At 34.7% G+C, this 93,445-nt stretch carries 64 protein-coding genes, 1 tRNA gene and 2 pseudogenes; 39 read left to right on the top strand and 28 right to left on the bottom strand.

Features of this window, described 5'->3' with window-relative positions:
* Positions 1-373: 373 nt before the first annotated feature.
* On the bottom strand, positions 374-1,834 hold the full coding sequence (locus CXF67_RS17730; RefSeq protein ID WP_102089969.1) for a sodium:solute symporter family protein: 1,461 nt from the start codon (positions 1,832-1,834) through the stop codon (positions 374-376).
* A 296-nt stretch (positions 1,835-2,130) separates the two neighbouring features.
* Between CXF67_RS17730 and CXF67_RS19030 the strand changes: the two are divergent.
* Together CXF67_RS19030 and CXF67_RS17720 are read left to right on the top strand one after the other, a co-directional pair.
* A pseudogene (locus CXF67_RS19030) lies at positions 2,131-3,055 on the top strand (IS1595 family transposase).
* Positions 3,056-3,799: 744 nt separating this feature from the next.
* Complete coding sequence (locus tag CXF67_RS17720) at positions 3,800-4,162, top strand: DUF2237 family protein (RefSeq protein ID WP_102089968.1); 363 nt, start codon at positions 3,800-3,802, stop codon at positions 4,160-4,162.
* 64 nt (positions 4,163-4,226) lie between these two features.
* Here CXF67_RS17720 and CXF67_RS17715 read toward each other — a convergent pair whose 3' ends face one another.
* Positions 4,227-5,276, bottom strand: a complete 1,050-nt coding sequence (locus CXF67_RS17715; protein ID WP_102089967.1) for an NAD(P)-dependent alcohol dehydrogenase — start codon at positions 5,274-5,276, stop codon at positions 4,227-4,229.
* A 417-nt stretch (positions 5,277-5,693) separates the two neighbouring features.
* On the opposite strand from CXF67_RS17715, the gene CXF67_RS17710 reads away from it, so the two are divergent.
* From CXF67_RS17710 to CXF67_RS17660, 11 genes are all read left to right on the top strand, one after another.
* Positions 5,694-7,070, top strand: a complete 1,377-nt coding sequence (locus CXF67_RS17710; RefSeq protein WP_102089966.1) for a sugar porter family MFS transporter — start codon at positions 5,694-5,696, stop codon at positions 7,068-7,070.
* The gene (locus CXF67_RS17705) at positions 7,042-9,903 is read left to right on the top strand and encodes a helix-turn-helix and ligand-binding sensor domain-containing protein (RefSeq protein ID WP_102089965.1); all 2,862 of its coding nucleotides are present in this window, start codon (positions 7,042-7,044) and stop codon (positions 9,901-9,903) included. Before CXF67_RS17710 ends, CXF67_RS17705 begins: the two co-directional genes overlap by 29 nt.
* A gap of 238 nt (positions 9,904-10,141) precedes the next feature.
* Positions 10,142-13,180, top strand: coding sequence for a SusC/RagA family TonB-linked outer membrane protein (locus CXF67_RS17700; protein WP_102089964.1), 3,039 nt, complete (start codon positions 10,142-10,144; stop codon positions 13,178-13,180).
* Between the two features lie 12 nt (positions 13,181-13,192).
* Positions 13,193-14,677, top strand: coding sequence for a RagB/SusD family nutrient uptake outer membrane protein (locus CXF67_RS17695; protein WP_102089963.1), 1,485 nt, complete (start codon positions 13,193-13,195; stop codon positions 14,675-14,677).
* A gap of 10 nt (positions 14,678-14,687) precedes the next feature.
* Positions 14,688-16,241, top strand: a complete 1,554-nt coding sequence (locus CXF67_RS17690) for a hypothetical protein (protein ID WP_102089962.1) — start codon at positions 14,688-14,690, stop codon at positions 16,239-16,241.
* Positions 16,242-16,253: 12 nt separating this feature from the next.
* Positions 16,254-17,972 (top strand): family 16 glycosylhydrolase, encoded by a 1,719-nt coding sequence (locus CXF67_RS17685; RefSeq protein ID WP_257984754.1) that lies wholly within the window; start codon positions 16,254-16,256, stop codon positions 17,970-17,972.
* On the top strand, positions 17,973-20,249 hold the full coding sequence (gene bglX / locus CXF67_RS17680) for a beta-glucosidase BglX (RefSeq protein WP_102089961.1): 2,277 nt from the start codon (positions 17,973-17,975) through the stop codon (positions 20,247-20,249). It abuts the gene before it with no gap.
* 189 nt (positions 20,250-20,438) lie between these two features.
* Entirely contained in the window at positions 20,439-21,464 is a 1,026-nt protein-coding gene (locus tag CXF67_RS17675) for a LacI family DNA-binding transcriptional regulator (protein ID WP_257984753.1), read from the top strand.
* 592 nt (positions 21,465-22,056) lie between these two features.
* Positions 22,057-23,859, top strand: a complete 1,803-nt coding sequence (locus CXF67_RS17670) for a GNAT family N-acyltransferase (protein WP_102089959.1) — start codon at positions 22,057-22,059, stop codon at positions 23,857-23,859.
* A gap of 10 nt (positions 23,860-23,869) precedes the next feature.
* Positions 23,870-24,265, top strand: a complete 396-nt coding sequence (locus CXF67_RS17665) for an HIT family protein (RefSeq protein WP_102089958.1) — start codon at positions 23,870-23,872, stop codon at positions 24,263-24,265.
* Entirely contained in the window at positions 24,265-24,735 is a 471-nt protein-coding gene (locus CXF67_RS17660; protein WP_102089957.1) for a CYTH domain-containing protein, read from the top strand. The genes CXF67_RS17665 and CXF67_RS17660 overlap by 1 nt, the downstream gene beginning before the upstream one ends.
* Before the next feature lie 68 nt (positions 24,736-24,803).
* On the opposite strand, the gene CXF67_RS17655 is transcribed toward CXF67_RS17660, so the two are convergent.
* The 7 genes from CXF67_RS17655 to panC form a co-directional block, all read right to left on the bottom strand.
* Positions 24,804-25,190, bottom strand: a complete 387-nt coding sequence (locus CXF67_RS17655; protein WP_102089956.1) for a TraR/DksA family transcriptional regulator — start codon at positions 25,188-25,190, stop codon at positions 24,804-24,806.
* 1 nt (position 25,191) lies between these two features.
* Positions 25,192-28,599 carry an isoleucine--tRNA ligase gene (ileS, locus tag CXF67_RS17650; RefSeq protein WP_102089955.1) on the bottom strand — a complete coding sequence of 1,136 codons (3,408 nt, stop codon included), beginning with the start codon at positions 28,597-28,599 and terminating at the stop codon, positions 25,192-25,194.
* Between the two features lie 266 nt (positions 28,600-28,865).
* Positions 28,866-30,227, bottom strand: a complete 1,362-nt coding sequence (gene radA / locus CXF67_RS17645) for a DNA repair protein RadA (protein ID WP_102089954.1) — start codon at positions 30,225-30,227, stop codon at positions 28,866-28,868.
* Positions 30,228-30,231: 4 nt separating this feature from the next.
* Positions 30,232-31,377: an alpha/beta hydrolase gene (locus CXF67_RS17640; RefSeq protein WP_102089953.1), complete on the bottom strand. Its 1,146-nt coding sequence runs from the start codon at positions 31,375-31,377 to the stop codon at positions 30,232-30,234.
* Positions 31,378-31,409: 32 nt separating this feature from the next.
* A complete protein-coding gene (locus CXF67_RS17635; protein WP_102089952.1) occupies positions 31,410-32,372 on the bottom strand; it encodes a lysylphosphatidylglycerol synthase transmembrane domain-containing protein in 963 nt (320 codons plus the stop codon).
* A gap of 5 nt (positions 32,373-32,377) precedes the next feature.
* Positions 32,378-32,725 carry an aspartate 1-decarboxylase gene (panD, locus tag CXF67_RS17630; RefSeq protein ID WP_102089951.1) on the bottom strand — a complete coding sequence of 116 codons (348 nt, stop codon included), beginning with the start codon at positions 32,723-32,725 and terminating at the stop codon, positions 32,378-32,380.
* 7 nt (positions 32,726-32,732) lie between these two features.
* Positions 32,733-33,575: a pantoate--beta-alanine ligase gene (gene panC / locus CXF67_RS17625; protein WP_102089950.1), complete on the bottom strand. Its 843-nt coding sequence runs from the start codon at positions 33,573-33,575 to the stop codon at positions 32,733-32,735.
* Positions 33,576-33,684: 109 nt separating this feature from the next.
* Between panC and CXF67_RS17620 the strand changes: the two genes are divergently transcribed.
* The 5 genes from CXF67_RS17620 (at position 33,685) to CXF67_RS17600 (ending at position 39,852) form a co-directional block, all read left to right on the top strand.
* Entirely contained in the window at positions 33,685-34,506 is an 822-nt protein-coding gene (locus tag CXF67_RS17620) for a glycogen/starch synthase (RefSeq protein ID WP_015024027.1), read from the top strand.
* Positions 34,490-36,073, top strand: a complete 1,584-nt coding sequence (locus CXF67_RS17615; protein WP_257984752.1) for a BamH family beta-barrel-assembly machinery protein — start codon at positions 34,490-34,492, stop codon at positions 36,071-36,073. The genes CXF67_RS17620 and CXF67_RS17615 overlap by 17 nt, the downstream gene beginning before the upstream one ends.
* Positions 36,074-36,083: 10 nt before the next feature.
* A complete protein-coding gene (glmS, locus tag CXF67_RS17610; RefSeq protein WP_102089949.1) occupies positions 36,084-37,931 on the top strand; it encodes a glutamine--fructose-6-phosphate transaminase (isomerizing) in 1,848 nt (615 codons plus the stop codon).
* Positions 37,932-38,051: 120 nt separating this feature from the next.
* Positions 38,052-39,560, top strand: coding sequence for a F0F1 ATP synthase subunit beta (atpD, locus tag CXF67_RS17605; RefSeq protein WP_102089948.1), 1,509 nt, complete (start codon positions 38,052-38,054; stop codon positions 39,558-39,560).
* 16 nt (positions 39,561-39,576) lie between these two features.
* On the top strand, positions 39,577-39,852 hold the full coding sequence (locus CXF67_RS17600; RefSeq protein WP_102089947.1) for a F0F1 ATP synthase subunit delta/epsilon: 276 nt from the start codon (positions 39,577-39,579) through the stop codon (positions 39,850-39,852).
* Positions 39,853-39,925: 73 nt separating this feature from the next.
* Here the strand turns inward: CXF67_RS17600 and CXF67_RS17595 are convergent, their stop codons facing one another.
* The gene (locus CXF67_RS17595) at positions 39,926-40,579 is read right to left on the bottom strand and encodes a 3-oxoacid CoA-transferase subunit B (protein ID WP_102089946.1); all 654 of its coding nucleotides are present in this window, start codon (positions 40,577-40,579) and stop codon (positions 39,926-39,928) included.
* Between the two features lie 26 nt (positions 40,580-40,605).
* Positions 40,606-41,301 (bottom strand): CoA transferase subunit A, encoded by a 696-nt coding sequence (locus CXF67_RS17590; RefSeq protein WP_102089945.1) that lies wholly within the window; start codon positions 41,299-41,301, stop codon positions 40,606-40,608.
* A 171-nt stretch (positions 41,302-41,472) separates the two neighbouring features.
* On the opposite strand from CXF67_RS17590, the gene CXF67_RS17585 reads away from it, so the two are divergent.
* Entirely contained in the window at positions 41,473-43,506 is a 2,034-nt protein-coding gene (locus CXF67_RS17585; RefSeq protein ID WP_102089944.1) for a thioredoxin domain-containing protein, read from the top strand.
* Between the two features lie 2 nt (positions 43,507-43,508).
* Here the strand turns inward: CXF67_RS17585 and CXF67_RS17580 are convergent.
* Positions 43,509-44,537 (bottom strand): annotated as a pseudogene (locus CXF67_RS17580) (isoaspartyl peptidase/L-asparaginase family protein).
* 547 nt (positions 44,538-45,084) lie between these two features.
* Between CXF67_RS17580 and CXF67_RS17575 the strand changes: the two are divergent.
* The 4 genes from CXF67_RS17575 (at position 45,085) to CXF67_RS17565 (ending at position 50,377) form a co-directional block, all read left to right on the top strand.
* Positions 45,085-47,487, top strand: a complete 2,403-nt coding sequence (locus CXF67_RS17575; protein ID WP_257984751.1) for a PAS domain-containing protein — start codon at positions 45,085-45,087, stop codon at positions 47,485-47,487.
* On the top strand, positions 47,481-48,545 hold the full coding sequence (locus CXF67_RS19025) for a PAS domain-containing protein (protein WP_257984750.1): 1,065 nt from the start codon (positions 47,481-47,483) through the stop codon (positions 48,543-48,545). Before CXF67_RS17575 ends, CXF67_RS19025 begins: the two co-directional genes overlap by 7 nt.
* Positions 48,546-48,707: 162 nt before the next feature.
* Positions 48,708-49,916, top strand: coding sequence for a GAF domain-containing sensor histidine kinase (locus tag CXF67_RS17570; RefSeq protein WP_102089943.1), 1,209 nt, complete (start codon positions 48,708-48,710; stop codon positions 49,914-49,916).
* 56 nt (positions 49,917-49,972) lie between these two features.
* On the top strand, positions 49,973-50,377 hold the full coding sequence (locus CXF67_RS17565; RefSeq protein ID WP_102089942.1) for a response regulator: 405 nt from the start codon (positions 49,973-49,975) through the stop codon (positions 50,375-50,377).
* Positions 50,378-50,386: 9 nt separating this feature from the next.
* Here the strand turns inward: CXF67_RS17565 and hflX are convergent, their stop codons facing one another.
* Positions 50,387-51,622: a GTPase HflX gene (gene hflX / locus CXF67_RS17560; RefSeq protein WP_102089941.1), complete on the bottom strand. Its 1,236-nt coding sequence runs from the start codon at positions 51,620-51,622 to the stop codon at positions 50,387-50,389.
* Positions 51,623-51,783: 161 nt separating this feature from the next.
* Between hflX and CXF67_RS17555 the strand changes: the two genes are divergently transcribed.
* The 6 genes from CXF67_RS17555 (at position 51,784) to CXF67_RS17530 (ending at position 58,798) form a co-directional block, all read left to right on the top strand.
* Positions 51,784-52,185, top strand: coding sequence for a T9SS type B sorting domain-containing protein (locus CXF67_RS17555; protein WP_102089940.1), 402 nt, complete (start codon positions 51,784-51,786; stop codon positions 52,183-52,185).
* Positions 52,186-52,218: 33 nt separating this feature from the next.
* The gene (locus tag CXF67_RS17550; RefSeq protein ID WP_102089939.1) at positions 52,219-53,127 is read left to right on the top strand and encodes a PorP/SprF family type IX secretion system membrane protein; all 909 of its coding nucleotides are present in this window, start codon (positions 52,219-52,221) and stop codon (positions 53,125-53,127) included.
* An 18-nt stretch (positions 53,128-53,145) separates the two neighbouring features.
* Positions 53,146-55,044 (top strand): OmpA family protein, encoded by a 1,899-nt coding sequence (locus CXF67_RS17545; RefSeq protein ID WP_257984749.1) that lies wholly within the window; start codon positions 53,146-53,148, stop codon positions 55,042-55,044.
* Positions 55,045-55,314: 270 nt separating this feature from the next.
* Positions 55,315-55,665, top strand: coding sequence for a hypothetical protein (locus tag CXF67_RS17540; RefSeq protein ID WP_102089937.1), 351 nt, complete (start codon positions 55,315-55,317; stop codon positions 55,663-55,665).
* Positions 55,665-57,989 (top strand): M20/M25/M40 family metallo-hydrolase, encoded by a 2,325-nt coding sequence (locus tag CXF67_RS17535; RefSeq protein ID WP_102089936.1) that lies wholly within the window; start codon positions 55,665-55,667, stop codon positions 57,987-57,989. Before CXF67_RS17540 ends, CXF67_RS17535 begins: the two co-directional genes overlap by 1 nt.
* Positions 57,989-58,798, top strand: a complete 810-nt coding sequence (locus tag CXF67_RS17530; protein WP_102089935.1) for a Rossmann-fold NAD(P)-binding domain-containing protein — start codon at positions 57,989-57,991, stop codon at positions 58,796-58,798. Before CXF67_RS17535 ends, CXF67_RS17530 begins: the two co-directional genes overlap by 1 nt.
* Positions 58,799-58,804: 6 nt before the next feature.
* Here the strand turns inward: CXF67_RS17530 and CXF67_RS17525 are convergent, their stop codons facing one another.
* The 5 genes from CXF67_RS17525 to CXF67_RS17505 all read right to left on the bottom strand — a co-directional run bounded on the left by CXF67_RS17525 (position 58,805) and on the right by CXF67_RS17505 (position 63,336).
* Positions 58,805-60,121 carry an HTTM domain-containing protein gene (locus CXF67_RS17525; RefSeq protein ID WP_102089934.1) on the bottom strand — a complete coding sequence of 439 codons (1,317 nt, stop codon included), beginning with the start codon at positions 60,119-60,121 and terminating at the stop codon, positions 58,805-58,807.
* The gene (locus tag CXF67_RS17520; RefSeq protein WP_102089933.1) at positions 60,114-61,052 is read right to left on the bottom strand and encodes a bifunctional riboflavin kinase/FAD synthetase; all 939 of its coding nucleotides are present in this window, start codon (positions 61,050-61,052) and stop codon (positions 60,114-60,116) included. The genes CXF67_RS17525 and CXF67_RS17520 overlap by 8 nt, the downstream gene beginning before the upstream one ends.
* Positions 61,053-61,058: 6 nt before the next feature.
* On the bottom strand, positions 61,059-61,682 hold the full coding sequence (pth, locus tag CXF67_RS17515) for an aminoacyl-tRNA hydrolase (protein ID WP_102089932.1): 624 nt from the start codon (positions 61,680-61,682) through the stop codon (positions 61,059-61,061).
* 71 nt (positions 61,683-61,753) lie between these two features.
* On the bottom strand, positions 61,754-62,374 hold the full coding sequence (locus CXF67_RS17510; RefSeq protein WP_102089931.1) for a 50S ribosomal protein L25/general stress protein Ctc: 621 nt from the start codon (positions 62,372-62,374) through the stop codon (positions 61,754-61,756).
* Positions 62,375-62,394: 20 nt separating this feature from the next.
* On the bottom strand, positions 62,395-63,336 hold the full coding sequence (locus CXF67_RS17505; RefSeq protein ID WP_102089973.1) for a ribose-phosphate pyrophosphokinase: 942 nt from the start codon (positions 63,334-63,336) through the stop codon (positions 62,395-62,397).
* A 132-nt stretch (positions 63,337-63,468) separates the two neighbouring features.
* Here CXF67_RS17505 and CXF67_RS17500 point away from each other — a divergent pair.
* Positions 63,469-63,550: transfer RNA gene (locus CXF67_RS17500), tRNA-Leu, on the top strand.
* Positions 63,551-64,177: 627 nt separating this feature from the next.
* Here CXF67_RS17500 and CXF67_RS17495 read toward each other — a convergent pair.
* Positions 64,178-65,347 carry a response regulator gene (locus CXF67_RS17495; protein ID WP_102089930.1) on the bottom strand — a complete coding sequence of 390 codons (1,170 nt, stop codon included), beginning with the start codon at positions 65,345-65,347 and terminating at the stop codon, positions 64,178-64,180.
* A 179-nt stretch (positions 65,348-65,526) separates the two neighbouring features.
* On the opposite strand from CXF67_RS17495, the gene CXF67_RS17490 reads away from it, so the two are divergent.
* The 3 genes from CXF67_RS17490 (at position 65,527) to CXF67_RS17480 (ending at position 71,341) form a co-directional block, all read left to right on the top strand.
* On the top strand, positions 65,527-68,616 hold the full coding sequence (locus tag CXF67_RS17490; protein ID WP_102089929.1) for a glycosyltransferase family protein: 3,090 nt from the start codon (positions 65,527-65,529) through the stop codon (positions 68,614-68,616).
* 95 nt (positions 68,617-68,711) lie between these two features.
* Complete coding sequence (locus CXF67_RS17485; protein WP_180958008.1) at positions 68,712-69,830, top strand: hypothetical protein; 1,119 nt, start codon at positions 68,712-68,714, stop codon at positions 69,828-69,830.
* Positions 69,827-71,341, top strand: a complete 1,515-nt coding sequence (locus CXF67_RS17480) for a cellulase family glycosylhydrolase (RefSeq protein WP_102089927.1) — start codon at positions 69,827-69,829, stop codon at positions 71,339-71,341. Before CXF67_RS17485 ends, CXF67_RS17480 begins: the two co-directional genes overlap by 4 nt.
* Here CXF67_RS17480 and CXF67_RS17475 read toward each other — a convergent pair.
* From CXF67_RS17475 to CXF67_RS17465, 3 genes are all read right to left on the bottom strand, one after another.
* Positions 71,331-72,554, bottom strand: a complete 1,224-nt coding sequence (locus tag CXF67_RS17475) for a glycosyltransferase (RefSeq protein WP_102089926.1) — start codon at positions 72,552-72,554, stop codon at positions 71,331-71,333. The two genes, CXF67_RS17480 and CXF67_RS17475, sit on opposite strands and share 11 nt — an antisense overlap.
* Positions 72,555-72,655: 101 nt before the next feature.
* Positions 72,656-73,906, bottom strand: coding sequence for an oligosaccharide flippase family protein (locus CXF67_RS17470; RefSeq protein WP_102089925.1), 1,251 nt, complete (start codon positions 73,904-73,906; stop codon positions 72,656-72,658).
* 17 nt (positions 73,907-73,923) lie between these two features.
* On the bottom strand, positions 73,924-74,208 hold the full coding sequence (locus CXF67_RS17465; protein WP_102089924.1) for a hypothetical protein: 285 nt from the start codon (positions 74,206-74,208) through the stop codon (positions 73,924-73,926).
* A gap of 152 nt (positions 74,209-74,360) precedes the next feature.
* On the opposite strand from CXF67_RS17465, the gene CXF67_RS17460 reads away from it, so the two are divergent.
* Together CXF67_RS17460 and CXF67_RS18395 are read left to right on the top strand one after the other, a co-directional pair.
* Positions 74,361-76,421 (top strand): tetratricopeptide repeat protein, encoded by a 2,061-nt coding sequence (locus CXF67_RS17460; protein WP_102089923.1) that lies wholly within the window; start codon positions 74,361-74,363, stop codon positions 76,419-76,421.
* 590 nt (positions 76,422-77,011) lie between these two features.
* Positions 77,012-77,176 carry a hypothetical protein gene (locus CXF67_RS18395; RefSeq protein WP_180958007.1) on the top strand — a complete coding sequence of 55 codons (165 nt, stop codon included), beginning with the start codon at positions 77,012-77,014 and terminating at the stop codon, positions 77,174-77,176.
* A gap of 456 nt (positions 77,177-77,632) precedes the next feature.
* On the opposite strand, the gene CXF67_RS18510 is transcribed toward CXF67_RS18395, so the two are convergent.
* Positions 77,633-80,851 (bottom strand): ice-binding family protein, encoded by a 3,219-nt coding sequence (locus tag CXF67_RS18510; RefSeq protein ID WP_257984748.1) that lies wholly within the window; start codon positions 80,849-80,851, stop codon positions 77,633-77,635.
* Between the two features lie 739 nt (positions 80,852-81,590).
* The gene (locus CXF67_RS17450; RefSeq protein WP_102089922.1) at positions 81,591-82,790 is read right to left on the bottom strand and encodes a GAF domain-containing sensor histidine kinase; all 1,200 of its coding nucleotides are present in this window, start codon (positions 82,788-82,790) and stop codon (positions 81,591-81,593) included.
* Between the two features lie 462 nt (positions 82,791-83,252).
* Between CXF67_RS17450 and CXF67_RS17445 the strand changes: the two genes are divergently transcribed.
* Complete coding sequence (locus CXF67_RS17445; protein ID WP_102089921.1) at positions 83,253-85,430, top strand: sensor histidine kinase; 2,178 nt, start codon at positions 83,253-83,255, stop codon at positions 85,428-85,430.
* Positions 85,423-86,535, top strand: coding sequence for a sensor histidine kinase (locus tag CXF67_RS17440; RefSeq protein WP_102089920.1), 1,113 nt, complete (start codon positions 85,423-85,425; stop codon positions 86,533-86,535). Before CXF67_RS17445 ends, CXF67_RS17440 begins: the two co-directional genes overlap by 8 nt.
* A 314-nt stretch (positions 86,536-86,849) precedes the next feature.
* Here the strand turns inward: CXF67_RS17440 and CXF67_RS17435 are convergent, their stop codons facing one another.
* The 4 genes from CXF67_RS17435 to CXF67_RS17420 all read right to left on the bottom strand — a co-directional run bounded on the left by CXF67_RS17435 (position 86,850) and on the right by CXF67_RS17420 (position 91,452).
* Positions 86,850-87,548 (bottom strand): LytR/AlgR family response regulator transcription factor, encoded by a 699-nt coding sequence (locus CXF67_RS17435; RefSeq protein WP_102089919.1) that lies wholly within the window; start codon positions 87,546-87,548, stop codon positions 86,850-86,852.
* Positions 87,549-87,553: 5 nt separating this feature from the next.
* Positions 87,554-87,871: a histidine kinase gene (locus tag CXF67_RS17430; RefSeq protein ID WP_102089918.1), complete on the bottom strand. Its 318-nt coding sequence runs from the start codon at positions 87,869-87,871 to the stop codon at positions 87,554-87,556.
* A gap of 2 nt (positions 87,872-87,873) precedes the next feature.
* The gene (locus tag CXF67_RS17425) at positions 87,874-90,732 is read right to left on the bottom strand and encodes a sensor histidine kinase (RefSeq protein WP_102089971.1); all 2,859 of its coding nucleotides are present in this window, start codon (positions 90,730-90,732) and stop codon (positions 87,874-87,876) included.
* Between the two features lie 303 nt (positions 90,733-91,035).
* Entirely contained in the window at positions 91,036-91,452 is a 417-nt protein-coding gene (locus tag CXF67_RS17420; RefSeq protein ID WP_180958006.1) for a response regulator, read from the bottom strand.
* A gap of 738 nt (positions 91,453-92,190) precedes the next feature.
* Between CXF67_RS17420 and CXF67_RS19020 the strand changes: the two genes are divergently transcribed.
* Positions 92,191-92,475, top strand: a complete 285-nt coding sequence (locus CXF67_RS19020; protein ID WP_257984747.1) for an alpha/beta hydrolase family protein — start codon at positions 92,191-92,193, stop codon at positions 92,473-92,475.
* 26 nt (positions 92,476-92,501) lie between these two features.
* A complete protein-coding gene (locus tag CXF67_RS19015; protein ID WP_257984746.1) occupies positions 92,502-93,089 on the top strand; it encodes an alpha/beta hydrolase family protein in 588 nt (195 codons plus the stop codon).
* The last annotated feature ends 356 nt before the right edge of the window (positions 93,090-93,445 follow it).

Here is a 93,445-nt window from a genome sequence, read left to right as displayed (position 1 = left end):
CTATGCATACAAAAAGCAATCACAAAAGCCAGATTACTTTAATTAAACAGAAGAAATGGATTTTATCCCGAAAATGAGCACAATAAAGTTTAGTTAAAGACATGACCTAGTTAAGTACGGATGAGCACGCTTAAGTTATTATTAGATTCTTGGCAAATGAAATCTATGAGGCTTTTGGAATTGGTTTTGTTTCCTGCTTTTGTACGTATCACCTTTTTAACGCAATCCTTACAAAACTCTAATTTATTCCAACCTTTTCATGAAAAAGACATTGTTTTTCGCGCAACAATTATAATTCCCTCAAGCTCCTCATGTGAACCTTATTTACACACATTAACATTGTCAATTCTGTATATTTTCTTCTGAAAGAGTTTTAATCGTATGTCCTGTTTAAGACATTCGCTTTTCTTATAAAGCGTCTGCTTTTTTCCATATCGTTTTTAGTTATAAAACTAAAGCTCACGTATAAAATCAGTGAAATGGAAATGCCGATTACGGCTTGTGAAATCGAGGCTATTTCCCAGGCAACAGGAAAAGGAGCACCAAGAGCTACCAGGAGATTATAACTAGAAAACACCAACCCGAACAACATAGAAATAGTAGCTGCTGTAGCGGTACCCCTTGCCCATAAAAATCCGAGGATAAGAGGTATGAATGCTCCGCTAGTTAAAAAATCAGATCCTATCCATGCGATGGTTAAAACAGATTTTATTTCTAAAGCTATCAATAAAGCGATGGCACCAACAATAAAGGTAGAGATTCTTCCTACAGTAACGTTATGAGCAGCACTCGCCCCAGGATTTATATACACCTTATAAATATCCAAGGTTAAAGAAAGCGCGCCGGTATTGATAAGAGAATCCATGGTAGACATAATTGCCGCACTTAGGCCTACAAAAAGAAGAGCGCTAATTACTGGATTTGAAATATTACTAATCATATTGGGAACAATTCCACTTTTTGGAACGCTTTCATAAAATACAGAAGCAAACATGCCTGTATAAGTCACCATAAGATAGAGTGGAATAAAAGCGAAAAAACTAATGATCATCATCTTTCTGGCGTCTGTAGATTTCTTTGCAGCAGAAATGCGTTGCCAAATATTCGCCTGAATCATCCACGAGGTACCAAAAGTTATAACATAGGCCAAATTATCAGAAACGTCACTAAAAAATGAAGTGTACCCACTTTTATTATTGAGAAGTGCTGTTGCTTTTACAGCTTCCATACCGCCAGACTGGGTATAGGCCGTATAAAACAAAAATATACCGGTAAATAAAAAGAATACAAACTGAAGTAAATCGGTGAGCACCACGCCTTTAAAGCCGCCGAATAAGGAATAGGTCAATACGATTAGAGTCCCTATAATAGCACCGGTTTGATAACTGAGATCAAAAAACGCCTGGAAGAATTTACCCACAACAATGACTTGAACTGTTGTTGCAATTACCATAAAAATGATAATAAAAATAGTAAGTAGTAGTGAAACTGTGCTGTTGTAGCGCTGCTTCATAAGTTGTGGTTGCGAAATAGAACCTATATTTCTAATACCTCTCGCAAATAGAAACAAAAGGGCAGTTGCTATCAATACAGGTACTCCATAAATCCAAAAAGAGCTAATGCCATTTCTGTGAGCATGATCTACAAGATCTATAGCAGAACCACCGCCCCACCAAGAGGCTATAAAAGTAATGGCCAATAACCAAGCAGGGAGTTTTCTGGAAGCCAAAAAGAAATCTTCACTGCTTTCACTTTTTCTATTCCAAATACCTACGGCGATGATTCCCACAACGTAAATTATTAAAAACAGGATACTAATATTTGTACTTTGCATATTTATTCACTAAATGAGATTTAATATCTTATTATGTCTACTGCCTGAATTGAATTCATCCAAGCTATCTTGTTTTAAAAACAAGGAAGTCGGATTTTTCTTTAAGACTTAGCCTTGTGTCACATAATTTTTTGAAAACATCTAAGGAGTGTGTTATTTAAGTGCATATTCATTTACTGTGATATAATTCGGGTTTATCCGTCATTTTAGGAATAAGGTGCATATTCATAAAAGCTTCAATACTACGGACTAATTCCTAATATTTGTTAGAGTTTAATAGTTTAATAGTTTAATATGTGGATATTTTTTCATTCGCAGTCCATTTTTTAAACGAGCAGAGTTGTAAATTCGATCATAGATAACAGAGCCACAAAGAGGGCGTTATTTGTAATAAATATTGGGGTTCTCAGCACTATGGGTTAAGAAATAAATGCGCTCATCAGTGCAAATCTTGTGAAGTTAGACAGACTTTGAAAAGCGGAGCATGACTGGAAAATCCGAACACTTACTTTATGATTTGGTATACGACCATTTCCCTCTAACAAAAAAGGGGTTTTCAAGCAAAGAGGTTCAACGACAATTAGGACTAAAGTCTTACTAACCTGTATAGGAAGAGGTACATGAAATTAGAGAAGTGATGAGGTAAAGAGATGACCTATACACACTTGAGGGAATGATTGAGGCTAATGAAGGGTATTTCTCTGTTGAAGCTTCGCAAGTGACAAAGAATGCTGGACAGGGAATTAAAACAAAATCTAATGTGATGGTACTACTGTAGAGCACTATCCTTGAAGGTTTAGAGACTGAAAAAATAGAAGGGCAGTGCCGCTGTTTTAAAGTTAAAGTACTTGAAGACCAAAAAACAAGGGTACTGATCAAATGCTAAAAAAAATAGTGATGAAGAAAAATCTATAGTGTTTTCAGACAAAAGCACATTCTATATGAATATAGCGTAAGTATGCATATGACTGAAAAGTCAAGCGAAAGACGGCAAAGGAAACACTGAAGGGTACACATTGCCATTGGAAACGCAAAATAGACTTACAGAAGTTTCATAAAATAAAGCAGAAGTATTTTTAATTATTTCTCAATGAGTTCATTTACAAACTCGATAGGAGGTATTTTGGACAGAGACTATTTGACAGGTTAACTTTAATAATACGTCATGTTTATTCACCCATAAAAAGGCTTCTTTTAAGGTCTCGATCTGACCAGTTTTAGCTTGTTTTTAATACTAATACCAAATTAAACCTATAATGTCGCAATAAATCGTTTCTTTTTCGCCTGCTTTTTATCAAAAATAATTACCGTAGCTAAGGCTATGCTAATTATTTTAAACTTCAATCAATCAAAAAATAATTCAATTTATTTATACGACATTATAAATTTAATTTGGTATTATTGTGGTGTCTACAATTCCATTAACTAAATTTTGAGTTACCTTTTACCAGCTTTTACAGACTAATAACTATGACTATTTTTGAGTCTACTTTTGGCAAATTCTAACCAATAAATTTTTAAATCCACTTATGAATTATTGTTTTTAAATCTGCAGTTTTTGTCATTTAGCCATTTTTAGAATCTACCACTGCTTGATCAATTTTTGCATTGTAGTGATTTATACTTATAGGATTTAATTCTTCTTTAATGAGTTCAGTTTTTGTTCTTGCCATAATTTTGAAGACCCCTTATATTTTATTCATTCTTAAGTTTTAAAATTTATTGAACAAATGATATTTTTCTAGATTCTAAATCCATTTATTTAATTTTAATTGATGTACACGTAATTATTAATTCTAAAGACTTTTCGTGACGTTGACTTCAGTTTACCTAAAAGCATCACTTGAATTTTACTATCTTATTTTTCCTGAATTTTAGCATCCTGTTCAAATGATTTCTTAGCCTTAAAACTAATTAACTTTCCCTATTATTGCTTAACTTACAGCAAATTCAGAAGAAAAAACAATGACGAAAAATATATTAGGCAGTGAGTTATTAGCATGCTCCTACGATCCTATGACTGGGGCTTTCCGAGATGGGTTTTGTAAATATTCCGATCTTGATCCCGGTCTCCATATTGTTGCGGCAAAAGTGACTGAGGGATTTTTAGAATGGAACAAAGCTAGAGGGAACGATCTGTTAAGCCCTAAACCGCAGTGGAGTTTTCCAGGGTTGAAACCAGGAGATTGGTGGTGTATTTGTATGGGAGTATGGTTGAAAAGCAAAGAAGCAGGACATCCTCTTCACCTTCGATTAGAATCTTGTAATGAAAAAATGCTCGAGTATATCTCCTTGGAGACCTTGAAAGCTTGGGAATATAAGGAGTAAAAAAAATCCCCTTTTGAAATGATTTCAAAAGGGGATTAAACTTGTATTTAACAACTACTCGTTTTTAGTTTTTTAAAGATTGCATGTCAATGACAAATCTGTATTTGACGTCTGAACTCACTATTCTTTCAAAGGCAGTATTGATGTTTTGCATATCGATCATCTCCACATCGGAAACAATATTATGTTCACCACAGAAATCTAACATGTCTTGAGTTTCTTGAATTCCTCCAATAAGAGAACCTGCTAGTCGTTTTCTTTTTACGATTAAAGCTCCGCCATTCACTCCTTTGAGTGGCTCAATGGCGCCAACTAAACACATGGTTTTATCTCGTTTTAGTAAGTTTAAATATGGATTCACATCATGACCTACTGGGACAGTGTTTAATATAAAGTCGAATGAATTGGCATGTTTCTTCATGTCTTCATCATTTTTAGAAACCAAGACTTCATCTGCTCCAAGGCGTTCCGCATCTTCACTCTTGTTTGGTGAAGTAGTAATCATAACCACATGTGCACCAAGCGCATGAGCGAATTTAATCCCCATATGTCCAAGACCTCCAAGTCCAACAACACCTACTTTATCTCCTTTCTGAACGTTCCATTGTTTTAGTGGTGACCACGTTGTAATACCAGCACATAATAAAGGAGCTACTGCTTTTATATCTAATTTTTCTGAGACATTCAATACAAATTTCTCGTCTACTACGACTTCTTCTGAATAGCCTCCAAAAGTGTGTCCTCCTAAATGTTTGTCAGGACTATTGTAAGTCGCTGTCATTCCATTTTCACAGTACTGTTCTAAGCCTTCATCACAAGCTTCGCAGTTTTGGCATGAATCTACCATACATCCAACTCCTACTTTTTGCCCTTCTTTAAATTTTGTAACCTCTTTTCCAACCGCGACAACATGCCCTATTATTTCATGACCTGGGATAACGGGATATTTAGAATTTTTCCAATCGTTTCTAACTTGGTGTATATCACTATGGCAAACACCACAATAATCTATTTCTATATGTATATCATTAGGAAGAATTTCTCTTCTTTTGATGTCTAATTGTTTTAAATCTGCATCATTGGCTTCAGCGCCATAAGCTTTTACTTGACTCATAAATTTTTATTTTCTTCAATATAAGATGTATTCGGCAGTTTTTATAATTTTTGACTTCGATTTAACCTAAACACTAAATCTTTATTAATTTCTTTTTTCTGGTATATTATCTAGAAGTTCGAAGGCTAATATGGAGACGTAAGTTGTTTTTGAAATTTATTAATTTGCCTTCAAATATAATTTATCATTTTGCTAAAGAGATTTAAACTCAAAGGATCTAGGCGTTATTTTTTGCTTTCTAGATTGGATAGCTCTAAAAATTATTATTATTTACTCGTTTTATTTTTATATTAGTAACTTTTACCATAGTAGTGTATAATTTTGAACCTGTACAAAACCATAACCACAAAAATCTCTATCGATATAGTGATGTATATTTGAAATATGTTTTCTATTTTGCTCAACAAAAATTAACAGATGAAGTCTAAAACGTTTTTATTGCTCATTACCTCTGTATCTGCACTTGGTGGATTTTTGTTTGGTTATGATACTGGTGTTATTAATGGTGCTCAATACTTTCTGAGTCAACACTTTGACTTAGATCCAGCTTTAAAGGGTTGGGTCGTTGGGTCGGCCTTAATAGGTTGTCTTGTAGGGGCTCTGAGTGCGGGTTACTTAAGTATGAAAATTGGTAGAAAGTATTCATTAATAATTTCTGCAGTTTTATTTACAATTTCAGCATGGGGCTCAGGCCTACCTTCTTTTTTACCTGATTCAGTTAGCTTATTGGTGGTTTTTAGAATTATAGGTGGACTTGGTATAGGTATAGCCTCTATGTCTGCTCCTATGTATATTGCTGAAATCGCCCCTTCACACAGGCGTGGAACTTTAGTTACTTTTTATCAGTTGGCTATTGTCATTGGGTTTTTCGTAGTCTTTTTGGTGACATACTTTATTGGTGATAAGTTAAGTGTCGCTGAGAATATTTCTTTTGGCTGGCGACGAATGTTTTGGTCGGAGTTAATTCCTAGTAGCTTGTTCTTGGTTCTGTTATTTTTTGTCCCTAAAAGTCCTAGATGGTTATACCTGATGCAAAAACCTGAAGAAGGGTATAGTACTCTTTTAAAAATCCATGGTAGTGAATTGGCTAAAAAAGAAGCTCACCAAATTCAGGATTCAATAGATCAAAATCTAGAAAAGCCTAAAGTCAACTTTTTTTCGAAAGCAATTTTAGGTATTATATGCATAGGGACTATATTTTCTATGTTACAACAATTTACTGGGATCAACGCCGTGTTATATTATGGCTCAGATATTTTTGAAAAAGCTTTAGGTTTTGGGAAAGATGATGTTATTGAACAACAAATTCTTTTAGCTTTTATCAATTTGATCTTCACTTTTATTGCTATGTTCTCTGTAGATAAATTTGGAAGAAAACCTTTGGTTTATATTGGATGTGTAGGAATGATAATTGGATTTTCTTTACTCGGTATTAGTCTTCAGCAACAAAGTGTTGGGTTGGTTTCTCTGATAGGCGTATTGCTTTTTATCGCTTCTTTTGCGATGTCGATGGGACCTGTAGTTTGGGTTTTGCTTTCCGAGATGTTTCCTAATCGAATTAGAAGTGCAGCCATGTCTATTGCTGTTGCAGCTCAATGGGCTTCGAATTACGTTGTATCACAATTTTTCCCTGTTGTTTCTGAAAGTGAGACCAATATGAATAGCTTTTGGAATGGATCATTACCCTATTTTATTTTTATAGGATTTATAATACTTATCATAGTGTTCACTTACAAATATTTACCAGAAACCAAAAACAAATCACTTGAAGAGCTTGAAGATATTTGGGATTAAGACTTACACTCTTTACAATGTTAAGTTTCGTGTATCCCTACATGTTTGCTTATTCTTTTGCTTTCTAGGATCTAGTTATTCTCAGGAATTGCCTCCTGTTCTAAGTTTTTCCCCTAAAGACTATCAAGCTGATAACCAGAACTGGTCCATTACACAAGGAGAAAATAAGCACATATATATAGCCAACAATAAAGGATTATTGGAGTTTGATGGGGAAGCATGGGCCCTATACCTCTCTCCTAACAAAACCATTCTTCGTTCCGTTTTTTTTCATGACGATAAAATATATTCAGGGAGTTATCGGGAATTTGGATTTTGGGAAAAACAGTCTACAGGTGCTTTAGTCTATAATTCACTATCTCTAGATATCATTGATTCTATTGGTACAGATGAACAATTCTGGACTATTGAAAGGCTTGAAGACTGGATTATTTTTCAATCTCTAGATCATATATATACTTATCATACTGATAATAAGACCGTAGATAAAATCCCTATTGAAGGTTCAATTTCAAAAATGTTTAAGCTGGAGTCAGATCTTTATTTTCAAATTGTAAATAAGGGGCTTTTCAAAATTGAAGATGGCAACCCTCTATTGGTTTCAGATCATGTTTACTTTACAACTAATCGGATAACGAATCTTTATACCTATAAAAATCAAATCTTGGTGCAAACCGAAACAGAAGGTATCTATACATTAGAGAAAGCTCCTCAATTGTGGCCTTCAAATTCTACTAGTCTTAATACCTTTAATGTATATGCTAGTTTACAAAAGATTGATGGAGGTATTGTTTTAGGAACGATTTCCCAAGGCGTTATTTTTCTCACTCCCGAAGGTCGTATTACGAATCAAATTTCACAGCAGGAGGGTCTTACCAATAATACAGTTTTATCTGTTTTTGAGGACAAAGACAGAAATATTTGGCTTGGACTCGATAATGGTATTGATTGTGTTAATATAAACTCTCCAATCAGTGTTTTTAATGATGATAAAGGAATTTTAGGCACCATTTATACTTCCATCGTTTACCATAATCGTCTTTATTTAGGAACAAATCAAGGTCTTTTTTATAGAACAGTTGAAAGTCCTGGCGACGACTTTCAACTTGTGAAAGGGTCCAAGGGTCAAGTATGGGCTCTTAAAACCATCGATGGTACTCTTTTTTGTGGCCATAACAACGGGTCGTTTGTCGTTGGAGATAACTACTTTGAGCAACTTTCGGAGTTACTAGGTACATGGTGTTTCAAGTCGGTCCCAAACCAGCCACGTCTCATTATACAGGGTAATTATTCAGGGTTGAGTGTTTTAGAGAAGGTGACTGGTCAATGGCAGTTTCGTAACAAAATCAAAAATTTTGACGTTTCATCAAAATTTGTTGAATTTATATCACCCAATGAAGTTTTAATTGATCACGAATACAAAGGCGTTTATCGCATAAGCTTAGATAAAGACTTTACTCAAGTTTCTAAAATACACCAATACGTAGATCTAGAAAAAGGTCTATATTCTAGTTTGGCTAAATTTAAAGGTCAAGTGTATTACGCCCAACAAAAAGGCATTTGGAAATTTCAGATGGATACTAATACTTTTCAAAAAGACAGTTTACTAAGTCAGATGTATTCTGAAGAAACGTATTCTTCTGGAAAATTGGCAGTTACTGATGGAGAAATTGGGCTGTGGAGTTTCAATAAAAATAGTGTAGATTTTACTTTACAAGGTAAATTGAATGAGAATTACAGGCTAGGCTCCATTCCAATTACATCGGATTCTAGAGGAACGATGGCCGGTTATGAAAATATTCTTCAGTTAAGTGACGATGAATACTTATTAGGCTTTACACAAGGCTATATGGTCATTAATTATGATAAATTTTCTAAATCAAAAATTGACCAACCTCTAAATTTAACTACTATAAAGTACTGGGAAAATGGAAAAGAACCAGTGTCCTTGGCTAAAGATAAACCAGCAGTATTAAAGAATAAGTTTAATAACATTCATTTTAATTTTAGTGTACCACATTTTGAAAAATATTTTTCTTCTGAATATCAATTTCGGCTTAAGGGGTTTATAGAAGACTGGACTGCTTGGGGGGCAAAAAACGAAATGACATATAGTAATCTGGCTTCTGGGGATTACGAATTTCAGGTGAGAGCAAGAATCGGAGAGAGTTACCAAAAGAGTTCTAAATCGTTTATTTTTACTGTAGAGCGTCCTTTTTCTTTTTCAAACCTTATGCTTATTGTTTATCTTTCAACTTCAATTGTTTTCTTTTTAGTGATTCACACTATTTATAAACGCTATTATAAAAAACAAAAAATTGAACTAAAGCGGAAAGCTAACCAAGAATTAGAACTCAAAGAACTTGAAAGTGAGCAAGAACTTATGCAAGTCAAAAATGAACAGCTCAAACAGGACATAGAAACCAAGAATAGAGAGTTGGCTGTTTCTACGATGAGCTTAATTAAGAAAAATGAATTTCTAAATTCAATAAAAGAGGAACTCCAAAAATCAAAACCATTACAAGCTTCTTCTAGGAATGTGATTAAGATTATCGATAAAAATATCAACAATTCAGACGATTGGAAGATCTTCGAAGAAGCTTTTAATAATGCAGATAAAGACTTTTTGAAAAAGATGAAATCTAAACATAATTCTTTAACGCCAAATGATTTAAGACTAAGTGCCTACTTGCGTTTGAATTTATCGTCCAAAGAGATCGCACCGCTTTTCAACATATCTACAAAAAGTGTTGAAGTGAAACGATATCGTTTGCGTAAAAAAATGGACTTACCACGTGAAATTGGCCTAGCAGATTATATTTTGGAAATTTAGAACCAATACAATAGCCAATTTCAACTCTACATCACCACTACACATGGCTTAAAATTCGCAAAATATAACGTTGTAGTTAAAAATTTAACAGCTCTATTTAGCTTACTACAATCAGGCGGTGAGGGGCTGTTAAAATTCAGAAAACCTTAATTTTAACAGCTTGTAGTTTTTTTGTAATTCCTAAAAAACTAATTGTGACGTACTTAATGTTAGATTTACTATTAAACAAACAACAGATATGATTAAAAATTTTTTGTTAACGACGTTTTGCTTTTTCTCTCTTTGCGTGTTTTCGCAGGTGAGAGATATTGAAGGCAGTGTGGCAGATAAAGAATCTGGGATGCCTTTATTAGGGGTGAACGTTATTGTAGAAGGTACTTCACAAGGGACAACCACAGATTTTGACGGTAATTTTATACTGCCCTCGGTCCAAGAGGATGCAACTCTAGTATTTTCCTATTTAGGGTTCAAAACTTTAAAAATAAAAGGTGCAGGCCAAACCCAATTTGATGTTAAATTAGAATCAGATACCGAAGCTCTAGACGATGTGGTCGTTATTGGATATGGTTCTAGTAGCAAACGAAAAATCACTGGCTCTGTTTCTACCGTTAATTCTCAATCTATTCAGGACCTTGAACCCATCAATGCTGCTACTGCACTTCAGGGGACTTCTGCAGGAGTAAGTGTAACTCCTCAATCTGGTGCACCTGGAGCAGAATCTAATATTAGAATTAGAGGAGTATCAACCAACGGAAACAGTTCTCCGCTCATCATTTTAAATGGCGCTCAGTACGATGGAGGTTTAAATTCTATAAATCCTCAGGATATTGAGTCAATAACTATCTTAAAAGATGCACAGGCTGCTATTTATGGTTCCATAGGGGCCAATGGGGTTGTCCTTATTGAAACCAAAAGAGGAGAAAGAAATCAGTCCGCAGTGGTGTCTTATAATACTTACGTTGGTTTACAAGAAACAACAAGGGAATTGTCTTTATTGAATGCCAACGAATATGTGTTACTGACCAATGAAAAATATGCTAACGCAGGTCTGGATTTACCATACACTAACCTTTCTCAAATTAACAATAATACAGATTGGCAAGGTCAAGTTTTTGAAACGCCTACAGTCATTAGCAATAATGTATCTATAAGAGGTGGGTCTGAGAATACCGATTACTCCTTTAGCGCATCTCATCTAGACCAAGGTGGTATTGTTGCTCCCGACAAATCTAACTTCAAGAGAACCACAGCCAGCATCTCCCTAAACACAGATGTGAGAGATTTTTTAAATGTAAGTGCTAACGTGTTTTTTACAAACAATAGATCTCAAGGCATAAATTCATTTGGACTTGGGTCTGTTCTTTTTAATGCTATTAATATTGCTCCAGTAATTAGTCGGAACCAGAATAATTTGGATGGCACTATAGATTTGGGAAACGAAGTGGTTAACCCATTGGCACAAATCAATAATACCTTCAACGATTTTGAGAGCAATCGATTAAGTGGTTCTTTTAAAGCTGAATTGGAATATGTCAAGGATTTTAAATTAACTGCTAGATATGGATTCAATTCCTCTAAATTAAACAATAGGGAGTTCTTCCCAGAGTTTAATTTTGGTAATGGAAAGGTATTTAATCGTCCTTTTAATCAAGTTAATCTCAACCAACAAGATTTCTACGATTATACCTTTGATTTATTTAACACCATCGAAAAAACGTTCTTCGACGATTTAGACGTAAACTTTACACTAGGAACAACAGTTTTTAGAGCCCATGGCGAAGGACTTTTTGCCTCTAGAACAGGAGTCCCTAGAAATAGCTTTCAGTTTGCAGATTTAGATACTGCTATTGGAGTCGGCGATAACCAGACCAATGGTTCATTTGTTAGCGAATTCAGAAGATTATCTTATTTCAGTAGAGTTGAGTTTTCGTATTTAGATCGCTATCTTTTATCAGGGATTATACGACGTGATACATCTTCCAATTTTGGGCCAAATAATGCCTCTGCATGGTTCCCTTCAGTTACTGCGGGTTGGATTATGACTGAGGAGGATTTTATAGGGACTAGTGATTTTATCAATTTTGCAAAATTAAGAGGGAGCTATGGTCAATTAGGAAATGATCAAATTGGTAATTTTCTTTTTCTTTCAAGACTCAACGGTGAAGCGACCTATGTTTTTGGAGAAGACCAAAGTTTAACAGAAGGTCAAGCTTTAGGTCCTCTTGCTAATCCAAACGTTAAGTGGGAAATTTCAACAAAATTAGACCTTGGACTTGATCTTGAATTTCTAAACAGGGACTTACGAGTAACATTTGATTACTATAGAAATGAAAGAGAGGATTTGTTAATACCTAGTATACCAACCTCTGGTATTTTTGGAACTTCCGCACCAGGGAGTTTAGCTCCTACAATTAATGCAGGTACTGTTGTAAATAAGGGTATTGAATTGTCTTTAAACTATAGTAAAGAAGTTAATGATGATTTCTCCTTTAGTGTGAATTACAATTTGAGTACTGTAGATAATGAAGTTACCCAAATAAACGGAGCACCATTTCTTGAAGGTGGACAGTTTAGTGTAGGACAACTTCCGCCCTCAAGAATGGAGGTTGGTCTACCAATAGGTTATTTTTATGGTTTAAAAACCGATGGGATCTTTCAGTCTCAAGCTGAAGTAGAGGCACATCCTTCTCAGGCTTTACTTGGAGCAACGGCAAGACCTGGTGATATAAGGTTTGTGGATGTAAATGGTGACGGGGCAATAACTCAAGATGATAGAACCTATATTGGAGATCCTATCCCTGACGTTACTATGGGTTTTAATTTATCTTTCAATTACAAAAACTTTGACTTTAGTGCATACTCATTTGCTAATCTTGGTAGCGAAATTGTAAGAAATTTTGAGCGTGATCAAGTTAATGTGAACATGCTAAGTCGGAGATTAGATCGTTGGACGGGGCCAGGTACTTCCACTACAGAGCCTAGAGTTTCCGCAGGGGCCACAGCCAACAAATTATTCTCAGACTATTTTGTTGAAGATGGTTCTTTCCTTAGGATCCAGACCATCTCCTTTGGATACTCTTTACCTACAGAGGCTTTAAAAACTGTAGGGCTCACTTCTGTGAAAATCTATGCAAAAGTAGATAATGCTTTTACGTTTACAGAATACTCAGGTTACGACCCAACAGCATCTACGGGTGCACCAATAGGGGGAGGAATTGACTTAGGTTTTTACCCCCTCCCTAGAACATATACATTAGGACTAAATGTTAAACTTTAATACAGAACAATGATGAACACTTTTTATAATAAATGCACATTGATTTTAATAGCATTTGCTTTGGTATCCTGTAGTGATGATTTTGTAGATGTAGATCCTCCTTTTCAATTAACTTCTGAAACATTTTTTGAAACTGAAGATGATTTCCGAAATGCTCTAGTAGGTGCTTACGATCTTTTGCAAGCGACATACATCAATGTGATACTTGGAGAAATAGCATCTGATAATGCAAATGCTGGAGGAGAAAGTGCTACAGACGTAGTGGGATGGCAGCAAGTGGACAGAATGATTCATACTCCGGTAAATGATGATATCGATAATGTCTGGGATTTTAATTTCGCTGGAGTGTATAGAGCGTCTTACATTATTGAAAATAAAGATAAGATAGACTTTGACGGAAAAGAACAGATTATAGCTGAAGTCCGCTTCTTAAGAGCTTATTTCAATTTTGAATTAGTGAAATGGTTTGGACCTATTCCCATTAAACCAGAAGGGCGCTTTGAATTAGGAGAAGAGACTTCTATACCAAGAGCTTCTGTTGAAGATGTTTACGCCTACATTGAAAATGACTTGAATTTAGCAATTCCAAATTTATCTCCACAAGCAGTTGAAGTTGGACGGGCTACCAAAGCTTCTGCTCAGGCTTTACTTGGCAAAGTACATTTATTCCAGGATGAGTTCGGCTTAGCAGCAGCTCAACTTAACGAAGTAGTAAATTCAGGCTTCCGCCTTTATGGGACTGTACCAGAAGAAGATGTTTTAAATCTATTCGAATATGAAGCAGAAAATAGTGCTGAAGCTGTATTTGAAATTCAATATACAGGTACGGAAGGTGCTGGTTTTGATTGCCTCCAGTGTAGTGAAGGAAATGTGATGGTTGGATTTAGTGGCGTAAGAGGGTATGATGGCCCGCTTTATGAATCTGGCTTTGGATTTAATTTGCCTACACAAGAAATGTTTGATGCTTTTGAAACTAGCGATTTACGTAAAGAGTTAAGTATTTTAGATATTGAAGCCTGGGCTGCAGATACTGGAGCCATTTTTGTCATAGGAAATCAAGATCCTCAAACTGGACATACAGGGTATTACAATAGAAAATACATTCCTCGACAAAATGAAAATTTAGGAGATGCTAATTTGACACAGCCTAATAATTATAGAGCTATACGTTTTGCAGATGTTTTATTGATGGCTGCTGAAGCTTTAAATAGGGGAAGCATCAATGATGTTTTAGCTTTAGATTATGTAAATCAAGTAAGAAATAGAGCAGGCTTACCAGATATAAATGTTTCTGGAAGTCAGCTTACAGATGAAATATACAGACAAAGACGCTTAGAGCTAGTTGGTGAGGGACATCGTTTTTTCGATTTGGTAAGAACGGGTAGAGCTGCTCAACAGATAGAAGGCTTTACAGCAGGGAAAAATGAAGTTTTTCCAATACCCCTAGAAGAAATTCAATTTTCTCAAGGCAATTGGGAACAAAATCCTAACTACTAAAAAAATAAACATGAAAAAGCATATTTATATACTTTGGCTTAGCATCATCACAGTGTTCACCGTGGGATGCTCGGAGGATGAAGGCCTCCAAGAGGTGACTATAGCACCACCCTCCAATGTCGAAGCTAAAGTCACGCTATCTCAGGACAATTCGGGTAATGTAGAAGTCCTTCCTACTGCGGAAAATGCCAATACTTTTTTTATTGATTATGGTGATGGAAGTCCAGTTTCAGATACATTGAGCTCTGGAGAAACGTTCTCCCATATTTATTCAGAAGGAAATTTCGATTTGACCATTGTGGCCTTAAATGTATCAGGCCAAATTACCGAACTTATAAAACCAGTAGAAATTTCGTTTTTACCTCCAGAAAATTTAGAGGTAACGGTTGAAAAAGATGCAAATAATCCATTTTTAGTAAGGGTAACAGCTTCAGCCGACTTGGCTAATGGATTCGAAGTGACCTTTGGTGAGGAAGAATCAGAGGAGCCAATGCCTTTTGAGATTGGTGAAACAGTAGAATATACCTATACTACTGTTGGAGAGTTTACTGTAGAAGTGACAGCCCTAAGTGGAGGAACAGCTACCGTTTCGGTATCAGAAATTGTGGTTGTTACCGATCCTTTAGTATTACCTATCGATTTCGAATCGGAAACTGTCGATTATACTTTTTCTAACTTTGGAGGTGGAGAAGGAGCAGGAGCTCCAATCATAGATAATTCAGATCCTAATGAAATCAATACTTCGGCTAAAGTAGCTAGTTATACTAAAGTAGAAGGATCTCAAACCTTTGCAGGAACGACAGTAACACTTAATGAACCTATAGATTTTTCGGGAACGTCATCTATAGCTATTGACGTCTTTTCTCCTCAAGCAGGATTACCTGTTCTTTTAAAAGTTGAAAATGGAAGCGACGCAACTATATTTTCAGAGGTCCAAGAAAGCACAAGTGTCTCCGGAGAATGGGAAACTCTAACTTTCACTTTTCCCAATTTAGATCCTGATGAAACCTATTCAACATTAGTTCTGTTTTTTGATTTCAATACCTCAGGTAACGGAGAAACCTATTTGTTCGATAATATCGAACTTGCAGATCCATTTATACTGGAACTTCCGATTGACTTTGAAGCTGGTGCAGATTTTTATAATTTCACAGAATTTGGAGGAGCTCCAACCGTAGTTATTGAAAATCCTGATCCGACAGGAATTAATCTAAGTGCCAATGTAGCTAAAACGCTAAAGGCAAATGGTGCAGCAACATTCGCAGGATCTTTTATTGATTTAGCTACTCCAATAGACCTCTCAGTAAGTAATTCTTTAAGAGTTAAGGTATGGTCGCCAATTGTCGATAGCGAGGTTAGATTAAAATTAGAAAGTCTTGAAAGTGATGCCGAAATTGAAGTGGGACAAGTGGTTCAAACATCAGAAGAGTGGGTAGTGTTGGAATTTGATTTTTCAACTGCCGATTTAGGTGAAAATTATTCAAGAATTATATTCTTTTTTGACTTTAATAAAACAGGTACAGGTTTAGAATTTTATTTTGACGATTTAGAATATGCGAACTAAAAAAAGTAAATTATGAAAATGATACATATTAGAAGAACAGCTATATATTTTCTTACAGCTATTATTTCCCTAGTCGCGATATGGAGTTGTCAAGATGACGATAATCAGTTCGGGACTTCAGAAGCTCCCTCCAATTTACAAATTGGCTTTTCTCTTGTTAATGCCGATACAGATAATGAATTTGGAGATGGTAGTGGTTTCGTCGAATTTACATCATCGGCTGATAATGCAATCAATTTCAAGTATGTTTTTGGGGATACCCAAGAAGCACTTGAAACTAACGGAGATATTATTCATACCTACAGTAGAAATGGAGTGAATACCTACACAGCTACGGTTATTGCCTCAGGAAGAGGGGGGACACAAACCAGTGCTTCTGTTGAGGTTACCGTGTTAAGTTTGTTCGATGATCCCGTCACCAGAGCCTTTCTTATAGGAGACAATCCTCCAGAAGATAATAATAATAATCCAGATGCTACAAAAACGTGGTATATAGCTTCTCAAGAGCCAGGTCATTTAGGGGTTGGTGGGGTAAACTTGACCACGCCAAATGACTTTGAAGCTAGCCCTAACCAATTGGCACAATGCCTTTATGATGATTCAATTACTCTAGCAAATGGTCTTAATGGTGCTATTACTTTCAATCATGATAATATAGATCCAGATGGAGTTGGTGTTACATTCTTTCAAAATTCTTTTCTTTCCATCGGTGGTGGTGGTGGTCCAGCTGACCAATGTTTACCTTTTGATGTTTCCAGCGAAAAATTTTTAAGTTTATCTCCAGCGACCTCAGGTTTGCCAGAAGATTTAACCACTGGAACTCAATTCTCAGTTACAGATGGAGGTTTTATGGCATTTTACTTAAACACTAGTACATATGAAGTATTAGAAATTACGGAGAATTATATGTATGTTCGAGTTATTTCTTTGACTAAAGATGGAGGCCCTGGAGGCCCTGAAGCTTGGTATCTCAAATTCACTACTAATCCTGATGGATCTGTAGACGGAGGTAATGGGGGACCTAATCTCTTAGAAACTGAATATGAAAACTTACTCTTTGAAGAGGAATTTGATGTAGATGGGGCTCCAGATCCAAACACTTGGAATATCGAAATCGGTAATGGTGATAATGGATGGGGTAACGAAGAAGTACAATACTATACGGAAGATAACGTGATTGTTGAGGATGGTATTTTGAAAATCACAGCTAAAAGAGAACCTACTAACGGGTTTGACTTTTCATCGACACGTATGACGACTTTAGATAACTTTTCTTATGAATATGGAAGAGTAGAAGTCAGAGCAAAACTTCCTGAAGGAGGGGGGACATGGCCTGCAATTTGGATGCTAGGAGAAAACTTCCCAGATGTCGGCTGGCCTGAAACTGGAGAAATTGACATTATGGAGCATAGGGGAAATCAGCAAGATGTGATTCATGGTTCTTTACACTTGCCAGGTAATTCTGGCGGCAACGCAATTAGTGAATCAACAACTGTAGCCGGAGTTTCTCAAGAATTTAATAATTACACAGTAGAGTGGTCTTCAGAGCGTATTTTATTTGCGGTGAACGATGTTGTGTATCATGAATTCGAAAATACATCTGAGACGCCTTTCAATAATCCGTTCTTTTTAATTTTGAATGTGGCAATGGGTGGAACTTTTGGTGGTGAAGTAGATCCTGCATTTACAGAAAGCAAAATGGAAGTGGATTACATAAGAGTTTATCAATAAATGAAGTACTTAAGATTGATGTATTTGGGTCTTTTGGTATTGTTTTTAGCATGCCAACACTCTCCAAATAGTGAAAAAGACGCCTCAAAAGAAATAGATCGACAGGTCGAAGAACTCCTTTCTAAAATGACTTTAGAAGAGAAAATCGGTCAGATGAATCAATATTCTGGTTTTATGGACTTTACGGGTCCTCAACCCAATGAAGGCAGAGCGGCCAATAAGTTAGAACAGATTAAAAAAGGCTTGGTGGGGTCCATGCTAAACGTTCATGGAGTAAAAAACATCAAGGCTGTTCAAAAAATAGCAGTAGAAGAAAGCAGATTGGGGATTCCGCTAATTTTTGGCTTCGACGTGATTCATGGATATAAGACTGTAAGTCCTATTCCCCTGGCTGAAGCGGCAAGTTGGGATCTAAAAGCCATCCAAAGATCTGCAGAAGTTGCAGCAGAAGAAGCTTCAGCGGCAGGTATCAATTGGACGTTTGCACCCATGGTTGATATTTCTAGAGACGCTCGTTGGGGTCGTGTCATGGAAGGAGCTGGTGAAGACCCCTTTTTAGGAAGTGAAATTGCTAAAGCTAGGATACAAGGGTTTCAAGGTGATGATTTATCTGCGGTTAACACGGTTGCCGCTACTGCAAAACATTTTGCAGCCTATGGTTTTGCAGAGGCAGGTAGAGAATATAACACCGTAGATATTGGAACTTCAACTCTTTATAATGTGGTGTTTCCCCCTTTTCGAGCTTCTTTAAAAGCAGACGTTAAGACAGTGATGAATGCTTTTAATGTGGTTAACGGGGTGCCTTCTACTGGAGATAAATTTTTGCTAAGAGATATTCTGAAAGGGAAATGGAATTTTCAAGGATTTGTGGTTTCTGATTGGGATTCTGTAGGTGAAATGGTTGCACATGGTTTTGCTAAAAATGGCCGTGAAGCAGCTAAGTCTGGAGTCACAGCAGGATCCGATATGGATATGGAATCTTATCACTATATTGAGCAATTGGCAAACCTTGTGAAGGATGGTGAAGTCGATGAAGCACTTATCACTGATGCTGCACGTCGTATTCTGAAAGTTAAATTTGAATTAGGTCTTTTTGAAGATCCTTATAAATATTGTTCAATAGAACGGGAAAAGGAAACAATTTACAATCCAAAATTCAAAAAAGATGTTTTGGATATGGCCAAAAAATCGATTGTTCTCTTAAAAAATGAGAACAATACGTTACCTCTAAAATCTTTAGGACAAAATATCGCAGTGATTGGAGCTTTAGCAGATGATAAAACGTCTCCTTTAGGGAATTGGAGAATCGCTGCGGATGATGGCACCGCTGTTTCTGTGTTAGAAGGTCTAAATGCGTATGATAAAAATAATTATACTTATTCTAAAGGTGCAGATGTGATTACGGGGGAAAAGCGATTTACCCAAGAGCTAACTATAAACAACACCGATAAAAGTGGTTTTTCTAAGGCCATTGCAACAGCTAAATCTGCGGATGTAGTGATTATGGTGTTAGGAGAGCATGGTTTACAGAGCGGAGAAGGTCGAAGTAGAACCCGATTGGATTTACCAGGAGTACAACAAGAACTTTTAGAGGAAGTGTATAAGGTGAACTCCAATATTGTCTTGGTGTTACAAAATGGAAGACCTTTAGCTCTACCCTGGGCAGATGAGCACATTCCCGCTATATTAGAAGCATGGCATTTAGGATCTGAAAGTGGTAATGCCATTGCTGAAATCCTTTATGGAGATTACAATCCTAGTGGAAAATTACCGATGACGTTTCCTCGTCATGTTGGGCAAGTTCCTATTTATTACAACCATAAATCGACCGGTAGACCTAAGCTCCCCTCTCCCGGAGAAGTATTTTGGTCACATTACACCGATGAAAAGCACACGCCTTTATATCCTTTTGGATTTGGATTAAGTTATACCACTTTCGATTTTGAGGAGTTAACAATTGATAATTCATATACCGAAAACAAGACTGTGAGTGTTTCAGTAAAGGTGACTAACACGGGGCGAAAACTTGGAAAAGTCACTACACAACTTTATCTGCAGGATGAATTTGCAAGCGTCACTAGACCCGTTAGAGAATTAAAAGCTTTTGAACAGGTGGAGCTAAACCCGGGAGAAAGTAGAGTTTTAAGCTTCCAACTTCAAGATAAAGAGCTTGGATTTTATAACAACGAAGGTGAATTTTTAATAGAAGAGGGGAGTTTCCAGGTTTATGTTGGTGAAGACTCTCAAGCTCAACTTTCAAATTCTTTTGAACTCTAAAAGTTTTAAAGGAGTTGTCTAATGAGTCTCTATTTGTAAAATTAATATGCTGGTATTGGTCTCCCAAGATTATGTTTGGGATACTAATACTAGTGAAGTCCATTAGGCTAATAGTCGGGTAAATGGTGTGTTAAATTGTACCAAATTAATAAAAAATTAAATTTAAAGACTTCTTAAAATACCGTATGTTTGATAATATTAACTTTATGCTATTCTGCTATGATCACTCTAAAGGAACTTGCTAAGCAACTAAATGTCTCTGTCTCTACCGTGTCCAAAGCACTTCATGATGCTAAAGATATCAGTGAAGGCACCAAAAAGCGTATCAAAGAAGCTGCGCAACTTTATAATTATAGACCCAATAAAACGGCTCTTGCACTTAAAGTTAATAAAACTAACACGATAGGGGTGATTATACCCGATATCTTAAACCCTTTTTTTGCTCAAGTACTTCATGGCATTGAAGACTATGCAACAGAACACAACTACGATACCATTGTTTGCGTAAGCCATGATCAGTTGAAAAAAGAAGCGCAAAGCCTTGATTTATTGATGCAAGGACGAGTGGATGGGTTTATTCTTTCCTTATCTTCAGAAAGTCTAGCTCAGGATGATTTTCTACACATAGATCAAATTGCACTAAATAAGAAAGGATTAGTTTTGTTTGATCGAACTACAGATCAAGTTGACTGCGACAAGGTCGTTATCGATGATAAGAAATCGGTTTATGATGCCACACGAATTTTAATCTCTAAAGGTAAAACCAAAATTGCTTTTGTAAGTAATATCGAGGATCTAAACTTAGGTCAGCTGAGGAAAGAGGGCTATGAAAATGCTCTCAGTGACCATGGTATAGAAGTCAACTATAGCTTAAGTTTAAATCTAACGGGATCTTCAAACCCTCATGGTCTTATTAAAGCCTTTCTGTCTATGCAGGAGATCGATGGTGTCATTTCAGCAGATAATACCTCTTCCCTAATGTTTAAGAGTATTTTAAAATCAGAAAGGCCTGATACCAATTCTGAAATCCCGCTGATTGGATTTTCAGATGAGAAAAACTCACTTTTGAGCTATCCAAGAATTGATTATATAGATCAAAATGCAATGAAAATTGGATCTAAAGCTGCTGAATTACTCATTAATAGACTGGAGTCTAAAGACCTTACCTCGAAGTCTATTACTTTTGAAATGCCTACTGAAATACATCTTTATTAAGGGCTTAACTTTTTTGTTTTTCAGTTTAAATCAAAATTATTTTAAATGAAAATCATTAAAGACTTTGCCATCAAAGTGAATATGTTCGACATGGCCATTGGCATTATCACAGAAATGGCTTTTAGCAAGAATGTTAGCTCTTTGTAAATGATTTGGTTATACTAATTTTAGGAGTGTTGTTAGGTAAAGTCAACGTCAAGGAGTTAAGTGTTATATTAAGATAGGAAATACAACAGGATGAACTGATGTTGCATCTAGCACTAAAATCATCTTACGGTAATTTCAGCCAAACCTTTACAGATTATTTAATCATCACTTTATGTGTCTTAGTAGTGATTAAGGTCTTTAATAGATAACGCCAATTTATTTACACGACATTATAAATTAAATTTGGTAAGAAAACAAAATCTGATGATCAAACCGTTACTGCTGAAATTACTCCAGAAAACATTAAACTTCTAGCGGAAATACGAGATCTGTTGAAGGAACAAAATAAGCTTTAGAAATATTACTTATCAATGATTTATAAAGTAAAACAATCCTAAACGAATTATTAATCTTTAGTATCTTTACTTTTTAAATCAATACATCTATGGGTTTTATCACTGCGAGTGAAATTGCAAAAGGTCTCAATTTATCCAAATTTGGGATACTTGGCAATGTAATGGGGAACTTCATTATGCAGACGACTAGGATTTCAGAACTCAATGAAATTTATGATCAATACGCCCATTTGAAGGGGCTTGAATTTATAGATGCTGTTCTTCTGCATCTCGATGTAGAGTTTGAAATTCCTGAAAAAGACCTCAAGCGCATTCCTAAAATAGGACCTTTTGTTACGATTTCTAATCATCCTTTAGGTGCGGTAGATGGCTTAATACTTATTAAGTTATTTTTAGAACGCCGTCCTGACTTTAAGGTAGTCGCTAATTTTTTGCTCCATCGGTTACTGCCTTTAAAGCCCTATATCATGCCAGTAAACCCATTTGAAACTAGAAAGGAGGTCAAGTCGAGCCTTTCTGGATTAAAGCAAGCCCTAGCTCACATAAAGTCGGGAAGTCCTTTTGGGGTCTTTCCTGCAGGAGAAGTATCGACCTATCAGGAAGGGCGAAGGGTGGTTGATAAGCCTTGGTCTGACGAGGCGATTAAGTTGATTAAAAAAGTAGAAGTCCCTGTGATTCCAGTATATTTTCACGCTAGGAATTCCGCTTCATTTTATCGTTTATCCAAGCTGAATGACGCGCTCAGAACAGCAAAGCTCCCCAGCGAAATGCTTAATCAAGGACATAGACCTATTCGTATAAGGATAGGAAATCCAATTTCGGTAGCAGATCAAAATGATTTACCAGATTTGAATGATTACTCAAGTTTTTTAAGGCAAAAAACCTATTTCCTAGCAAATTCATTCGAAAAGAAATCGCTATTGGAAAATCTCCCTAAGCAGATTATATTTCCTATAAAGCGACAACCAAAGACCATTGCTAACGAAATAGCTTGTGAAGCTCTAGAAAGAGAAGTACAAGCCTGTAGAGAGGAGTCAAAACGGCTTTTGGTTAGTAATAATTATGAGGTTTTTATTTCAGAGCGTAACTACATCCCAAATATAGTCTTAGAAATTGGTAGGTTAAGGGAAATTACCTTTAGGTCAGTGGGGGAGGGAACTAATAAATCGGTAGACCTAGATCGTTACGATGATTTTTATCAGCATATGTTTTTGTGGGATAATCAAGCCAAGAAATTAGCGGGAGCTTATAGAATGGGTCTAGGAAAGGATATCTATAAAAAACATGGAATTGATGGTTTTTACCTCAATGAGCTCTTCAGATTTGAACCCGAATTATATAAAATGTTGAGCGAGTCTATAGAAATGGGTCGTGCGTTTATAACCGATGAGTATCAAAAAAAGCCAATGCCTCTTTTCTTACTCTGGAAAGGAATTGTGCACTGTACGTTGAGGTATCCAGAGCATAAATACCTTATTGGCGGAGTGAGTATCAGTAATAAATTCTCTAACTTTTCAAAATCAATGATGATTGAATTTATGAAATCCAATTATTACGATCCCTATGTGGCTCAATTTGTAAGACCCAAAAAAGAGTTTAAAGTCAAGCTAAAAGATGCTGACAAAGATTTTATTTTTGATTCCACTAAAGCTAATTTAAATAAATTTGATAAAATTATAGATGAAATTGAACCAGGTAACCTTAGGCTTCCAGTTCTCATCAAAAAGTATATTAAGCAAAATGCTAAAGTTGTTGCTTTTAATGTCGATCCACTATTCAATAATTCTGTAGACGGGCTAATGTATATTCTTATAGAAGATATCCCTGAAAGCACCGTAAAGCCAGTTATGGAAGAATTTCAGGCCGAATTGGAACAGCGTAACTCTAATTAAACCGAAACCTATGCCAACATTATTTTCTAAAATTATTTCAGGAGATATACCGTCCTACAAAGTAGCAGAAAACGATGACTTTATCGCTTTTTTGGATATAAACCCTAATGCTAAAGGCCATACACTTTGCGTCCCAAAGAAGGAAGTTAATAAGATTTTTGATCTAGACGATAAGAGCTATTTAAGTCTAATGGCCTTCTCCAAGAAAGTAGCTCATGGGCTTGAGTCCGTTGTAAATTGCAAACGAATTGGTATGGCTGTAGTTGGTCTTGAAGTCCCACACGTCCATGTTCACCTTATTCCGTTACAAACGATGGATGACATGCGTTTTGAAAAGAAAGTGTCTTTAACAGAAGATGAGTTTAAAGAGCTAGCCAAATCGATTGGAGAAAAAATAACTATTTAATGCAAGAGATAGAACGTAAATTTCTAGTCCATTCCGATGTTTATAAGCGAGAAGCTTTTAAAAGTTCAAGAATTGCACAGGGCTTTCTCAATTCTGAAAAGTCCAGAACAGTTAGGGTTCGTACTACTGATAAAAAAGGTTTCTTGACGGTCAAGGGGCTAAGCTCAGCTTCCGGATTATCTAGATTTGAGTGGGAAACTGAAGTTCCTTATGAAGAGGCTAAAGCCCTACTTAAATTATGCGAGCCCAGTCAAATTGAAAAGAGGCGCTATTACGTAAATGTGGGAAAGCACATTTATGAAGTCGACGAATTTTATGGAGAAAACCAAGGATTAACAGTCGCTGAAGTTGAACTCTCTACAGAGGATGAAACTTTTGAGACGCCTGATTGGTTAGCCAAAGAGGTTACTGGTGAGGTCAAGTATTTCAACTCAATGCTTTCTAAAACTCCCTACAAACAGTGGACATAAAAAACTACTTGAAAAGGGAGGTTTTTATGTCCAGTCTTGATAGGTTAGGACTGTGAGTTCTAAACTTATTATTGTTTGTTTTTAGCCTCTATGCTCAAGGTGGCGTGCGGGACTAATATCAAACGTTCTTTACGAATCAATTTGCCAGTCACACGGCAGATTCCATATGTCCTATTTTCAATACGGATTAGAGCATTTTTCAAATCACGAATAAATTTACCTTGGCGAATAGCCAATTGAGAATTAGCCTCTTTATTTAAGGTGTTACTCCCGTCGTCAAACGATTTAAAGGTTGGAGCGGTATCTTCTGTGTCGTTGTTGCTTCCGTTCTTGTAAGCATCTTCGTATAACTGTAGTTGCTTTTGAGCTTTTTCTATTTTGTCTAGAATCAGTTTTTTGAATTCTGCTAGGTCGTTATCGGAATAATATTCCTTTTGTTTTCTTTGTTCTGTCATTTTACGTTTGTTTTTCAATAGCCAAAACGGTAACCACATCATCAAATTCTATCGGTATTCCGTTTTCAACTTTCTCTGTTAGATTTATAGTATTGGTTAGGGTTTCTGTTTTTATATAGTCTAAGTTATCGTGAACAGCTTTAGAAAGAAATTTTCCATCTTGAAGTTTGACAACGATTCTATCGGTCACTTCAAGGCCGGAATCTTTCCTTAAGTTTTGAATTCTGTTGACCAGCTCTCTAGCAATTCCCTCATTTATAAGTTCTTCGTTAAGGGTAACATCAAGTGCCACTGTCAATCCATTTCCACTAGCAACCAACCATCCTTCAATGTCTTGAGAAAGGATTTCAACTTCTTCGAGGCTGATCATAGTAGCTTCTCCATTTACCTGTAGCTCAATCACTTTATGGCTTTCAATGTGAGAGATAGCCTTAGCGTCCATCTTTTGGATAGCTTGCGCTACATGTTTCATTTCCTTGCCAAATCGAGGGCCTAATACTTTAAAGTTAGGCTTGACATCTTTCACGAGAATGCCAGAGGTATCATCTATAAACTCTATTGTTTTCACATTAATTTCAGATTTAATAAGCTCAGCCACTTCAGCGATTTGTTCTTTAATATTAGAGTCCAAAACTGGAATCATTATCCTTTTTAAAGGCTGCCTTACTTTAATCATTTCTTTCTTTCGCAAGGATAAAGCAAGCGATGAGATGCTCTGTGCCATCTGCATCTTGTGTTCTAATTCTTTGTCAATATATACAAGATCTTGTTTTGGAAATTCATCTAAATGTACACTCTCTTTGTGATCCCCATGTGTACTTGATGTTAAATCTTTATAGAGTCTGTCTGAAAAGAAAGGGGCAACTGGAGCAGAAAGCTGTGCAATTGTCTTTAAACAGGTAAAAAGGGTTTGGTAGGCTGAGATTTTATCGCTTTTATACTCTCCTTTCCAGAAGCGTCTTCGACTCAATCTCACATACCAGTTACTCATATTTTCTTGAACAAATTCTGAAATTGCTCGTGTGGCTTTTGTAGGTTCGTAACTCGCAAAGAACTCATCAACGGTTTGTATAAGCGTGTTTAATTCTGAAAGTATCCAACGGTCAATTTCAGGCCGCTTTGATAATTCAATTTCCTCTTCTTTGTACTCAAAATGATCCAAATTGGCATACATAGAGAAGAAGGAATAAGTGTTGTAAAGCGTTCCGAAAAATTTACGTTGAACTTCTCCAATCCCATCTAAATCAAACTTCAAATTATCCCATGGGTTAGCATTGGTAATCATATACCAGCGAGTAGCATCTGGGCCATAGGTTTTTAAAGTTTCAAAAGGATCGGCAGCATTCCCTAAACGCTTGGACATTTTTTGACCTTTTTTATCTAAAACCAGTCCGTTGGAAACTACATTTTTATAGGCTACATCATCAAAAATTATAGTAGCAATGGCATGTAAGGTATAAAACCAACCTCGGGTTTGGTCTACACCTTCAGCAATAAAGTCTGCAGATCTCCAAGTGTTTTCGACCTTTTCTTTATTTTCAAAAGGATAATGCCATTGTGCATAAGGCATAGATCCAGAATCGAACCACACATCTATCAGGTCTGCCTCTCTCTTCATAGGGTGTCCAGAAGGAGATACCAAGGTGATTTGATCAACGATGTTTTTATGTAGGTCTACAGTTTCATAATTTTCATCACTGAGGTCGTTGATATCGAACTTTGCAAAAGGATCAGACTCCATGACACCTGCGTCTATAGCTTTTTGAATTTCTTCTTTAAGCTCTTTTATAGACCCAATGATGATTTCTTCTTTGCCTTCTTCAGTCCTCCAAATCGGGAGAGGGATTCCCCAGTATCTAGAGCGAGATAGGTTCCAATCGTTGGCATTTGCCAGCCAGTTCCCAAAACGACCTTCGCCAGTAGAAACCGGTTTCCAGTTGATTGTTTTGTTGAGGTCGTGCATTCTATCTTTAAAGTCAGTTACTTCAATAAACCAAGAATCTAGCGGATAATAAAGAATAGGCTTATCCGTTCTCCAACAATTTGGATAAGAGTGAACATATTTTTCTACTAAAAAGGCTTTATTTTCCTCCTTCATCTGAATGGCAATTTCAACATCTACAGATTTTTCGGGAGCTTCTCCATCCTCGTAGTATTCGTTTTTGACATATTTGCCACTTAGATGACCAACTTCTGGTCGGAATCTTCCTTTCAAATCGACAAGAGGAACCAAGTTGTCATTCTCATCTTTCACCAGCATCCCAGGAACTTCTGGTCGAGCTTGTTTACAAACCATGGCATCATCTGCACCAAAAGTAGGAGCGGTATGAACTATACCTGTCCCATCTTGTGTCGTAACAAAGTCACCCACGATAACTCTAAATGCGTTTTCCGGTGTGTAATAGGGTTGAGCAAATTTCATTAATTGCTCATATCTAGATTCTGCTAGATCTTTTCCTTTTACAGCTTTGGAAATAAAATAAGGGATTTTTTTATCGCCTTCCTTATAGCTTTTAAGTTCTTCTTCTGAGTCGACTTTCAAAAACTTCTTTTTGAAGAGCGAAGAGATAAGCTCTTTGGCAGCTATAATATTGGTGGGTTCGAAAGTGTATTGATTGTAAGATTTCACCACGACATAATCAATCTTTTTTCCTACGGTAAGTGCAGTATTACTTGGCAGCGTCCAAGGTGTTGTGGTCCAAGCTAAGAAATAAATCTCCCCTTCTATATCGTGTAAGTCTTTTGGTAATGTAGATTTAATAGCTTTGAACTGAGCTGTTACCGTTGTGTCGGTAACATCTTGATAGGTTCCTGGCTGATTAAGCTCATGAGAACTTAGTCCAGTCCCTGCTTTAGGTGAGTAAGGCTGTATAGTATAACCTTTGTAAATCAAACCTTTTTTATAAATCTCGGATAATAACCACCATACGGTTTCCATGTATTTGGACTTGTAGGTTACGTATGGATTTTCCATGTCTACCCAATAGCCTATCTTCTTGGTTAAGTCATTCCATACATCGGTGTATCGCATTACAGCTTCCTTACAGGCTTTATTGTAATCTTCTACCGAAATTTTGGTTCCAATATCTTCTTTTGAAATTCCGAGCTCCTTTTCAACTTTAAGTTCTACAGGTAAACCATGGGTATCCCACCCTGCTTTACGTTTAACTTGAAATCCTTTCTGAGTTTTGTATCTGCAAAAAATGTCTTTAATACTTCGAGCCATCACGTGATGTATTCCAGGCATCCCGTTAGCAGATGGTGGGCCCTCAAAGAAAATAAAGGGTTCTGCGCCCTCTCGCTCATCTACACTTTTCTTAAAAATAGCATTATCATCCCAAAAAGTGATGATATCATCTGCGATTCTTGGAAGGTCAAGTCCTTTATACTCAGGAAATTTGTTGCTCATTTTTGCTCGATTTCTAATAACTCGTAAAAATAAGGATTTTATCTAAATGACACTGCTGTAATTGGAAAATCTAAAATGAACTTTATATTAAATTTTTGTGGCGAGGATAAAGCTAAAAACGATGAATTTATATACTTTAAATTGGTGCAAATTTAGTTTGTAATCCCTAGATGCAAGATTAAAGCCTAAAAAAAGTTGAGGGAGGTACATAGGCCTTTAAACTAGCGGCCTTAAATTCTGAAGAAAAAAGCATCCATAAAAAATATTTAAAATAAAACATCGACGACGTCTTCAATTTTAGCGACACGGAGGATATTAATTTTATAATCGGTTTTAGGAAGCTTGCTCTGTTTAGCGATTAATATGGAGGCGAAACCAAGTTTTTCTGCTTCTATAACGCGCTGTTCCACACGAGTTACCGGCCTTATCTCTCCAGCTAATCCGACTTCGGCTGCAAAGCAAATATCTTTTGAAATAGAAATATCTTCATTGGAAGATAAAATAGCAGCGACGACTGCTAAGTCTATGGCGGGGTCGTCTATACTAATACCTCCTGTGATATTCAAAAACACATCTTTGGCTCCTAGTCGAAATCCTGCTCTTTTCTCTAAAACTGCTAAAATCATGTTGAGTCTTTTGAGGTTGTACCCTGTTGCCGAGCGTTGAGGAGTGCCATAAACAGCAGAGCTTACTAGTGCTTGGATTTCAATCATCATAGGCCTCATCCCTTCAAGAGTTGCGGCAATGGCGGTTCCACTTAGGTGAGTTTCAGTTTTTGAAATAAGCAAGTCTGAGGGGTTGGAAACTTCTACCAAACCTCCTGCTTGCATTTCATATATGCCCAACTCGTGGGTGGAGCCAAACCGATTTTTGTGAGCTCTTAGAATTCTGTAGGCGTAGTTTTTGTCTCCCTCAAATTGAAGCACAGTGTCTACCATATGTTCTAAAACCTTGGGTCCTGCAATACTCCCTTCCTTATTGATATGTCCTATCAAAATGACGGGGACATTGGTTTCTTTGGCGTACTTTATAAGTTCGGCGGTACATTCTCTTATTTGAGATACAGTCCCTGGGGAGCTTTCCGCGTAATCTGTATGTAGGGTTTGTATAGAATCTATGATTAAAATTTCTGGCTCTAAAGCTTCTATTTGTGAGAAAATATGTTGGGTTTTGGTCTCAGAAAGAATAAAGCAGTTGGACTCCTGTTTATCGATTCGTTCTGCACGCATTTTAATCTGCTGTTGACTTTCTTCCCCCGAAACATAGAGGACTTTTTGTTTGAAGCTCAAGGATAGCTGGAGCAATAATGTACTTTTACCAACGCCGGGTTCACCTCCTAGTAAAGTGATGCTGCCAGGGACTATTCCCCCTCCTAAAACCCTATTGAATTCTTGATTGGAAGTCGGAATTCTTATTTCTTTTCCAATCTTGATATCATTGATGCGTTGTGGTTTCGAAATCCTTTTTGGGGTACTGGAGGTGAAGGATTTCCAGGTTTTCTCAGGTTTCTTTTCTATCACTTCTTCTACTAGCGTATTCCACTCTTTGCAGGCATTACACTGTCCTTGCCATCTGGCATATTGAGCCCCGCAGGTTTGACATAAATAGGTGGTTTTGGTTTTTGCCATAAAACTAATATCCAAATGTTTGTATGAGTGCATCTGCTTTTCCTAGCAGAACATCACTGTCTAGGTATCCAGCACTTTCTAGGCCATAAGCCCCTTGATACTCCTTGATAGCTCTTTTTGGCTGGCCAGATTTTTCAAAATAACGCCCTTGAAAGTAGTGGTATAAAACAGTATCAGAAACTTCTCTTTTGGCTAGCCTACTCAAGTTTTGGTAATCATCCCACAGTTCTTTTTCCTCTATAGCATCTGCTGTTTTAAGAAAATCAACAATTCTTATTGGGGTCTCTAAAGCATATAGTTCTTGGATTGTAAAATATCTGTCTTCTAAGTAATTTGAAGGAGATGAAGATGTTAGCAATTTAGATTGGTATTCTAAGTCAGAGATTGGTCCATAGGCTTCGAAAATAGAGTTTAGGGCTTTTGGAATCGCATCTGCTACAAAGCTAAAATGATCTTTATTTTTAAAAATTTCAAAGCGATAATTGACGTTAGGATTGTTACAAATTGATAAGTAGGAATCCACGGTGTTAATTTTGTTTTTTAATTCAGGGATATCGTTTTCTGAAGTGGCTAGGTAGTACCAAATCTTATTGTCAATTTTATCTAATTTTCTTTTAAGCCGTTTAGGTAATAATGGGGTAAAGTCTGGACTGAAGTTTATATAACCGCTGAAAAGAGGGTTTTGTTTAAGAAGGAAAAAGTTTGAAAAGTTGGCCATATAGTCCATGCCTGCAATGATAGTAAATGGAGTAGTTCTGTAGTTGTCGTCTAGATATTTTAAAACTTCTAAACTAATAAATTCATAGAAATCTGCTCCTGTGGATGTGGGCAACTCTTCAACTTCGTCTAGAAGTCCATCTTTACGACGGTGTCCAACTTGATTGATTCCTACAACAATGGCTTCTGGAATGATTCCCCAATAACTCAAATAGTCAACATTGCCTGCAAAGGGTTCAAATAAATAATCACCATCCAAGACGATAAGAATAGGATATTCTTTTTCACTTGCGTTATAATTTCTGGGTAATTGAAGTTTGATTTGTCGAGACTCCTTCAAAATAGATGAATTTACATCTATGTATTCAGTTTGCGAAACAACTTTAGAGGGTTTTAATAAAAAGCAAATTAATAGAATTGAAATTAACCTCATAAGTCTTGGTTTAAATCACAAATGTACTAAAATTATCGTCTATTTAATAGGGGTAAAATTATGAAGGAAAGCCCTCCCAAGACAATCACTAGCGCAGTTTGTGTTCCCCACATCACCCATCCAAAGGCTTCTCCTGTGGCGTTGGAAACACCAAAAGTATTGAACGCTATACCTATGGCGATAGGATACAAGCCTATGCCTCCATTGGTGATAGACATTGCAAAGGCTCCAAAGATAAAGGCGACTAAAGTGGCCTGTAATCCTAAATCCTGTGTATCTGGGAATGCGAATTTTAAGACGTAAAACATACCTAAATAGAGTCCCCAGATAAAAAACGTATGCAGTAAAAACTGCTTTTTTTTCTTCATTGAAAACACACTTTTCATTCCTTTAAAGAGCTCTTCAATGAAACTTTTGACTTTTTGGACTAAGGTATTTCCGCTATTTTTTATAATTCTAAAGCCGATGACAAGCATCAAAATCATAGAAACAATAATAATTCCTCCAAAAAAAGGATTTATATTTTGGTTTTTAAAAAAACCAAAAATTTTATCACTTTGAGAGAGGGAGGCTATTCCTACAATAGAAAGCAGCATGATGAGGTCCACGAGCCTTTCGGTAATGATTGTCCCGAAGGTTTTTTCGAACTTTACTTGTTCATAAGAAGCTAAAGTAGCGCCTCTTAAAACTTCTCCAGACCTGGGGATGCCTAAATTAGCCAAATACCCTAGCATTAAGGACAGGAAACAAGTGTAAAACTTTGGAAAGATTTGAACAGGTTCTAGTAGAAACCTCCAGCGATATGCCCTAGACAAATGAGAGGCAATACCCATAACGAAGGATAAACCAACCCATGTGATATCTACATTTCGAATATTAAACCACAATTGACCGAGTTCTTCCGAGGAAAATTTAGACAAGGAAAACCATACAAGAAATAGGCCTAATGCCATTGGGCCAAGTGTTCTTACCCATTTTTTTATGGCTTTTTTCATAAAGGTTATTTCAATAGATTCTTCTCATTAGGGAAAACTAACTTTGGTTGAAATGTTTTCGCTTCTTCCGGAGTCATTATTGCATAAGCCATCAAGATAAGAATATCTCCAGGCGATACTTTTCTAGCAGCAGCACCATTTAAGGTGATTTCACCACTTCCTCTTTCACCAGGTATTGCATAGGTTTCAAGTCGTTCGCCATTAGAATTATTAACAACTTGTATTTTTTCTCCTTCTACTAGGTTAGCAGCATCCATAAGATCTTCATCTATAGTGATACTCCCAATATAATTGAGGTTTGCACCAGTGACAGTCACTCGGTGTATTTTAGATTTAATGAGGTGTATTTGCATGTTAAAATTAGTTAAGAGCCATATTATCTATTAGTCTTACATCGCCAAGGAATGCGGCTATAAATCCTCTGTAGGCTTCTTTTGGTTCTTTGGTTGTTGTTGGGATAAGGTCTTTTGTTTTTACAATCGAAAAGTACTCCAGCTTCAGTGTACTTTGTTGAAACTTCTTATTGACTTCTCTTTCAATGTCTGGAATACTGTAATCATCAAACATACTTTTTGCTTGAGATAAAGCTTCAAAAATCAATTCACCCTCTTTAAGCTGAGTGTCGCTAAGCCTGAAGTTTCGAGAACTTTGTGCAAGACCAAATTCGTTTCTATGTGTTGGGCATCCTATAACCTCGACTTTCTGCCTGGTGATGTTTACCAGTGTTTTGACTGCTATGAGCTGTTGATAGTCTTTTTCACCAAAAAAGGCTTTGTCTGGGCTAACAATAGCGAATAATCTTTTTAAGACACTACCAACACCATCAAAATGACCAGCTCTAAACTCACCTTCCATATGGTCCACAATGCTGCCAAAGTTATAGGACTCAGATTTAAGGCCATCTGTATACACCTCTTCTACATTTGGAGTGAAAACTAGAGTTTTAGAGTTGTGTTTTTTTAAGAAGGCAGCATCTTTTTCTACATGTCTAGGGTATTTTTCCAAATCTGAGGTGTTATTGAATTGCGTTGGATTTACAAAAATACTAACGACGACGACATCACAAAATTTATAAGCAAAGTCGATGAGGGCAAGGTGCCCCTCGTGAAGAGCCCCCATTGTTGGTACTAGCCCAATAGTCTTTTTTTTATTTTTACGAATCTCCAAAGTTTTATGAAGGGATTCTTTTGATTTTATAACCACAAGTAGTGTATCTGTTTAGGATTTGCAATATTAATATTTTAACGGGAATCCACATAAATTTTTGTAAATTTGTCAACTTTTTGACATTAATCCATAATGTAAATATTTTATGAAAGATAAACGCATTTTATACGTTTCATCCGAGGTTGTGCCTTACTTGCCAGAAAACGATATTTCTTCAACTGCTTTTGAAGCTCCAAAATTGATAAACGCCGCTGGTGGTCAAACGCGTATTTTTATGCCAAGGTTTGGTAATATCAATGAGAGGAGGCATCAGCTTCATGAGGTCATCCGTTTGTCTGGAATGAATTTGGTAATCAATGATTTAGATATGCCCCTAATTATAAAGGTGGCTTCTATCCCAAAAGAGAGAATGCAAGTTTATTTTATCGATAATGAAGACTACTTCAAGAGGAAAGCTACGTTTTCTGATGAAGATGGTGAGTTATTTGAAGATAATGATGAGCGTGCAATTTTCTTTGCAAAAGGGGTTATAGAAACCGTAAAGAAATTGAACTGGTCTCCAGATATTATTCACGTTCATGGTTGGATGTCTTCTTTACTTCCTATGTATTTGAGGCATTATTATGGAAATGAGCCTTTATTTTCTGAATCTAAAATTGTGACGTCTATATACAATCAAAGCTTTGATGGTGCGTTAGATGAAGATATGAAAAAGAAAGTTTTGTTTGATGGAATAGAAGATGATGCTATTGCTCATTTGGATAATCCAACTTACAGCAATATACTAAAAGTTGCAATAGACAACTCTGATGGTTTGGTGATTGGAAGCGAGGAAATTTCAGAAGATTTAAAGGCGTATATCGAAAAGCTAGATCTTCCTACTTTGCCTTACATAAAACGAGAAGAAATGTCAAATGCCTATCAAACCTACTACTTGAAAGATATTTTAAATGAAGAAGAAGATTAATTCTATGTATAAAGTTACCTTAAGAAGTTTAGCCTCAGTTTTTGCTCTAGTTTTGTTATTGTCCTGTGAAAATGAATATTCAGAAGTCGGTATAGACTTTATTAATAGTTTAGAAGTCCCTCCTCCTTACGAGTTGGAAAATATAGTTGCTTACAGCGAAAAATATACTTCGATACAAACCAATGGATTTAATGATTACTTTTTAGGAGGTTACGTAGATCCTGTGTTTGGTATTTCAGAGACTAAAATTCTTACACAAGTCAGTTTATCACAAACAAGACCTGATTTTGGAGAAAATCCTACAATAGATTCAGTTGTGTTTACTCTTCCTTTTTTTAGTAGAGAGATAGAATCTGGAATTTATGAATTGGATTCTATTTACGGAGAGGGGAGTTTCAAAATCAATATTTACGAGTCCAATCAATTCCTTAGAGATATAGATCCTGGTGAAAATGGAGAGTTTGAAGAGAATCAAATTTACTATTCAGATCAGGAGAATGAATTCAGTCCAAATATAGAAAATATGCCTTTGGTTACTTCAGATGTAATAAAGCCATCAGATCTAACAAGCAGCGTTATTCTTTTTGAGAAAATAGAAGCAAATGCTGTTGATACTTTAAATCTTTCTCCAAGGATTCGTATTCAAATGCCAATACAGTATTTTCAAGAAAAAATACTAGCTCCTGCTAATTCTCAGTTTTTAGTTAGTAATAACGTGTTTAGAAACTATTTAAGAGGTTTTTTAATTGAGGCGGAGCAACAACAGCCAGTATATTCCATGTCAATGTTCAATCTTGGAAATGCAGATGCGAATATCACGATTTACTATAATAATGAAACTCAGGTTGAAGAAGAGGACGGAACGACCACAACTGACACCCTTTTTAGCCAGTATGCTTTGAATTTTAGTGGAAATAAGTTGAATTTATACGATAACAATTTCAATGTAGATTTGTCTAACCAAAACATAGAAGAAGGAGAAGAAAATATTTATTTGAAAGGAGGAGAGGGCTCTTCTGCAGTGATCGAACTTTTTACAGGGCCAGACACAGATGGTAATGGCGTGTCTGATGAGTTAGATCAATTAAGAGAAAACAGATGGTTGATTAATGAGGCTAACTTGAATCTTTATCTAAACGAAGAGGTAGCACCATCTAGTAAAAATAGAATTAATAGAGTTTTCTTGATAAATTTAGATGATCGAAGAGTTCTTGAAGATTATGGAAGAGATCCTACAGCTAATGATAATCCTAATATATCCAGACAAGTTCATCTAGGCCCTTTAAATATTGATGAAAATGGAGATCGATTTTATAAAATAAGATTAACCTCTTATATCAGCGATGTTTTAAATAACGACTCAACCAATGTGCGACTGGGTCTTTACGTTTCTTCTAACGTCAACCAAACCAATCTGGTAAATACAAGAAATTCTCAATCAGAGGCTTTTGAGTCTGTTCCAAGAAGTATGTTAGAAACTCCTAGAGGTATTGTCATTCATGGTAATAAATCTGCTGTAGAAGCAAAAAAACTCAAATTAAAAATATTTTATACAGAAACTAACTAAATACTATATTATGTGTGGAATTGTAGGTTATATAGGAAAAGAGCAAGCTTACCCTATCATATTAAAAGGTTTAAAGCGTCTTGAGTATAGAGGATATGACAGTGCTGGCATTGCTATTTATGACGGTAATGACCTTAACATTTGTAAAACAAAAGGTAAAGTGGCCGATTTGCAACACAAATGTGATTCTGAAATTGAGCTTAAAGGAACCGTTGGAATAGGCCATACCCGCTGGGCTACGCACGGAGAACCTAATGATGCAAACTCGCATCCTCATTTTTCTAATTCAGGTAAAATAGCGATTATTCATAATGGAATTATTGAAAATTATGAATCTTTAAAAACAGAATTGCAAAATAGGGGTTATACATTTTCATCAGACACAGATACTGAAGTGTTGGTCAATTTGATAGAAGATATCATGATCAATGAGAAAGTAAAGTTAGGTAAAGCAGTGCAGATCGCCCTTAACCAAACCATAGGGGCTTACGCTATAGCTGCTTTTGACAGAACCAAATCCAATGAGATTGTAGTTGCTAGACTGGGTAGCCCTTTAGCTATTGGAGTAGGTGACGACGAATATTATATAGCTTCCGACGCTTCCCCATTTATTGAATATACCAAAAAGGCCATATATCTTGAAGATGGTGAAATGGCTGTTGTGAGATTAGGAAAGAAGGTGAAGGTTAGAAAGATCAAGGATGATTCATTAGTAGATCCTTACGTTCAAAAGCTTCAATTGAATCTCGATCAAATAGAGAAAGCGGGGTACGACCATTTTATGCTGAAGGAAATTTATGAGCAACCTAGCGCCATAAAAGATACCTACAGAGGTAGAATGCTTGCAGATCGTGGAATTATAAGAATGGCTGGTGTTGACGATAACTTAGAAAAATTTTTAAACGCTAAACGAATTATAGTTGTGGCTTGCGGGACCTCTTGGCATGCCGGCTTGGTCTCAGAATATATTTTTGAAGACTTGGCTAGAATCCCATTTGAAGTTGAATATGCATCAGAATTTAGGTATCGTAACCCTGTTATCAATAAAGACGATGTTGTGATTGCAATTTCCCAAAGTGGTGAAACTGCAGATACGATGGCGGCCATCAAATTGGCTAAAGAGAATGGAGCTTTTGTTTTTGGAGTTTGTAATGTAGTAGGATCTTCAATATCTAGAGAAACCCATGCAGGTGCTTATACCCATGCTGGTCCAGAAATAGGCGTAGCTTCGACAAAGGCCTTTACCACTCAAATTACGATTTTGAGTTTAATGGCACTAAAATTAGGAAAAGCTAAAGGGTCAATCTCCAATTCAGATTATCATATGTATTTGAATGAAATGGAGCAAATACCTTCAAAAATAGAGAAAGCTTTACTGTCCAACGATCATATCATGGAAGTTGCTGCTGTTTATAAAAATGCGAAAAATTGCTTATACTTGGGTAGAGGTTATAACTTCCCTGTTGCGCTTGAAGGAGCGCTTAAGCTTAAAGAAATTTCATATATCCATGCAGAAGGTTACCCAGCTGCTGAGATGAAACATGGCCCGATTGCTCTTATAGATGAACATATGCCTGTAGTAGTTATTGCTACTAAAAAAGGGCATTATGAAAAGGTAGTAAGTAATATCCAAGAAATTAAATCTCGTAAGGGTAAAATTATAGCGGTAGTCACTGAAGGGGATACGTCTGTGAAGAACATGGCAGACCACGTTATAGAGGTCCCCGAAACTCTTGAAGCGCTTACTCCTTTGCTAACGACAATTCCTTTGCAACTTTTCTCTTATCATATTGCAGTTATGCTTGGTAAGAACGTCGATCAACCTAGGAATCTTGCAAAATCTGTAACCGTAGAATAGAATCGATCAATTTTTTATAAAAAAGGTTTCAGTCATAAAAGGTTTATTTAAATAATATATATTTGCAAAAATTTTAAATACGTCTTTTTTAGAAAAGTCATCAAATAAAATCCTTAGTTAATGTCTAAAGTTAAAGGTAAAATCACCCAAATTATAGGTCCGGTTATCGATGTAGAATTCGAAAACACTAAAGACTTGCCAAGAATCTACGATTCACTGGAAGTTAAACGTGAAAACAAATCTGACTTAATTCTTGAAGTTCAATCTCATATTGGTGAAAACACTGTGAGAACCATTGCGATGGATTCTGCAGATGGATTAAGCCGTGGAGTGGAAGTCTTGAGTACAGGATATCCCATACAAATGCCAATAGGTAAAGATATCTATGGCCGTTTGTTTAATGTCACAGGAGATGCTATTGATGGATTAGGAGATCTTCCAAAAACTGGAAAAGATGGAATGTCTATTCATAGAGAGGCTCCTAAGTTTGAGGATTTGGCGGTATCTACGGAAGTGCTTTTTACTGGGATTAAAGTTATCGATTTGATCGAACCTTACTCAAAAGGGGGTAAGATTGGATTGTTTGGTGGTGCTGGTGTTGGTAAAACCGTTCTTATTCAAGAATTGATAAACAACATCGCTAAAGGTCACGGTGGTCTTTCTGTATTCGCGGGAGTTGGAGAACGAACAAGAGAAGGAAATGATCTGTTAAGGGAGATGCTTGAATCTGGAATTATCAAATATGGAGATGACTTTATGCACTCTATGGAAGATGGCGGATGGGACTTGAAAAAAGTGGACAAAGCTGGAATGAAAGAATCAAAAGCGACTTTCGTTTTTGGACAAATGAACGAACCTCCTGGAGCTCGTGCTCGTGTGGCTCTATCGGGCTTAACTATAGCAGAATATTTCCGTGATGGTGCAGGGGAGGCACAAGGAAAAGACGTTCTTTTCTTTGTCGATAATATCTTTAGGTTTACCCAAGCAGGTTCAGAAGTGTCTGCATTGCTTGGACGTATGCCCTCTGCCGTTGGTTACCAACCTACCTTAGCGACAGAAATGGGAGCTATGCAAGAGCGTATTACATCGACCAAAAAAGGATCCATTACTTCCGTACAGGCGGTTTATGTTCCTGCAGACGATTTAACCGATCCAGCTCCAGCAACAACATTCTCTCACTTGGACGCTACTACCGTATTATCTAGAAAAATCGCAGAACTTGGAATTTATCCAGCTGTAGATCCATTGGATTCTACCTCGAGAATTTTGACGAGAGATATTCTTGGAGATGACCATTACGACTGCGCACAACAAGTGAAAGAATTACTTCAAAAATATAAGGAATTACAAGATATTATCGCCATTCTAGGGATGGAAGAATTGTCTGAAGAGGATAAGCTCTCTGTGTCTAGGGCACGTCGTGTACAACGATTCCTTTCACAGCCCTTCCATGTGGCTGAGCAATTTACAGGTCTTAAAGGTGTGTTGGTCGATATCAAAGAGACGATCAAAGGATTTAATATGATCATGAATGGTGAATTAGATCATATTCCAGAAGCTGCCTTCAACTTGAAAGGCTCTATTGAAGAGGCGATTGAAGCAGGTGAAAAAATGTTGAACGAAAACTAGTCTGAAACTTAAGCACATGCATTTAGAAATAGTAAGTCCAGAGCAAATTATTCTAAGCGGCGAGGTAAAAACCGTCAGCGTTCCAGGAATCAATGGAGAGTTCCAGATGTTGGATAATCACGCACCCGTGGTTTCTGTCTTAAAAAGTGGATCTATAAAGCTAGACTCTTCTGTAAACTTACCTAAGGGTTTAAAGGATAAGTTTTATCAAGAAAATTCAAAAATGTGTTTTGATATTTCTGGAGGTGTTATTGAATTGAACGATAATAAAGTTGTTATTCTTATAGATTAAATGACTTTGGTTTTATAAAAAAAAAGCGCTAATCTTTAGGTTAGCGCTTTTTAGTTTTTATAAAACAAATAGCCTATAATTCCATTTCAGGAATATCTCCTTCCACGATTAAATCTCCTTCGGTTGCTTTTTGAATAGCCTCTACACTTACTCCAGGAGCTCTTTCCAAAAGTCTGAATTTTTTATTTACAATATCAAGTACCGCCATATTGGTCACTATTTTAGTAACGCATTCAACTCCTGTTAATGGTAAAGAACAGGTCTTTAAAAGCTTAGAGTCTCCAGCTTTATTGGTGTGCATCATGGCAACAATTATTTTTTTTGCAGAGCCTACAAGATCCATAGCGCCGCCCATTCCTTTCACCATTTTACCTGGGATTTTCCAATTGGCTATATTTCCATTTTGAGCGACCTCCATCGCTCCTAAAATGGTTAGGTCAACGTGTTGACCGCGTATCATTCCAAAGCTGAGAGCTGAGTCGAAAAAACTAGCGCTAGGCAATGCCGTAATTGTTTGCTTTCCAGCGTTGATGAGGTCTGCATCTACATCTTCCTCCCTTGGAAAAGGCCCCATTCCCAATATTCCATTTTCGCTTTGGAATTCTAATTCAATGTCGTCTCTTACATAATTGGCTACGAGAGTAGGTATACCAATACCCAGATTTACGTAAAAGCCATCTTGGACTTCTTGGGCAATCCGTTTTGCAATTCCATTTTTATCTAACATAAGTCTTTAGTTTCAAAAGTTGATTTTTAAGATTGTGTGGTTCTCTGTTCAATTCGCTTTTCGTAGTGTTCTCCCTGAAAAATACGCTGAACAAAAATACCTGGAATATGGATGAAATTAGGATCGAGTTCACCGGGTTTTACAAGCTCTTCCACTTCCACAACAGTAACTTTAGCAGCTCCACACATTAAAGGGTTAAAGTTTCTAGCGGTCCCTTTAAAAATGAGATTACCAGCTTCATCCCCTTTCCATGCTTTTACAAACGCAAAGTCAGCTTTGAAGGCCTCTTCCATGATATGAGGTTTTCCATCAAAATCTCTAACTTCCTTTCCTATGGCTACTTCGGTGCCATATCCAGCAGGGGTATAAAAGGCAGGAATACCATTTTGAGCAGCTCTACATCGCTCAGCTAAGCTGCCTTGAGGAATTAAATCTACTTCTAATTCACCGCTGAGCATTTGTCTCTCAAATTCAGCATTTTCTCCTACATATGAAGAGATCATTTTTTTTATTTGTTTTTTCTTCAGAAGTAGCCCAAGTCCAAAATCGTCAACACCGGCATTGTTTGAGATGCAAGTCACGTCTTTCACATCGCGTTTCACAAGTTCTTGTATGCAATTTTCGGGAATACCACTAAGGCCAAAGCCTCCAAGCATAAAGGTCATTCCATCGTGAACGCCCTCTAAAGCTTTGGTAACATTATTTACAGTTTTATTGATCATGAGTTTATTAATTTAGGTTGAAAATACAGAATTTTAAAACGCTTTCCAATTTTATAGAGCCTGTTGAGTGAACATAACTCAATCAGGTTAAGTTTTAAAATCATCAGTTTTAAGACTGTTTAACATTCAGAAGGTGGTAAGAAAATGTAATTTTGGTAAAAAAAACACTCTATGTCTGGATTCAAAAATGATCTTCAATTTGCTTCAAGTCCGTATCTATTGCAACATGCAGAGAATCCTGTGCATTGGGTAGAATGGAGTCCCGAAGTTTTGGAGCGTGCTAAGCAAGAAAATAAGCCTGTTTTGATTAGTGTTGGCTATGCCGCTTGCCATTGGTGTCACGTTATGGCTCATGAATCTTTTGAGGATAACGAAGTAGCCGAGCTAATGAATAGGCATTTCATTTGTATAAAAATTGATAGAGAAGAGCGCCCAGATATTGATCATATTTATATGGAGGCGGCTCAAATGTTAACAGGTCGTGGAGGTTGGCCGCTCAACGCTTTTGCCTTATCAGACGGCAGACCTTTTTATGCAGCCACCTATTTTCCGAAAGAAAACTGGAAAAAAGTTTTGTCAAATATCGCTAAAGCCTATTCTCGAGATTATAAGTCTCTTCTGGAGACTGCGGAAAAGGTAACAGACGGTATACAGTTGGCTCAAGAATTAAGTGCAGTAGAAGATGGAGACGTTCAGTTTTCTAAAAAAGAATATCAAGACCTAATAATCAACTGGCGAAAAATAGTAGATGGAGATCGCGGGGGTTTTAGGGGGGCTCCTAAATTTCCAATGGCTAATTCTTGGCAGTTTTTACTCCAATATTATGATTTTACCAAAGACCACTCGGTTCTAGAGATGGTAGCTAAAACAGTAGATGAAATGGCTCTGGGAGGTATTTATGATCAAATTGGTGGCGGATTTTCAAGATATTCTGTGGATGCTGAATGGTTTGCGCCACATTTTGAAAAAATGCTTTACGATAATGCTTTGTTGATTAGTTTATACGCAAATGCGTTTAAGTTGGCGCCTAAGCCTTTATACAAGCAAGTGATTTCAGATACTATCAATTTCGTGAGCAAAGAGCTCATGAGCGAGGATTATGGGTTTTATGCATCTCTAGATGCCGATAGTGAAGGGGAAGAGGGAAAGTATTATGTGTGGTCTTATAAAGAACTTTCTGAGGTGTTAACCGAAGAAGAATTAAACCTAGCTGAAAGCTTTTATAATGTGACTCAGCGAGGTAACTGGGAATCATCCAGAAATATTTTGTTTAGTCAACAAACCCCAGATTCTTATGCGAAAGTTAAAGATTTAGTCCCTGAAAAATTTAAAAGTGATCTAAATCAACTGAGGTATAAATTATATCAAATTCGTTGGGAGAGGACTCATCCTCCGTTAGATCATAAAATCATCACCTCATGGAATGCGATGATGATTACTGGATTGGTGGATGCCTATATAGCCTTAAAAGAACCTGAATATTTAGACTTAGCAGAAAAGAATGCGCAGTTTTTATTAGCGTCTATGGTTACTGAAAATGGAAAATTATTACGAACCAAAAGTTCAAACTCTAAATTTATATATGGTTTTTTGGATGACTATGCTTTTTTGGTGGAAGCGCTTATTAAATTATACCAAGTAACTTTTAATATCCACTATTTAACTACAGCTAAAGATTTGGTGAACATCTGTTTAGACTACTTTTTGGACTCTTCAACAGGACTGTTTTATTATTCATCGACCAAAGGAGAGCAGCTTATTTCAAAAACCTTTGAAATTAATGATAATGTGATTCCTGCTTCCAACTCGTCTTTAGCTAAATCTTTGTTTTTGATGGGGCACTTTTTTAACGACTCTACTTATACTAAAGCATCAAAGAAAATGTGGAATCAGGTCAAATCAAAACTCCACAAATCGGGACCTTATTATGCCAACTGGCAAATTCTGTCTGGGTGGTTTTCTCATCCCTTTTATGAAGTAGCAATCATGGGGAAAGAGTCTGAAGTAAAAGCATTGGAGCTTCAGCATAGCTTCTGTCAAAATGCTATTTTCTTGGGTGGACACCAAGAAAACTTGGCCCTTTTAAAAGGAAAGACACCACAAAACACTTTGGAAACTATCATATATGTCTGTGAAAACAAAACGTGTCAACAGCCTACTACACATGTTGATATTGCCAAAAAACAACTAGAAATCAAGGGTTGAGGTTAATCCTCGTACATCTTAATAAGGGTTTCACCTTTCATGGTTTTAGACGCTCTAAACATCCCTGGAGTATTGAATTCCATGACCATGTTTCCTTTGTTGTCAATACCTATGATGCCGCCTGTCCCCCCCATATCGGTAAGTTTTTTTTGGATCACGCGTTTTGCTGCTTGCTCTAGACTGATGCCTTGGTATTCCATAAGTGCAGAGATATCGTAAGCAACTACACCTCTAATAAAATATTCGCCATGACCCGTTGCAGAAATGGCACAGGTTTTATTATTGGCATATGTACCAGCACCTATGATAGGCGAGTCTCCAATTCTTCCATATTTCTTGTTGGTCATTCCTCCAGTTGAGGTGCCAGCGGCTAAGTTGCCATCTTGGTCTAAAGCAGCACAGCCAACAGTCCCAAACTTTTCATTGCTCAAGAAAAACTTATTTCCATCATAGACCCCTTGTTCATTTGCTTTGGAATCTTTCAGTGCTCGCTTTCTATTGTCTGTTATAAAATATGAGTTTTCTACAAATTATAGTCCATTTAACTTGGCAAAGTCTTCAGCACCAGAGGCACTTAGCATCACATGATCGGATTCTTCCATGACTTTAAAAGCGAGGTTAATGGGGTTTTTGATATGTTGTACACCAGAAATAGCTCCTGCATTTCTGGTTTTTCCATCCATTATCGAAGCATCTAATTCGGCAATACCATCGGCATTCAACACGGCTCCTTTTCCAGAATTGAATAGAGGAGAATCTTCCATGATATTAATAGTTCTTTGGACCGCTTCCAAAGCAGTACCTCCTTCAGAAAGGATGAAATGTCCCTTCTCTACAGCTTCTTTTAATTTATCCTCATAAGCTCTTTGCAAAGAGTCTGTCATGTATTCTTTTTTGATAACACCAGCACCACCATGTATAACAATGCCAAATTTCGGGGGTTTAGGGGCGTTTTTTTCTTTGTTAAGCTTTGGGGTATCGTGACATGCGATAAGTAATATACTGACAAGTAATAAAAGATAATTTTTCATGACATTATAAGTTTAATGAGTAATCCAATGTTGATTTTTATATTGATACTAAGTTAGACTCTGGGAAGCATTATTAGAGGCATTGCAATCTTTTTTATTCAGAGATATCTAAACTTGATTCCACAAGGGCAATAGCCTTCCAAAATTTTATTCCCTCTTTATTGAGCAGTAAGTTTTCTGCGGAATTGTGAGCTTTCAGCTCAGCTTAGGCATCTTTATTATTTATGGCAACAACTTCTACCCCAAATTTTTCACAAAGGGCCACAGTTCCTTCAGAAAACCTATAAGTTTGCAAATGCAGAACAATATCGTCAGTAATATGACCTTGAGCGAAGATAGAAAATATGTCAGTAAATTTATCTGAGTTGGTCGGCTTTTGACCTTAATCCTTCCAACAAGTTGTAACACAAAATAACTTAAGTCCGTCGTAATTATTATCAACTAAATTTATGCATCTATATTGAGTATCATGCTTAATATGGTTTATTATATTTGTTTTAATTTTTATATTATTGCAGAAAACACATTTAATTAATACTATCAATATATGTCAACAGAATTTAATGAATTAAAGCAGATACTGGATTATTTTGAATCTCCAGTATTCTTAGTTCGGTATTCTGGTAAAGATCTTAAAGTAGATGGGTGTAGCCCAAAATTTAAAATGCTCTTTGATTGTCTAGGAAGAAAAGATGAAACAGTCAACTTGCCATTATTTTTATCAGAAACTTTAAGAGTCGATAATAAATCTTTAAAATTCATTGAATCTCAATTAGAGTCACTTTCCGAAAAGCCAGCATCAACAGCAGAGTTTGATTTAAGCTTTAATCATAAAGATTTTTATTTTAAATGTGAACGCATTGGGATCAACAAGACTCCATATTTCTTTGTTATAGTCACTCAACGCTACAAAGAGAGACCCTTCTTTAATAAAACCCACAAAACTTTAGATGTAGCTTTTTTTCAAAGAATTTTCGAATCTCTTCCCTTAGGCATTGCAGTTAATAAAATAGACGACAATACCACTGTTTACGTCAATAAAAATTTTGAAGACATCTATGGCTGGAAAGCTGAAGACCTTCAAAATGTATCAGAATTTTTTGAAAAAGTATATCCAGAGGTTAATTATAGGAAAGAGATTTCGGAAAGAGTCTTAAGTGATATTGATTCTCGAAATCCTGAAAAGATGCAGTGGCAAAATTTAAAAATCACCACAAAATTAAATGAGGTAAAAATCGTTGATGCTAAAAACATCCCTCTTTATGATCAGAATCTTATGATTTCTACAGTGACGGATATCACTGAAAGTTATTATGCGAGGGAAGCACTGGAGCAAGCAAAAAGCAGGTTTGACCTTGCCTCTCAAGCTAATTCAGATGTGGTATGGGAATGTGATTTAAAAAGCGATAAATTATACTGGGGTGACAGTTTTGAGGGCATTTTTGGTTACAAAAAAGGAGGCGATATAGTTTCAAAGTCTTTCTGGGAATCTAAGATCCATCCTAATGACATCCACACTTTTTTAAATAGCTTAAAATTAGCAAAAGAAGATAAAAGTTTGAATAAATGGACGTTTGACTATAGATTTTTGAAAAAGGATACCTCCTATGCTAATGTAAGAGAGAACGTGATTATCGTCAGAAATAAGGAAGGGGAGGCTACTCGACTTGTTGGAGCCCTGCAAGACATCACTAAAGCGGTAAAACGAGAAGACCACCTGGGTCTTTTAGAAAAATTGGTAGCAGGAGCAAAAGATGCCATCTTGATGACCAAAGTCCACAACGACAATTTTCTAGACTCAGAAATTATTTATGCTAATTCGAGTTTCCAAGAGTTATTTGGCTATGATAGTTCAGGCATCATTGGGAAAACCCCACTCGAGTTTTATGTGACCGATAAAAATAAAGCAGAATTTACAGATTTAAATAAAAAATTGAAAAATTGGGATCTAGTAGAAATCGATCTTTTAAATTTTACAAAACAAAACGTAGAGTTTTGGAACAATCTATCCATCACTCCCATCATGGATGATCAGGGCTGGTACACACACTGGGTAGTGATCAATAGAGATGTTAATGACCTGAAGAATAGTATAATAAAGCGTCAGCTTCTCACGCAAACTCATAAAATATTTACAGAAAACATACCGCTAAACGCTTTATTAGTAAAGGTACTGCAAGAGATAGAAAATCAATTAGGGTCTTATGTGAATGAGATTTGGCTTTTAGATCCTTACTCAAAAAAATTAACCAAGTCGGTAGCGCTTAAGGGTAGAAAGGTTGTCGATTTGGAAAGCGATGACACTAGTATATTTTACAAAAGTGTTATAGAAAAAATATTTAAAGCGAATCAACCTCTTATCACTATTCATCAAGAAAATCTATATTTGGAAGATAGCATAGATATTAAACTGAGTTATGCCTTCCCAATTCAGTCTCATGGTTCCATCTTGGGAGTGGTGCACTTAGGCTTCACACATGCTTATTCTCGAGAACATAGCCTTCGCTCTGTTTTTGATGATTTTTCTATACAGTTGGCTAATGAAATTTCTAGAAAACAAGCTGAGAATGAATTAACTAGTTTTTTTGAATATGCCCCAGATTTTATGTGTATCGCTGGAAAAGATAGGTATTTAAAAAAAATAAATAAACGTGCAACCGAATTACTCGGCTACAGTGAAGATGAGTTTTTGTCTATACCTTTTTTAGAGTTTATCCATAGTGAAGACCAAAACGAAGCTCTAGAAACCCTTTCTGCCGCTATTCAATTGCCAGGAAAACAGTATTCAAAAATACGTTTAATTTCTAAAAATAACAACACCCTTTACGTCTCTTGGACTTTGTTTCGCCTAAAAGATAGCGAGGATGTCTTTTGTGTTGGTAGAGATATCACAGGCAAAGAAAGGCTAGGAGAGTTACTTGAAAAACGAATGTACTCTCTAAAATGGTAACTTGGGAAATTGATTTTGAAAACAATAAAACGTATTTGAGTGAAAATGCAAAGCACTTGCTCGGTCTAAAAGATAGTTTTGTCGGTGAGGTATCTGAAATGAATTCACTGTTAAATTTGAATCAAGACCTAGCTAAACTTCAGTCTACAAAAGTTGAAATAAAACAAAATGAGGAGTTTGATACTCAGATTAACCTTCCTAATGGTACAAATAACTGGTTTCGAATTGTCGTAGAACAAGAATTTAAGAATAACATTCTAGTCAAGTTGTTTGGATCTTTACAAAATATACACGGCTATAAGGAGTCTTTATTGAAAGAGAAGAAACTCCTTCAGGAAAAGAATCAGATTCTAGCTAATATTACTGACGGTTTTTTAGTAGTTGATGAACAATGGATTGTTAAATACTGGAATAAAAGCGCTGAAGAGATTTTATCTGTGCATAAATCAGAAATTCTGGGAAAACATTTATGGGAGGTTTTTGATGACTTTAGAGGACAGGCACTTGATATAAAGTACAGAGAATCTATGGAGAAACAAGAAAGCTTCTATTTTGAAAATTTACAGAAATGGTTTGAGGTGAGTGCTTATCCTTCGGAGAAGCAGCTTTCAATCTATTTTAGAGACACAACAGAGAAGAAGGCGGTTGTTGAAGATCTGAGAACACAAATTAAAAATTTTGAAATTCTCTCAGAAACCGTTATAAATGCTGTTTGGGATCTTGATATTCAAAACAATTCTATATTATGGGGTTCTGGGCTTAAAAATCTTTTCGGATATGATCCCAAAGAGTTCAGTGACAGTGAACAAATGTGGTTAAGTAAAATTCATCCAGAAGAAAGAGAAAGGATTCAAATTTCTTTTGAAACTTCACTTAAAGATACAACTGCGGATCATTGGAATGAACCTTACCGTCTTATGAAAAGTGATGGGGCTTATATTTCTGTTTTGGATAGAGGAGCTATCATTAGAGATGATCGAGGAAAAGCTTTAAGAATGGTTGGAAGCTTGCAAGATATTTCTGACATAAAAAAGCAGAAGACTAAAATCGTACACTAAATTTTTGAGATGGTTTTCCCTTTAAAACAATACTTTTAAAAAAGGTCTTTAATTGCCTCTTTTTTAGAAAATATGCCTAATTTTGTTAACATGAATTAATCTGAATTTTAAAGTTGATGAAGGTATAACTTCAACAAAATATTCCCTTAAAGTCACATTAATATGAAAAAGCCACTGATTCCAGATAATGAAGTAGAACGCTTAAAAGACTTACAAAGCCACCAATTACTAGACGATCTTCCAGATGAAGATTATGATTTGATTACAAAACTAGCTTCAGATATTTGCGATACTTCAATATCACTTGTCACACTAATTGATTCCAAGAAACAAGTCTTTAAATCTAGGCAAGGAACAGATTTGAAGGAAACCTCAAGAGATATAGCCTTTTGTGCACATGCTATAAATACTCCAAAAAAATCACTTATTGTCAATGATGCTAGTTTAGATGAAAGATTTAAAGAAAATCCTTTAGTTACCAAAGATCCAAAAATTGCTTTTTATGCGGGTATCCCTCTTATGAGTAAGGAAGGCTATGCCTTAGGTACATTGTGCGTTTTTGATCACAAACCTAAAGTTTTATCTACATCACAAATACAAGCCCTCAAATCTCTTGCAAAACTAGTAGAACGCCTGTTTGAGTCTCGTAAGAAATCTTTAGAGTTAAAAAAAGTCTATTCTCAATTGGAAGCTCAAAAGAATCAAACCGAAGAAGTTGCTTATTCTATAGCTCATGATCTTAAAAACCCTTTAGATAGCATTCAGGGATTTTTAGAATTATTACAAAGTGATACAGGAACAAGTCTTGGTGAAGAGGCTCTGCAATACATCAACTATGCCAAACAAAGCACTCATAAAATGACAGGGCTTATCTATGAGATACTTGCTTTTGCCAAATTGACTTCACAGAAAGATGTCAATGAGCGTGTAGATGTAGAGCCAATTATTGAAAGTATTATAGATCTTAATTTACCAATTATCAAATCCAATACTATTGCCATAAACTATTCTGAACTTCCTAAAATTCATACTTCTAAAACTTCATTTTCAATAGTCTTACGGAATTTAATAGGTAATGCTATAAAGTACAGATCTAAAATAAGACCTTTAGTTATTGAAATAAAAATCAAAAAGGAGTCTAATCGATGGGTTATTCATATTTCTGATAATGGTTTGGGCATAAAAGAATCCAACCTAGATAAAATCTTTAGACCTTTTTACAAGGAAGACTCCCAGAGTGATGCTGGAGTAGGGATGGGGCTGGCAGTTTGCAAAAAAATCATCTTAAACTTAGGAGGTGACATCTGGGTAACTTCTAAACTTGGAAGCGGTAGTACGCTTAGCTTCAACCTTCCTAAACAAGTCTTATGAGCCAAAATATTTTTAGTTTATTATAACCCTATTTAAAAACTCAATAAAATAAAAATATGAAATTAAAAGTTTTAAATGTGGACGACGACAAGATGGTCCTTTTTATCTACGAGAAAATGATGGGTCATGCAGACTTTTCTAGTCATCCTAAGTCGTTTTCAAACGGATACGAGACTTTGGATTACATTTCTGAATACAAAAATGAGGATACAAAGTTTTTGATTTTCCTAGATGTAAATATGCCAAACCTTGATGGCTGGCAATTTATGGATAAACTCAAATCTATTGGATTAACCAATTACTGTCATGTTTTGGTCGTTACCTCTTCAATAGATCTTTCCGATAAAGAAAAATCGGAAACCTATCCAGTAGTCATCGATTTTATAGAAAAACCTATTAATATTGAAAAACTAAATCAATTAAAACAGCTTAAACAGCTTCAGCCCTTTTTTGAAAATTAAGAGCGGGCTTTAATCCTTCATCTCTTCCTCATCTCCAGTATAAGCTTCGTATTCTGGATATAAGAAGTTGTTATATGGAAAACGTTTAATATGTATCTTTCTGGCGGTTTCGTAGACTTTTTTTCTAAACTCTTCAATATTTTCTTTCTCTGTTGCCGAGATAAATAAAACATTATCGCCTTCCCGCTGCATCCATGTTTTTTTCCACTCTTCAAGGGTGTAATGTTGATAAGATTTTTCAACCATCAAATCATCTTCTTCGATCACTTCAGGTTCGTAGTTATCAATCTTATTAAAGACCATGATACAAGGTTTATCTTTAGCATTAATATCGTCTAAAATACTATTTACTGATTCGATGTGATCCTCGAAATTTTCATGAGAGATATCGACTACATGTAAAAGCAAGTCGGCTTCTCTGACTTCATCTAAGGTGGATTTGAACGACTCCACAAGTTGAGTGGGTAACTTTCTTATAAAACCTACTGTATCGGTTAGCAAGAAAGGAAGATTACGGATCACAACTTTCCTAACCGTAGTGTCTAAGGTAGCGAATAACTTATTTTCTGCAAAAACTTCACTTTTGCTTATCACATTCATCAGCGTAGATTTACCAACATTGGTATAGCCAACGAGAGCAACTCTTACAAGGCTTCCTCTGTTCCCACGTTGAACAGCCATCTGTTTGTCTATGGTTTTTAGCTTTTTTTTAAGCAAGGTGATTTTATCTCTTACAATACGTCTATCAGTTTCAATTTCAGTCTCACCAGGGCCTCTCATACCAATACCACCTTGCTGTCTCTCTAAGTGGGTCCAAAGACCGGCAAGTCTTGGTAACAAATATTCGTATTGAGCAAGTTCTACTTGAGTGCTTGCGTTACTTGTTTTTGCGCGTTGAGCAAAAATATCCATAATAAGGTAGGTTCTATCGACCACTTTGCACTTGAGTATTTTTTCGATACTTCTTTGTTGACCAGGAGATAATTCATCATCAAAAATAGCAGTACCTACTTGATGTTCTTCCACATAATCTCTTACTTGTTCTAGTTTTCCTTTTCCTATAAAAGTTTTAGGATTTGGAACCTCTAATTTTTGCTGAAAACGTTTTAAAACTTCTCCACCAGCAGTATAAGTAAGGAATTCTAACTCATCTAGATATTCCTTGGATTTTTCTTCATTTTGAAACTGACTAACAATCCCAATAAGGACTGTTTTTTCATAGTTTATATTTTGAGCGTCTAGCATAGTTTATTTTATAAAAGCAAAATTATGAAAAATACTTCAGTTCACTTATCACTTTAAGATATTGGAAATTTAAAGAAATGGGGGTAGACTTTTCTTTTTCTTCTAACTTTATTCACTAAATTTAGCCTTTAAATACTAAAAATTTCCTTAATTCGTTTATTATGAATAATCAAACTTTTATGAATTTTAAAACCTACCTTTTTACTTTCTCTTGTTTAATTTTATCTCTTTCATGTAGTTCAGATGATTCAGGTGAACTTAATGCCAATCAAAATGAATGTAAAATTTCTGGTGGAATTTCTCCAAATCAAGATGGGCTTAATGATAATTTTGATTTGTCTTGTCTTGCAGACCGAACAGGAATCGCCACTTTAGAAATTTTCGACAGAAATGGTCGAAAGATTTATGACAAAGACAATTATAGAGACGAATTTATTGGAGATTCCGATACTGGAAATAGCTTGGTGACTGGGACTTATTTTTATGAGATTGCTTTCGAAATCGAAGATCCCGAATATGGTTTCAGTGTAAAAGGAGCCCTATACATTAACGTAGAACAATAAGTCTTTATAGTTTTGTTGAAGAAAACCCTATCCATGAAATATATATATATACCTTTTTTCGCCATCTTGTGCTTGTTTACTATCACCAACGTAACAGCGCAGCAAGATCCCCAGTATACTCAATACATGTACAATATGAACGTTGTTAACCCAGCTTACGCCGGCTCTAAAGAAAGCCTTTCTGTTGGTGCTTTGTACAGAGGGCAGTGGTCTGGAATTGACGGCGCACCTCGAACATTTACTTTTAATGCACATACCCCTTTAGGAGATGGTTTTGGTGTTGGATTATCAGCTATTAGTGATCAAATAGGACCTGTAGATGAAACTAATCTTTACGCAGATATTTCCTATACCATCGATGTTGGACAAAATAGCAAATTGGCTTTTGGTATAAAAGCTGGAGCAACTCTACAAAATAGTAACTTTACAGATTTATATCTCCAAGATGAAATGGATCCTGCTTTTCAAGAAGATCTTAGCGAAATCTATCCTAATTTAGGTGCTGGGGTTTTATATTATACAGATAAATTTTATTTAGGTCTTTCTGTACCAAATTTCTTAAGTTCTACTCACCTAGAAGTGGATGGAAGAGAATTTGGTTCAGAAAAACAACACTATTTTGTGACAGCCGGTTATGTGTTTGATATCAACGATCATATCAAATTCAAACCTTCTACTTTAGTGAAATCTGAACTAGGTTCAGCAGTCTCCTTTGATGTGAATGCCAATGTCTTATTCCACGATAAGCTTGAAGTAGGCGTTTCCTATAGATATGAAGATGCTATAAGTGCTTTAGCAAGTATAAGATTTACAGATTTAGTGCGGGTAGGGTTTGCTATCGATACAACTAAAAGTAATTTGAACAATCCTTCTTACGAGGCCTTCATTATTTTCGATATTTTCTTTAAGAAGAAAACTTACGTTTCTCCTCGCTATTTTTAAACTCAAATCCACATGATTATGAAAAACCTATTTATACTAAGTATTTTTTGTTGCTTGTCATCAACCATGCTTTGGTCCCAAAACAGCGATACCAAAAAAGCAGATAAATACTTCGAAAGCTTTGCCTATGTCGATGCGATTGATGCTTACGAAAAATTAATTCAAAAGGGAAAAGCTAATGCCTATGTTTATAAGCAATTGGCGATAGCTAATATGAAGACTTCCAACTTCGAAGCGTCTGAACGATTATTTAAGCGTTATCTAAGAAGTAGTCGGAATCCAGAGGCTATAGATTACTTTAATTACGCTCAAACTCTTTTGATTAACGAGGAGTATGATAATTTCAAAAAAGCTATGCTTGATTTTGTCGATAAAGCGCCAATGGATCGAAGAGGAAAGGTCTTTCTAGAAAATCCAGATTACCTGATGGATTTACAATCGATGACCCCAAGATTTGAGTTGAATAAACTCAGCTTAAGCTCGGATTTTTCAGATTTTGGAGCATACGAGTTCGATGGAAAGCTTTATTTTGTTTCAGCAAGGAACGAATCTCGTAAAACATATGGATGGGATAACGAACCTTCTTTAGATATTTTTGTGGCTGAAAATGTTGCGGGGACATTTAAAAATCCAATTGAAATCACAGGATATATCAATACCAAATACCACGAAGGCTCTATTGCTATCACTAAGGATAAATCGACTTTATACTTTACTAGAAACGACTTTTTATACGAAAAGTATAGAAAAGATGACAACGGAGTGAACAATCTTAAAATTTATAAAGCAACATTAGTTAACGGAATGTTCCAAGATATCCAAGACTTGCCTTTTAATGATATTTCATTTTCCAATTCAAACCCAGCCTTAAGCCCAGACGGGAGTCAGCTTTATTTTTCAAGTGATAGAGCCGGAGGTTATGGATCTTCAGATCTCTATGTTGTGGATATTAATGTCGATGGAACTTACGGATCTCCACAAAACCTAGGGCCCACTCTCAATACAGAGGGAAGAGAAAACTTTCCATTCGTCGATGAAGAGGAGATGCTGTATTTCTCCAGCGATGGACATCTAGGTCTTGGTGGCTTGGATGTTTTTTATTCTAAAGTAGATTCTGGTAACTTTACCCCTCCTCAAAACTTAGGTCACCCATTAAACAGTAATGCCGATGATTTTGCGTTTACTTATAATGGTAACGTAGAATTAGGCTTTGTGTCTTCTAATAGAACTACTAATAAAAAAGAAGAACGAACCGACAATATATACCGAGCCAAATTGGTAAGTCCACTTGAACAGACTTCTGTATTGGTTGAAGTTGTAGATGCTACTACTGAAGTTCATATCCAAGAGGCTCAACTTATTTTCTACGATACCACCCAAAATGAATATTCTAGGAGCAGAACGACTGCTAGGGGTAATAGCAGAAACTTTTTACCAACTGGAAAGAAGTTTGATTTGCAAGTGAATGCTGAAGGCTATGAGAGTCAATCCAATTCATTTGAAGTTCCTCAGCTACAAATGGTAATGAGAGTCGCTTTAGTACCAGAGATGACATCTACTGAAGCTGAGATTTTAATTCTTCAAGAACGTATCTTTTTTGATTATAACAAAGCCAACATAAAGCCAGAAGCTGCTTTTGAATTGGATAAACTAATTGAAATTCTTAAAGAAAATGAAAACATAAACATTCAAGTGGTTAGCCATACCGATGAAAGAGGTTCAGGGGCTTACAACATGAAATTATCACAAGACAGAGCTGAAAGTACAGTAGCTTACTTGACCGAAAACGGAGTTGATCCTGAAAGATTATCCTCTGAAGGTAAAGGGAAAAGTGAGATTATAAAAGATTGTATTTCTGGATGTAGTGAGGAAGAACACGAAGAAAATCGGCGTTCAGAATTCAAAATTGTAGACTAATACCAAATTAAATTTATAATGTGGTATAAATAAATTGAATTATACTACCACGCAGCTCAGCACAGGTTTTTTGATTGATTGAAATTAAAAATAATTAGTATAGCCTTAGTTACGGTAATTATTTTTGATAAAAAGCAGGCAAAAAAGAAACAATTTATGGCGACACTATAGGTTTAATTTGGCATACATCTTTATATAAAGTCTTCCTATCCCTTAATATAACTATTGAGGGATTTTTTTATATTTACTCTACACTTAATCTCTTAAGCTATGGAAAAACCCAAATGCCTCTCCTGTGGAGAACCGCTGTCGGGAAGAATCGACAAAAAGTTCTGTTCCGATTATTGTAGGAGTACCTACAATAATAGATTGAATAGCGAGTCTAGAAAGATAGTAAGGAACGTCAACAATAAGCTTAAGAAAAATTACAGAATTTTACAAAGTATCAATACAGATCAAAAAACCAAGACCACTCGAGACAAACTTTTAGAAAAAGGTTTTAATTTCACCTATTTCACAAATCTCTACACCACAAAATCTGGTCGGGTGTATTACTTTATTTATGACCAAGGTTATTTACCTTTGGAAGATGATTATTATGCTATAGTAAAAAGGGACTAATGAGAAAAAAAGATTATAAAGCTATTATAAGTTTACTAGTGATAATCACTGCCGTTTGGTATGTTTTTTATGATCTTTATCCTTCAGAAATCACCGATTTATCCACTCAATCTAAAGAGTTTTCAACACTCAGGGCCTTCGAGCATGTCAAAAATATTGGTAACGAACCGCACTACATAGGTTCTGATTCTCATAATTCCAAACGAAATTATATAGTAAATGAACTTGAAAAAATGGATCTTCAAGTTCAAACTCAGCAAGGCTTTGTGCTTTCCAAGAAGGGAGTTCTCACAGCTCCAGAAAATATTATTACAAGGCTAGAAGCCACAGATTCTTCGCCAAACTCTAAGGCTTTATTACTTCTTTCTCATTACGATTCTGCCGTTCACTCTTCCCCTGGAGCAAGTGATGCAGCTTCTGGAGTAGCCGCCATTCTAGAAGCAGTAAGAGCTTTTAAAGCGAGCAAGCCTTCTTTTCAAAATGACATTATTATTCTTTTTTCCGATGGTGAAGAAGTAGGTCTTTCTGGGGCAGAATTGTTTGCCAAAGAGCACCCTTGGATCAATGAGGTCGGTTTGGTCCTGAATTTTGAATCTCGCGGAAGCGGGGGTCCAAGTAATATGATTGTGGAGACCAATTATGGGAATTCTAAATTGATAGAGCTTTTTGGAGAATCTCAAGGCCACCATCCGCTCGCCAACTCTCTTATGTATAGCGTGTATAAACTTCTACCCAACGATACAGACTCTACAGTATTTAGAGAAATTGCAGACGTCCCCAGCTTTTTCTATGCCTTCATAGACGATCATTTCGATTATCATACCGCCTTGGATACACCAAGTCGGCTGGATAAAGGTTCTTTAGCTCATCAAGGGGATTACCTGATGTCTTCACTAGAAGGCTTTTCCAATACAGATCTTTCAAACTTAACCTCTCAGCAGGATCAAGTCTATTTTACAGTAACAGGGTTGGGACTTTTCCATTATCCATTTTCAGGGGTGTGGTTCATCTATGCTGTTGCTTTTGCGATCTTCATTTTTATCTTAATTTATGGACTAAAAACTAAGTCTCTGACCAGAAAAGAAATTTTTTTAGGGTTTGTCCCTTGGTTGCTTAGTTTACTTTTATCTGGACTCCTTATCTACTTTGCTTGGCCATTATTACTTCAGATTTATCCAGAGTATTCCTCTATTTTGCAAGGATTCCCCTATAATGGGCATGATTATATCGTTGTTTTTGTTGCCTTTACTTTGTTTTTGGTATTTAGCATTTATCAGTTTTTCGACCATAGGTTAAACCCGAAAAATGCTATGATTGCTCCTCTTATAACGTGGTTTATAGTTTTGTTTTTATTGAATATCTTTCTTAAAGGAGCAGCCTTTTTTATTATCCCTTTATTTTTTACGCTTTTTGCTTTCTTCTTAATGGTGAGGTTTCAAGTGCCGTCTTATCTTTTTCTTCTGATTTTAATACTACCTTCTTTAAGCATTATAGCTCCTTTTATTCAATTTTTCCCTGTGGGATTAGGTCTTAAAACGGGGGTGGTGAGTGCTGTTTTCACCGTTCTGTTATTTGGTAACTTATTGCCCATTTTCGGCTATTTCTCTATTAAAAAAGGGGTTGCCACTCTAGCACTGCTGGTGGCGATAGGCTTTTTTATAAAAGCGCATCTTTCGTCTGGTTTTGATGTAACTCAGCCTCGTCCTAATAGCTTAGTCTATGCTTTAGACTCTAGCACCGATACAGCTCATTGGTTCACTTACGACGATGAGCTAGACTCGTGGACTTCCCCCTATTTTAAGGAAGCCAAGGACTTAACCGCTTCACTAGATTACCAAAGTAAATACAGCTCGGCCTATACCAAATCGTCAATAGCAGACTTGAAAGCCATCCCGAGTTCTCAAATTCAAGTAGACACCTTAGAACCTTCAAGTTTTAGGTTTAAAAAATTCAGAATTCAATTAGACTATCAACGAAATATAAATAGAATTGTAGTGTCTGAAGCTACAAAAGCCAATTTTGAATCCTTTACGGTTAACGGAGTTACCGCCGATTTTTACGACGCTAATGATGAAGGAAGTTCTCATATACACACCAATCGGTTTCAGAAAAATATCATTGACTATTATGTGGTGAACCAAGTTCCATTGTCATTTGAATTTGAAGTGGACAAGACACAACCTGTTGAGTTTACCTTTAAAGAAATCAGCTTTGATTTGTTGAGTCATCCTTTATTTTCAGTAAAAGAGCGCCCCGAAGACAAAATACCCAAGCCATTTATTGTGAACGATGCTATTATAACCCATCAAAGTTTAAATTTATAATGTCCACTCAGATTTCTATTTTAGGATGTGGTTGGTTAGGAATTCCTTTAGCTAAGGCCTTGCTCCAAAAAGGCTATAAAATCAAAGGGTCTACGACTTCTAGCGAGAAACTAGAAGTCCTTAAGTCAGAAGGCATCCAGCCTTTTAAAATTGAATTGAAGGAGAGGGAAGTCATCGGTGATATCGCTAGCTTTCTTGAAGGTTCTGAAATTTTGATCATCGATATCCCACCAGGCTTAAGACGATATCCCACTTCCGATTATATTGCTAAGGTCAAGCCTTTGTTACAGGCTATTTCAGTTTCACCACTTTCAAAAGTTTTATACATCAGCTCTACTGGTGTTTTTGAAGATCATGAATCCATTCCTGGCTATACTGAGTACTATCTATTTAGCACTACAGAAATTAAGGCAAATTCACTTATAGAGGCGGAACAGCTTGTCCTGAATTTAAGCACGGCCAAAGCTAGTGTGTTAAGATTTGGAGGTTTAGTAGGAGAAGGCAGGCATCCTATTCAATTTCTTGCAGGAAGAAAAGGCCTACAAAATCCAGAGGCTCCCGTGAATTTGATTCATTTATCCAACTGTATTCGATTGATTTTAGAAGTGATAAGTCAAGATGAATTTGGGCATATTTATCATGGTGTAGAAACCAATCAATTTTCTAAGCAAGCTTATTATATTAAAAAAGCTAAAGACTATAATCTCGTTCCTCCAGAATTTGATCATTCACAAACCACTAAGGGCAAAACAATACGTATGGATTTGACGTCAAAAGCCCTAGGCATCAAATTAGAGAATAAGGCTTAAATTGGTCTAAGGCATCGATTCAGGATGAGGTAAAATCCAATCGTTATGATAAAAATAATTCCAAGTGATTTTGGTTAAATCAAGTTTTGGATCTATAAGAAATTCAGGTGGTCTACCATTAACACCTACTTTTATACGAGCGTATATTTCGATAGGAATTTCTTTTGCCGCATAATCTTCTTTGAGGTGTTGGGTAAATTGCCAAATCCCATCAGGTTTAATAAGTTGTCGTCTTTGCTTTTGAGTTAAATACTTCTCAAGCTTGACGTAATTGGTTTCGCCTGTAGTGAGGTTTTTTACTCTAAAGCTGGCATAACCTGTTTTTGACCTTAACATCATTCTCCAGCTCACTCTATGGCCTTCTTCGGTCCAAAGAACCTCTCCTTTTATAAAATGATGTCGTAGTGGCAAGATCAGCTGGAGTATAAACCACACTGCAAAAAAAGTTTTGATTAATGGAGCTGATTTAGGGGGGGTGTAGGCTTCGTCACTATAAAACGGCTTGGATTTTAAAAACGTCTGTTGGATATATTGCTTTGGGAAAAAGAATACTGTAAATGCCAGCGACATGTAGGGAAAAATTCCAATCTGAAACACGATGCTGTTGAAGAGATGAAAGAATACACTGATCCAGAAGACAGTTACCCGAGTTCTCTTCCATAAGAGTAGAGGAACGACGAGTAAATCGAATAAAACGCCAAAATAAGTGATGCCCACATGAACCCATTGGTGTTGGAGGAGGTCTCCAATAAGCCAATAATGTGCTCTACCTTTCATTAATAGTTCTGGAAAGGTTCCATCCATCCAATCTGGATAAAATTTTGCCAAACTTGCATAGGTATACACAATCCAGATTTGAGCTATTATAAATAGGACGACCCAATTGGGCATTTTTATAGATCTTAGAGTCGGATTTTTTTTAGCGTCATAAGAAAAGTAAGTATGTGCAGGTACAATACACATAAAAATAAGGAGGAGGATAAGAAGGTAATAGTGATTATTGTATGAGGTTTTTTGCATTAAGTATACGCCTGTCCACATTACGGTATAGGCAATTATGCTCAATCTATATTTGACTCCAAGCATGATTAAGATGCCAAAGGACCCCATGAGTCCAAAGTAAATATACATCCCAGGCTCTGGAATAGGCTGCAAAAAATCGAATCCTATAAAGTTGAAGGTAAACTTAGGTTCGACTAGAGTTCTGCGTACCCAACCTGTAGCAATAGCTCCCCAAGCCTCTAAGGCAATAAGCAAACCAAAAATAATTCTAAACACGATGAGTGGAGAATTATCAACTTGCTTAAACAGGATTTTATTCATTAGTGAAGACCTTTATATAGTTTTTTGCAAAGACTTCATCGGCTTTCATAGCTGAAATCAAGGCGTCTAAGCCATCGAATTTAACCTCACTTCGTATGCGTTTCAGCAATTGGATATGAAGGTGTTGCCCATATAAGTCCTTGTCCAAGTTAAAGAAAAAGGTTTCTATACTGCGGTCTTTTCCACCAACGGTGGGATTGGTCCCTATATTCATCATACCAAATTGCTTATCGCCGTTTATGACAGATGCAGCCACATAAACCCCTTGTTTGGGGACGAGTTTATAAGACTCTTTTATGTCCATATTAGCGGTTGGATATCCCATATTTTTTCCAAGTCCTTTACCTCTTACGATTTCTCCAGAGAGGAAAAAGGGAAGGGACAGATATGTATTGGCACTTTCAAGATCACCATCTTCCAAGGATCGGCGAATTTTGGTAGAGCTCACGGCTACATCTTCGATATCTTGTTTTGAGATTTCAAGAACTTCAAAATCAAACTCTTTACCAAATTCCTTAAGATCTTCGATATTTGCGGTTCTATTTCTTCCAAAGTGATGATCGTAGCCTATCACTATTTTTTTAGCATTTAAGGATTTTACTAAGATCTCTTCGACATATTCTCTGGCAGAAAGTCTTGAAAAATCTATAGTAAAGGGGTGTACGATGAGATGTTCTAAGCCAGTTTCCTCCAAGATCAATTTTCTTTCCTCAATGGTATTGATCAATTTTAGGTCTTCGCTTTGTTGCAAGACCATTCTAGGATGAGGGTAGAAGGTAAGTAGGGCAGTTTGTAAGTGACCGTTTTCTGCAGAATCAATAAGGCGTTTTATGATCTTTCTGTGGCCTATATGAACCCCATCAAAGGTTCCAATGGTGACTACCGTTTGAATATTAGAATCAAATTCTGAAACATTATTGTAAATTTTCACGCGTATCTATTTTCCATTAAAGGTGTTCATAGTATTATGGATTCCTGCGGTTCCAAAAGATAAAATCAACTCTGCAGAGGCATCCAAGCGTCCTTTGAGTTGGGTTTTTTCCTCCTCATCCCAATTGCTTAGTACATAATCAATTTGTTTTCCTTTGGAAAACTCATCACTTATTCCAAATCGGAATCGCGGGTATTGAGTAGTTTGGAGTATGCTTTGGATATGTTTAAGACCATTATGTCCACCGTCGCTTCCTTTTGCCTTGAGGCGAAAAATCCCAAAGTTGAGGTTAAGGTCATCGGTGATTACTATAAGGTTGTCTATGGCGATGTTTTCTTTTTCGAGCCAATACCTTACAGCTTTACCACTCAAGTTCATAAATGTACTGGGTTTTATGAGAATAAACTTACGCCCTTTAAAAGAGACTTCAGCTTTATCTCCATACCTATCTGGTTCAAAACTCACTTCTTTTTTTTCTGCCAAGGTATCCAGAATTTTAAATCCGATGTTATGTCGGGTATTTTCATATTTTGGACCGGGATTACCCAGACCAACAATCAAAAATTTCTTCATAGGGTTTTCCTCTTCTTTTTTATCCTTGGTTAAAAGTCTGGCAAAAAAAGCTCTCATTCGATTTATGGTAAAAATAAAAAAGCATCCTGAAAAAACAGGATGCTTTTTATAAAATATAAGCTTAAGATTTATTCTTTGCTAGCTTCAGCAGCATTTCCTTCTCCTTCTTCGCTTTCTTCGTCTTCATCAACGTCGATAAGCGAAACATTTCTAGATGTTCTCACTTGACAAATTACTGTATTGTCTGGGTGCATGATTTTGTAATCTTCTTTTGCTACCGCTGTGACATACATTTTTTGTCCGATTTTAAGCGGAGTTACATCTGCTAAGATAAAATCTGGGAGGTTTTTTGCAAGACCTCTTACCATCATACGTCTTAAGTTAAATCTTAAAACACCACCATTTTTCACTCCCTTAGGACTTCCTTCAGAATGAACTGGAATTTCCATAGTGATTTCCTGTCCTTCACTGAACTCGTAGAAATCAATGTGCAGAATATCATCTGTCACAGGGTGGAATTGAATATCTTGAAGTACAGCGGTAGTCTTGTTACCATCTATATCTACAATTACTGTGTGCACATCGGGTGTGTAAATCAACTTATTGAACGACACTTCTGACGCAGCAAAATGCACGATATTATCCCCCCCGTAAATAACGCAAGGGACCTCTCCAGCATTACGTAAGGCTTTCGTAGCTTTTTTGCCTACGCTTTCTCTTTTAGATCCATTGATCGTAATCGATTTCATAAAAATTAAATTAAATTAAACTACATTAAAAACTTACCGCTGATGGATTTGTTATAATGGACGGCTTTCATCACATCTGCAAACAAATCTGCACAGCTAAGTACTTTTATTTTTGGACTGTTTTTTCTTAACGGAATACTATCCGTGACAATCAATTCTTCTAATTTGGATTCTTCTAGTTTTTCATAAGCATTTCCAGATAATACAGGGTGTGAGCATACTGCTCTTACACTTTTTGCACCTCGTTCTATCATCAAATTGGCAGCATGGGTCAAAGTTCCTGCAGTATCCACCATATCATCGACTAAGACTACATTTTTACCAGTGACGTCACCAATCAATTCCATATGGGAAATCTTATTGGCTTTTGCCCGCTGTTTGTAACAGATAACGACATCACTTTCTAAAAACTTGGAATAGGCATAAGCTCTTTTGGATCCTCCCATATCGGGGGAAGCTATTGTAAGATCACTTAAGTTGAGGCTTCTGAGATAGGGTAAAAAGACAGTAGAGGCATAGAGATGATCTACAGGTCTTTCAAAAAAGCCTTGGATCTGGTCTGCGTGGAGATCCATAGTTATAATACGGGTTGCTCCAGCAGTTTCTAGCATTTTAGCCACCATTTTGGCAGCAATAGGAACTCTTGGCTTATCTTTTCTGTCTTGTCGAGCCCAACCAAAATAGGGTAGGACAGCCGTAATGTGTCTTGCCGAAGAGCGCTTCGCTGCATCCAACATCAGGAGCATCTCCATCAAGTTGTCCGCGTTAGGATTGGTAGAGCCAATAATAAATACTCTGGAGCCTCTTATGCTTTCTTCAAAAGAAGGTTGAAACTCTCCATCGCTAAAATGCATTGTATTGATGTTCCCTAATGGAATACCATAGGATTCTGCAATGGATTTTGCTAGAGTTTTGCTTTGTGAACAAGCGAAAATTTTTGCTACTTTTTCTAAGTCTGCCATAACTAATTGACCTTTTGGAGGATATCTGATTTTATGGATTGCAAATTTAAATAAATAATTGAAGTTGGGGATAAATAACAGCACTATTTTCGATGAGAAAAGAAATAATTTCATATTTTCGCATTTCCTAATGCCTAGGTGGCGGAATTGGTAGACGCGCTGGATTCAAAACCCAGTATTTTACGATGTGCGGGTTCGATTCCCGCCCTAGGTACAACAAAAACCCTCTTTTTAAGAGGGTTTTTTTGATTATAATGACCTGTCCTGAAATAAGGCTTCATAATTTTAAACATTATGTACATAAAGAATTTAGCAACTAGGGGTTAACGCGAATCTTTCAAATTAAAAATTTCGGCTAAACCCAGTATAGGAAAATACGCTATAATTGAATTTGGAAATACTATAACATTGCTCCAATAACCATTGATAAGTGGATTATAAAGCACGAAGGTGATGACCTAATTAATACAAGAGTTAGGGCAGAATTCAAAGACGAAACAACACATATTAAATCCCTTCAAAAAGAGATTGGACACCCTAAAAGCCAGTAAAAACAGAAGGATGTAAAAAAGTAAGTAAGCGATTCTCATTTTAAAGTCGCCGTCGGAACTAGACGGCGAGAACATTTTAGAACTTAAAAAAGTGGCAACAAAGATCTTCAAAAATTATTTGATACCCTTTGCGGTTAATAGTCTCGGGATTAATATTTTTGCAATCATATCAATCCCAATATTAAGTTTGAATTTTTATCTGTTTACTGAATAACTATTTATTGATGTCATTTTCTTTATTGTGCACTATGATAATAATGTCAATCCCTAATTTTATGAGTGTACAAAATTTAATTCGCTTGCTGTAATTGATTTAAGGGTTGTTTCGATCTATATACCCAGGCTATTTGTGCTAGTTTACCAACAATATTTACTGAATCTTTTATAGATAATTTTGAACCATCCGCATGGATCCATCTTTTTAAGGGTTGTTCACATAGCATCGTTTTTGCTTCCTTTAATCCATAATAGAGACTCATCCTCTTATAAATTTCAACATCAAAAATCCATTTTGTCACAAACTTTTTCTGGAAAGCAATCTTTATGACATCCTTATGAAAGATTTTCGCACCACATTGTGTGTCCTTAAAATTCATCGATAAGATTTTTCTAATGAAAAAATTGATGGTCATACTTATTATTTTTCTTGCAGATTCTTGAGTAATATTTGCGCCCATTCTTGCAATTCTAGAACCACTTACTATTTTAAATTTTGAATGCTCTATTGTTTTTACCAAATCATCAAAATCAGCTAAATCTGTAGATAAATCAGCATCTAAAAAACCGATATAGTCTAAATCTTCTTTAGTAGCCATATGAAGCATTCCTAAACGTACAGCTTCAGCTTTCCCTCCATTTTTTTTGCAGTTATAAACGGTAATAAAATTTTCTCTTCCTTTTTGTAATTCTGTAAGAATTTCTAATGTTTTGTCGGTGCTTCCATCATTGACAAAACATAAATGATATCCAGAGTTTTTATTTATATAGTCTGTAAATTCTGTACTTAATAAACGTTCTTCTTCGTTATAGCAGGGAATGACCACTCCTACACAACGCTCCTGAATTATAACATCACTTTTTGAAACTGTATTTTTAACCTCAGGAGCGCCTATTAATCTTTTTACACGTGCACAGATTTCATTTAAGCTTAAAGGCTTTTTCATATAGTCATTAATTCCTAATTCAAAACCTTCTGTGATGGTTTCATCTTGTGTGTCACCAGATAAAACCATTATTGGTATTTGAGAGTTTTCTGTCCTTCTTATGTGTTTTATAACTTCTAAACCTGAAACTTTTGGCATATTTATGTCAACAATCACTAAATCTGGATTGAAAGAATTATAATATCCAATTGCTTTAAAAGCATCTGTTTCTATTATTACTTCGTAGCCTAAATCTTCCAAGCCTTTTTGTAAAGGAAGTAAAACTAATTGTTGATCATCTATTGCTAAAACTTTCATGGTAAAGCTGTTTTTTTTGTTTCACATAGTTTAAAAGTAGGTTGTAAGCTTCTTCTAAAATCCTTATTTAGTTTAACCTATCATGAAGTATAGACGAAGAGTAGTTTTCTATAGATAGTTAAAATCGAATCGCTATTAAAATTATGTATATTTAGGTTACTTCCATTATGAAGGAATAAATGAAAGAAGCATCAAATAAATATTTAATTGTAGCGATCCTTTTAGGATTAGCTTTTCATGGTACTTCTATGTTTTTGACTTTAGAAACCACGTATGATGCGTTGATACATGTTTTTTTTGCTGATCATTACGTGAACAGTTGGTTTGAACCATGGAATTACAAATGGTATACGGGGTTTACCGTAATGAGTTACCCGCCATTAGTACATCAATCTATTGGTTTATTATCTCTGATTGGGGGTTTAAAATTTGGCTTATTTACTGTTGCACTTTTATCGATATTACTTTTTATAACAGGTATTTATCGTTTCTCTTTATTAATTACAGCAAACAGAATGGTTGCAGGTTATGCTTCTATATTGGCTGTATTTTCATCTTCTTTTGTGGAGACACTTCACATATTTGGTCAACTCCCAAGTATTATAGGGATTTCACTTTTACTGCATGCCTTACCTGAAATCTATTTATGGCTAAAAACGGGAAAACTCTGGTATTTAGCAACTTCGTTATCTTTAGTTGCCGTTACGGTTACTTCTCATCATGTTACACCAATATTTGGGATGGTGTTTTTTATCTTTCCGCTAATAGGAATGGTCATTATTGATGTTTCTAGAGAGGAAGTAAAATCGATGAAAGAGGTTACTTTTAAAGTTTTTTTAAATAATTTCTTTAAACTTTTTAAAAGAATCATTACCTTAGGAATAGCCTCTTTGGTTATTATTATTGGGTGCATTCTGCCCTATTGGATTAATTCTAAAAATAATCCAATAACACAAGTTCCAATTCCGCACGGGTCGCGGGATAATTTTTTAGAGATTACATCTTCGGGACTCGTATTCTTTTTAATTCCTTGGGGTATTTTACTCATTTTATTGCCTTATATTTTTTATAGATTTTATAGTAAACGCTACCTGTTTTTTGGTTTATCTATAGCTATACTAACTATTTTAGGAACAGGAGGAACAACACCTATCCCAAGACTGATTTTAGGTGAAACAGCATTTAATATTCTTACTTTAGATAGATTTACATTCTGGGCTTCTATTATGTCTTTACCACTATTAGGTGAATTTGCATACCGTTTTATAGAAGGGGATCTGAAGGTGCTTATTCAATCTAAATTTGGGGCTATTTACCATCGGATTATTGGAGGCATACTTGCAGGGTTATTTATATTTATGACTATTTTCACCATGAGTCTTGGGTATTTTAGGCCACTACAACCGCAGAAAATAAAGATGCTGCCTATTGTTAATTTTCTAAATCAGGATGATCATAATAAATGGCGCTTCTTAACTTTAGGTTTTGGGGATCAAATGGCTTGGTTAAGTGCGCAAACGAATGCAATGACTGTAGATGGAAATTACCATTCTGCAAGACGATTGCCGGAATTAACAACTAGGCCTATTGAACGCTTAGAGAATTCGAAGTTTAAAGGTGTTGCAGGGATTGGTTCATTACAGCAATTTCTAACAACGCCAGAAAAATACAATCTCAAGTATATTTTTTCAAACGATAAATTTTACGATCCTATTCTTTATTTTTCTGGTTGGCAAAGATTACGGCAATTACAAAATGGAATTATGGTTTGGGAACGTCTAAATGTAGCGCCAGTTTCCTCAATTTTATATAAGGAGGATGTCGTTAAATGGCAAAAAATTATTTGGGGAATTTTGCCTTTTTCAGTGGTTTTAATAGCATTCATTTTAAACATTCAAATGCCTTTGATTAATGCATTAAAGACACGGCCAAAAAAAATTATTGCGTTTTTAAACCATTCGAATAGCTACTCTAAGTTTCCAAATTCTATTCTTAGGATTACACATTATTGGTCAATTTTTTTAGCGGTGATTGTTTTTTATAGTGTCTATCAATTCTATTTAAAAAATGATTCGCAACGTAGTCCAGAAAATGTAATACTTGCATATTACGATGCTTTAGACTTTAAAGAATTTGAAAAAGCATATGGTTTAATCGATCCTCAAAGTAATATTACAATTGCTCAATATATGCTTGAAAATGCAGTCAATGATGGCTTATTGAGTAGTTATGCAAAACTTGACGCCATTGAAACAGTTATCACAAACAGAAATGACAGTTTAGCAACTGCAAGAGTAACAACAGATTGGATAACTCCTCTTGAGAAAATTAATCGTGTTGATTATAAATCATTATCAAAACACAATAATAAATGGCATATATTACCTGTTAGTTTGGATACAGATTTACCTCCAGACCAGTTTTATTCAAGCAATACTACTAGTTTTTTTAATCAAGGAAGAAGAAGAGTAACAACTGAGCAAACCCATCATGAAGATGTATTAAAACAGCCAGTTCTAGAAGTGCTTTCAGCCAAACTTGTAAAGTATAATGATCATTATGCAATAATCGGCGAAATTCAAAATATAGATAATGTCCCTGCAGATGTTGTACTAAAGGGCACTTTATATAATGATCATGATAAATCGCTAGCTGTTTACAATGCTAAATATCATGTAAAGCACAAATTGTTACCAAAAGAATCAAGTTCTTTTAGAATTAATTTTGAGGGTATCGCATGGTCAAAAACGGAGGACTCTATTCCAGATACATTTAATCCAGATGAATTTACACCTGTAGATTTGGATGAGCAACCCACAAAATTTAATTTGCAAGCAGCTGGAAATGTGTCAGGATCTGATCTCTATAAAAATATAGCGATGAGTGAAGTAACTATTAATGGTAAAATTATTAATGGAAATCTATTTAATAGTGGAACCCAAGAAGTTACAGTTCCACAGCTTTTAATCACATATTATGACGAAAGCAAAACAATGCTTTGGGTAGATCATTTATTTATAAAAGAAGGGATAAGACAACAACGTAAAAAAGGTTTTGAATATCAAATTTTAAAAGAGGGTAGCGTAAAAATCATCAATGATGGAATGGCGAATGTTTTTGTAAATGGTCTACCTAACGAATCTATTTCAAATAAAATCATACCAAATAGAATTGAAAATCATACCAATGCCGAATTACAAAAAATTGAGCATCCAGATTTTAGTTACATAAAAATAGAAACAAACTCATATATAGGTAATCCAAATTAATGCGAAATAAATATATATATCTCTCTCTTTTAGCGCTGATTTTATCATCCTCATTTACGCTGCTACAAAATAGTAAAGTCACCCAAAATTTTACTTTGGAAACAATTCAAACAGAATTTGAAGCCGGAAGTCCTATGGCATTAAAATTCTCAACGTCAAGAGAAACAGCGCCTCTTTTATATTGTTCAAGCAGCTATGGTTCTACTTTGATAGTTCCAACTTATAAAAGCAAATTCCTGATATATGATATGCCTTTAAATATAAGCAGTAAAATTGGATTCGTAAATTGGAAACTAATTTATAAAGATTCATCAGTGTCTGGTAAATTCCAGATACATCCCAAAAAAGAAGTTTCATCGATGGAAACATATATTGGTCCACCAAGTATCGAAGCTGGAGGAACGGACTATACAATGTTAGTTGTTATCCCAACAGATTCCTTAGACAATCCCTTTCCTGAGAACACACTTGTTCTAGCAAAGCATCAGTTTTTAAATTCAGAAAAAAATGAAGAGATATTCACTAAAGATTTAATCTCTTATAAGACCATTTATTCTCAAAAAGAAAGCGGTCGTTTATTGGTATCTTCTGAAGCATTGGGCATTAATTCTAAAGAATTTTCAGTTGCTGTTTTTCCAGCAATTCCAATCGATTTTAAAATTTCTGCTACACGTCCTCATGATTATGCAGATGGCAATCAGCTAACAACATTTTCTACTTCTATTCTAGTTGATCAACACAACAATATTGTTAGTGATGCCACCTATGTCACTTTTTTTATCACCAATGAAAAAGGGAATATTTTAAAAACTTCTGGGGCTACTATTAATGGAGTTGCTACTTCTAAAATGATTCATCCCGATTATGAAACGGAGTGGAGTGTTAAAGCATATGTTGATGGAATCGCTGAAAGTGAATTAATCATTTTAAGGTACAAGCAGGTTATTAAAGACTTTGAGGTTGTGTTTTCAGAAAACAAGAGAGAAATAACTGTTGGCCCTCTTCAAAGCTTTATGAAGCAAATAATTCCAGACGGATTTCAAGTCAAACTTTTAATTTATAAAAACAATACACTTTTTAACACCGAAACTAAAACTTCGTTTGAAGGATTGGTGAATTTTAATTTAAAACCAGATATCTATAAAAATGACAGCTATACTATAGTCATTAAAACGGCAGGTTTAGAAAAAACATTTAATTCTAAAATACTATGATAAACCTAAATAAAAATATAATACGCAGCATTTTAATTCCTTCATACGTTCTAATTATAGTAATTATTATCTCGGGTATTAGTTCATTATTTGCCTATTTAAATACTGGAGCAGATAGAAGCAGCATGCTACATACTAAATTAGAAAAGATAGAGCAATATATTCCTGAAGTTACTTGGTCGCCGTTAAATAATGAAGGCAGACCGATGGATGAAGAGGTTTTAAAAAAAATAGAAAACGATTATTTAGATGCCTGGTATGTAAAACTCGTGGCTTATAAAACAAACACAACCTTTGGCATTAAAGACTATTATACAGATAATGCTCGTGAAAATATTTTCGCTTTTATAGAATTAAATGTTAAGGAAAAGGTTACGGTTGAGTCTACAACTTTAAATCACAATCCAACACTGGAATTCTTTAGTGAAGATGGCCAATTAGCAGTTTTTACAGATAAAGATGTGATAGAATATAAACGCGTTTTTAAAGATGAAAAACTGATATTAGAAACCACAGAAAAATCTACCTATAAAATTATAGTTTTATTAGAAGATGGGTTTTGGAGAATTAGACATTTCGTTAAGGAAAGAAGTGAACGTTTTAAAACTGAACCTGATCTAATAGCAGCAGAATACCTGAACATTAAAGGAATTAACTACTATCCTCAAGCAACCCCTTGGGATATGTTTGGAGATGCTTTTTTAATAAACACTATTTCTAACGATTTTAAAATCATAAAAGATAGCGGTTTAAATTCTATTCGTGTTTTTGTACAATACGATGATTTTGGTAAGGCTGATGTTGACAAAGAAAAACTAGAAAAATTAAGGCTAACATTAGATGCTGCAGAAGAAAATGGTTTAAAAGTTGTTATAACTCTTTTTGATTTTTATGGTGATTATTCGGTTTTGAACTGGACATTGAATAGGCGTCATGCCAAAACGATTATATCTGGATTAAAAGATCATAATGCAATTGTTGCTTGGGATATTAAAAATGAGCCAAACTTAGATTTTGATTCAAGAGGAAAAGTCAATGTTACTTCATGGCTTGATAATATGATTGATTTAGTTAAATCCATAGACCCAAATCATCCTGTAACTATCGGTTGGTCTAATGTGCAAAGTGCCTCTATTTTAAAAGATAAAGTAGATATTGTATCGTTTCATTATTATGAAGATATAAAAACCTTAGACTTAGCAATTGAAAATCTTAAAAAAGAAGTAGGTGAAAAACCTATCGTACTTCAAGAATTTGGTATGTCTTCCTATGCTGGTATTTGGAAACCTTTTGGCAGTTCTGAAGAAGATCAAGCAAACTATCATAAAAAAGCCCAAGACATAATTGCAGCATATAACTTACAATTTATGTCTTGGACTTTATATGATTTTGAAGCAGTACCCAAGGAGGTTGTAGGGAGCCTTCCTTGGCGTAAAAATGTTCAAAAACGATTTGGATTTATAGATATTAATGGAACAAAAAAGTCAGCTTTTAAATTCATTAGTCAATAGGAACAGATTCGGGTACCATTGATTTCTTAGGCATATTTTTGCAACTAATTTGATAAAATTTATCCATGTACATGTCGGTTATTTTTTCCATTGGATAAGCCGTTGCAGCTTTATAATTTGCTTTAGCAATAGTTAGTCTATGTTCATTATTTGTTATTAAAACTTCAATCGCTAATGCTAAACTTTTAATATTATTAGGTTCGAAAAATTCACCTTTGTACCCTTCGTGCTTAACTAATAAGGCTAAATCACCTAGATCTGGCATTACAATTGCCTTACCATAACTACCAGCTTGATGTAGGACACCAGAACTTCCGGTTGTAGATGTGTATGGAAATACGACAATAGCACTTTCTTTGAATAGCGTAGAGACATCATGCTCTTCAACATAGCCAGTAAATCTTAATTGTGGTATATGTTTATACTCTTCTTGAATTCTCGCTAAATAACCTGACACATTCGGATTGTCTGTTCCTGCTATAACAATTTCTAAATCTAAGCCTGTTGTTTTTCTGACCTTTTCAACGGCTTCAATTAGAGATTCCACCTTTTTATAAGTGCCAAATTTTCCAAAAGTCATAATTTGTAAAGGTCTATTTGTAATTGAAAAATCTGGTTTCTCTTTTGAAACCTCAAATGATCCATGTGGAATAAAAGAAACATTTTTAGCGTTGTATTTTTTCTCTAAAACATCAACATATTTTTGCATCGTTACGACAACTGAATCTGATTGTAATATTAACCTTGTTAAGGTAGTTCCTATGAATTCATATACTTTTTGCAATAATTTATTAGACGTGAAACCAGCTAACTTCAAATCAACCTCTTCTAAGATATTATGCAATAATACGATGTTTGGAATACGTTTTAATTTACAGACGATAGGCAACAGTAAACCCAAAGCAGCAGGGATTTTCTTATCGCCAAACTTCATAAACTGTAAGTTGAATAATACGGCATCTGGCAGCTCGGATTCAATAGCTTTTGTTATATTGATTATGTTTAAATAGCCGTTAAATTCCCAACACTCCATAACTGTTATTTTACAACCTTCTTCGATAAAAGAAATGTCTTTTTCACCCTTGGTTTTATCAGTTAATAATATTATTTCTGTAACACTCTCTTTCTGTCTAAAGTGCTTTACCAAGTGATATGCATATTCATTTAAGGTGACCTTGCTTGGTGGGTATGCTGTTACAATTGCTAATTTCATAAGGCTCGTTTTTATTATATTTTAAATTTGCATCATAAAGCTTACAAAAATTGAGAAGATTAGATGGGATACTCTTTGCCGTAGATGAATGGAGTAGAATTTTAGATTTGTCTTTTTGTTTTAGAATCTAAAACGAAATAAACAATTTGGAAAACGAGTAAGCATATCATTGCTATAATTTGCATATGGACCACTTGTTCTAAACTTTCATGAAAGAAAATGACAAGTCCCATTTGGAGCATTCCAAAAAATCCAGAAAAGACTACAGGTATAAATCTATCTAATGATAAATAGTAATATGCAAATAGGTTTGAGACAGCAAATAATCCAGTTGCTAGAGCATATTTCCATAGCAAGGGAGCCATTGCTATATAGCTTTTCCCGAACAATAGGGTGATTGCGGTCTCAGGGAATACTGAACTGCATAAAACAATAACGGAAGCTATAGCAGCTATGTAACTTACATATTTAAATAAAATTGGAGCAGTAGGCTTTCCTTCTTTTTTAAGTTGAACAACAGTTGGCAATAATAGCATAACAAACATCCAGGCAATAAAATATACAATACGACCAATCAGAGCTAATGAGGCGTACAATCCTGCTTCGTAAGATTCAAAATAATGTTTTACTAAAAGGATATCACTATTATTAATTATAATTTGAGTGAATTCATAAAATGCTGTGATTATAAAAAAGTTTCTAACTAATTTTGATTGACTAGCATTCATAACACTAGAAGATTTAAAATTTAGATTTTCAAACTTAAAGGGGATTAAACCAAAACCAAAAGAAATTAAAATTCCAAAAGCGATGACTAGTGATGATTGTATATTAAATAAGAATAACAAGCCAAGTGTGATTAGTAACCTACTTAACATTTCAGTCTGGTAGGTAATGGAAAGGAGTTTAAATGCCTTTTTTCCTTGAAACACACCTCTATTTACACTCATTAAAAAATAGAGTGGCACCCCTATCCCAAAAAGAACAAACATGCTTGATGATGCAGTATTAAATATGTCCTGTAATTCTTTTGAGAAGATAATAAGTATAGCTCCAAGACTAATTCCTACTATAATGGCATTTTTATATACTTTTGAAATAAAACTTGCAAACAAATTGTTTTCAAAAACAACCGAAAATTTAGCAGTCACTAATTGAAAACTCATCGCTACAAAAGATAATATCAATAAAAATGTAATTAATACTGCAGCATCTGCAAACTGCTCTGGACCTAATAAACGTCCAAGGATAATATTATATAAATAATTCCCTCCATTCACAACCAAAACACTGAACATAAATAACTGCTCTTGAGAAATGCGATTTCTTTTTAAAACTGAAACTAAATACATCTTTATCTGATATTTAATTATTCCTGAGCAGCACATGTTTTACTAGTATCCGCATAGATCTCTTTATACCCTTTTCCAATAATATGTAATATTCTATTATTTTTTAAAGAAATAGCAAAAAGTGTTTTTAACGCTCCAATTCCACTGGCATCGATTGCTTTTATTTTATCAATATTTATAGTTACCTCTTTTAAGCGAGTCATCAAATACTCAAAATGTACAATAAATGAGTGTGAAGTCTGAGTGTTTAAATTCCCGTATACTTCAAAACCTCCATTTTTTTCTAAAATTTGTAATGCCATAATAGTTAGTTTTTTTAGGATTAGTATTATGATTCCTGATACAAATATCTTTTAGATATCCCTAGGTAACTTCTAAATTTCGACGAGTAGACCGTTTCTGTAGATAAATGATTGAATGCGAATGCCTAACTTACATTATCAAAAAAATCGTAATGAAAATGAAATCTTACATATTATTATTTTTCGCCTCTTATTCTCTTTCTGTATTCTCTCAAGAAATGCAAGAAGGGTATACTTATTTAGAGACAGGTGAATACCTGCAAGCTGAACTATTTTTTGAAAGTATATTGGAAGGATACCCAGATAATAAGACTGCACGGTTGTGTTATGGCCGTGCTATTGGATTAAACGGAAAAACAGAGGACGCTAAGACACTTTTTACTGATTTGTTAGCAGATTACCCATCAGATTTTGAAGTGAAATTAAATTATGGAGAATCTTTATTATGGAATAGTAACTTCCTAAAAGCCAAAGCCTATTTTAAAGGATTGGTGGAAGAAGATCCTAAAAGTTTTCCAGCTTTATTAAGTTATGCGAATACACTGTCCAATTTAAAAGAATATGAAGGCGCTTTGCTTTATGTGAATAAAGCCTTAGCCGTTTTACCAGGAAATCCAAATGCGTTAAACTCTAAAAAGTACATGTATTTAGGTTATGCCTACCAAAAACAACAAGCTCAACAGTATGATAAAGCTGAAGCTTTGTTAAAAGAAAACCTAAGCCTCTTTAATAATGATAAAGGCACTTTATTAAACTTAGCAAACTTGTATTTAATTGCCAATCGATTAGACGATGCCAAAGCAACTTATGAGTTGTTAGCAGAAAATCTTGATAGTAAAGTAGCAGCGTTAAATGGTTTAGCCTTAGTCTCACACTTAAAGGGTAAGAATAAAGAGGCTTTAATTATAAGTCAAAAAGCATACGATAGCCTACCCATTCTAAAAAATACATCAGATATAAAACAAACACAAGAGCGTTACATACAGGCCCTGATCTGGAATAAAAAATATAATCAATCTGAAGAGTTAATCGACGCTTTATTAAAAGAACACCCAAATAAAAATTGGATTTTAGCTTTGCAAGCAACTTTAAATATTTACAAAAGCAATTTTAAAAATAGCCTAAAAGATTACAATCGAGTTTTAGAAAATGACAGTACCTCTTTTGATGGTAACTTAGGAAAAGCAAATGCTTTAAAAGCCCTAGGGCATTATGATGATGCCTACAAATCTGCCGAAAACACATTGACTTTTTATGACAACCAAAAAGATGCATTAAATTTTATAAAAAATCTCAACACTACCTTTACACCCTTCTATGAAATTAAAGCTTCGTATACTTTTGATAATGGAGATAACAAAGCATTTGCTATTAATAATATCGTAGAAATTCCATTCTCAACAAAATTTAAAGTCTTAGGAAGCTTTAATTACAGAACCACAGATAATAATGTGACTGATAATAATGCTGCTTCATATGATGTTAATGGTGGAATGTCATATCAAATTTTACCAAACGCAACTCTAAAAGGTACAGCAGGGATTATTTCTGTAGATTCTAAAAATAACAAGTATAACCAACTTTTAGCTAATCTTTCTCTTAACATAAAGCCGTTTAAATTACAAACATTAGATTTAAATTATAATCGTGAAATTCAAAATTTTAATGCGGAATTATTAGACCGAGAAATTGTGATGAATAACTTTTTTGTAAATTATAATTTAAGCACTAATTTTAAATTAGGCTTGTTTACACAGTACTATTTTACGTCACAAAATGATGACAATATCAGGAACCTGTTTTTCACTTCTTTATATTACAACCTATTGAGTAAACCAATTTTGAAAGTGGGATTAAATTATCAATACATCACTTTTAAAAATCAAGTTCCAACTATTTATTTTAGTCCAGAAAAATTTAATGCAGGTGAAATTTTTGTTAATTTGATTAAAGATGAAGTAATAGCCAAACCTAAGGAGTGGTTTTACGAGTTAACAGTGGCTTTTGGATTGCAGTATATAGAAGATTATGATAGCCAAAGCACTTATAGACTTCATGGTAAAGTAGGGTATAAATTTTCAGATCGTTGTCTAGTAAACCTATATGGAACGAATAGTAATATTGCATCTGCAACGGCTGCTGGTTTTACATTTGTAGAAACTGGGTTACGGTTTAAATGGTTTTTATTTAATAAGCCCATTTTTAGAAAGTAGATTAACTTATATAAAAAAGTTGCTTACTCAAATAAGACTTTAGGAAATTCAATTATTGAATGGAACATTACCATCTACAAATACCAGTTCAAAACAAAGAATTGTATAGTAACCAGAATTGCAAGCCCGTTGAGGTTAAAATTTTGATCATCTCAGCGACTCAATTGGCGACTTATATTTTCTACCAATTTAAACTTTAATGTCGCAATAAATCGTTTCTTTTTAGTCTGCTTTTTATCAAAAATAATTACCGTAACTAAGGCTATGCTAATTAGTTTAACTTGAATCAATCAAAAAACCTATGTTGAACTATGTCGTCGTATAATTCAATTTATTTATACGACACCATAAATTTTATTTGGTATAATGCGTTTTTAAAATCATGAAGAAGAGAGCAATAAGCACAATGAGTCATGTCTAACAAGAGGTATGATGAGTATGATCAAAAAATTCGTAGTGAAGGCTTAAAATGGAACAGAAAACGAGTCTTAGGCTTGTATCGTGAGATGAAAATTAGTTTAAGGTAAGCACATAAGGCGCTTGGTTAAACTCGTAAAACAACCTTTAGAAAGAGCTTCAAAAGTCAATGAATGTTCCCTGGGAATTTTATGAGTGGCGCCCATACCAACTCCAGAGAGGGGCTTCTTTTTAATGTGATTGACGATTGCAACCATAAAGTATTTGTTATAGATGAAGGGCTATCCTATTTGGCAAGAGTTGTTGTCAAAACCTTAGAAATCTATAAGAAGAAATAGAAAAATTTAAGAGGCGAGATATGATAATGGCCTAGAGTTTACCTCTAAGACTTATATAAATTGGTGTAAAAAAAACTGTGTGGAGATTAAGTATGTATAACATTGAAAATTGATGCAGAACGGCTACATGAAAAGATTCAATCGCTGCTTTAGGAAAGGCCTATTGGGGGCTGACTGTCTTATACCTAATCATACCAATTTAGCATTCAAATATCGGATAAACTCAGTTTCTTTTCCACTTATTAATCATCATAAAATAGAACCATAACTATGGCTATGCTAATTATTTTCAATTTCAATCAATCAAAAAACCCGTGCTGAGTTACGTCTTAGTCTAATTCAATTTATTCATGCGACATTTTAAATTTAATATGAATAGTCTTTCGCCTTAGATTATCATAATGAAAAAAGGACAAAAGATTTCTCTTTTGTCCTTTTTTCATTATGATAATCCCTTCATTTAACTAATAATTTAAGCGGATTGTAATTGTTTATTGAGTTTTTTATCAGGCAGATATATAACCCACTCTTTAAACTTTGTCTGTTGAATATGAGTTGGTTTTTTCCTATAGAAGTCTTAAAATTATTTTGCAAGACTAGCTTCCCTGTTTGGTCATATACCATGAACATGATATCTTCAGATTGATTTGAAGCAAAATAAATACTGGTATTCGATCCCATTGGATTAGGTATGGCTTGTAATTTATTAAAATCATTAGAAGTAGTCATTTCATTGTTTTCTACTGAAAATCTAATATTTTCAAGGGTCATTCCTTTTGCTACCAATTCTCCATTTTCAGAAACCATAGTAAATACAATAGTAACCAAATCATCTAAGACTAATTCAGACTCTAGTTTAGATTGAATATCTGAAAAAGAAATATGAAAATCTTGAATTTCATCAGTTAATTCAATCGTTGTTTTATACTGATCTTCCCACTTAAGGATACTCTTTTTAACAAATGTTATTTGTAGGCTCCCTGTTCCTTTTGCATTTAGTTTAAGACTGTTAAAATCTGATAAATTGACTGGATTAAATCGGGGCGTTAATGCCCTGTATACTGCAACATATTCACTTGTTACTGCTTTCAGAGAAACATTTCTTTCAACTGGAAACTCATCAGCTTCAAAAATAATTCTATTAGGTTCAATCAAAAAAGCAGTAATATTCGAACTTACAGCAGAATCATCATATCCCCAAGGTCCATCAGACATAAATAAATCATCTGGTGTCGCTAAACCATCACTAATTCTAAAACCAATGTCAAATAAACTTCCTGTTGGAAACTCTAAATCAATTATATAATCTTTGTTTAAATCAATTGAAGACGTCATATTTTCGACTGTACTTGTTTCGGTTTGTCTTAATCCAGCGGTAAAAGAAATCGTCTCACTTGCATTAGTATTCACAATTTGCAACTTTAGATTTCCATTAAAATACTTTCCTTTTCTAACAAAGACAGATGGAGGGGTCGAATTATTATAATCAGAAATGGGTTTTTCAATCTCTAATAAGTCGAGAACCTCTTGTCCTAATAACAATAAATTATCTATTGAATTGGACCAAATTTGAAAATTATAAAAGGTGATGTTTTTTTCATATTGATCTATATTCCAGTGGCTTTCAATTGAAAAACTTTGTTCGTTATCCGTGATTTTTGCCGAAAGGCTTAATACAAACTCAATAGAATTATCTGTGTTTCTAATGATAGATTTAATAAAACTATGTCCATTTATTTCCATAGTCGAAACTGAAATTAGTTCGGCTCCTAATAAACGATCACAAATATATTTTGTGTGTTCATAAACACCATTTTCAGTTTTTAAAGCGAGAACAGACGCTATAGATTCCTCATTTTTAATATAATCAACAGAATATACGTCTACTGCATTAGTGATTCCTAACAAATCTATAGGAGTGGAATCGATAACATAATCTTCATTAATAACGGTAAGTGGAATGAAGTTTTGCAATTGAAAATTTGAATTTGGACTTCTTTTTGCATAATTTGATGATTTTGAAACTCTTCTAGCAACACCTCTATCAAATCTATAATTGATTTTTGCTCGATTATAATTTCTTTGACTAATCTTATCAGACAGTCGATTGTTGCTTTCTAAACCACCATCATTACCTCCAGAAATATTCGATTCTATTATGGGACAACTGCCAAACCCGGAGCAGGAAGGGTCCTCACAATCAATTAAACCATCACCATCATCGTCTGTGCCGTTATCACAAATTTCTTGAGCAACAAGAGCTGTTGGACAACGTGCTCCATCGCTATTTGAACTTGAAGGTCCAAAGGCAAACAGATTAGAATCTATAGGGTTTGAGCCCTCTAGATCTTGAACATTTTGCACTACGAATATAGTTCCTATTTCACTTGTTGAGATGTAGAAACGACCATCTACATCAAAATATACTGCATCATAGGTATAGGTTGATCCAGATAAGATTGGTACTTCACCCATAGTTTGTACGTTTCCGTCTGAAGGGTCAATGCGGTATAAAATATTCGAGATTTTCTCTATGGCGTATAAATTTCCATCAACAGCATTAAAAGCCCAGTCATCTATACTTATGTTTTGAGATAAGCTTTCTGTTGATTGATGTTGAGCGAAATTTGCAGAACTAGGATCAAGGTCTATTTTATAATAGGTAGTATCTTCTCCTTTTAAATAATAGATACCATCTGCACTTACATCACCAATCTTTCTATCACTACTTGGTAACTCATCTATATAATAACTAGTTGTATTGAAATTTTTACCAACACGCACTATCGTTTTTTCTGGTGCACTTAAAGATCCCCAAATATATCCATCTACTGGATTGTACCCCGTTGCATTTATATTTCCTGTAGTGATATCTGTTGCAATTTCATAAGAACTTCCTGACGCTAAATCTATAGCGTATACATCGTTATCCTGAAATAGATAAGTATTTATATCACAACCAAACGGAGTATTATAGGTTGGTTTTGTCCCCTCTGTTGAATCAACTGCGATCGCGCCAACTGTAGAGTATAAGCTTCCATCTATACTTGAACCTGCTCCTAATGAAACAGCACCTGGGTATGCTATTGCGGTTCCCTTCATAGTTGTGTTTGCACCCAAAGCAAGTGCGCCAACGGCAATCCAATACACATTTTCAGAGGAGGCACCATTGGCCAAAAGAACTGTAGCACCAGCAACCGAATTAAGTGCGCCCGTAATTTTAAAAATAAACATAGCATCAGGATCTCCCTGAGCATCTAAAGTTAGCGTTCCAGTAATTGATACTGCAGCGGCATTACTATAAACTCCTGGATAAATAGTTTCCCCTTCTATACTTCCAAAAATTCCACTGTGGTCTGTTATGGTTGCTGGTATATTTTGAAGTTGAACGCAGGCTGCTGCTAAATCCAATAAAGCTTGTGCAGTGGTAGAATTGGTGTTTTCTATAGTTCCATTTAAAACTGTAGGTAGTCCAAACCCAGCTATCGCTCCTGCGTGTGATCCAACATCACCGGTAATGTCAGAAATTCCAGTATTGGCTATTGCTCCAGCTCCTGTAAACAATATAAAATTCGCCGCCGTACCAAGATAGATATCTATCGGTGGCTGTTCATCTTGTGCTATAGTACTAAAACTATATCCGATAATTGCGATGGAGAGAATAATTGTTTTCATGGTTTTTATATTTTATCATTTTTTAAAACTAAAAACTTTTAGGATAAATTAATTTAATATTCGTTGAGTGTAATTAGTGGTTAGTTAGAGGGTGAGATCTTGCAGATGAACAGTCTCTGCTTATATGATCCCTAAGGATTTTGTAGGCGGTGTTTTCGTTAAGCGTTTTTTAAAATATTGGGAGTTTATACGTAGAGGCACTCTACTGGTATATGGTGTAGTTTTTACCTTTTTTGCGTGGCAATATCTTTGGATACCTCAATAGGTCTTCGGGGCTTAAACTACGAATCCAATCTTATGCACTATTGTTAACAACCATAATGACCAGTCCTGAAATATGTACACACTAAACATTTATTCGACACCCCAGACTTGAACATATCCGAGGTCAGCAATTTAGCTTTAAATAACCACCGGAAGTCAATCTTTTAGAGTTTCAAAAGCAGGAATGGTGTGTTACCTAGCTATTATAAAAATTGCTTTTTGCATAAGTGATCTAGGTATTTTATTTATAAAGCATTTCCTATGTTTTTAAACTTAAGCTCTTTATAAAATGAATCTCAACAAAATTTAATTGTTTTTACAAGACAAAAAAGGTAGAGGGTATTTTAAAACGAGCAGGATATATGTAAATTTTATTATTGAAAAACAGAGCAGAGATGACGCGCCAATTTTTATGCTATATTTTGCTCCTTAAATTAGATGATAAATAAAGAAGATTAAAAAGGGAGACTATTTCTTAATCTTTTATTATTGGAATTTTTATACAAAACTCAATTCCTAATTTCTTTTCTTTCGGACTTTCTATTTCAATACTTCCTTCCAACCTTTGTAATAGATCTGAAACAGTAGGGAGACCAATTCCAGTACTACTGCTCTTCTCTAAAGTTTCAAAAAGTTCGAATACTTTTTTGTGGTATTTTTTATCAATTCCAGGACCGTTATCTTTATAAATTATCTTGTAAAATTTAGAGTTAATCTCTAAAGAAATAGAAATAATAGATTGCGATTTATCTACAAATTTTATGCTATTAGAGAGTAGGTTTTGAAATATTTGAATGAAAGCTATTTTTGATTGTTTTAAAGTAATATTACAATTAGTATAGTTGATAATATATGTATGCTCCCAATTACAAGATGATTTAATCTGTTCGAGTAGTTTCTCAAAATTAAACGTTTCAAAAACTATTTCAGCATTTGTAGATTTTGTAAAATTCAACATGCCTTCAACCAAAGAATATAAATAGGTGCTGCTAGAAGAAATTAGTGCGAGCCAAGATTTTCCTTTACTATCTAATGCGAGAGCATAATCTTCCTGTATTATCTCAGAAAGATGCTTTATTCCACTTATGGGGGTCTTGATGTCGTGCGATAACTTGTAAGCAAATGCACTTAATTGTTTATTTAACCTTAAAACCTCCTCATTTGCCTGTGATAATTCTGCGTTCTTTCTCCTTAATTCCAATAAATTAACGACCTGTTTTGCTAATAATTTTAAGTTCTCTTTCTGATCTTTATTTAGCTTTCTCGCTGTATTATCAATAACACATAAAGTGCCTAAACAATGACCGTCTGAACTATTTAATGGAGCCCCTGCATAAAAAATAACGTTAGGGTAATTTGTAGTTAGTGGATTATCATAAAAGCATTCATCTTTTGTAGCATCGTTAACAATAAATAATTCATTTGGAGTTAAAATACTGTGGGAACAAAAAGAAATATCTCTTGGCGTTTCTGTGCTATTTAATCCGTGATGAGATTTAAACCATTGCCTGTTTTTATCAATAATAGAGACGAGTGAAATAGGGGTCTTGCAAATACTAGCAGCAATTTTTGTAATGGCATCAAAATCCTCTTCAGGTAAAGTATCTAAAATATTATATTCATACAAACTTTTCAACCTTTCACTTTCATTCAGTGGAATATCGTGGGAAATCATAAATGCTTATTTAGACATATAATTTATTTTCAAAATTGCCAAAATAATTTTGATGAGTGAAAATAATTAATTTCTTAATCATAAATTATTACGTCCTGCGAATTACAGGTTTTATACAGATGAGAGGCCTTTAAATGTCGATGAATGGATTATGGAGCAAGAATGTAATGACCTTAGGAATACTAAAGTCCTGGTAGAAAACAAAGATAATTTTTCAATAAATATAAGTCTAGCTTAAAAGCAGAGTCCAGAATAGAGAAATATACTTTTCTACTAAATTATGTGTGTGTACTGCGGTAATTAATTTAATTTTAGTAAATTAATATAAGTTAACTTTTGTCACTGTTAAGGCCCTTTGTTTAAAGTTAGGTTCAGAAACAATGGGTTATGATAGTGTGAGCGGAAAGTAAATAAACATCTAAAAACAAAAGCGCACTAGATTTAATTTAAAATCATGAAATTATGAGTAAACCGTCGTATAAAGAACTGGAATTGGAGCTCATTGCATTAAAAAAAAATGCCACTAGGTCTTCAAAAAAACTACCATATAAGGAATTCTTTAATCATATGGCAGACATGGTTTTTGTGATAGAGCTTATTTATGATAATAATAGTCAACCCATCGATTTTTATACCCGGGCATTAAATATTTCAGTAGCAAATTTTTTTGGCAAAACCCAGGAGCAATTAGTAAACAAAAAAATATCCTCAATCGTGGATGTCATAGAAGACAATTGGTTCACTTCTTTTGCGAGTGTTGATAAAACAGGAGAGGAAATTAGATTTAAAAGTTATGGCGCCGCATATGATAAGTTTTATCGCGTTACCGCATGGAAAGTTTTAGAAAATAGAGTAGGTGTTTCCATGACAGACATCACAGAAGCTGAAAAAGCCAAAATTAAATTAAAAAAAAATCTTAAAAAAGAACAAAAAGAACGCTCTAAAACTGAGCACTTGCTCAAAGAAAAGAGAGTAGAGTTACAAGAAAATATCCATAATTTAAATAGTGCCAATAAAGAGCTTGCTTTTCAAAATAAAGAAAAAGAAAAACGTGCAGAGGAGTTGATACTCGCCAATACCGAACTTGCTTTCCAGAATAATGAAAAAGAAAAACGCGCAGATGAGTTAGCCATCGCCAATACCGAACTTGCCTTTCAGAATAAAGAGAAAGAAAAACGTGCAGAGGAGTTGATACTCGCCAATACCGAACTTGCTTTCCAAAATAAAGAGAAAGATAACAGGGCAGATGAATTAATTCTAGCCAACAAAGAGAAACAAAAACGCGCAGACGAATTAGCGATCGCTAATACCGAACTTGCTTTTCAAAATAAAGAGAAAGATAACAGGGCAAATGAATTAATTCTAGCCAACAAAGAGAAAGGAAAACGAGCAGATGAATTAGTCCTGGCCAATAAAGAAAAACAAAAACGTGCAAATGAATTAATACTTGCTAACAAAGAACTTGCTTATCAAACTGAACTTGATGTTTACCGCTCTGAAATGGAACGTGTCGCTCATGATTTGACATTGTTAATTGATACTGCGAATGCTCCTATTTTTGGAATTGATAGTAGAGGACTTGTAAATGAGTGGAACCAGACTTCTGAAAAAATTACTGGATTTACAAAAGACGAAGTATTAGGGAAAGATTTGGTGCAAAACTACATCACCGAAGATTATAGGGAGTCGGTTAAAAAAGTATTGGACGATGCGTTGCTTGGTCAAGAAACTGCCAACTATGAATTCCCCCTATTTGCTAAGGATGGACAGCGTGTAATGGTATTATTAAACTCAAGTACACGTCGAGATGCTAAAGGAAAAATTACGGGTGTACTAGGAGTAGGACAAGATATCACTGAGTTGGATGGGTATCGTAACGCGTTAGAATTGAAGGTAAATGAAAGAACCTTAAAATTAAACCAAGCCTTGGAAAAGCAAAAAGAATTAAACGAATTAAAATCGAGATTCGTTTCAACGGCTTCTCATGAATTTAGAACTCCGTTATCATCAATTTTTTTTGCTGCAGGCTCTATTAAAAAATACTGGGCTAAAATGGAGCCAATTATTATACAAAAAAAACTAGACAAAATAGAAGATCAGGTTTTGCATATGACAAAACTACTAGACGATATTTTAATTGTTGGTAAGGCTGAAGCAGGTAAAATTATACAACATCCCGTAGATATAAATCTAGGAGACTTTATGTCTGAAATAATTGATGAAGTTTCTAGCGCCTGTGAAAAATCACACGATATAGAGCTAATTGATACCGAAGGTCTAAAAAATACTGATATTTTTATTGATGAAAAATCAGGTAGAAATATTTTCATCAATTTAATAGGTAACGCTGTAAAGTATTCTCCAACCACTAAAAATATTACTGTTGCATTGTCCTCCGAAAAAGAGTACACCGTTATTACAATAACAGATTATGGAATAGGAATTTCCAAATCAGAGCTTAAAAATATTTTTAAGCCTTTTTCTAGAGGAAAGAATGTTGATTTAATTCAGGGAACAGGTCTTGGTTTAACAATTGTAAAAGAAGCAATAGATGCAATAGGAGGAAAGATAATTGTGAATAGTACTCTCGGAAATGGAACATCCTTTATTATAAAGGTATTAAAACAATACCATGCATAAAGTATTAATTGTAGAAGACACCTTAGCGATAAGAGAGGAGATTTATGATATTCTGTTTATGGAGGGTTATGAGGTTTTTCAGGCTGAAAACGGATTCATCGGTTTTGAATTAGCTCTAAAAGAGCATCCAGATCTTATTGTTTCTGATATACTTATGCCAAAGCTTAACGGTTTTGAAATGTTTGAAAAACTACAAACAAATAATAAAACGGCGAGTATTCCATTGATTTTTCTTTCAGCAAAAGCAGAAAAGGAAGATGTTAGAATTGGAATGAATCTGGGGGCTGAAGATTATTTAACCAAACCTACAAATGTAAACGATCTGCTGAATGCTGTTAAAAATAAAATCAAGAAAAAATTAATAATAGATCAAAACATTATTGCTAAAACTGCAGCCTTATCTGAGATTCTTCAAAGCCAGAAAAATGAACTAGATAATTACTCTCATTTAATTTCACATGAATTAAAATCTTCTTTAAGAAATATTTCGGATCTATTAACTTGGTCTCAAGAGGGTCGGGATGAAACTAATAATTTTCAAGATGCTACTATCAACTTTCAATTGATGGAGGACAGAATAGAAAAGATGGACCTACTATTAGCGAGACTAGAACACTATAACAATATCACGTCGACTACTTTTAAAAACAAATTAGTAAATAGTAATACTATTGTAAATCGGATTATAAATGAAACCCATAAATCGTCTGCCATAACAATTAGAATAAAAAATGAATTACCTACCTTATATGTTGACGGAAATATGGTAAAAAAAGTATTTAAAATCCTAATAGAAAATGCTCTAAACCATATTGATAAAAAAAATGGTCTCATTGAAATAGCCTGTGATATTACCCAGAAAGATTATGTTTTTTCAATCATAGATAATGGGATTGGTATACATCCAAAATACCACAAGAAAATATTCAACATGTTTCAAGCTATCGAATCCACTAAATCTGCAGGAATTGGATTAAGCATGGCTAAAAAAATTATTTCTCATTATAATGGACAAGTTTATTTAAAAAGCATTCCTAATGTAGAAACAACATTTTATTTCAACCTTCCGATTTCCGAAGTATCTCCTGTAAAACAGAGAATCTAATTCATCTGAAGAAAGAGGAATAGCTATTTACGACAAAGCAGTGTGGTGAAAATTGAAATATCATTATGAGATAGGCATATCAGCATCTTATGATTCTGCTAAAAAAATAAATTGCAAAAGCTATTACTAAATACTATAATTAACGACTATACTAAAAACCTATACTTTACTGAGGGTGAGAACCTATAGAAGTAGTATCTATAGGTATTATGATAAACACTATTTTTTTATGAATTAGGTGTGTACCACAAAAGAAAAACTATGGAGGCTTCTTTTCAACTTTTGGTCTATACTAATTAAGCATAGTCGAAATGTTATAATAAATCCAAGCGTTTCATTAATTCAGGTCTTTTAGAACGACTTACAGGGATGACTTCTCTTTTTATAACAACAGTATTATCTTCTATATCAACAATTTTCTTAACATTAATAATAAAAGAACGGTGTACTCTTAAAAATAATGAATTCGGTAGTTTTTCTTCTATTCTTGTTAGTGTAGAATGGACTACATAATTTTTTTCTTCTGTTTTTATATGAATATAATCACCTTTTGCTTCTACTATACAAATACTCTCCAAATGTATTTTTATAAGTCGTCTATCAATATTAACATAAAAATCGTTCTTTATTTCTGAATCTAATTTCACCTCGTTTGAGGTGGGTTCATGTTTTTGAACCTTTAGAATCGCCTTTTGGAATCGTGTTAATTCTATAGGTTTTAGTAAATAATCTACGATAAAATCATATTCAAAAGCCTCAATTGCAAATTGTGAATCTGAAGTTGTTAAGATTATTTTTGGTGGGTTTTTTAACGTTTTAATAAAGTCTACACCGTTAAAATCTGGCATGTGGATATCTAAGAAAATGAGGTCTATCTCGTTTGCATTTAGAAACTTAATCGCTTGCATTGCGTTTGAAAATTCACCAACAACTTTTAAAAACTTTATCTCATCACAAAGAGTTTTAATAATAACTCTTGCCATTTGTTCATCATCAACGATAATACAATTCATAAGATCTAAATAGTTTTCAAGTAATATGAAATAGCTATTAAAATTTTGTCAAAATCTTCAACTTTGTCTAAATTAAGTTCTCTTAGATCATGTTCAAATTTATTGGCTATTTTATAATTTTCCTCAAGTCCCAATATAATAATTTTATGTTTAAGTCTGTGAACATTCTCTTCTGTTTTTTTGAAATCCTTATCTTTTAAACTTTTATAATACGCTTCTTTTTCTTCAGGAAACTCATCTTTTATAATTCCGATGAGCTTTTTCCTTAAAGATTCATCTCCTCTTGCCAGCTTCTCTACATAGTCTAAGTTAGGTTTTTCCATAATTATTTTTTTATTGTAAAATAAAAAGTCGTTCCTATTTTTGGTTCAGATTCTATCCAAATCTTGCCTTGATAGAGTTCAACTATTTTTTTTACAATGGAAAGCCCAATACCTGATGATTCCTTACTTGGTTTTAATGAATGGAAAAATTTAAAAACCTTATCTAGATATTTACTTTCAATTCCAATTCCATTATCTTTTATTGAAAATTGATAAAATGACTTATTTTCTAAAACATTTATTTGAATAAGGCCTTTGTCTTTATCATTAAATTTAATGGAATTGCTAATTAAGTTTTGAAAAAGTTGTTGAAATTTAGTTTTCTCACCTCTTACGACAGGTAATTTATTAAGTATTTGAACGGATATGTTTTTTGGAATAAAAAGAATTTTTTGCAAGTCTTCTACAACACTATTTAAATTTACATCACTTTTCTTCGATGTTATCGCGTCGATACTAGAATAGTATAGAATATCTGAAATTAATAGTTCCATTTTTTCTAAAGTGTCTTCAATTAAATTAAAATTCTGTAGTGTATTTCCTTCTAGTAAACCTGCGTTATCGGTTTTAATCCAAGACACCAAGGCATCAATACTTCGTAAAGGTGATTTTAAATCATGAGAGACGACATGGGCGTATTCATTCAATTCATTATTGCTTTTTTCTAATTTTTTAAGCAGCTGTTCATTGCGTGCTTCTACCTTCTTATGTTCTCTTATGCTTATTGCTGTTCTTAATTTTATAGCTGCTAAGCCAGCAATACTCTCCAGTGTTTTAATGTGCTCCTGCGTGTAGTGATTTTTATCTTTATGCTCGGAATCGATAATTCCAATAACAATACCGTTACTCATTATAGGTACGGTTATTTCAGAAAAACGCCTTTCTTCATCTCTGACGTAACGGCCATCTTTAGACGTGTCGTTTATAAGTTCAGATTTTCCCGATTTTGCAACACTTCCAACGATTCCTTTTCCTTTTGGAAGATATAACTTATTGATAATTTGACTGTCATTCGTCAATTTAGCCCCATAAACGGCTATCTGTTCTACAGTTTCTTTTTCGTGATCCACCAAATAAATAACACAATCTTCAGAATTCAAATATGCCGCAATAATATTTACAATTTCCCAAGAAATTTCTATAATATCTGTTTTATCTAATATAGATTTGGTAAGATTATTTATTAAATTAATAATTAAAGTTTTCTGTCTATTTGAAGTAATATTTTCAATAAATACTACTTCATGTTTTACTTTATTATCATTATCCCTTACAATATTAACATTTGTTTTTGTCCAAATAGCTGAACCGTCTTTCTTTATATATCTTTTTGTATAATTAAAATGATCAACTTTATCAGCATACATCTTCTTAATATAGGTCTTAAAAGAAGAAGAATCTTCGTCAAAAGACAAATCATTTATTGAAAGCATCTTTAATTCTGACTCAGAATACCCGCTCATATTTTGAAGTGCTGCATTGGTTTTTATGATTTGACCACGCTTCGTTAGAACAATACCTATTGTAGAATTATGAACAATAGTATCTAGCTCTTTCTTCTGTTCTTCTATTAATTTCGCATTTCGCTTGGCTTCAGTTATATCTAAAAAAACACCTATAGATCCAATTACCTGCCCTTTATCGTCATAATTGGGAGCACCACTAATTAACCATTCTCTTACCTCTTTAGATTTTGTTTCTGCTTTAAGTTCATACGTGTTAGACTCCCCTTTTTTACGATTATTATTTTCTTTAGAAACTATCCTTGAGGCCTCTTCTGAGTGGAATAATTTACCGGCTTCTTTACCAAATAATTCGGCTTCAGTGTACCCCGACATTTTTAAAAAACTCTGATTAACCATTAAGATTTTATCATTATTGTCAACCTCTACTAAACCAAGGTTCATATTAGCAATAATGTTATAGTATTTTTGTTTTTGAGCTTCTAAACTCTCCCCGTATTTCTTTCGTAAGGTTATATTTTTAAAGGTCCAAAGATGCCCTTTGTATTCGTTTCTTTTTAAGATTGGAATAAAATCGCGTTCTAAGATTGTCCCATCGGCCATAATTAGTTCATCCCCTAAAACCTGTTGTTTTTTTTCAAAGATATTTGTTGTTCTAGAAATAAAATATTCTGGATCTTTGAATAAATGTTTATTCTCATTTGCAGCACCAAGACTGTCTTCTCCTTCTAGTAAATCTGGCGAAATAGGTATATTGAACAGTTCGCAAAATTTGTTATTCGTTAAGATTATTTTTCTATTCTCATCTTCTAGCAATACAGCACTATCTAAATTTTTAATAAGAGATGATAACCTGTTTTCTGATTCAGTCAATAAATATTCAGCTCTTTTTTCAGAGGTAATATCTCTAATAATTCCTTGTGCACCAGTGGGTTTATTTTCCTTATCAACAATAAGGTTTCCATTAATTTGCACCCATTTTACTTGCTTGTCTTTCGTTAAAACTCTTGTTCTATAATTAGTGAATAGTCCCTCTTCCTTTAAAGTAACAAATGATTTAGATCCATATTCTAAATCTTTGCGATAAATTAAATCACAAACATTAAGTTTTTCTTTTTCAATATTATATCCGAAAAAGGCAATAGCAATGTCATTCATTTTTAGAATATTGCCAGACATATCCATTAAAATGTAAGCGTCATTAATATTTTCGAAAACGCCTTCTAATTGAGAAGATTTTTGCTCTAAAAGGTTTTCTAACTCAAAGTTTCTTTTTTTAAGTTCCTCTAAAAGGTATGAATCATTAGATTTGTTTTCTACTACTTTCTCTGCTGCTTTTCTTGCGATTTTTTCTTTTTTTAAATCCCTTTGTAATATGTCAATTTTGTTTTGGTTCATTAATTTTTTGTTAATGATAATTTTTGCCTCAGGATTTTTTCTGAAACACATATAGCGATGCTACTTTAATATTAAAACTTTTCATGGATCAATTAAAGTCCAAAATGATGTATTAGCTCCAATTGATTTATAAATTCCAATTTTTCTTCAATACTAAAGATAGGTAATTTTGAATTAGGATAAACTTATATGTTTCTAGGTGCATAAGGTTTACACACTACTGGATGTTCAGGCTAGCTATTTTCTAAACCAATTTTTCATCAACCAAGACTAAGAATTTAGTAAAGACTTAGCCTTTCCTATTTAATATTTTTTTAATTCATTTATACACCAGTACGATAAAACTATTTCTATTTTTTTAACATAATCTTCATATTTTAGAGGCTTTAAGATATATCCAGAAACACCGATTTTATAGCATTTATTTAAATCTTTTTCATTGTCTGATGTTGTTAAAATTATGGTTGGAATGTGCTTTAAACTGTCGTTGCTTTTTAAGATTAAAAGAAATTCTATGCCGCTAATTTTTGGCATGTTTAGATCTAATAAAATAATATCTGGATAACTCTCTTTTTGTTTTAAAATTTCGAAGGCTTCATCTGCCGTTTTTGCTTTGGTTATTTTATGCTTTAATTTTAATAATGAAAGGGTTCTGTCCATTTTCATCACCTCAATAATATTGTCTTCAATCAATAAAACGTTTAATTTTTTTTTCAGCATATCTAAAATTATTGTTTAATAACTAAAGCTACTCTTTTTTTTAAAAATCAATGCTGAGGTTTGTTCAATCACAAGTTATCCTTAGATGAAATGCTTTTAAGTGTAGACGAATGGATTTAAAAATTTTCAGTCTTAACATGTAGCTTTGTTAATAGCTATTTAAAAAAATGTTTTTTTTTTACCTGAATCAGGAAAGCATTCTTTTCTAAAAATAGGATTAAAATTTAAAAAATGGTGACCGAAAAAGAATAGAGTTAGCGCATGATTTAGTCGTTGCCTTAAAAAATTAAGAAGGCAAGCCATAGTTCACAGACTTTTCCAATGTGTTGGGATTGATATCTTATTTTGATAAAAGGTCTTACACATAGAATGTTCTCTCCCGTAACCATATATCAAGTAATTGAATTTAAAGCATGATATGTAAAGCTATAAGAATGAAAATAAGCAGCATTGATTATTAAGGCAGAATCATTTAAATAGTATGATTTTTTTAGAAAGAAAAAAAGATAATAACAAAATAAAAAAAATTGCTCAGCGCGAAATTTAAAGCTTAATTACTCTGGATTAGTAAATCTAAAAAGTTTCATTTATTATTTAAATTCGTATAATGAATAAAATATCTAAAAGAATTTCCATCATAATTATACCCCTAGTTGCCACTACTTTTTTTGGGGGAAAACGAATTATCAAAGTCAAGTTATCCAGTTTCAATTTCAATCTGATACCATTGAAGGAGTCGTGAATTTACCTAAGAAAAAATATATCCTTGAAGAGAAAACGCCTTTGGTCATCTTTGTTCATGGCGACGGAAAATTAGGACATGATGCCTTCGGCTATTGCGAACATATCTGGAATGAATTAGCAAAAAAAGGTATTGCAAGCATGTCTTGGGATAAAAAAGGCATCGGGCAAAGTACTGGAAAATGGCTCAATCAATCTATCGAAGATCGAGCAAATGAAGTGATTGCCGCGATTGACTTTATGAAAGCAGATCCTCGTTTTGATTTTTTTCTTTCGGATTAATAGGCTTTAGTCAAGCAGGATGGGTAATGCCGAAAGTGGCTAGCTTATCAGATTATCCTGATTTCATTATTAGCGTTTTCGGCGCAATTAACTGGAAACGACAAAGCAATTATTTAACTCGAACAAGAATGGAGTTGGAAGGTGCTAATAAAGAGGCGATTGAAGCAGGGGTAAGACAAAATGAAATTGATTTCAATCTTTTTAATGCTAATAGTAAGTATTCCGACTATGTAGCATACCAGAAAGAAAAATGTAAAAATGAACAAGAAGAGGACTGTGACTTTATGAACGAAGAGCGATTTTATTTTGTCAAAAAAAATATTTCAAGTGATGCAGAGCAAGATTTAAAAAATATTCGATGCCTCATTTTTGGTGCAGAGGATTTGAATGTTGACTTTGAAGAATCATATCAAACTTATGAGCGTATTTTTTTAAAAAATAATACTGCTAATTACCAATTAAAAATATATCCAGAAGCAACACACGCCTTATTGAAAAATAAACATTTTAATACTATGCATCTAGGGATTGGCTTTTTAGTTAAATGGGAATTACTTGGAAAGCGGGCATTCGTCAACGATGTCTTAAGTGATATTAGTGCGTTTGTAATTTAAAATTCAAACTGATATATAATTAATATTTTTTCCAGTAGTTCTTGTCTGAGATCACCAAATATTTTTCAATCTAAAATACAATTTCTTAAAAGAATAGGACAATTGATAAAGTACTTTTGCCTTGGTTTAACTTCATATAATGACTCAGCATACGGCATGCCGATAGGCCAACACTTCGACAGGTTTAGGGAACTCCGCTATGTGATTTGTTGACTGATCCGGGATCTGCAAGTAAGGGTAATATGGGGATATGGCATCATATACTTAACAACTAATAAATAATTGCTAAAAAAAATAAATAATTGTTATCTTTGAATTACTTTATTGTATTTAAAGTTTCAGCAATATGTCATTCA

The organism is Psychroflexus sp. MES1-P1E (assembly GCF_002836055.1).
In the GTDB taxonomy this organism is placed as follows: Bacteria; Bacteroidota; Bacteroidia; order Flavobacteriales; family Flavobacteriaceae; genus Psychroflexus.
The sequence above is the reverse complement of the archived record's forward strand: the minus strand, read 5'-3'. Positions and strand labels throughout refer to the sequence as shown.

What these genes read in the sequence shown, in the direction of transcription:
- CXF67_RS17425 (WP_102089971.1), bottom strand. Translation starts at nt 90,732, where the DNA reads ATGAACCAAAACAAAATTGACATATTACAAAGGGATTTAAAAAAAGAA.
- glmS (WP_102089949.1), top strand. Translation starts at nt 36,084, where the DNA reads ATGTGTGGAATTGTAGGTTATATAGGAAAAGAGCAAGCTTACCCTATC.
- CXF67_RS17600 (WP_102089947.1), top strand. Translation starts at nt 39,577, where the DNA reads ATGCATTTAGAAATAGTAAGTCCAGAGCAAATTATTCTAAGCGGCGAG.
- pth (WP_102089932.1), bottom strand. Translation starts at nt 61,682, where the DNA reads ATGAGAGCTTTTTTTGCCAGACTTTTAACCAAGGATAAAAAAGAAGAG.
- CXF67_RS17435 (WP_102089919.1), bottom strand. Translation starts at nt 87,548, where the DNA reads ATGAATTGTATTATCGTTGATGATGAACAAATGGCAAGAGTTATTATT.
- CXF67_RS17595 (WP_102089946.1), bottom strand. Translation starts at nt 40,579, where the DNA reads ATGTTAGATAAAAATGGAATTGCAAAACGGATTGCCCAAGAAGTCCAA.
- CXF67_RS19025 (WP_257984750.1), top strand. Translation starts at nt 47,481, where the DNA reads ATGGTAACTTGGGAAATTGATTTTGAAAACAATAAAACGTATTTGAGT.
- CXF67_RS17470 (WP_102089925.1), bottom strand. Translation starts at nt 73,906, where the DNA reads ATGTATTTAGTTTCAGTTTTAAAAAGAAATCGCATTTCTCAAGAGCAG.
- panD (WP_102089951.1), bottom strand. Translation starts at nt 32,725, where the DNA reads ATGCAAATACACCTCATTAAATCTAAAATACACCGAGTGACTGTCACT.
- CXF67_RS17490 (WP_102089929.1), top strand. Translation starts at nt 65,527, where the DNA reads ATGAAAGAAGCATCAAATAAATATTTAATTGTAGCGATCCTTTTAGGA.
- ileS (WP_102089955.1), bottom strand. Translation starts at nt 28,599, where the DNA reads ATGAGCAACAAATTTCCTGAGTATAAAGGACTTGACCTTCCAAGAATC.
- CXF67_RS17535 (WP_102089936.1), top strand. Translation starts at nt 55,665, where the DNA reads ATGAGAAAAAAAGATTATAAAGCTATTATAAGTTTACTAGTGATAATC.
- hflX (WP_102089941.1), bottom strand. Translation starts at nt 51,622, where the DNA reads ATGCTAGACGCTCAAAATATAAACTATGAAAAAACAGTCCTTATTGGG.
- CXF67_RS17665 (WP_102089958.1), top strand. Translation starts at nt 23,870, where the DNA reads ATGCCAACATTATTTTCTAAAATTATTTCAGGAGATATACCGTCCTAC.
- CXF67_RS17655 (WP_102089956.1), bottom strand. Translation starts at nt 25,190, where the DNA reads ATGACAGAACAAAGAAAACAAAAGGAATATTATTCCGATAACGACCTA.
- CXF67_RS17525 (WP_102089934.1), bottom strand. Translation starts at nt 60,121, where the DNA reads ATGAATAAAATCCTGTTTAAGCAAGTTGATAATTCTCCACTCATCGTG.
- CXF67_RS17635 (WP_102089952.1), bottom strand. Translation starts at nt 32,372, where the DNA reads ATGAAAAAAGCCATAAAAAAATGGGTAAGAACACTTGGCCCAATGGCA.
- CXF67_RS17480 (WP_102089927.1), top strand. Translation starts at nt 69,827, where the DNA reads ATGATAAACCTAAATAAAAATATAATACGCAGCATTTTAATTCCTTCA.
- CXF67_RS17685 (WP_257984754.1), top strand. Translation starts at nt 16,254, where the DNA reads ATGAAAATGATACATATTAGAAGAACAGCTATATATTTTCTTACAGCT.
- CXF67_RS17460 (WP_102089923.1), top strand. Translation starts at nt 74,361, where the DNA reads ATGAAAATGAAATCTTACATATTATTATTTTTCGCCTCTTATTCTCTT.
- CXF67_RS17670 (WP_102089959.1), top strand. Translation starts at nt 22,057, where the DNA reads ATGGGTTTTATCACTGCGAGTGAAATTGCAAAAGGTCTCAATTTATCC.
- CXF67_RS17420 (WP_180958006.1), bottom strand. Translation starts at nt 91,452, where the DNA reads ATGCTGAAAAAAAAATTAAACGTTTTATTGATTGAAGACAATATTATT.
- bglX (WP_102089961.1), top strand. Translation starts at nt 17,973, where the DNA reads ATGAAGTACTTAAGATTGATGTATTTGGGTCTTTTGGTATTGTTTTTA.
- CXF67_RS17555 (WP_102089940.1), top strand. Translation starts at nt 51,784, where the DNA reads ATGAATAATCAAACTTTTATGAATTTTAAAACCTACCTTTTTACTTTC.
- CXF67_RS17565 (WP_102089942.1), top strand. Translation starts at nt 49,973, where the DNA reads ATGAAATTAAAAGTTTTAAATGTGGACGACGACAAGATGGTCCTTTTT.
- CXF67_RS17640 (WP_102089953.1), bottom strand. Translation starts at nt 31,377, where the DNA reads ATGAGGTTAATTTCAATTCTATTAATTTGCTTTTTATTAAAACCCTCT.
- CXF67_RS17545 (WP_257984749.1), top strand. Translation starts at nt 53,146, where the DNA reads ATGAAAAACCTATTTATACTAAGTATTTTTTGTTGCTTGTCATCAACC.
- CXF67_RS17540 (WP_102089937.1), top strand. Translation starts at nt 55,315, where the DNA reads ATGGAAAAACCCAAATGCCTCTCCTGTGGAGAACCGCTGTCGGGAAGA.
- CXF67_RS17695 (WP_102089963.1), top strand. Translation starts at nt 13,193, where the DNA reads ATGAACACTTTTTATAATAAATGCACATTGATTTTAATAGCATTTGCT.
- CXF67_RS17495 (WP_102089930.1), bottom strand. Translation starts at nt 65,347, where the DNA reads ATGAAAGTTTTAGCAATAGATGATCAACAATTAGTTTTACTTCCTTTA.
- CXF67_RS17700 (WP_102089964.1), top strand. Translation starts at nt 10,142, where the DNA reads ATGATTAAAAATTTTTTGTTAACGACGTTTTGCTTTTTCTCTCTTTGC.
- CXF67_RS17550 (WP_102089939.1), top strand. Translation starts at nt 52,219, where the DNA reads ATGAAATATATATATATACCTTTTTTCGCCATCTTGTGCTTGTTTACT.
- CXF67_RS18510 (WP_257984748.1), bottom strand. Translation starts at nt 80,851, where the DNA reads ATGAAAACAATTATTCTCTCCATCGCAATTATCGGATATAGTTTTAGT.
- CXF67_RS17715 (WP_102089967.1), bottom strand. Translation starts at nt 5,276, where the DNA reads ATGAGTCAAGTAAAAGCTTATGGCGCTGAAGCCAATGATGCAGATTTA.
- CXF67_RS19015 (WP_257984746.1), top strand. Translation starts at nt 92,502, where the DNA reads ATGCCGAAAGTGGCTAGCTTATCAGATTATCCTGATTTCATTATTAGC.
- CXF67_RS17465 (WP_102089924.1), bottom strand. Translation starts at nt 74,208, where the DNA reads ATGGCATTACAAATTTTAGAAAAAAATGGAGGTTTTGAAGTATACGGG.
- CXF67_RS17730 (WP_102089969.1), bottom strand. Translation starts at nt 1,834, where the DNA reads ATGCAAAGTACAAATATTAGTATCCTGTTTTTAATAATTTACGTTGTG.
- CXF67_RS17530 (WP_102089935.1), top strand. Translation starts at nt 57,989, where the DNA reads ATGTCCACTCAGATTTCTATTTTAGGATGTGGTTGGTTAGGAATTCCT.
- CXF67_RS17585 (WP_102089944.1), top strand. Translation starts at nt 41,473, where the DNA reads ATGTCTGGATTCAAAAATGATCTTCAATTTGCTTCAAGTCCGTATCTA.
- CXF67_RS17450 (WP_102089922.1), bottom strand. Translation starts at nt 82,790, where the DNA reads ATGATTTCCCACGATATTCCACTGAATGAAAGTGAAAGGTTGAAAAGT.
- CXF67_RS17690 (WP_102089962.1), top strand. Translation starts at nt 14,688, where the DNA reads ATGAAAAAGCATATTTATATACTTTGGCTTAGCATCATCACAGTGTTC.
- CXF67_RS17615 (WP_257984752.1), top strand. Translation starts at nt 34,490, where the DNA reads ATGAAGAAGAAGATTAATTCTATGTATAAAGTTACCTTAAGAAGTTTA.
- CXF67_RS17720 (WP_102089968.1), top strand. Translation starts at nt 3,800, where the DNA reads ATGACGAAAAATATATTAGGCAGTGAGTTATTAGCATGCTCCTACGAT.
- CXF67_RS17510 (WP_102089931.1), bottom strand. Translation starts at nt 62,374, where the DNA reads ATGAAATCGATTACGATCAATGGATCTAAAAGAGAAAGCGTAGGCAAA.
- atpD (WP_102089948.1), top strand. Translation starts at nt 38,052, where the DNA reads ATGTCTAAAGTTAAAGGTAAAATCACCCAAATTATAGGTCCGGTTATC.
- CXF67_RS17440 (WP_102089920.1), top strand. Translation starts at nt 85,423, where the DNA reads ATGCATAAAGTATTAATTGTAGAAGACACCTTAGCGATAAGAGAGGAG.
- CXF67_RS17445 (WP_102089921.1), top strand. Translation starts at nt 83,253, where the DNA reads ATGAGTAAACCGTCGTATAAAGAACTGGAATTGGAGCTCATTGCATTA.
- CXF67_RS17570 (WP_102089943.1), top strand. Translation starts at nt 48,708, where the DNA reads ATGAAAAAGCCACTGATTCCAGATAATGAAGTAGAACGCTTAAAAGAC.
- CXF67_RS17620 (WP_015024027.1), top strand. Translation starts at nt 33,685, where the DNA reads ATGAAAGATAAACGCATTTTATACGTTTCATCCGAGGTTGTGCCTTAC.
- CXF67_RS17710 (WP_102089966.1), top strand. Translation starts at nt 5,694, where the DNA reads ATGAAGTCTAAAACGTTTTTATTGCTCATTACCTCTGTATCTGCACTT.
- CXF67_RS18395 (WP_180958007.1), top strand. Translation starts at nt 77,012, where the DNA reads ATGTTCCCTGGGAATTTTATGAGTGGCGCCCATACCAACTCCAGAGAG.
- CXF67_RS17475 (WP_102089926.1), bottom strand. Translation starts at nt 72,554, where the DNA reads ATGAAATTAGCAATTGTAACAGCATACCCACCAAGCAAGGTCACCTTA.
- CXF67_RS17660 (WP_102089957.1), top strand. Translation starts at nt 24,265, where the DNA reads ATGCAAGAGATAGAACGTAAATTTCTAGTCCATTCCGATGTTTATAAG.
- CXF67_RS17505 (WP_102089973.1), bottom strand. Translation starts at nt 63,336, where the DNA reads ATGGCAGACTTAGAAAAAGTAGCAAAAATTTTCGCTTGTTCACAAAGC.
- CXF67_RS17575 (WP_257984751.1), top strand. Translation starts at nt 45,085, where the DNA reads ATGTCAACAGAATTTAATGAATTAAAGCAGATACTGGATTATTTTGAA.
- CXF67_RS17590 (WP_102089945.1), bottom strand. Translation starts at nt 41,301, where the DNA reads ATGATCAATAAAACTGTAAATAATGTTACCAAAGCTTTAGAGGGCGTT.
- CXF67_RS17430 (WP_102089918.1), bottom strand. Translation starts at nt 87,871, where the DNA reads ATGGAAAAACCTAACTTAGACTATGTAGAGAAGCTGGCAAGAGGAGAT.
- radA (WP_102089954.1), bottom strand. Translation starts at nt 30,227, where the DNA reads ATGGCAAAAACCAAAACCACCTATTTATGTCAAACCTGCGGGGCTCAA.